General features: G+C 55.7%; 120 protein-coding genes and 1 pseudogene (1 of these 121 running past the window's edge). 88 read left to right on the plus strand and 33 right to left on the minus strand.

Going from position 1 to position 109,142, the window contains the following annotated elements; genetic code table 11:
* The first annotated feature begins 259 nt into the window (after positions 1-259).
* Together mltA and tcdA are read left to right on the plus strand one after the other, a co-directional pair.
* Positions 260-1,357 carry a murein transglycosylase A gene (gene mltA / locus AAIR21_RS17055; protein WP_025203349.1) on the plus strand — a complete coding sequence of 366 codons (1,098 nt, stop codon included), beginning with the start codon at positions 260-262 and terminating at the stop codon, positions 1,355-1,357.
* Between the two features lie 76 nt (positions 1,358-1,433).
* On the plus strand, positions 1,434-2,240 hold the full coding sequence (gene tcdA / locus AAIR21_RS17060) for a tRNA cyclic N6-threonylcarbamoyladenosine(37) synthase TcdA (RefSeq protein ID WP_138614564.1): 807 nt from the start codon (positions 1,434-1,436) through the stop codon (positions 2,238-2,240).
* Here the strand turns inward: tcdA and csdE are convergent.
* Both csdE and csdA read right to left on the minus strand, forming a co-directional pair.
* The gene (gene csdE, locus AAIR21_RS17065; protein WP_020883789.1) at positions 2,231-2,677 is read right to left on the minus strand and encodes a cysteine desulfurase sulfur acceptor subunit CsdE; all 447 of its coding nucleotides are present in this window, start codon (positions 2,675-2,677) and stop codon (positions 2,231-2,233) included. The two genes, tcdA and csdE, sit on opposite strands and share 10 nt — an antisense overlap.
* The gene (gene csdA, locus AAIR21_RS17070; RefSeq protein WP_183516687.1) at positions 2,677-3,882 is read right to left on the minus strand and encodes a cysteine desulfurase CsdA; all 1,206 of its coding nucleotides are present in this window, start codon (positions 3,880-3,882) and stop codon (positions 2,677-2,679) included. Before csdA ends, csdE begins: the two co-directional genes overlap by 1 nt.
* Before the next feature lie 202 nt (positions 3,883-4,084).
* On the opposite strand from csdA, the gene AAIR21_RS17075 reads away from it, so the two are divergent.
* The 4 genes from AAIR21_RS17075 to rlmM all read left to right on the plus strand — a co-directional run bounded on the left by AAIR21_RS17075 (position 4,085) and on the right by rlmM (position 7,107).
* A complete protein-coding gene (locus tag AAIR21_RS17075; RefSeq protein WP_003862759.1) occupies positions 4,085-4,312 on the plus strand; it encodes a YgdI/YgdR family lipoprotein in 228 nt (75 codons plus the stop codon).
* Positions 4,313-4,661: 349 nt separating this feature from the next.
* Positions 4,662-5,579: a glycine cleavage system transcriptional regulator GcvA gene (gcvA, locus tag AAIR21_RS17080; protein WP_014171433.1), complete on the plus strand. Its 918-nt coding sequence runs from the start codon at positions 4,662-4,664 to the stop codon at positions 5,577-5,579.
* A 39-nt stretch (positions 5,580-5,618) separates the two neighbouring features.
* The gene (locus tag AAIR21_RS17085; protein WP_008499646.1) at positions 5,619-6,014 is read left to right on the plus strand and encodes a DUF423 domain-containing protein; all 396 of its coding nucleotides are present in this window, start codon (positions 5,619-5,621) and stop codon (positions 6,012-6,014) included.
* Positions 6,007-7,107 (plus strand): 23S rRNA (cytidine(2498)-2'-O)-methyltransferase RlmM, encoded by a 1,101-nt coding sequence (gene rlmM, locus AAIR21_RS17090; RefSeq protein WP_020883791.1) that lies wholly within the window; start codon positions 6,007-6,009, stop codon positions 7,105-7,107. Before AAIR21_RS17085 ends, rlmM begins: the two co-directional genes overlap by 8 nt.
* A gap of 57 nt (positions 7,108-7,164) precedes the next feature.
* On the opposite strand, the gene xni is transcribed toward rlmM, so the two are convergent.
* The 5 genes from xni to queF form a co-directional block, all read right to left on the minus strand.
* On the minus strand, positions 7,165-7,920 hold the full coding sequence (gene xni, locus AAIR21_RS17095; protein WP_020883792.1) for a flap endonuclease Xni: 756 nt from the start codon (positions 7,918-7,920) through the stop codon (positions 7,165-7,167).
* A gap of 112 nt (positions 7,921-8,032) precedes the next feature.
* Positions 8,033-9,400 carry an L-serine ammonia-lyase gene (locus tag AAIR21_RS17100; protein WP_020883793.1) on the minus strand — a complete coding sequence of 456 codons (1,368 nt, stop codon included), beginning with the start codon at positions 9,398-9,400 and terminating at the stop codon, positions 8,033-8,035.
* A gap of 65 nt (positions 9,401-9,465) precedes the next feature.
* Entirely contained in the window at positions 9,466-10,761 is a 1,296-nt protein-coding gene (locus AAIR21_RS17105; RefSeq protein WP_183516686.1) for an HAAAP family serine/threonine permease, read from the minus strand.
* 514 nt (positions 10,762-11,275) lie between these two features.
* Complete coding sequence (gene ppnN, locus AAIR21_RS17110; RefSeq protein ID WP_014171428.1) at positions 11,276-12,640, minus strand: nucleotide 5'-monophosphate nucleosidase PpnN; 1,365 nt, start codon at positions 12,638-12,640, stop codon at positions 11,276-11,278.
* A gap of 116 nt (positions 12,641-12,756) precedes the next feature.
* Complete coding sequence (gene queF / locus AAIR21_RS17115) at positions 12,757-13,599, minus strand: NADPH-dependent 7-cyano-7-deazaguanine reductase QueF (protein WP_032680380.1); 843 nt, start codon at positions 13,597-13,599, stop codon at positions 12,757-12,759.
* A 69-nt stretch (positions 13,600-13,668) separates the two neighbouring features.
* Between queF and syd the strand changes: the two genes are divergently transcribed.
* From syd to AAIR21_RS17155, 8 genes are all read left to right on the plus strand, one after another.
* Positions 13,669-14,214 (plus strand): SecY-interacting protein, encoded by a 546-nt coding sequence (gene syd, locus AAIR21_RS17120; RefSeq protein ID WP_040018897.1) that lies wholly within the window; start codon positions 13,669-13,671, stop codon positions 14,212-14,214.
* Positions 14,215-14,844: 630 nt separating this feature from the next.
* Positions 14,845-15,174, plus strand: a complete 330-nt coding sequence (locus AAIR21_RS17125) for a YqcC family protein (RefSeq protein WP_020883797.1) — start codon at positions 14,845-14,847, stop codon at positions 15,172-15,174.
* A complete protein-coding gene (truC, locus tag AAIR21_RS17130) occupies positions 15,171-15,956 on the plus strand; it encodes a tRNA pseudouridine(65) synthase TruC (protein ID WP_183516685.1) in 786 nt (261 codons plus the stop codon). Before AAIR21_RS17125 ends, truC begins: the two co-directional genes overlap by 4 nt.
* Positions 15,957-15,971: 15 nt before the next feature.
* Positions 15,972-16,421 (plus strand): flavodoxin, encoded by a 450-nt coding sequence (locus AAIR21_RS17135; protein WP_185791298.1) that lies wholly within the window; start codon positions 15,972-15,974, stop codon positions 16,419-16,421.
* A gap of 372 nt (positions 16,422-16,793) precedes the next feature.
* Positions 16,794-18,149 (plus strand): MFS transporter, encoded by a 1,356-nt coding sequence (locus AAIR21_RS17140; RefSeq protein WP_020883799.1) that lies wholly within the window; start codon positions 16,794-16,796, stop codon positions 18,147-18,149.
* Complete coding sequence (locus tag AAIR21_RS17145; RefSeq protein WP_183516683.1) at positions 18,149-19,489, plus strand: enolase C-terminal domain-like protein; 1,341 nt, start codon at positions 18,149-18,151, stop codon at positions 19,487-19,489. Before AAIR21_RS17140 ends, AAIR21_RS17145 begins: the two co-directional genes overlap by 1 nt.
* 15 nt (positions 19,490-19,504) lie before the next feature.
* Entirely contained in the window at positions 19,505-20,842 is a 1,338-nt protein-coding gene (gene gudD / locus AAIR21_RS17150) for a glucarate dehydratase (protein WP_150342940.1), read from the plus strand.
* A 77-nt stretch (positions 20,843-20,919) separates the two neighbouring features.
* Positions 20,920-22,065: a glycerate kinase gene (locus tag AAIR21_RS17155; protein WP_025203356.1), complete on the plus strand. Its 1,146-nt coding sequence runs from the start codon at positions 20,920-20,922 to the stop codon at positions 22,063-22,065.
* A gap of 46 nt (positions 22,066-22,111) precedes the next feature.
* On the opposite strand, the gene barA is transcribed toward AAIR21_RS17155, so the two are convergent.
* On the minus strand, positions 22,112-24,871 hold the full coding sequence (gene barA / locus AAIR21_RS17160) for a two-component sensor histidine kinase BarA (protein ID WP_032678874.1): 2,760 nt from the start codon (positions 24,869-24,871) through the stop codon (positions 22,112-22,114).
* 57 nt (positions 24,872-24,928) lie between these two features.
* On the opposite strand from barA, the gene rlmD reads away from it, so the two are divergent.
* The 5 genes from rlmD to eno all read left to right on the plus strand — a co-directional run bounded on the left by rlmD (position 24,929) and on the right by eno (position 32,613).
* Positions 24,929-26,227 (plus strand): 23S rRNA (uracil(1939)-C(5))-methyltransferase RlmD, encoded by a 1,299-nt coding sequence (gene rlmD / locus AAIR21_RS17165; RefSeq protein ID WP_434681667.1) that lies wholly within the window; start codon positions 24,929-24,931, stop codon positions 26,225-26,227.
* 51 nt (positions 26,228-26,278) lie between these two features.
* Positions 26,279-28,510: a GTP diphosphokinase gene (relA, locus tag AAIR21_RS17170; protein WP_014171414.1), complete on the plus strand. Its 2,232-nt coding sequence runs from the start codon at positions 26,279-26,281 to the stop codon at positions 28,508-28,510.
* A gap of 69 nt (positions 28,511-28,579) precedes the next feature.
* Positions 28,580-29,371 carry a nucleoside triphosphate pyrophosphohydrolase gene (gene mazG, locus AAIR21_RS17175; RefSeq protein WP_032680388.1) on the plus strand — a complete coding sequence of 264 codons (792 nt, stop codon included), beginning with the start codon at positions 28,580-28,582 and terminating at the stop codon, positions 29,369-29,371.
* Between the two features lie 223 nt (positions 29,372-29,594).
* The gene (pyrG, locus tag AAIR21_RS17180; RefSeq protein ID WP_014171412.1) at positions 29,595-31,232 is read left to right on the plus strand and encodes a glutamine hydrolyzing CTP synthase; all 1,638 of its coding nucleotides are present in this window, start codon (positions 29,595-29,597) and stop codon (positions 31,230-31,232) included.
* A gap of 82 nt (positions 31,233-31,314) precedes the next feature.
* Positions 31,315-32,613, plus strand: a complete 1,299-nt coding sequence (eno, locus tag AAIR21_RS17185) for a phosphopyruvate hydratase (protein WP_014885045.1) — start codon at positions 31,315-31,317, stop codon at positions 32,611-32,613.
* A gap of 52 nt (positions 32,614-32,665) precedes the next feature.
* Here the strand turns inward: eno and AAIR21_RS17190 are convergent, their stop codons facing one another.
* Together AAIR21_RS17190 and AAIR21_RS17195 are read right to left on the minus strand one after the other, a co-directional pair.
* Positions 32,666-33,775: an SDR family oxidoreductase gene (locus tag AAIR21_RS17190; RefSeq protein ID WP_108647868.1), complete on the minus strand. Its 1,110-nt coding sequence runs from the start codon at positions 33,773-33,775 to the stop codon at positions 32,666-32,668.
* Positions 33,776-34,134: 359 nt separating this feature from the next.
* Positions 34,135-34,959: a MurR/RpiR family transcriptional regulator gene (locus AAIR21_RS17195; protein WP_047743534.1), complete on the minus strand. Its 825-nt coding sequence runs from the start codon at positions 34,957-34,959 to the stop codon at positions 34,135-34,137.
* Positions 34,960-35,125: 166 nt separating this feature from the next.
* On the opposite strand from AAIR21_RS17195, the gene AAIR21_RS17200 reads away from it, so the two are divergent.
* The 3 genes from AAIR21_RS17200 to queE are packed head-to-tail and all read left to right on the plus strand — an operon-like array spanning position 35,126 to position 38,118.
* The gene (locus AAIR21_RS17200) at positions 35,126-36,685 is read left to right on the plus strand and encodes a maltose/glucose-specific PTS transporter subunit IIC (RefSeq protein WP_020883808.1); all 1,560 of its coding nucleotides are present in this window, start codon (positions 35,126-35,128) and stop codon (positions 36,683-36,685) included.
* Positions 36,685-37,392 carry an N-acetylmannosamine-6-phosphate 2-epimerase gene (locus AAIR21_RS17205; RefSeq protein WP_134179500.1) on the plus strand — a complete coding sequence of 236 codons (708 nt, stop codon included), beginning with the start codon at positions 36,685-36,687 and terminating at the stop codon, positions 37,390-37,392. The genes AAIR21_RS17200 and AAIR21_RS17205 overlap by 1 nt, the downstream gene beginning before the upstream one ends.
* A gap of 54 nt (positions 37,393-37,446) precedes the next feature.
* Positions 37,447-38,118 carry a 7-carboxy-7-deazaguanine synthase QueE gene (gene queE, locus AAIR21_RS17210; protein ID WP_020883810.1) on the plus strand — a complete coding sequence of 224 codons (672 nt, stop codon included), beginning with the start codon at positions 37,447-37,449 and terminating at the stop codon, positions 38,116-38,118.
* A 28-nt stretch (positions 38,119-38,146) separates the two neighbouring features.
* Here queE and queD read toward each other — a convergent pair whose 3' ends face one another.
* On the minus strand, positions 38,147-38,509 hold the full coding sequence (queD, locus tag AAIR21_RS17215; RefSeq protein WP_014171404.1) for a 6-carboxytetrahydropterin synthase QueD: 363 nt from the start codon (positions 38,507-38,509) through the stop codon (positions 38,147-38,149).
* 306 nt (positions 38,510-38,815) lie between these two features.
* On the opposite strand from queD, the gene cysJ reads away from it, so the two are divergent.
* From cysJ to cysH, 3 genes are read left to right on the plus strand one after another with little or no spacing between them, the layout of a single operon-like run.
* A complete protein-coding gene (gene cysJ, locus AAIR21_RS17220) occupies positions 38,816-40,621 on the plus strand; it encodes an NADPH-dependent assimilatory sulfite reductase flavoprotein subunit (protein ID WP_183516682.1) in 1,806 nt (601 codons plus the stop codon).
* Complete coding sequence (cysI, locus tag AAIR21_RS17225) at positions 40,621-42,333, plus strand: assimilatory sulfite reductase (NADPH) hemoprotein subunit (protein WP_014171402.1); 1,713 nt, start codon at positions 40,621-40,623, stop codon at positions 42,331-42,333. The genes cysJ and cysI overlap by 1 nt, the downstream gene beginning before the upstream one ends.
* Before the next feature lie 15 nt (positions 42,334-42,348).
* Entirely contained in the window at positions 42,349-43,083 is a 735-nt protein-coding gene (gene cysH, locus AAIR21_RS17230) for a phosphoadenosine phosphosulfate reductase (protein ID WP_014171401.1), read from the plus strand.
* A 54-nt stretch (positions 43,084-43,137) separates the two neighbouring features.
* On the opposite strand, the gene AAIR21_RS17235 is transcribed toward cysH, so the two are convergent.
* The gene (locus tag AAIR21_RS17235) at positions 43,138-44,181 is read right to left on the minus strand and encodes an aminopeptidase (protein ID WP_032678868.1); all 1,044 of its coding nucleotides are present in this window, start codon (positions 44,179-44,181) and stop codon (positions 43,138-43,140) included.
* 246 nt (positions 44,182-44,427) lie between these two features.
* On the opposite strand from AAIR21_RS17235, the gene cysG reads away from it, so the two are divergent.
* From cysG to rpoS, 13 genes are all read left to right on the plus strand, one after another.
* Complete coding sequence (gene cysG, locus AAIR21_RS17240; protein WP_194373031.1) at positions 44,428-45,777, plus strand: siroheme synthase CysG; 1,350 nt, start codon at positions 44,428-44,430, stop codon at positions 45,775-45,777.
* Between the two features lie 9 nt (positions 45,778-45,786).
* Complete coding sequence (gene cysD / locus AAIR21_RS17245; protein WP_006811770.1) at positions 45,787-46,695, plus strand: sulfate adenylyltransferase subunit CysD; 909 nt, start codon at positions 45,787-45,789, stop codon at positions 46,693-46,695.
* A 9-nt stretch (positions 46,696-46,704) separates the two neighbouring features.
* Entirely contained in the window at positions 46,705-48,129 is a 1,425-nt protein-coding gene (gene cysN, locus AAIR21_RS17250) for a sulfate adenylyltransferase subunit CysN (RefSeq protein WP_020883815.1), read from the plus strand.
* The gene (gene cysC, locus AAIR21_RS17255) at positions 48,129-48,734 is read left to right on the plus strand and encodes an adenylyl-sulfate kinase (RefSeq protein ID WP_183516681.1); all 606 of its coding nucleotides are present in this window, start codon (positions 48,129-48,131) and stop codon (positions 48,732-48,734) included. The genes cysN and cysC overlap by 1 nt, the downstream gene beginning before the upstream one ends.
* Before the next feature lie 58 nt (positions 48,735-48,792).
* Positions 48,793-49,119, plus strand: coding sequence for a DUF3561 family protein (locus AAIR21_RS17260; protein WP_014171396.1), 327 nt, complete (start codon positions 48,793-48,795; stop codon positions 49,117-49,119).
* A 166-nt stretch (positions 49,120-49,285) separates the two neighbouring features.
* Positions 49,286-49,597, plus strand: coding sequence for a cell division protein FtsB (ftsB, locus tag AAIR21_RS17265; protein WP_008499609.1), 312 nt, complete (start codon positions 49,286-49,288; stop codon positions 49,595-49,597).
* Positions 49,598-49,616: 19 nt separating this feature from the next.
* On the plus strand, positions 49,617-50,327 hold the full coding sequence (gene ispD, locus AAIR21_RS17270) for a 2-C-methyl-D-erythritol 4-phosphate cytidylyltransferase (protein ID WP_040018909.1): 711 nt from the start codon (positions 49,617-49,619) through the stop codon (positions 50,325-50,327).
* Positions 50,327-50,806: a 2-C-methyl-D-erythritol 2,4-cyclodiphosphate synthase gene (gene ispF / locus AAIR21_RS17275; RefSeq protein WP_014171394.1), complete on the plus strand. Its 480-nt coding sequence runs from the start codon at positions 50,327-50,329 to the stop codon at positions 50,804-50,806. The genes ispD and ispF overlap by 1 nt, the downstream gene beginning before the upstream one ends.
* Positions 50,803-51,852, plus strand: a complete 1,050-nt coding sequence (gene truD / locus AAIR21_RS17280) for a tRNA pseudouridine(13) synthase TruD (protein WP_104440326.1) — start codon at positions 50,803-50,805, stop codon at positions 51,850-51,852. Before ispF ends, truD begins: the two co-directional genes overlap by 4 nt.
* Positions 51,833-52,594: a 5'/3'-nucleotidase SurE gene (surE, locus tag AAIR21_RS17285; RefSeq protein WP_020883819.1), complete on the plus strand. Its 762-nt coding sequence runs from the start codon at positions 51,833-51,835 to the stop codon at positions 52,592-52,594. The genes truD and surE overlap by 20 nt, the downstream gene beginning before the upstream one ends.
* Positions 52,588-53,214, plus strand: a complete 627-nt coding sequence (locus tag AAIR21_RS17290) for a protein-L-isoaspartate(D-aspartate) O-methyltransferase (RefSeq protein ID WP_020883820.1) — start codon at positions 52,588-52,590, stop codon at positions 53,212-53,214. Before surE ends, AAIR21_RS17290 begins: the two co-directional genes overlap by 7 nt.
* A gap of 116 nt (positions 53,215-53,330) precedes the next feature.
* Positions 53,331-54,455: a murein hydrolase activator NlpD gene (gene nlpD / locus AAIR21_RS17295; RefSeq protein ID WP_020883821.1), complete on the plus strand. Its 1,125-nt coding sequence runs from the start codon at positions 53,331-53,333 to the stop codon at positions 54,453-54,455.
* Positions 54,456-54,514: 59 nt separating this feature from the next.
* The gene (gene rpoS / locus AAIR21_RS17300) at positions 54,515-55,507 is read left to right on the plus strand and encodes an RNA polymerase sigma factor RpoS (RefSeq protein ID WP_013098493.1); all 993 of its coding nucleotides are present in this window, start codon (positions 54,515-54,517) and stop codon (positions 55,505-55,507) included.
* Positions 55,508-55,559: 52 nt separating this feature from the next.
* Here rpoS and AAIR21_RS17305 read toward each other — a convergent pair whose 3' ends face one another.
* Both AAIR21_RS17305 and AAIR21_RS17310 read right to left on the minus strand, forming a co-directional pair.
* Entirely contained in the window at positions 55,560-55,937 is a 378-nt protein-coding gene (locus AAIR21_RS17305; RefSeq protein WP_047743518.1) for a DUF4440 domain-containing protein, read from the minus strand.
* Positions 55,934-57,142, minus strand: a complete 1,209-nt coding sequence (locus AAIR21_RS17310; RefSeq protein ID WP_183516680.1) for an MFS transporter — start codon at positions 57,140-57,142, stop codon at positions 55,934-55,936. Before AAIR21_RS17310 ends, AAIR21_RS17305 begins: the two co-directional genes overlap by 4 nt.
* A 107-nt stretch (positions 57,143-57,249) precedes the next feature.
* Here AAIR21_RS17310 and AAIR21_RS17315 point away from each other — a divergent pair, with 107 nt between their 5' ends.
* Positions 57,250-58,149, plus strand: a complete 900-nt coding sequence (locus AAIR21_RS17315) for a LysR family transcriptional regulator (protein ID WP_434681685.1) — start codon at positions 57,250-57,252, stop codon at positions 58,147-58,149.
* A gap of 176 nt (positions 58,150-58,325) precedes the next feature.
* Here the strand turns inward: AAIR21_RS17315 and AAIR21_RS17320 are convergent, their stop codons facing one another.
* On the minus strand, positions 58,326-58,925 hold the full coding sequence (locus AAIR21_RS17320) for a helix-turn-helix domain-containing protein (protein ID WP_434681687.1): 600 nt from the start codon (positions 58,923-58,925) through the stop codon (positions 58,326-58,328).
* A gap of 161 nt (positions 58,926-59,086) precedes the next feature.
* Between AAIR21_RS17320 and AAIR21_RS17325 the strand changes: the two genes are divergently transcribed.
* The 30 genes and pseudogenes from AAIR21_RS17325 (at position 59,087) to AAIR21_RS17470 (ending at position 73,117) form a co-directional block, all read left to right on the plus strand.
* Complete coding sequence (locus AAIR21_RS17325) at positions 59,087-59,374, plus strand: helix-turn-helix domain-containing protein (RefSeq protein WP_434681689.1); 288 nt, start codon at positions 59,087-59,089, stop codon at positions 59,372-59,374.
* 9 nt (positions 59,375-59,383) lie between these two features.
* Complete coding sequence (locus tag AAIR21_RS17330) at positions 59,384-61,438, plus strand: Mu transposase C-terminal domain-containing protein (protein ID WP_434681691.1); 2,055 nt, start codon at positions 59,384-59,386, stop codon at positions 61,436-61,438.
* An 11-nt stretch (positions 61,439-61,449) separates the two neighbouring features.
* Positions 61,450-62,343 carry an AAA family ATPase gene (locus AAIR21_RS17335; protein ID WP_434681694.1) on the plus strand — a complete coding sequence of 298 codons (894 nt, stop codon included), beginning with the start codon at positions 61,450-61,452 and terminating at the stop codon, positions 62,341-62,343.
* A gap of 9 nt (positions 62,344-62,352) precedes the next feature.
* Positions 62,353-62,670: a hypothetical protein gene (locus tag AAIR21_RS17340; RefSeq protein ID WP_434681696.1), complete on the plus strand. Its 318-nt coding sequence runs from the start codon at positions 62,353-62,355 to the stop codon at positions 62,668-62,670.
* A 10-nt stretch (positions 62,671-62,680) separates the two neighbouring features.
* On the plus strand, positions 62,681-62,905 hold the full coding sequence (locus tag AAIR21_RS17345) for a hypothetical protein (RefSeq protein WP_434681698.1): 225 nt from the start codon (positions 62,681-62,683) through the stop codon (positions 62,903-62,905).
* 16 nt (positions 62,906-62,921) lie between these two features.
* The gene (locus AAIR21_RS17350) at positions 62,922-63,548 is read left to right on the plus strand and encodes a DUF3164 family protein (protein ID WP_434681700.1); all 627 of its coding nucleotides are present in this window, start codon (positions 62,922-62,924) and stop codon (positions 63,546-63,548) included.
* A 143-nt stretch (positions 63,549-63,691) separates the two neighbouring features.
* Positions 63,692-63,898, plus strand: a complete 207-nt coding sequence (locus tag AAIR21_RS17355) for a hypothetical protein (protein WP_434681703.1) — start codon at positions 63,692-63,694, stop codon at positions 63,896-63,898.
* 89 nt (positions 63,899-63,987) lie between these two features.
* Entirely contained in the window at positions 63,988-64,272 is a 285-nt protein-coding gene (locus AAIR21_RS17360) for a hypothetical protein (protein ID WP_434681705.1), read from the plus strand.
* On the plus strand, positions 64,269-64,751 hold the full coding sequence (locus tag AAIR21_RS17365) for a hypothetical protein (RefSeq protein WP_434681708.1): 483 nt from the start codon (positions 64,269-64,271) through the stop codon (positions 64,749-64,751). The genes AAIR21_RS17360 and AAIR21_RS17365 overlap by 4 nt, the downstream gene beginning before the upstream one ends.
* Positions 64,748-65,212 (plus strand): hypothetical protein, encoded by a 465-nt coding sequence (locus AAIR21_RS17370; protein WP_434681710.1) that lies wholly within the window; start codon positions 64,748-64,750, stop codon positions 65,210-65,212. Before AAIR21_RS17365 ends, AAIR21_RS17370 begins: the two co-directional genes overlap by 4 nt.
* On the plus strand, positions 65,209-65,493 hold the full coding sequence (locus AAIR21_RS17375; RefSeq protein ID WP_434681712.1) for a hypothetical protein: 285 nt from the start codon (positions 65,209-65,211) through the stop codon (positions 65,491-65,493). Before AAIR21_RS17370 ends, AAIR21_RS17375 begins: the two co-directional genes overlap by 4 nt.
* A 3-nt stretch (positions 65,494-65,496) precedes the next feature.
* On the plus strand, positions 65,497-65,895 hold the full coding sequence (locus AAIR21_RS17380; RefSeq protein ID WP_434681714.1) for a hypothetical protein: 399 nt from the start codon (positions 65,497-65,499) through the stop codon (positions 65,893-65,895).
* Positions 65,892-66,095: pseudogene (locus AAIR21_RS17385) on the plus strand (hypothetical protein); the annotation flags it as partial. The gene AAIR21_RS17380 and the pseudogene AAIR21_RS17385, both read left to right, overlap by 4 nt.
* 209 nt (positions 66,096-66,304) lie before the next feature.
* The gene (locus tag AAIR21_RS17390) at positions 66,305-66,454 is read left to right on the plus strand and encodes a hypothetical protein (RefSeq protein WP_434681716.1); all 150 of its coding nucleotides are present in this window, start codon (positions 66,305-66,307) and stop codon (positions 66,452-66,454) included.
* Positions 66,451-66,654 carry a hypothetical protein gene (locus AAIR21_RS17395; protein ID WP_434681718.1) on the plus strand — a complete coding sequence of 68 codons (204 nt, stop codon included), beginning with the start codon at positions 66,451-66,453 and terminating at the stop codon, positions 66,652-66,654. Before AAIR21_RS17390 ends, AAIR21_RS17395 begins: the two co-directional genes overlap by 4 nt.
* Positions 66,654-67,052, plus strand: a complete 399-nt coding sequence (locus tag AAIR21_RS17400) for a gp16 family protein (protein ID WP_434681720.1) — start codon at positions 66,654-66,656, stop codon at positions 67,050-67,052. The genes AAIR21_RS17395 and AAIR21_RS17400 overlap by 1 nt, the downstream gene beginning before the upstream one ends.
* A complete protein-coding gene (locus AAIR21_RS17405) occupies positions 67,049-67,498 on the plus strand; it encodes a hypothetical protein (RefSeq protein ID WP_434681722.1) in 450 nt (149 codons plus the stop codon). Before AAIR21_RS17400 ends, AAIR21_RS17405 begins: the two co-directional genes overlap by 4 nt.
* An 82-nt stretch (positions 67,499-67,580) precedes the next feature.
* Positions 67,581-68,057, plus strand: a complete 477-nt coding sequence (locus AAIR21_RS17410) for an N-acetylmuramoyl-L-alanine amidase (RefSeq protein ID WP_434681724.1) — start codon at positions 67,581-67,583, stop codon at positions 68,055-68,057.
* Positions 68,054-68,293 (plus strand): hypothetical protein, encoded by a 240-nt coding sequence (locus AAIR21_RS17415; RefSeq protein WP_025203107.1) that lies wholly within the window; start codon positions 68,054-68,056, stop codon positions 68,291-68,293. Before AAIR21_RS17410 ends, AAIR21_RS17415 begins: the two co-directional genes overlap by 4 nt.
* The gene (locus tag AAIR21_RS17420; protein WP_025203106.1) at positions 68,286-68,480 is read left to right on the plus strand and encodes a hypothetical protein; all 195 of its coding nucleotides are present in this window, start codon (positions 68,286-68,288) and stop codon (positions 68,478-68,480) included. Before AAIR21_RS17415 ends, AAIR21_RS17420 begins: the two co-directional genes overlap by 8 nt.
* The gene (locus AAIR21_RS17425) at positions 68,470-68,724 is read left to right on the plus strand and encodes a hypothetical protein (RefSeq protein WP_025203105.1); all 255 of its coding nucleotides are present in this window, start codon (positions 68,470-68,472) and stop codon (positions 68,722-68,724) included. Before AAIR21_RS17420 ends, AAIR21_RS17425 begins: the two co-directional genes overlap by 11 nt.
* The gene (locus AAIR21_RS17430) at positions 68,721-68,948 is read left to right on the plus strand and encodes a hypothetical protein (RefSeq protein ID WP_025203104.1); all 228 of its coding nucleotides are present in this window, start codon (positions 68,721-68,723) and stop codon (positions 68,946-68,948) included. Before AAIR21_RS17425 ends, AAIR21_RS17430 begins: the two co-directional genes overlap by 4 nt.
* A gap of 1 nt (position 68,949) precedes the next feature.
* Positions 68,950-69,450: a DUF1804 family protein gene (locus AAIR21_RS17435; RefSeq protein WP_025203103.1), complete on the plus strand. Its 501-nt coding sequence runs from the start codon at positions 68,950-68,952 to the stop codon at positions 69,448-69,450.
* Positions 69,443-69,634, plus strand: a complete 192-nt coding sequence (locus AAIR21_RS17440; RefSeq protein ID WP_025203102.1) for a hypothetical protein — start codon at positions 69,443-69,445, stop codon at positions 69,632-69,634. The genes AAIR21_RS17435 and AAIR21_RS17440 overlap by 8 nt, the downstream gene beginning before the upstream one ends.
* A gap of 43 nt (positions 69,635-69,677) precedes the next feature.
* Positions 69,678-69,821, plus strand: a complete 144-nt coding sequence (locus tag AAIR21_RS17445) for a hypothetical protein (protein WP_434681730.1) — start codon at positions 69,678-69,680, stop codon at positions 69,819-69,821.
* Positions 69,818-70,432: a baseplate J/gp47 family protein gene (locus AAIR21_RS17450; RefSeq protein WP_434681731.1), complete on the plus strand. Its 615-nt coding sequence runs from the start codon at positions 69,818-69,820 to the stop codon at positions 70,430-70,432. The genes AAIR21_RS17445 and AAIR21_RS17450 overlap by 4 nt, the downstream gene beginning before the upstream one ends.
* On the plus strand, positions 70,429-71,013 hold the full coding sequence (locus AAIR21_RS17455; RefSeq protein WP_434681733.1) for a YmfQ family protein: 585 nt from the start codon (positions 70,429-70,431) through the stop codon (positions 71,011-71,013). Before AAIR21_RS17450 ends, AAIR21_RS17455 begins: the two co-directional genes overlap by 4 nt.
* Positions 71,010-72,272 (plus strand): tail fiber protein, encoded by a 1,263-nt coding sequence (locus tag AAIR21_RS17460; RefSeq protein ID WP_434681735.1) that lies wholly within the window; start codon positions 71,010-71,012, stop codon positions 72,270-72,272. The genes AAIR21_RS17455 and AAIR21_RS17460 overlap by 4 nt, the downstream gene beginning before the upstream one ends.
* The gene (locus AAIR21_RS17465; protein WP_434681737.1) at positions 72,272-72,850 is read left to right on the plus strand and encodes a tail fiber assembly protein; all 579 of its coding nucleotides are present in this window, start codon (positions 72,272-72,274) and stop codon (positions 72,848-72,850) included. The genes AAIR21_RS17460 and AAIR21_RS17465 overlap by 1 nt, the downstream gene beginning before the upstream one ends.
* Before the next feature lie 54 nt (positions 72,851-72,904).
* Positions 72,905-73,117 carry a hypothetical protein gene (locus tag AAIR21_RS17470; RefSeq protein WP_434681739.1) on the plus strand — a complete coding sequence of 71 codons (213 nt, stop codon included), beginning with the start codon at positions 72,905-72,907 and terminating at the stop codon, positions 73,115-73,117.
* 21 nt (positions 73,118-73,138) lie between these two features.
* Here the strand turns inward: AAIR21_RS17470 and AAIR21_RS17475 are convergent, their stop codons facing one another.
* Entirely contained in the window at positions 73,139-73,408 is a 270-nt protein-coding gene (locus AAIR21_RS17475) for a hypothetical protein (RefSeq protein ID WP_434681741.1), read from the minus strand.
* Positions 73,409-73,501: 93 nt separating this feature from the next.
* Between AAIR21_RS17475 and AAIR21_RS17480 the strand changes: the two genes are divergently transcribed.
* Complete coding sequence (locus AAIR21_RS17480) at positions 73,502-74,269, plus strand: DNA adenine methylase (protein ID WP_434681743.1); 768 nt, start codon at positions 73,502-73,504, stop codon at positions 74,267-74,269.
* Positions 74,270-74,284: 15 nt separating this feature from the next.
* On the opposite strand, the gene AAIR21_RS17485 is transcribed toward AAIR21_RS17480, so the two are convergent.
* From AAIR21_RS17485 to AAIR21_RS17495, 3 genes are all read right to left on the minus strand, one after another.
* Positions 74,285-74,521: a hypothetical protein gene (locus tag AAIR21_RS17485; protein ID WP_434681745.1), complete on the minus strand. Its 237-nt coding sequence runs from the start codon at positions 74,519-74,521 to the stop codon at positions 74,285-74,287.
* A gap of 140 nt (positions 74,522-74,661) precedes the next feature.
* Positions 74,662-75,087, minus strand: a complete 426-nt coding sequence (locus tag AAIR21_RS17490) for a hypothetical protein (protein WP_434681747.1) — start codon at positions 75,085-75,087, stop codon at positions 74,662-74,664.
* A 228-nt stretch (positions 75,088-75,315) separates the two neighbouring features.
* Complete coding sequence (locus AAIR21_RS17495; RefSeq protein ID WP_020883824.1) at positions 75,316-75,723, minus strand: MarR family winged helix-turn-helix transcriptional regulator; 408 nt, start codon at positions 75,721-75,723, stop codon at positions 75,316-75,318.
* Positions 75,724-75,894: 171 nt separating this feature from the next.
* On the opposite strand from AAIR21_RS17495, the gene AAIR21_RS17500 reads away from it, so the two are divergent.
* Genes AAIR21_RS17500 through AAIR21_RS17510 form a run of 3 tightly spaced genes read left to right on the plus strand, consistent with a single transcriptional unit; the run spans position 75,895 to position 78,161 of the window.
* The gene (locus tag AAIR21_RS17500; RefSeq protein ID WP_014171383.1) at positions 75,895-76,497 is read left to right on the plus strand and encodes a non-oxidative hydroxyarylic acid decarboxylases subunit B; all 603 of its coding nucleotides are present in this window, start codon (positions 75,895-75,897) and stop codon (positions 76,495-76,497) included.
* On the plus strand, positions 76,487-77,914 hold the full coding sequence (locus AAIR21_RS17505; RefSeq protein WP_014171382.1) for a non-oxidative hydroxyarylic acid decarboxylases subunit C: 1,428 nt from the start codon (positions 76,487-76,489) through the stop codon (positions 77,912-77,914). The genes AAIR21_RS17500 and AAIR21_RS17505 overlap by 11 nt, the downstream gene beginning before the upstream one ends.
* 10 nt (positions 77,915-77,924) lie before the next feature.
* Entirely contained in the window at positions 77,925-78,161 is a 237-nt protein-coding gene (locus AAIR21_RS17510; RefSeq protein ID WP_014171381.1) for a non-oxidative hydroxyarylic acid decarboxylases subunit D, read from the plus strand.
* Between the two features lie 98 nt (positions 78,162-78,259).
* Here AAIR21_RS17510 and mutS read toward each other — a convergent pair whose 3' ends face one another.
* Together mutS and AAIR21_RS17520 are read right to left on the minus strand one after the other, a co-directional pair.
* A complete protein-coding gene (mutS, locus tag AAIR21_RS17515) occupies positions 78,260-80,821 on the minus strand; it encodes a DNA mismatch repair protein MutS (RefSeq protein WP_183516679.1) in 2,562 nt (853 codons plus the stop codon).
* 113 nt (positions 80,822-80,934) lie between these two features.
* Positions 80,935-81,165: a SymE family type I addiction module toxin gene (locus tag AAIR21_RS17520; RefSeq protein ID WP_020883826.1), complete on the minus strand. Its 231-nt coding sequence runs from the start codon at positions 81,163-81,165 to the stop codon at positions 80,935-80,937.
* Positions 81,166-81,339: 174 nt separating this feature from the next.
* Here AAIR21_RS17520 and AAIR21_RS17525 point away from each other — a divergent pair, with 174 nt between their 5' ends.
* A complete protein-coding gene (locus AAIR21_RS17525; protein WP_040018915.1) occupies positions 81,340-81,684 on the plus strand; it encodes a nitrous oxide-stimulated promoter family protein in 345 nt (114 codons plus the stop codon).
* A 66-nt stretch (positions 81,685-81,750) separates the two neighbouring features.
* Here AAIR21_RS17525 and flhA read toward each other — a convergent pair whose 3' ends face one another.
* The 6 genes from flhA to hypA all read right to left on the minus strand — a co-directional run bounded on the left by flhA (position 81,751) and on the right by hypA (position 87,499).
* A complete protein-coding gene (flhA, locus tag AAIR21_RS17530) occupies positions 81,751-83,823 on the minus strand; it encodes a formate hydrogenlyase transcriptional activator FlhA (protein WP_020883827.1) in 2,073 nt (690 codons plus the stop codon).
* A gap of 63 nt (positions 83,824-83,886) precedes the next feature.
* Positions 83,887-84,897 carry a hydrogenase expression/formation protein HypE gene (gene hypE, locus AAIR21_RS17535; protein ID WP_044865615.1) on the minus strand — a complete coding sequence of 337 codons (1,011 nt, stop codon included), beginning with the start codon at positions 84,895-84,897 and terminating at the stop codon, positions 83,887-83,889.
* Entirely contained in the window at positions 84,894-86,015 is a 1,122-nt protein-coding gene (gene hypD, locus AAIR21_RS17540) for a hydrogenase formation protein HypD (RefSeq protein WP_138014125.1), read from the minus strand. Before hypD ends, hypE begins: the two co-directional genes overlap by 4 nt.
* Positions 86,016-86,018: 3 nt before the next feature.
* A complete protein-coding gene (locus AAIR21_RS17545; RefSeq protein ID WP_047356672.1) occupies positions 86,019-86,291 on the minus strand; it encodes a HypC/HybG/HupF family hydrogenase formation chaperone in 273 nt (90 codons plus the stop codon).
* Positions 86,282-87,145 carry a hydrogenase nickel incorporation protein HypB gene (gene hypB, locus AAIR21_RS17550; protein ID WP_032680402.1) on the minus strand — a complete coding sequence of 288 codons (864 nt, stop codon included), beginning with the start codon at positions 87,143-87,145 and terminating at the stop codon, positions 86,282-86,284. Before hypB ends, AAIR21_RS17545 begins: the two co-directional genes overlap by 10 nt.
* Before the next feature lie 3 nt (positions 87,146-87,148).
* Complete coding sequence (gene hypA, locus AAIR21_RS17555) at positions 87,149-87,499, minus strand: hydrogenase maturation nickel metallochaperone HypA (protein WP_014171370.1); 351 nt, start codon at positions 87,497-87,499, stop codon at positions 87,149-87,151.
* A gap of 210 nt (positions 87,500-87,709) precedes the next feature.
* Between hypA and hycA the strand changes: the two genes are divergently transcribed.
* The 9 genes from hycA to hycI all read left to right on the plus strand — a co-directional run bounded on the left by hycA (position 87,710) and on the right by hycI (position 95,573).
* Positions 87,710-88,174, plus strand: a complete 465-nt coding sequence (gene hycA / locus AAIR21_RS17560) for a formate hydrogenlyase regulator HycA (protein WP_020883831.1) — start codon at positions 87,710-87,712, stop codon at positions 88,172-88,174.
* A 70-nt stretch (positions 88,175-88,244) separates the two neighbouring features.
* On the plus strand, positions 88,245-88,853 hold the full coding sequence (locus tag AAIR21_RS17565; protein WP_014171368.1) for a 4Fe-4S dicluster domain-containing protein: 609 nt from the start codon (positions 88,245-88,247) through the stop codon (positions 88,851-88,853).
* Positions 88,850-90,664 (plus strand): formate hydrogenlyase subunit 3, encoded by a 1,815-nt coding sequence (gene hycC, locus AAIR21_RS17570; RefSeq protein WP_138014123.1) that lies wholly within the window; start codon positions 88,850-88,852, stop codon positions 90,662-90,664. Before AAIR21_RS17565 ends, hycC begins: the two co-directional genes overlap by 4 nt.
* A gap of 1 nt (position 90,665) precedes the next feature.
* Positions 90,666-91,589 carry a respiratory chain complex I subunit 1 family protein gene (locus AAIR21_RS17575; protein WP_014171366.1) on the plus strand — a complete coding sequence of 308 codons (924 nt, stop codon included), beginning with the start codon at positions 90,666-90,668 and terminating at the stop codon, positions 91,587-91,589.
* Positions 91,590-91,604: 15 nt separating this feature from the next.
* Positions 91,605-93,314 carry a formate hydrogenlyase subunit HycE gene (hycE, locus tag AAIR21_RS17580; protein WP_020883834.1) on the plus strand — a complete coding sequence of 570 codons (1,710 nt, stop codon included), beginning with the start codon at positions 91,605-91,607 and terminating at the stop codon, positions 93,312-93,314.
* A gap of 94 nt (positions 93,315-93,408) precedes the next feature.
* On the plus strand, positions 93,409-93,951 hold the full coding sequence (locus AAIR21_RS17585; RefSeq protein WP_014171363.1) for a formate hydrogenlyase complex iron-sulfur subunit: 543 nt from the start codon (positions 93,409-93,411) through the stop codon (positions 93,949-93,951).
* Positions 93,951-94,718 carry an NADH-quinone oxidoreductase subunit B family protein gene (locus AAIR21_RS17590; protein ID WP_014171362.1) on the plus strand — a complete coding sequence of 256 codons (768 nt, stop codon included), beginning with the start codon at positions 93,951-93,953 and terminating at the stop codon, positions 94,716-94,718. Before AAIR21_RS17585 ends, AAIR21_RS17590 begins: the two co-directional genes overlap by 1 nt.
* Positions 94,715-95,125, plus strand: a complete 411-nt coding sequence (locus tag AAIR21_RS17595) for a formate hydrogenlyase maturation HycH family protein (RefSeq protein WP_047956020.1) — start codon at positions 94,715-94,717, stop codon at positions 95,123-95,125. The genes AAIR21_RS17590 and AAIR21_RS17595 overlap by 4 nt, the downstream gene beginning before the upstream one ends.
* Positions 95,118-95,573, plus strand: coding sequence for a hydrogenase maturation peptidase HycI (gene hycI, locus AAIR21_RS17600; RefSeq protein WP_183516678.1), 456 nt, complete (start codon positions 95,118-95,120; stop codon positions 95,571-95,573). Before AAIR21_RS17595 ends, hycI begins: the two co-directional genes overlap by 8 nt.
* Positions 95,574-95,660: 87 nt before the next feature.
* Here hycI and AAIR21_RS17605 read toward each other — a convergent pair whose 3' ends face one another.
* Complete coding sequence (locus AAIR21_RS17605; protein ID WP_020883838.1) at positions 95,661-97,085, minus strand: 6-phospho-beta-glucosidase; 1,425 nt, start codon at positions 97,083-97,085, stop codon at positions 95,661-95,663.
* Between the two features lie 18 nt (positions 97,086-97,103).
* On the minus strand, positions 97,104-98,555 hold the full coding sequence (ascF, locus tag AAIR21_RS17610) for a PTS cellobiose/arbutin/salicin transporter subunit IIBC (RefSeq protein WP_138014121.1): 1,452 nt from the start codon (positions 98,553-98,555) through the stop codon (positions 97,104-97,106).
* Between the two features lie 214 nt (positions 98,556-98,769).
* On the opposite strand from ascF, the gene AAIR21_RS17615 reads away from it, so the two are divergent.
* The 4 genes from AAIR21_RS17615 to AAIR21_RS17630 all read left to right on the plus strand — a co-directional run bounded on the left by AAIR21_RS17615 (position 98,770) and on the right by AAIR21_RS17630 (position 103,716).
* On the plus strand, positions 98,770-99,783 hold the full coding sequence (locus tag AAIR21_RS17615) for a LacI family DNA-binding transcriptional regulator (RefSeq protein ID WP_138014120.1): 1,014 nt from the start codon (positions 98,770-98,772) through the stop codon (positions 99,781-99,783).
* Positions 99,784-99,917: 134 nt separating this feature from the next.
* Positions 99,918-100,463, plus strand: coding sequence for an electron transport protein HydN (hydN, locus tag AAIR21_RS17620; RefSeq protein ID WP_023308960.1), 546 nt, complete (start codon positions 99,918-99,920; stop codon positions 100,461-100,463).
* 6 nt (positions 100,464-100,469) lie between these two features.
* Positions 100,470-102,692 carry a carbamoyltransferase HypF gene (hypF, locus tag AAIR21_RS17625; protein ID WP_183516677.1) on the plus strand — a complete coding sequence of 741 codons (2,223 nt, stop codon included), beginning with the start codon at positions 100,470-100,472 and terminating at the stop codon, positions 102,690-102,692.
* A 1-nt stretch (position 102,693) separates the two neighbouring features.
* On the plus strand, positions 102,694-103,716 hold the full coding sequence (locus tag AAIR21_RS17630; RefSeq protein ID WP_059306139.1) for a HoxN/HupN/NixA family nickel/cobalt transporter: 1,023 nt from the start codon (positions 102,694-102,696) through the stop codon (positions 103,714-103,716).
* Positions 103,717-103,837: 121 nt separating this feature from the next.
* Here AAIR21_RS17630 and norW read toward each other — a convergent pair whose 3' ends face one another.
* Complete coding sequence (gene norW, locus AAIR21_RS17635; RefSeq protein WP_138014118.1) at positions 103,838-104,971, minus strand: NADH:flavorubredoxin reductase NorW; 1,134 nt, start codon at positions 104,969-104,971, stop codon at positions 103,838-103,840.
* Entirely contained in the window at positions 104,968-106,407 is a 1,440-nt protein-coding gene (norV, locus tag AAIR21_RS17640; RefSeq protein WP_138014117.1) for an anaerobic nitric oxide reductase flavorubredoxin, read from the minus strand. Before norV ends, norW begins: the two co-directional genes overlap by 4 nt.
* A 187-nt stretch (positions 106,408-106,594) precedes the next feature.
* Between norV and norR the strand changes: the two genes are divergently transcribed.
* On the plus strand, positions 106,595-108,109 hold the full coding sequence (gene norR / locus AAIR21_RS17645) for a nitric oxide reductase transcriptional regulator NorR (RefSeq protein WP_183516746.1): 1,515 nt from the start codon (positions 106,595-106,597) through the stop codon (positions 108,107-108,109).
* Here norR and gutQ read toward each other — a convergent pair.
* Both gutQ and srlR read right to left on the minus strand, forming a co-directional pair.
* Positions 108,106-109,071, minus strand: a complete 966-nt coding sequence (gutQ, locus tag AAIR21_RS17650) for an arabinose-5-phosphate isomerase GutQ (protein WP_014171349.1) — start codon at positions 109,069-109,071, stop codon at positions 108,106-108,108. The two genes, norR and gutQ, sit on opposite strands and share 4 nt — an antisense overlap.
* Positions 109,064-109,142, minus strand: the 3' end of a protein-coding gene (srlR, locus tag AAIR21_RS17655) for a glucitol operon DNA-binding transcriptional repressor SrlR (protein ID WP_014171348.1). The gene runs 695 nt beyond the window's last position; only the last 79 of its 774 coding nucleotides appear in the window; its start codon lies off the right edge, out of view — the gene reads right to left on this strand; the stop codon is at positions 109,064-109,066. Before srlR ends, gutQ begins: the two co-directional genes overlap by 8 nt.

Below are 109,142 nucleotides of genomic sequence, written 5' to 3' on the forward strand. Positions count from 1 at the left end.
CGACCTTCGGGTTATGAGCCCGACGAGCTACCAGGCTGCTCCACCCCGCGTCCGTGGAAGCGCACTATACTCGGTTAGGTTTGTGATGCAACCCCTTTTTCACATAAATCATTAACTTTGTATGTAAATTGAACGGCGTTGCGATATTTGGACTATTTTTTGCTCAGAATTTGCCGAAGGGCATGTGATTCCGTTTCTTTAGAACAGTGGGTTTGTTATCTTCATCACGCGGTAATGGGCAACTTTAAGACGAGATATAATGAAAGGACGTTGGGCGAAGTATCTAATGACAGGGGCAATGGTAGCCATTCTTGCGGCCTGCTCTTCTAAACCGACCGATCGCGGTCAACAGTATAAAGACGGGAAGCTATCCCAGCCTTTCTCTTTAGTTAATCAACCTGATGCCGTTGGCGCACCGATCAACGCCGGAGATTTTTCCGAGCAGGTTTACCAGATCCGCAACGCGTCGCCACGTCTGTATGGCTCACAGAGCAGCGTTTATAACGCGGTACAGGACTGGTTGCGCGCGGGTGGTGATACGCGCAATATGCGCCAGTTTGGTATCGACGCCTGGCAGATGGAAGGGGCGGATAACTATGGTAACGTCCAGTTTACCGGCTACTACACCCCGGTTATCCAGGCGCGACACACGCGTCAGGGCGAGTTCCAGTATCCCATTTACCGAATGCCGCCTAAACGCGGTCGTCTGCCGTCCCGCGCTGAGATCTACTCCGGTGCGCTGAGCGAAAACTACGTTCTGGCCTACAGCAACTCGCTGATGGACAACTTCATCATGGATGTTCAGGGCAGCGGCTATATCGACTTTGGCGATGGCTCCCCCCTGAACTTCTTTAGTTATTCCGGTAAAAACGGTCATGCCTATCGCAGCATTGGTAAAGTGCTGATCGACAGAGGCGAAGTGAAAAAAGAAGACATGTCGATGCAGGCGATCCGCGAGTGGGGTGAAAAACACAGCGAAGCCGAAGTGCGTGAGCTGCTGGAACAGAACCCGTCGTTTGTCTTCTTTAAACCGCAAAACTTTGCGCCAGTGAAAGGGGCGAGTGCCGTTCCACTGATTGGCCGCGCCTCGGTAGCTTCGGATCGTTCTATTATTCCTGCGGGCACCACGCTGCTGGCGGAAGTGCCTCTGCTGGATAACAACGGCAAATTTAACGGTCAGTACGAGCTACGTCTGATGGTCGCGCTGGATGTCGGCGGTGCGATTAAAGGTCAGCACTTCGATATTTATCAGGGCATTGGCCCGGATGCGGGGCACCGTGCAGGCTGGTATAACCACTATGGGCGCGTATGGGTGCTCAAGGCAGCCCCTGGCAGCGGTAACGTATTCAGCGGCTGATTGTGGTATTCTGAGTCGTACTGAATTAACAGAGAAGGGTGAGGAATAACCTCACCCTTTTGACATCTGAGGTTTTATGTCTGTAGTAATCAGCGATGCCTGGCGTCAGCGTTTTGGCGGCACGGCACGTCTATATGGTGAAAAAGCCCTGCAGCTGTTTGCGGATGCGCATGTCTGCGTCGTGGGGATTGGCGGTGTTGGCTCCTGGGCGGCGGAAGCGCTGGCGAGAACCGGCATTGGCGCGATCACGCTGATTGATATGGATGACGTTTGCGTCACCAACACCAACCGTCAAATCCATGCCCTGCGCGATAACGTCGGGCTGGCGAAATCTGAGGTGATGGCGGAGCGTATTCGCCTGATTAACCCGGAATGCCGCGTGACGGTGATCGATGACTTTGTGACGGCAGATAACGTCGCCGAATACATGAGTAAAGGCTACAGCTATGTCATCGACGCTATCGACAGCGTGCGTCCAAAAGCGGCGTTGATTGCCTACTGTCGGCGTTACAAGGTTCCTCTGGTTACCACCGGGGGGGCGGGCGGGCAAATCGATCCCACGCAGATTCAGGTGGTCGATTTGGCAAAGACGATTCAGGACCCGCTGGCGGCCAAGCTGCGCGAGCGCTTAAAAAGCGATTTTAACGTCGTGAAAAACAGCAAAGGCAAGCTGGGCGTTGACTGTGTCTTTTCGACTGAAGCCCTGGTCTACCCGCAGGCTGACGGTTCGGTGTGTGCGATGAAAAGCACGGCGGAAGGGCCAAAAAGGATGGATTGCGCCTCAGGCTTTGGCGCGGCCACCATGGTGACCGCCTCTTTCGGCTTTGTAGCCGTCTCTCACGCCCTGAAGAAAATGATGGCGAAGGCGGAACGTCAGGCCTGAGCCTGACGCGCGGCATCCTGTACCGCCTCACTGAGTGCGACCAGGCCCTGACCGCGCGAGGCGCTGAGCTGCGCCCGTAGCCCCAGTTCATCGAACAATGCCAGCGGCGAGTGCGTCAGCAGCTCCGCCGCGCTCTTCCCTTCCACAGTGGTTAACAGTACCGCCAGCAGCCCGCGAACGATACGTCCTTCGCTGTCGCCAAAGAAATGCAGTTTTTCACCGGATACCGTGCATCCCAGCCAGACGCGGTTCTCGCAGCCGGAAATCTCTTTCGCCTGCGCTTTGCGTTCGTCTGACAGCGCCGGCAACTGCTTGCCGAGCAGGATCAGCTGGCGATATTTGTCTTCCCATTGCAATAGCGGGGCGAAAGTCTGTTTTAAGGTCTCTTCTGTGATAACCGTGCCAAACGGATGTTCGGCTAACGCTGAACTCGTCATTAATCCACCAGTATTTCAAGGGCGCGGTCAACGGCATCAACCAGCGCATCCACATCGCTTTGCGTATTATACGGCGCAAACGACGCACGCAGTGTACCGCTAACACCCAGCGCGGCCAGTAATGGTTGCGCGCAGTGCTGGCCGGCACGCAGGGCAATGCCATACCCGGCAAGCAGCGTAACCATATCGCTATGATGAACGCCGGCAAAATCAAAGGCCAGCAGGCTTGAGTCCTGCACGCGGAACGATCGAAAACCCGGACGTTTCTGCAGCGCTTCTTCTGCAAGCGTCGCCAGACCCCGGCTCCAGCGTTCTGCCTGAGCGATATCCGTTTCAGCCAGCCATTCAAGCGCGGCACTCAGGCCGATGACGCCTGCGACGTTCGGCGTTCCGGCTTCCAGACGGTAAGGGACATCCTGAGTTTTAAAGCCCTCAAAGGTCACCTCGGTGATCATTTTGCCTCCCCCAAGCCACGGCGTCATTTGCGCCAGCAGGGCCGGTTTTCCGTACAGCACCCCGATCCCGGTTGGGCCGTACAGCTTATGTCCTGAGAAGGCATAAAAATCAATATCCAGCTTTTGTACATCAGCGGGGAAATGCACCACGCCCTGGGCACCGTCGACCATCACCACCATGTCGTTAGCGTGGGCCACGTCAATGGCCAGAGCCAGATCCGGGCAACCCCCTGTGACGTTCGACATTTGTCCGAGTGCCAGAATGCGGCTGCGGGGGGTAATGAACTCAGATAAGCGCGTTACGTCTGGCAGAAGATCTGCACCCAGCGGCAGTTTCACAATGCGCGCGCCCGTTTGCTCAGCCACCATCAGCCACGGAACCAGGTTGGCGTGGTGTTCTGCCTCGCTGACAATAATTTCATCGCCGGGCTTTAGCCGCGGGCGCGCATAGCACTGGGCCACCATGTTAATGGCTTCAGTTGTGCCTCGCGTCCAGACGATGTTTTTCCCGCTTTCGGCGTTGATCAGGCGTGCGACCTGATCGCGCGCGGCTTCATAGCGCGCGGTTAATCGCTGTGCTTCGGCAAACTGGCTACGGTGCACGTTCCCGGCGCTCAGGCTGTAGAACTGCTGCGTCGCCTCAATGACTGCCTGAGGCTTAAGGGCGGTGGCAGCGCTATCAAGGTAAATACCGGCATCGGCCAGCGCCGGGAACTGTGCGCGAAACTGCGCGGGACTGAAAGCGTTCATGGAATTCCTCATCTCAATAGTGAGATCGTCGCGCAATTTCATCGGCAGGGCAAGGAGGTTGATATCTATCAGATTTGTCTGCTAATCCTTACTTATCCTGGCGACTCTGAAAAAGCAGGTTATGCTAAATAAGGTTAGGTGAATGTTTAAGCCTGTTATAAATCGATGTTTGAATAGCATTAATTGCTAAAGGAGAATAAGCATGAAAAAGACAGCCGCCATTATCTCTGCCTGTGCGTTGACCTTTGCCCTGAGCGCCTGTTCCGGTAACAACTACGTAATGCATACTAACGATGGCCGTTCTATCGTCTCTGAAGGGAAACCGACAACCGATAACGACACCGGTATGATTTCGTATAAAGATGCGAACGGGAACAAGCAGCAGATTAATCGCACTGACGTGAAGGAAATGAAAGAAATCGAGCATTAATCGATCGCAGGCGAAAAAAAAGCACCGCAAATTGGCGGTGCTACATTAATCACTATGGACAGACAGGGTAAATGTACAGGAAGTGAAAAATTGGTAGCGTTGCTACCGTGGTCTGAATCGCAGACCAATTGCAAACACAACAACACAACATCACAACCGTAAGCCAAAAGCCCTTCAGAACACGCATTCCGAAAAAAGCTCTTCGTTCCGGCTCAGGAAGTGCCGCCACTATAGGTATTTGCTGGTAGTTCCTCAACGGACAAATTATAATGGCTCAGATAAAAAAAACTAATAGGTTAAACATTGTTTCCTGTTTGTTAAATCTTGTTAACATCTAAGCCAGATAACCATGTCGAAGCGATTGCCACCCCTAAATGCATTACGTGTTTTTGATGCAGCAGCACGTCACCTGAGTTTCACGCGCGCAGCCGATGAGCTTTTTGTGACACAGGCCGCAGTAAGTCACCAAATCAAGTCTCTGGAGGATTTCCTGGGCCTTAAGCTGTTCCGTCGGCGCAACCGTTCATTACTGTTGACCGAAGAGGGGCAGAGCTATTTTCAGGATATTAAAGAGATTTTTTCCCAGCTCACGGAAGCCACGCGCAAGCTGCAGGCCCGCAGTGCAAAAGGCGCGCTGACGGTAAGTTTATTACCCAGTTTTGCCATTCAGTGGCTGGTGCCAAGACTCACAAGCTTTAACTCAGCTTATCCGGGAATCGACGTTCGAATCCAGGCGGTGGACCGTCAGGAAGACAAGCTGGCCGATGATGTGGACGTCGCCATTTTCTATGGCCGCGGTAACTGGCCAGGCTTGCGTGTCGAAAAATTATACGCAGAATATCTGCTGCCGGTCTGTTCACCGCTGCTCTTAACGGGCGAAAAGGCGCTGAAGACCCCCGCTGACCTGGCGCGACATACGCTTTTACATGATGCTTCTCGCCGTGACTGGCAAACTTATACCCGTCAATTAGGTCTTAATCATATAAACGTGCAGCAGGGCCCCATTTTTAGCCACAGCGCAATGGTGTTACAGGCTGCCATTCACGGGCAAGGCGTGGCGTTGGCAAATAACGTCATGGCGCAGTCCGAAATTGAGGCAGGCCGTCTGGTTTGTCCATTTAATGATGTGCTGGTCAGCAAGAACGCGTTTTATCTGGTTTGTCATGACAGTCAGGCAGAACTGGGTAAAATAGCCGCTTTCCGACAGTGGATTCTGGCGAAAGCGGCGAGTGAGCAAGAAAAATTCCGCTTCAGGTATGAACAGTAACTTTTGTGTGCCGGGCACGCATCACTTTAGGATTTAAACATGACCAGCCGATTCATGCTGATTTTTGCCGCGGTGAGTGGCTTTATTTTTGTTGCACTGGGCGCCTTTGGCGCACATGTATTAAGCAAGTCGTTGGGGGCGGTAGAAATGGGCTGGATCCAGACCGGCCTTGAATACCAGGCATTCCACACGCTGGCGATTTTTGGCCTGGCGGTGGCAATGCAGCGCCGCATCAGCATCTGGTTTTACTGGAGCAGCGTATTCCTGGCGTTAGGCACCGTGTTGTTCAGCGGTAGTCTGTACTGCCTGGCGCTTTCACATTTACGCCTGTGGGCGTTTGTTACACCTGTCGGCGGCGTCAGCTTCCTGGCAGGTTGGGTATTAATGTTTATCGGAGCCATCCGTCTGAAACGCAAGGGCGTTGTTCATGAATAAGGTTGTTTTATATTGTCGCCCGGGGTTTGAGAAAGAGTGCGCCGCGGAAATTACTGATAAAGCGGCGAAGCGCGAAGTCTTTGGCTTTGCACGCGTTAAAGAAAATGCCGGCTACGTCGTATTCGAGTGCTATCAGCCTGAGGATGCGGATAAACTCGCGCGTGAGTTGCCGTTCAGCTCACTGATCTTCGCTCGCCAGATGTTTGTTGCCGGTGAACTGCTAAAAGATCTTCCGCCGGAAGACCGCATCACGCCGGTTGTGGGTATGCTGCAGGGCGTCGTGGAAAAGGGTGGCGAGCTGCGTGTTGAAGTCGCGGATACCAACGAAAGCAAAGAGCTGATGAAGTTCTGCCGTAAGTTCACCGTACCGCTGCGCGCTGCACTGCGTGACGCAGGCGTGCTGACAAACTACGAAACGCCAAAACGTCCGGTGGTGCATATATTCTTTATCGCCCCCGGCTGCTGCTATACGGGTTACTCCTACACCAATAACAACTCTCCCTTCTTCATGGGCATTCCGCGGCTGAAATTCCCTTCAGATGCGCCAAGCCGTTCGACCCTGAAGCTGGAAGAGGCGTTCCACGTGTTTATCCCGGCGGATGAGTGGGATGAGCGTCTGGCGAACGGCATGTACGCGGTCGATCTCGGCGCGTGTCCGGGCGGCTGGACCTATCAACTGGTGAAACGCAACATGTGGGTCTCTTCGGTTGATAACGGCCCGATGGCCCAAAGCCTGATGGATACCGGACAGGTCACCTGGCTGCGTGAAGATGGTTTCCGCTATCGTCCCACCCGCAACAACATCTCCTGGATGGTATGCGATATGGTTGAGAAGCCGGCAAAAGTGGCCGCGCTGATGGCCTCCTGGCTGGTGAACGGCTGGTGCCGTGAGACTATCTTTAACCTCAAGCTACCGATGAAAAAGCGCTATGAGGAAGTCTCGCAAAACCTGGCCTATATCCAGGCGCAAATGGATGAGCACGGCATTAACGTGGAGATTCAGGCGCGCCAGCTGTATCACGACCGCGAAGAAGTGACGGTGCACATTCGTCGCTGGTGGGCTGCTGTCGGCGGACGTCGCGACGAGCGATAATACGCGTTACATTGCCCGGTGGCGTTTTGCTTGCCGGGCGATTCATCTGAAAACGATTTAACGTTCTAAGCGCAACTGCTGCAAGTTCCCGTCCAGCTGCAAATCCGTCTGTAACGTCGCCACATCCCGGCAGATAAAGGCCATCTCTTTATGCGCCTCCAGCTTCTTGCGCCATTTTTCCGGGACCTCGTCCAGCCTGGCGTAAATCCCTTCCAGACTCTGAAAATCCGTCAGCAGTTGGGCGGCACTCTTCGGCCCGATGCCTGCCACTCCCGGAACCTTCGAGCTGCTTATTCCGGCCAGCCCCCAGTAGTCAGGAAGTTGTTCCGGCGAGACGCCAAACTCACTGGCGATAAAGGGGGCATCAAGCCAGCGCTTCTGGAAGTAATCGCGGATGCGGACGGTGGGCGAAAGCAGCTGGCAGTAGCCTTTATCGGTTGAGACGATGGTGGCCTGATGCCCGGCGTTCGCGACCTTGACGGCTAACGTGGCGGCCAGATCATCGGCTTCATTGCCATGGGCTCCCCAGCAGGGAACGCCGCGCTGTTCAAAGGCGGCGCGAATGGCCGGCATTTCGGCATGCAAATCGTCAGGCATCGGTGCGCGCCCGGCCTTGTAGTCGGGAAGGCGCTGGTGTCGCCAGCCGCTGTTACGCGCTTCGTCATCAAAAACGGCAACCACATGGGTCGGTTCGCTATGGCGGATAAGTTGCTCCAGCGCGTGCAGACACGTGTCCTTACAGGGTGTACCTTGCACCGCATGGATCCGGCGAATGAGGTTGAGCGCATCGACGATAAGCAAATGAACAGCCACAGATAATCTCCCTTCTGTTTAATGGGGGAAGGGTAACATTGTCAGCGGTGGGAAACTATGTGCGGTGGGGAAAACAGGAAGAAGCCTCGCAAAACGAGGCTTCCTGAAAGGCTCAATCGCAGGTCACAATCTTCATCGCCAGACCGCCGCGAGATGTTTCGCGGTATTTGGCGTTCATATCTTTACCTGTTTCGTACATGGTTTCGATAACTTTATCGAGGCAAACGCGCGGTTCACTGGTACGACGCAGCGCCATACGTGCGGCGTTGACCGCCTTCACGGAGGCGATGGCGTTACGCTCGATGCAAGGCACCTGTACCTGTCCGGCAACCGGGTCGCAGGTCAAGCCCAGGTTATGTTCCATGCCGATTTCAGCCGCAATACAGACCTGTGTCGGGCTTGCGCCCAGCAGTTCTGCCAGACCCGCCGCAGCCATGGAGCAGGCGACGCCAACTTCACCCTGACAGCCTACTTCTGCACCGGAAATGGAGGCGTTCATCTTGTACAGTGAACCAATCGCACTGGCGACCAGCAGGTAGCGTGCCAGCGAGTTGGCGTTCACTTCGCGGATAAACTTGTCGTAGTACGCCAGTACCGCCGGAACGATACCGCAGGCGCCGTTAGTCGGTGCTGTCACCACGCGGCCACCCGCAGCGTTCTCTTCGTTTACCGCCAGCGCGAACATATTGATCCAGTCAACGACCGCCATAGGGTCCGTGGTCGTTTTGTCGGTGCTCACGAGCATCCGACGCAGCGCTGCCGCACGGCGTGGTACGCGAAGCTTACCGGGCAGAACGCCTTCGGTAGTGATCCCGCGTTCGATACCGCCGCGCATGACTTCCCAGACGCTGGTGAAGTGCTGCTCCAGTTCCGCTTTGCTGTGCAGGGCCAGCTCGTTTTTCATCATCAGGCCGGAAAGGGAGAGCCCCGTTTCCTGGCAGTGACGCTGAAGATCTGCCGCGGTTTTGTACGGATAAGGCACGTCAACGGAAGATGTGCTGGTTTCACCAAAGTGGTCTTCGTCGACGATAAACCCGCCGCCGATAGAGTAGTAAGTCTGGCTGTATACCGCTTTGTCGCCTGCCAGTGCGGTAATACGCATTCCGTTTTCGTGCAGTGACAGGTTGTCTGCATGGAAATTCATGCAATGATCAACCGGGAATTCCACTTCATGTTCGCCATTTGCCAGCAGCAGGCGACCGTGGGTATTGACGTCCTGGATGAAACCAGGGATCGCATCAATATCAACGGTATCCGGCAGGTTTCCTGCCAGGCCCATGATAATGGCGATATCGGTATGGTGGCCCTTACCTGTCAGGGAGAGAGAGCCGTACACATCGACAACCACGCGGGTTACGTCGTGCAAAATGCCGCGCGCAATCAAGTCATCCGTGAACTGCTTACCGGCTTTCATTGGTCCGACGGTGTGAGAGCTGGAAGGACCAATACCGATTTTGAAAATATCGAATACGCTAATCATGATGCGTCCATTGCTTTCAGTCAGAGGGGGAGGAGTGCGCCGTCCTGAGACGGCGCGGGTGATAATCAGAACATGGTGTACAGGGAGTAGAAGATTGCGGAGATAGCGATAAGCCCCATGATAACCACGAAGATATTGCTAATCTGACCGCTGTACTTGCGCATGGCAGGTACTTTCTGAATCGCGTACATCGGCATCAGGAACAGAATCATCGCGATAACCGGGCCGCCCAGGGTTTCAATCATGCCCAGGATGCTTGGGTTCAGCGTGGCAACTGCCCAGGTGGTGACCAGCATGAACAGCGCGGTCATCTTGTTCAGTTTGTTGACTTCAATGCTCTTGCCTTTACCGCGCAGAGATTTAATCACCATACCGTTGAAGCCTTCACGTGCGCCCAGGTAGTGGCCGAGGAAGGATTTGGTAATGGCGATGATCGCGATGATAGGTGCCATCCACGCGATGACCGGTGCGTTAAAGTGGTTCGCCAGGTAAGACAGAATGGTGATGTTCTGCTCTTTCGCTGCCGCCAGATCCGCCGGGGAGAGGCTCAGTACACAGCTGAAGACGAAGAACATAACGGTCAGCACCATCATGATGTGTGCACGCGCCAGGATGCTGGAGCACTTCTTCTCTGCACCGTCGCCGTACTCTTCACGCTTCGCCACTGCGAAGGAGGAGATGATCGGTGAGTGGTTAAAGGAGAATACCATCACCGGGATCGCCAGCCACAGGGTCATCAGCAGGCCGTTACCGGTCGCAGATGCGCTGCTCAGGGAGAGCGTTTCCAGCGCGGCACCGTGCCACTGTGGAATCAGATACAGCGCCAGTACCATCAGTGCAGCCACAAACGGGAACACCAGGATGCTCATCGCTTTCACGATCATCTGCTCACCGAAACGGACAATGGTCATCATGCCCACAATCAGGATCAGAGACAGAATGGCACGCGGTGGTGGCGTCATGTGCAGCTGGTGCAGCATGAAGCTTTCAACGGTGTTAGTGATTGCAACGCTGTAAACCAGCAAAATAGGGTAAATCGCGAAGAAGTAGAGCAGGGTAATCAGTTTACCTGCGCCCACGCCGAAATGTTCTTCAACGACTTCAGTAATGTCTTCGCCAGGATTTTTACCGGACAGCACGAAGCGGGTCAGGCCGCGGTGCGCAAAGTAGGTCATCGGGAAGGCAATGATAGCCATGATGATCAGCGGAATCAGACCGCCGACGCCTGCGTTAATAGGAAGGAACAATACACCAGCGCCGATAGCTGTGCCGTAAAGGCCAAGCATCCACATGGTATCTGATTTGCGCCAACCACTTCGGGATTCAATCGAAGCAATGGTGCTGGTTTGAGTGGTTTCCATCTGTATCTCCTGGAGGAAGCAAATTGTCAGGTTTGTAGTCAAATCCGATGAAAAAGTGCCTGACGGTAATATGAAATTCGTTCAGTGACGGTTTTTTAATAATTTTCGCCCGTAACTATTGGCGGGCGGAAAGATACATTCTCGTTATGAATCTATCAGTGATCCCGATCCCAATTGCAATAATCCACTTTTGATGTGGGCATCTTTAGACCATTTATCTATTAAAAAAACATCGAATAGGATTTACGGGCGCGAAGGCTACCATCAACAACATGTGAGCTAAAAGAGCACCCGCGAAGATAGGTGTCTTACGCTGTAAAGAAATGGGTTTTTAGGATTTTCTGGCAGGTAATTTAGTTTAAGGCTGATAATTTACGGTTGTAAAAACGAGGTAATCGTTTGCGTGGTGTCAGAGTTTGTAAAAGGTATAAGCAATATCTATGAGTTGTTTCGGTAATAAAAAAGCCGGGCCCCACAGCATCGTGGCCCGGCTTTTATCAGGAGAGTGAAAATGTTACGTGCAGATTTCGTAGCAAGGAATGTACGCTGACCCGGGTAGCTTCATGCGGTGCTGGGCAACAAAGCCCTGCAGCATGTCATCCATGCGGCGCATCATTTCGCGATCGCCATGGATCTTATACGGACCATACTTCTCGATAGCACGGATACCCATCTCTTTCACGTTACCCGCCACGATGCCGGAGAAGGCGCGTCGCAGGTCGGCAGCCAGGACTTCTACCGGCTGGTCCGGGTACAGTTTCAGGTTGGCCATGTTTTCGTGCGAGGGTTCGAACGGGATCTGCAGGTCCGGCGCGATGCGGATTGACCAGTTAAAGCTGTAGGCATCTCCGGTGTCGCGACGGTTCTCTTTAACCAGCGGCATCGCTTTTTTCATCTGACGCGCCACTTCTGCCGCATCGTCAATGATGATGCGATAGTGACGACGCGCGGTTTCCCCCAGCGTATGCACGATAAACTCGTCCAGTACGCGGAAGTAGTCAGCGCTCTCTTTCGGCCCGGTCAGGATCAACGGCAGAACCTGATCTTTGTTAGCCGGGTTCATCAGAATACCCAGCAGGTAGAGCAGCTCTTCTGCGGTTCCCACGCCGCCCGGGAAGATGATTATCCCGTGGGCGATACGGACAAACGCCTCAAGGCGTTTCTCGATATCCGGCATAATAATCAGTTCGTTAACCAGCGGGTTAGGTGGCTCAGCGGCGATGATCGACGGCTCGGTCATGCCGATAAAGCGCCCTTCTTTGTAACGCTGCTGAGCGTGTCCCACTGCCGCGCCTTTCATCGGCGCTTCCATCGCCCCGGGACCACAGCCGGTACAGATATTCAGCTCACGCAGGCCGAGCTGGTTTCCTACCCGACGGGCATAGAGATATTCGGTTTCGTTAATCGAGTGACCACCCCAGCAGACGACCATATTAGGGGCTTCGCCCACGTGCAGGGCGCGGGCGTTACGTAAAATGGAGAACACCAGATTGGTGATATGTACCGAGCTTTCCAGGTCGAGATGCTGGAAGCGGCCTGCGTTGTGGATCTGCCCGTTAACAAACAGGATGTCACGCAGCACGGCAAACAGGTTGGCCTGAAGGGAGCGAATGATGCGCCCGTCCACAAAGGCCTCTTCCGGCGGGTTGATCACTTCAAGTTTCACGCCACGCTCGCGGCGCAGCACGTTGATATCAAAGCTTTCGAAGCGGGACAGCAGCTCTTTACTGTTGTCGGTCAGGCTTCCGGAGTTCAGTACGGCAAGTGAACAGTTACGAAACAATTGATAAAGATCGCTGCTGGCCGTGCGTTTAAGCATGTCCACTTCCAGCTGCGACAACATATCCATTGAGCCAAGAGGGCTAATATGTGTAATCAAGTGAGCTCCTTACGGGACGATTATCGTCTTTCCCTGTTGATTACAATAGCCCTGGCTTACGACGTTTCACAACCTAAAGCGCGGAATAGACCGCGCATATTGCGAAAATATTTAGGTTACTGGCGTACAAGACGGCCGGTGGCAGGCACAAAGTCCGTGTTGGTGCGCCATGGATTGATATCCAGACCACCACGGCGGGTGTAGCGCGCATAAACGCTTAACGTTTCGGGATGACAGAAACGCTGAATATCATTAAAGATGCGCTCCACGCACTGCTCGTGGAATTCGTTGTGATGGCGGAACGACACCAGGTAGCGCAGCAGTTTTTCCCGGTCAATCTTCGGACCGCGATACTGGATCTGCACGGAGCCCCAGTCCGGCTGATGGGTGATCAGGCAGTTGGATTTCAGTAAATGACTTACCAGCGTCTCTTCAACGATCTTTCCGCTCGCCGCATTTTCGAGGTAATCGGTACTGAATTCGTAATTATCCACTGCGATATCCTGATCGTCGATGCAGGTGCCGTTGAAGTGAGCAACAGGCTGCCCTTCCAGCTCATTGAGACGATAGAGTGACACGCTCACCTTGCCCTGTGCGCAGGCGCTTAAATCCCGCTCCAGGGTATGCTGAACCTCTTCCTGACTGTCGAATTTGGTCTGGTTAAAGCTGTTGAGATAGAGCTTAAAGCTTTTGGATTCCACCAGATTCTGGCTGGCATAATCCAGTTCAACATGGCCCACAGCAACCTGCGGCAGACCGCGGGCGTTGAGCCAGGAGAGCTCGTACAGCGTCCAGATATCACCGCCAACAAACGGCAGCGCGTCAGCGCGCAGGCCCAGAGGATCGCGATTCAGACTGCGCGGTACGCCCTGCAGCAGGCTTGCATCGTAGGTGTCGCGGTAATCGGTCGATTTACCCAGCGTTAAGCCCGTTAACGCCTGATGATTTTCGTAAGACATGTTTCATAGCCACTTTACAGGTACACTTATGGGCTGAGTTTATCCTGTCTTACAAGAAGAGAGAAATCGGTGGACATCGAAACTGCAAATGCCCTCACTGCCTTCACGACCCGCTATTGCGATGCATGGCATGAAACGCACGGCACTTGGCCGCAAAGCACTGACTTATATGGTGTACCTTCGCCGTGTATTATCTCTTCTCCGGATGATTACGTTATCTGGCAACCGCAATCCCCGACGGGTGAGCAAAATGTAAATGCGGTTGAACGGGCAATGGACATTGTGGTACAACCAGCGGTTCACGCGTTTTATACCACGCAATTTGCAGGGGATATGCCTGCGCGATTTGCTGATATCACGCTGACGCTGTTGCAGACCTGGAGTGAAGACGATCTGCAGCGTGTTCAGGAAAACCTGATTGGTCATCTGGTCACGCAAAAACGCCTTAAGCTTTCTCCGACGCTCTTTATTGCCACGCTGGACAGTGAACTGGACGTTATCTCAGTCTGCAACCTGTCTGGTGAAGTGGTTAAAGAGACCATCGGTACCCGCAATCGCGAGACTCTCGCCCCCTCACTTGCGGAATTCCTCACCCGACTTGAGCCACTTCTGTAATCCACGATGCCATCGCGCGTGTGAGAGATCTCTTACAGAGTTGTGAGAGATCGCTGGATCATTCAGTATTGCCTTATTTAATTAAGATTAACATTACTCTATTTTTCAATACGTTAATGAGATATCGCCGCGTCCAGGGGGGCACGGGACGGCTTACAGCGCTGCCAGCATGGGTTGTAAGACGAAGCAGAATAGCGGATTCTAGTTGTGTCGACAGGACGCCGACACGAGAAACGAACATCAGGATGATGGCGTTTCTCACCAGGAACACGTCAGGATGACGCTGCAGGAAGGCTTCAGGATGAAGCAAAAGGATCGCGCAGGATGCGTAAGGGACACCTCCAGGAAGGGAGAATGAGAGCCGGTCAGGATGGTCGGTGGGTCAGGATGGCCAGGACGTTTCAGGATGAAACAAACACATCAGGACGATGTGAGCAGGATGCATAAGGTGAAGGATGACCAGACCTTCGGGCTTCAGGAAAAGTTGTCACGGATGAGCAGGGAGCACGAATTGTAGCTGGATTGCTGCGGAACGAACCGGGAGCACTGTTTTTACAGTGCTCCCTTTTTTTATTTCTGTATCCTGCAATGCTATGCTGCGCGCCGTTCACTTTTTCAGTTGAGGTTACTATGACGCAACACGATAGCGTTCGTGCCCGGTTGCACGCCATCGAGGCATTATTGCGCCAACATCAGCTGTGGCAGGAGACCGCGCCGCAGCCAGAAGCCTTCGCAAGCACTCAGCCGTTCTGTCTGGATACGCTGGCACCGTTCGAATGGCTCCAGTGGGTATTAATTCCACGCATGCACGCGCTGCTCGACGGCGGCCACCCGCTGCCGCAGGCGTTCGCTGTTGCGCCTTATTATGAAATGGCGCTGGACGCGACCCACCCTGCGCGCGATGTCATGCTGATTGAGCTGGAAAAGCTGGATGCTGTGTTTGTCGGTGAAGATGCATGACGCTTGAGATCCTCTATCAGGATGAGTGGCTGGTCGCGGTAAACAAACCGTCTGGCTGGCTGGTGCACCGAAGCTGGCTGGACCGCGATGAAAAAGTGGTGGTGATGCAAACCGTGCGCGACCAGATTGGTCAGTACGTCTTTACGGCTCATCGTCTCGACAGGCCAACCTCCGGTGTGTTGCTGATGGGGCTTTCCAGCGAAGCGGGCCGCCTGCTGTCGCAGCAGTTTGAACAGCACCAGATCCAGAAACGCTACCACGCGATCGTTCGTGGCTGGCTGACGGAGAGCGCCACGCTCGATTATCCGCTGGTGGAAGAGCTGGACAAGATTGCCGATAAATTTGCCCGCGATGACAAAGGCCCGCAGCCTGCCGTGACGGATTACCGCGGCATGGCGACCACGGAAATGCCGGTGGCAACCAGCAAGTTTCCAACCACCCGCTACAGTCTGGTTGAGCTGTTGCCCAAAACCGGGCGCAAACACCAGCTCCGCCGTCACCTGAAACATCTGCGTCATCCGATTATCGGTGACAGCAAGCACGGCGATTTGCGCCAGAACCGCAGTGCTGCCGAACATTTTGGCTGCGACCGCCTGATGCTACATGCCAGTGAACTGAGCCTGACGCACCCGTTTACCGGCGAACCGCTGACTCTCCATGCGGGGCTGGACAACGTCTGGATGCAGGCGCTGTCACAGTTTGGCTGGCTGGGGCAACTCCCCGAAAATGAAAGGGTTGAGTTTGTATCGGGCAACGTCCAGGATGAACAGCACGCGCAATAATCAAGGAAATACATCATGGCTGAAGTGGGCATTTTTGTCGGCACAATGTACGGCAACTCGCTGCTGGTAGCAGAAGAGGCTGAGGCGATACTCGCAGGTCAGGGCCATAAAGCCACGGTCTATGAAGACCCGGAACTGGCAGACTGGGAAAAGTACAAAGATAAATACATTCTGGTGGTTACCTCCACTACCGGGCAGGGCGATCTGCCGGACAGCATCGTGCCGCTTTTCCAGGCAATCAAGGATCAGCTTGGCTATCAGCCGGATGTTCACTACGGCATCATTGCTCTGGGCGACAGTTCTTACGCCAATTTCTGCGGCGGTGGTAAGCTGTTCGATGCGCTTTTGCAGGAACAGAGCGCGCAACGCGTCGGTGAGATGCTGCTGATTGATGCCGGTGAACACCCTGAGCCAGAGAGTGAATCGAACCCGTGGGTTGAACACTGGGCAACGCTGCTTAAATAACCCTCTGGCCGGGCAGCCCTTCGCATACCCGGGCCCCCGCGCCCACGTGGCGCGAGCGCAAACACAAAACGGTAACGTCGGTTACCGTTTTGCTTTTCTCCCGCCTTCCGGCGAATTCCGTGAACTACCTTCCACTGCTTTGGGCTTATGCCCCAAACAACTTCTTATTGACCCCTCAATGTTGTGTTCATGCACGGTGAGGGACAGAGGCACTTCTCCCTATACTTTTCCGGTCAGTCATCAAAAAGGCAGTGCGCACTATAAAACGGCATCAAGCCGTACCAAAACTGCCAAATACTAACCCTCATTCTGGTTACCCTACCGGTGCTGTACAGAATGAACTGGCGAGAGCCTGGATTCAGGAGTGCAACAATGAGTACATTAAGCCACGCGGCGAGCAGCGCTGAGAAGCGCACAAATGCGCGCTACTGGATAGTGGTGATGCTGTTTATCGTCACATCCTTTAACTATGGTGACCGTGCCACGCTGTCGATTGCCGGTTCTGAAATGGCAAAAGACATCGGTCTTGATCCGGTTGGCATGGGCTACGTTTTCTCCGCATTTTCATGGGCCTACGTTATCGGCCAAATTCCTGGCGGCTGGCTGCTTGATCGTTTTGGCTCCAAACGCGTCTATTTCTGGTCCATCTTCATCTGGTCGGCATTTACCCTGTTGCAGGGCTTCGTCGATGTGTTCAACGGATTTGGCATCATCGTTGCGCTCTTCACCCTGCGCTTCCTGGTGGGCTTAGCCGAAGCACCTTCCTTCCCCGGTAACAGCCGTATTGTGGCGGCGTGGTTCCCGGCGCAGGAGAGGGGAACGGCGGTAGCAATTTTTAACTCTGCGCAATACTTTGCGACGGTGATCTTTGCACCCATTATGGGCTGGCTGACGCATGAAGTGGGCTGGTCACATGTCTTCTTCTTTATGGGTGGGCTTGGGATCATCATTAGCTTCGTCTGGCTGAAAGTGATCCACGAACCGAACCAGCATCCCGGCGTGAATAAAAAAGAGCTGGAGTACATTGCTGAAGGCGGGGCGCTGATCAACATGGATCAGAAATCGGCAAAAGCAAAAGTACCGTTCAGCCAGAAATGGGCGCAGATCAAACAGCTCGTCGGCTCGCGCATGATGATCGGCATCTATCTGGGCCAGTATTGCATTAACGCCTTAACCTACTTCTTCATCACCTGGTTCCCGGTTTACCTGGTGCAGGCGCGCGGGATGTCGATCCTGAAAGCGGGCTTTGTGGCGTCAGTCCCGGCTATCTGCGGTTTTGTAGGGGGTGTGCTGGGGGGCGTGATTTCCGACTGGCTGATGCGCCGTACAGGCTCTTTGAATATCGCGCGTAAAACGCCGATTGTGCTCGGCATGCTGCTCTCCATGACCATGGTGTTCTGTAACTATGTCAGCGCTGAGTGGATGATTATTGGCTTTATGGCGATGGCCTTCTTCGGTAAAGGGATCGGTGCCCTCGGCTGGGCGGTCATGGCGGATACCGCACCGAAAGAGATCAGCGGCCTGAGCGGTGGACTGTTCAACATGTTTGGCAACATCTCCGGGATTGTGACCCCCATTGCCATCGGCTACATCGTGGGAACCACCGGCTCCTTCAACGGCGCGCTGATTTACGTTGGCGTACACGCGCTGGTGGCGGTCCTGAGCTACCTGGTTCTGGTGGGTGATATCAAGCGCGTGGAACTTAAACCTGTAGTGGAGCGCGGCTGATGACGACTCAATCAAGCCCGGTGATTACCGACATGAAGGTCATACCGGTGGCCGGACAGGACAGTATGCTGCTCAACATCGGTGGCGCACATAACGCCTGGTTTACCCGTAATATCGTGGTGCTGACGGACTCCGCGGGCCACACCGGCGTTGGGGAAGCGCCGGGTGGCGAGGTTATCCACCAGACGCTGGTAGACGCCATTCCGCTGGTCGTCGGGAAAGAGGTAGCTCGCCTCAATAACGTGGTGCAGCGGGTGCACAAGGGCAATCAGTCGGCAGACTTTGACACGTTCGGCAAAGGCGCCTGGACGTTCGAACTGCGCGTCAACGCTGTCGCCGCGCTGGAGGCTGCGCTGCTTGATTTACTGGGTAAGGCGCTGAAGGTTCCGGTCTGCGAACTGCTGGGGCCAGGAAAACAGCGCGACGCGGTGACGGTGCTCGGTTATCTGTTTTATGTTGGCGATCGCAACAAAACCGACCTGCCTTATCTGGCGCATTCCCCTGGCGACCACGAGTGGTATCACCTGCGTCACCAGGAGGCACTTTCCGGTGAGGCGGTGGTTCGGCTGGCGGAAGCCGCGCAGGATCGCTACGGATTTAAAGATTTCAAGCTGAAAGGCGGCGTATTGCCCGGCGAGCAGGAGATTGAAACTGCCCGCGCGCTCAAAAAACGCTTCCCGGATGCGCGCATCACGGTGGATCCGAACGGTGCATGGCTGCTGGATGAGGCCATTGCCTTATGCAAAGGGCTGGACGACGTGTTGACCTACGCGGAGGACCCGTGCGGGGCCGAGCAGGGCTTCTCCGGTCGTGAAGTGATGGCGGAATTCCGGCGTGCCACCGGTCTACCGGTGGCCACTAATATGATCGCCACCAACTGGCGTGAAATGGGCCACGCGGTGATGCTGAACGCGGTCGATATTCCGCTGGCGGACCCGCATTTCTGGACACTCTCAGGTGCCGTTCGCGTCGCACAGCTCTGCGACGACTGGGGACTGACCTGGGGTTGTCACTCCAACAACCATTTCGACATTTCGCTGGCGATGTTTACGCACGTTGGCGCGGCGGCTCCGGGCAACCCGACCGCCATTGATACCCACTGGATTTGGCAGGAGGGAGAAGCCCGCCTGACGAAAGAACCGCTGGTAATCAAAAATGGCAAGATTGCCGTACCAGATGCACCGGGGCTGGGCGTTGAGCTTGACTGGGATCAGGTTCATCACGCGCATGAGGCGTATAAAAAACTGCCAGGCGGCGCGCGTAACGACGCGGGGCCGATGCAGTACCTGAACCCCGGCTGGACATTTGATCGTAAGCGCCCTGTTTTTGGACGTCACTGATAAAAGGATTGAACGATGAGTACTTTTACTACCCCTGTAGTCACTTCCATGCAGATCATTCCGGTCGCCGGCCATGACAGCATGTTGATGAACCTGAGCGGAGCGCATGCGCCGTTTTTCACCCGCAATATTGTCATTATCAACGATAACTCCGGGCATACCGGCGTCGGTGAAATCCCCGGTGGTGAGAAGATCCGCAAAACGCTGGAAGAGGCCGCTCCGCTGGTGGTGGGAAAAACGCTGGGCGAATATAAAAATATCCTCAATACCGTGCGAAGCACCTTCGCTGACCGTGATGCCGGCGGTCGTGGTCTGCAAACCTTCGACCTGCGAACCACCATTCACGTGGTCACCGGTATCGAAGCCGCGATGCTGGATCTGCTGGGCCAACACCTGGGCGTTAACGTTGCGTCGCTGCTGGGCGAAGGCCAGCAGCGCAGTGAAGTGGAAATGCTGGGCTATCTGTTCTTCGTTGGTGACCGTACGCTGACGCCGCTGCCGTACCAGAACCAGGCGGATGAACAATGTGACTGGTACCGACTCCGCCACGAAGAAGCGATGACCCCGGATGCGGTGGTGCGCCTGGCGGAAGCCGCGTACGAAAAATATGGCTTTAACGATTTCAAACTGAAGGGCGGCGTGCTTGCGGGTGAACAGGAGGCGGAAGCCATTACCGCACTGGCAAAACGTTTCCCGCAGGCGCGCGTCACGCTCGACCCGAACGGTGCCTGGTCTCTGGATGAAGCTATCCGCATTGGTAAACAACTGAAAGGCGTGCTGGCGTACGCGGAAGATCCGTGCGGGGCTGAGCAGGGCTTCTCGGGCCGTGAAGTGATGGCGGAATTCCGTCGTGCCACCGGTTTACCCACTGCGACCAATATGATTGCCACCGACTGGCGTCAGATGGGGCACACCCTGTCGTTACAGTCTGTCGATATTCCGCTGGCAGACCCCCACTTCTGGACGATGCAGGGGTCGGTGCGTGTGGCACAGATGTGTCATGAATTTGGCCTGACCTGGGGCTCGCACTCCAATAACCACTTTGATGTCTCGCTGGCAATGTTCACCCACGTGGCCGCTGCTGCACCGGGCACGATCACCGCTATCGATACCCACTGGATCTGGCAGGAAGGAAATCAGCGACTGACCAGAGAGCCGTTTGAGATCAAAGGAGGCATGGTGCAGGTGCCAACCACGCCGGGTCTGGGCATTGAGCTGGATATGGATCAGGTGATGAAAGCCCACGAGCTGTATCAAAAACATGGTCTGGGGGCACGCGACGATGCGATGGCCATGCAATATTTGATACCTGACTGGAAATTCGACAATAAACGCCCGTGCATGGTACGATAAACGCATTGGGACCGCTCCCATGGGCGGTCGTTTACGTGGTGTATGCTTAACGTAATGACTATGCGTAAGGATGGCTTATGAAGATTGTTATCGCACCGGATTCGTATAAGGAAAGCCTGAGTGCCCTTGAGGTAGCCACCGCGATTGAGCAGGGTTTTCGCGAGATTTTCCCCGCGGCTGACTTTGTGAAATTGCCGGTCGCCGATGGTGGAGAAGGTACCGTAGAAGCTATGGTGGCGGCGACGCAGGGGCGCATTGTCCATGCCTCTGTCTCAGGCCCGCTGGGTGAGCCTGTGGACGGGTTCTATGGCATCTCCGGTGACGAACAGAGCGCGTTTATTGAAATGGCGGCGGCAAGCGGTCTGGAGCTGGTCGCGCCTTCGCAACGCAATCCCCTTCTTACCACCTCCTGGGGGACCGGCGAGCTTATCCGGCACGCGCTGGATGCGGGCGTTAAGCATATTATTATTGGCATTGGCGGCAGTGCCACCAATGACGGTGGTGCCGGCATGGTGCAGGCGCTGGGGGTAAAGCTGCTGGATACCAACGAGCAGCCCCTTGGACAGGGGGGCGGCGAGCTGGCAAAACTGGCCCGTATCGACCTGAGCGGGCTGGATAACCGTCTGGCGGAGTGCCGGATTGAAGTCGCCTGTGACGTCACTAATCCGCTCACCGGCGACGAAGGGGCATCCGCGGTCTTTGGCCCGCAAAAAGGCGCCACGCCGGAGATGATTGTGACCCTGGATAACGCCCTGGCGCATTACGCGCAGGTCATTGCCCGGGATCTGGATATCGACGTCATCAACCTTGCCGGCGGCGGTGCGGCGGGTGGGATGGGGGCGGCACTCTACGCTTTCTGCGGTGCGCAGCTTCGTCAGGGGATTGAGATTGTCACCGATGCGCTGCATCTGGCAGAGCAGGTGGCTAACGCCGATCTGGTGATTACGGGAGAAGGGCGCATTGACAGCCAGACGATCCACGGCAAAGTGCCGGTGGGCGTCGCGAAGGTGGCTAAACGCTTTAATAAACCGGTCATCGGTATTGCGGGTAGCCTGACGGCGGATGTCGGGGTGGTACATAATCACGGCATCGACGCGGTATTCAGCGTGATTTATACCATCTGTTCGCTGGAGGACGCGCTGGAAAATGCCAGCGACAATGTGCGGATGGCCGCACGCAATATCGCTGCAGTGCTGAAAGTGGGGCAGGCGTTCAGGCTCTGAACGGCGGGCAATCCTGTTTGCCCTCTCCCGGCGGGAGAGGGCAACGCTAGTTACCTAACACCTTCATGGCTTCCCGCGTCACATTATCCATCTCGTCCAGCAGCTCCAGAAATTCCGGTTCAAGATCTGTTTCCGGCGTGCCCGCGCGAAGCTGTTGCTCCAGCAGCTGGCAGAGATTCTTCAGCCGCGGCACACCGCTGTAGCCGCAGCTACCGTGCAGCTTATGAATGGCTTCCAGCAGATCTTCCGGGTTTTCACCCACCAGCTGCTCTTCGACCTTATTACGAATTTCCGGCAGAAACGCGACCAGCATTTGCAGCATATCGCGGGCCAAATCAGGCTTACCCGCCGCCTGGCGCAGCGCAAGCTGCCAGTCAAAGGTGGCGTTTTGATTGACGCTGATTTCCACCGGTTCGGACGATACCGTGTACGTTCCGCCGATATGCCCCGGCTTATAGCGTAACAGCAGGCTGTGCAGCTTCTCTTCGTCGATAGGTTTGGCCAGATAATCATTCATTCCGGCGCTCAGCAGCTTCTCTTTCTGACCGGCCATCGCGTGGGCGGTGACCGCAATCACCGGCGTTTGCTGCTGATGCGGGAGCTGACGGATCAGCTCGCAGGCACGAATGCCATCCATGCCGGGCATTTGAATATCCATCAGAATTAAATCGAACTGCATCTGTTTCGCATGCTCAACCGCCTGCGCACCGCTGGTACACAGCTCTACGTGCTGAACCTGATCTTCAAGCAACACGCCAATCAGCTTCAGGTTGGCCGGATTATCATCCACCGCCATTACGCTCATCGGCAATTTTTGTTCATCGTCAATCAGCGGCAGGGCGTGCTGGCTCAGACGACAGTATTCCGTCAGTGCTGGCAGCAGGCGGGTCGCGGTAAGTGGCTTAAGCAGGCAGGCGGCGGCCCCGTCATTTTTTAACTCTTCTGCATTGATCTGGGCATGACACGGCAGGGCCAGCAGCAGGTAGTCGGTCATCGATGCGGCTTTCGCCAGCCGTTCCTGTTGCATGGTGAGCTCGCCGGTAAAGGTGACCGGGACCCCCAACAGCAGGATGTCGTAATGCTCCACGGCAAGCGCTGAGAAGGTAGGGCTGTAGATCACCTCCAGCGGCGTGGTGCTTAAGATATCAAGCGTACACTGCGCCGCTGCGGCGTTCGGCTCAACGTAGGCAAGGCGCATTCCTTTCAGGCAATTGGTTACCGGACCGTCGGTCAGCACGTTCGGGTTAAGGTCCAGATTGATATGGAACCAGAACGTGGAGCCCCGGTTTGGCTGGCTGTGGAAAGAGATATCTCCCCCCATCTCCTTAACCAGTTTCTGTGTGATAACCAGCCCCAGCCCCGTGCCGCCATGACGTCTGGAAATGCTTGCATCGGCCTGACGAAACGCCTGGAACAGACGGGACTGATCCCGCTCCGGAATACCGATGCCGGTATCGCGGATCTGAACTTCAATCTGAACCTTGTTATTACTGATGGAGCGCTTTTCCACCAGAATATCAATGTTGCCGCTTTCGGTGAATTTGATGGCGTTACCGACAAGGTTTGTAATCACCTGCTGCAGGCGCAGCGGGTCGCCAATGACGTTGTCCGGCACGTCATTTTTAATGTTGAGCGTCAGCTCCAGGCCTTTATCGTGCGACGAGTGTGCGAGCAGCGTCACCACTTCATCGAGCGTGCTGCGCAGCGGGAACGGGATGCTCTCCAGGATCAGCTTGCCGGCTTCCAGCTTGGAGAAGTCCAGCACGTCGTTGATGATCGCCAGCAGGTTGTTGGCCGAGCGCTCAATGGTGTGCAGATGATCGCGCTGGGTTGGGTTCAGCTCGCTTTTTAGCGTCAGACGGGTAAAGCCAATCACGCCATTGAGCGGCGTACGCAGCTCGTGGGACATATTCGCGAGGAACTCGGATTTGATACGTGCGGCTTCCTGCGCGCGTTTTTTCGCCAGATCCAGCTCAACGTTCTGAATCTCCATCTGCTCCAGGGTTTCGCGCAGGTCAGAGGTCGCCTGGTCGACATTGTGCTGCATCTCTTCGTGATACGCTGCCAGCGACATCGCCATCGAGTTAATGCCGTTTTTGAGCATATCGAGCTCGCCCAGCATAAACCCTTCCACCCGGCTGTCGAGCTGGCCCCGGCGAATGCGGTCGACGGTGTTAACCATGTTGCGAATGGGCCCCGTCACGTCACGCATCAGGCGCCAGCCGAAGATAAGTGCAATCCCGATACAGAACAGCATCATAACGCCGGAGATGAAAATTTCTTTGTACTGCTGCAGACGCACCGACTTGAGATCCAGCTCCAGCGCCACATATCCGAGCATATTGTCGCTGGATTTGGCGTCAGACTGGGCGGATTCATCGGGTGAATAGCTTTCCGAAATAATCGGGGTGCGCAGGATCATGATATCGCCGCGTCGCAGCACGGTGAGGTGGCGCGGGAAGGGCGTACCGTCAGGAATTTTCAGGGCCGCTGGATCCAGATGAAAATTCGAGGTGACAAAGAGGCGGTTATGCTCGTCGTAAACGGAGATGGCACGCACGATATCCGAATGACGGCGGTGCAGCACGCTGATTAACTGACCTATCGATTCGCGGTTTTGCAGGTTCATCCCATACTCACTGGAGACGGCCAGCGGTTCGATAATGCTGGCACCGGCATCTTCCAGTTGCCGCTGCAAATCGTTATAGCGGTGCACCACAAAAAAGATACTCAGCAGCAAACCGATGAGAACGGTGGGGGCGAGGATCAAAATCATCATGCGCGCGCGCAGGCTGTAGTTGGTCATGGCGTTCCGTTATGGGACAATTAGGATAATTATGTTTATGTGAGAAAAATCTCGGCGATGGCGCAATTCTACTCTGCAAAGCGACGCGTGACGACGCGTCAGATCATAACTGTTGAAGCCACTGACCTCGATCCCTTTGGCCAGGGGGTTGCGCGTCACAATGGTAAGACACTGTTTATAACAGGTTTACTGCCAACAGAACGAGCAGAAATTACGCTGACGGAAGATAAACGCCAGTTTGCACGCGGGCAGGTTAAGCAGCGTCATAACGATAGCCCGGACCGCGTGAAGCCTCGCTGCCCGCATTTTGGCGTCTGCGGTGGCTGTCAGCAACAGCATGTCAGCACAGAATTACAGCAAAAAAGTAAAAGCAGCGCCCTGGCCCGCCTGCTTAAGCACGACGTCAACGAGATCATCGCCGACCAGCCCTGGGGCTATCGTCGTCGCGCGCGTTTGAGCCTGAACTATCAGCCAAAAACTGAGCGGCTGGAGATGGGGTTTCGCAAAGCCAGCTCCAGCGATATCGTCGATATCAGGCAGTGCCCCATTTTGGTGCCCCGTCTTGAGGCATTGCTTCCTGACGTGCACGCCTGCCTCTGCGGACTGGACGGCGTTCGTCACCTCGGGCACGTCGAACTGGTCATGGCCAACAATGGCCCGCTGATGGTGCTGCGCCACACCGCGCCGCTGTCGAAAAAAGATCGCGAAAAACTGGAACGCTTTTCGCATTCCCACGAGCTGGCGCTTTTCCTTGCCCCCCAAAGCGAGATACTTGAGCAACTGACAGGTGAAGCGCCCTGGTATGCGTCAAACGGGCTACGCTTAACGTTCAGTCCGCGCGATTTCATTCAGGTAAATGATGGCGTCAATCAGCAAATGATTGAGAAAGCGCTGATATGGCTCGATGTGCAGAAGAGCGATCGGGTACTTGACCTGTTCTGCGGAATGGGCAATTTCACGCTGCCTTTGGCCCGGCAGGCGGCAAGCGTTGTGGGCGTCGAAGGCGTTGAGGCGCTGGTGGCTAAAGGGCAGGAGAACGCACGACAGAACGGCTTGCAAAATGTGACATTCTTTCACCAAAATCTTGAGGAAGATGTGACGCAGCAGCCGTGGGCGGTGCAGGGGTTTGACAAAATTCTTCTCGACCCGGCGCGCGCAGGTGCACCGGGTGTAATGCAACATATAATTAAACTCGCGCCCAGGCGCGTGGTCTATGTTTCCTGTAACCCGGCAACGCTTGCCCGAGACAGTGAGGCATTAATCCGTGCGGGTTACCAGATTCAGCGTCTGGCAATGCTGGACATGTTCCCGCACACTGGGCATCTGGAATCGATGGTGTTGTTTGAGCACATCTAATTAGTTTGGCTTGTCGACTTCGACAGGCCCTGGTCCCTAAAGGAGAGGACAATGGTTGCGGTAAGAAGTGCACATCTTAATAAAGCTGGGGAGTTTGACCCACAAAAATGGATAGCAAGTCTGGGGATTTCCAGCCAGCAGTCGTGTGAACGCTTAACCGAAACCTGGGCCTACTGTCAGCGCACCACTCTGGGGCATCCTGACGCCGAACTGTTATTGTGGCGCGGCGTGGAGATGGTTGAAATCTTATCCATGCTGAACATGGATATCGAAACGCTGCAGGCCGCGCTTTTGTTCCCTCTTGCCGATGCGGATGTCGTCACTGAAGACGTGCTGCGCGACAGCGTCGGGCAATCCGTCGTGGCGTTGATCCACGGCGTACGGGATATGGCGGCAATCCGCCAGCTCAAAGCCGCACATACCGATTCCGTCTCCTCAGAGCAAGTTGATAACGTTCGCCGGATGCTGCTGGCCATGGTGGACGATTTCCGCTGCGTGGTCATCAAGCTCGCTGAACGCGTTGCCCACCTGCGCGAAGTAAAAGATGCGCCGGAAGACGAGCGCGTACTGGCCGCGAAAGAGTGTACGAACATCTATGCACCGCTGGCGAACCGCTTAGGGATTGGTCAACTGAAATGGGAGCTGGAGGATTACTGCTTCCGCTACCTGCACCCGGCAGAATATAAGCGGATTGCAAAACTCCTGCACGAGCGCCGCATTGACCGCGAGCACTATATTGAGGAGTTCGTCAGCGGATTGCGCCAGTCAATGAAAGAAGAGAATGTGCGGGCCGAAGTCTATGGTCGACCCAAGCACATCTACAGCATCTGGCGCAAAATGCAGAAGAAACATCTCGCCTTTGATGAGCTGTTTGACGTGCGCGCCGTGCGCATCGTTGCGGAGCGTCTGCAGGATTGCTACGCCGCGTTAGGGATAGTACATACTCACTTCCGCCATCTTCCGGATGAGTTCGATGACTATGTTGCGAACCCGAAACCTAACGGCTATCAGTCTATCCATACCGTGGTGCTGGGGCCTGGCGGCAAAACGGTCGAGATTCAAATTCGTACCAAACAGATGCACGAGGACGCTGAGCTTGGCGTCGCGGCGCACTGGAAATACAAAGAGGGGACGTCAGGTGGCGTGCGCTCTGGTCATGAAGACCGCATTGCCTGGCTGCGTAAGCTGATTGCGTGGCAGGAAGAGATGGCGGATTCCGGCGAAATGCTGGATGAAGTGCGAAGCCAGGTCTTTGACGACCGGGTCTACGTCTTTACGCCGAAAGGTGACGTGGTCGACCTGCCAGCAGGCTCCACGCCGCTGGACTTTGCCTATCACATCCACAGTGATGTGGGGCACCGCTGCATCGGGGCGAAAATCGGCGGGCGTATCGTACCGTTTACCTATCAGCTGCAGATGGGCGACCAGATTGAAATCATCACGCAGAAGCAGCCTAACCCGAGCCGTGACTGGCTTAACCCGAACCTGGGCTATGTCACCACCAGCCGCGGGCGCTCAAAAATTCACGCCTGGTTCCGTAAGCAGGATCGTGACAAGAACATTCTTGCCGGTCGCCAGATCCTCGACGACGAGCTGGAACATATCGGCATAAGCCTGAAAGAGGCCGAGAAATTCCTGCTGCCGCGCTACAACTTCAACGAGCTGGATGAACTGCTGGCGGCGATTGGCGGCGGTGATATCCGTCTTAATCAGATGGTGAACTTCCTGCAGGCGCAGTTCAACAAGCCAAGCGCGGCGGAGCAGGATGCGGCGGCGCTGAAGCAGCTGCAGCAGAAAACCTATGCGCCACAACAGCGCAGCAAAGACAATGGCCGCGTTGTGGTGGAAGGGGTGGGTAATCTGATGCACCACATTGCCCGCTGCTGCCAGCCAATCCCGGGTGATGATATCGTTGGCTTTATCACTCAGGGACGCGGGATTTCCATTCACCGTTCAGACTGCGACCAGCTTGCCGAGCTGCAGTCGCATGCACCGGAACGTATTGTGGAAGCAGTCTGGGGCGAGAGCTACTCGGCGGGGTACTCGCTGGTGGTTCGCGTCACCGCAAACGACCGCAGCGGCCTGCTGCGCGATATTACGACCATTCTCGCGAACGAGAAGGTCAACGTGCTGGGCGTGGCCAGCCGCAGCGATACGCGCGAGCAGCTTGCCACCATCGATATGACCATCGAAATCTACAACCTGCAGGTGCTGGGCCGCGTGCTTGGCAAACTGAACCAGGTCCCGGATGTGATTGACGCACGTCGTCTGCACGGCGGGTAAGCCCACCTTTCTGTAAGCCGGGTAAGGCGTGGCCTTTACCCGGCATTTATTTTTAATCAGGACAGAATTATGACCCAAATTGACCGCCTGCTTGGCATCATGAAACGCCTGCGCGATCCGGAAAACGGCTGCCCGTGGGACAAAGAGCAGACTTTCGCCACCATCGCCCCGTACACCCTCGAAGAGACCTATGAAGTGCTGGACGCCATTTCACGCGAGGATTTTGACGACCTGCGTGGTGAGCTGGGTGACCTGCTGTTCCAGGTGGTGTTCTATGCGCAAATGGCGCAGGAAGAGGGGCGTTTTAACTTCGACGACATCTGCGCTGCCATCAGCGACAAACTGGAACGCCGTCATCCGCATATCTTTAGCGATGCCACCGCAGGCGATAGCGCGGAAGTACTGGCGCGCTGGGAACAGATTAAAAGCGCCGAGCGCGCGGAGAAATCCCAGCACTCGGCACTGGATGATATTCCCCTGAACCTGCCTGCGCTGATGCGGGCGCATAAAATTCAGAAACGCTGCTCCGCGGTTGGCTTTGACTGGACGTCTCTTGGCCCGGTGCTGGAAAAAGTGCATGAAGAGATCGACGAAGTGATGCACGAAGCGCAACAGGCTGTGGTAGATGAAGCAAAGCTTGAAGAAGAGATGGGCGATTTGCTGTTCGCGACCGTCAACCTTTCTCGCCATCTGGGTGTAAAAGCGGAAACCGCCCTGCAAAAAGCCAACATTAAGTTCGAACGACGTTTTCGCGAAGTTGAGCGGATTGTGGCCTCGCGCGGCCTGGAAATGAGCGGAATTGACCTCGATGCGATGGAAGAAGTCTGGCAAGAAGTAAAACGCCAGGAAACTGATCTCTAACGAAATTTTGCGATCAAGCGCAATTTGTGTGATTTTTTAAATGACAAGCGCTTGATTTGCGTCAAAAACATTTACCCAAAAGGGGCTATTTTCTCACTCCTTATGTTTGTCATTGGCTGGACAGGAGACGGAGAATGAAAGTTTGTGGCGCTCGCCGTGTTCGGGTATACTACTTTCCCGTCCTGGTTATTCCATCGTTTCACCCTAACTTCTCAGGTTCAGCATGACAACGAACTATATTTTTGTGACCGGCGGGGTCGTATCCTCTCTGGGTAAAGGCATTGCCGCAGCCTCCCTCGCAGCCATTCTTGAAGCCCGTGGCCTCAATGTGACCATGATGAAACTGGATCCGTACATCAACGTCGATCCGGGTACCATGAGTCCAATCCAACACGGGGAAGTGTTCGTTACTGAAGACGGCGCTGAAACCGATCTGGATCTTGGCCACTACGAGCGTTTCATCCGCACTAAAATGACCCGTCGTAACAACTTCACGACAGGCCGTATCTACTCCGACGTTCTGCGTAAAGAGCGCCGTGGTGATTATCTTGGTGCTACCGTTCAGGTTATCCCACACATCACTAACGCTATCAAAGAACGCATTATTGCGGGCGGCGAAGGCCACGACGTGGTGCTGGTTGAAATCGGCGGTACCGTGGGTGATATCGAATCCCTGCCATTCCTGGAAGCGATTCGTCAGCTGGCGGTTGATATTGGCCGTGAAAACGCGCTGTTCATGCACCTGACGCTGGTACCTTACATGGCAGCCGCAGGTGAAGTGAAAACCAAACCTACTCAGCACTCCGTTAAAGAGTTGCTCTCCATCGGTATTCAGCCAGACATCCTGGTTTGCCGTTCCGATCGCGCGGTTCCGGCGAACGAACGCGCGAAAATTGCATTGTTCTGTAACGTGCCGGAAAAAGCCGTTATTTCAATGAAAGATGTCGATTCCATTTATAAAATCCCGGGCCTGTTGAAATCACAGGGCCTGGACGATTATATTTGTAAACGATTCAGCTTGAACTGTCCGGAAGCTAACCTGTCTGAATGGGAACAGGTTATTTACGAAGAAGCGAATCCGGCTGGCGAAGTGACTATCGGCATGGTTGGCAAGTACATTGAACTGCCAGATGCCTATAAGTCAGTTATCGAAGCGCTGAAACACGGTGGTCTGAAGAACCGCGTCTCCGTTAACATCAAGCTGATTGATTCGCAGGATGTTGAAACGCGTGGCGTTGAAATTCTGAAAGATCTGGATGCAATCCTTATCCCTGGCGGCTTCGGCTACCGTGGTGTAGAAGGCAAGATCGCCACCGCACGCTATGCGCGTGAAAACAATATTCCATACCTCGGTATCTGCCTGGGTATGCAGGTTGCGCTGATCGAATTTGCGCGCAACGTAGCGGGAATGGAAAACGCGAACTCTACGGAATTTGTGCCAGACTGTAAGTACCCTGTCGTGGCGCTTATCACTGAATGGCGCGACGAAGAAGGTAACGTCGAAGTCCGTACCGAGAAGAGCGACCTGGGTGGCACGATGCGTCTTGGCGCACAGGCCTGCCAGCTGTCCGACGATAGCGTCGTTCGCAAGCTGTATGGCGAGCCGGTTATCACCGAACGTCATCGTCACCGCTATGAAGTCAACAACATGTTGTTGAAACAAATTGAAGCTGCGGGTCTGCGTGTTGCGGGCCGCTCCGGGGATGATCAGTTAGTCGAGATCATCGAAGTGCCAAACCATCCGTGGTTTGTCGCCTGCCAGTTCCACCCGGAATTTACTTCAACGCCACGTGACGGGCATCCGCTGTTTGCAGGCTTTGTGAAAGCCGCCAGCGATTACCAGAAGCGCCAGGCGAAGTAAAAAAAGTTAGAACGGCAACGCGTACCCCTGGTACGCGTTGTTTGTCTGGAGTTTTAGTTTAACTTGTACTGAGGAAAATCTAATGTCCAAAATCGTTAAAGTCATCGGTCGTGAAATCATCGACTCCCGTGGTAACCCGACCGTTGAAGCCGAAGTTCACCTGGAAGGTGGTTTCGTCGGTATGGCAGCTGCTCCGTCAGGTGCTTCTACTGGTTCCCGCGAAGCGCTGGAACTGCGCGATGGCGACAAATCCCGTTTCATGGGCAAAGGCGTACTGAAAGCAGTTGGCGCCGTAAACGGCCCTATTGCTCAGGCAATCATTGGCAAAGACGCTAAAGACCAGGCTGGCATCGACAAGATCATGATCGATCTGGACGGTACTGAAAACAAATCTAACTTCGGTGCTAACGCAATCCTGGCCGTTTCCCTGGCGAACGCCAAAGCTGCAGCGGCTGCTAAAGGTATGCCACTGTTCGAACACATCGCTGAACTGAACGGCACTCCAGGCAAATACTCCATGCCTGTACCGATGATGAACATCATCAACGGTGGTGAGCACGCAGACAACAACGTTGATATTCAGGAATTTATGATTCAGCCAGTTGGCGCGAAATCCCTGAAAGAAGCAGTACGTATGGGTTCTGAAGTGTTCCACAACCTGGCTAAAGTTCTGAAAGCTAAAGGTATGAACACTGCTGTTGGTGACGAAGGTGGCTATGCGCCAAACCTGGGTTCTAACGCAGAAGCACTGGCTGTTATCGCTGAAGCGGTTAAAGCAGCAGGCTACGAGCTGGGCAAAGACATCACTCTGGCGATGGACTGTGCAGCGTCTGAATTCTACAAAGACGGTAAATACGTTCTGGCTGGCGAAGGCAACAAAGCGTTCACCTCTGAAGAGTTCACTCACTTCCTGGAAGACCTGACCAAACAGTACCCAATCGTTTCTATCGAAGACGGTCTGGACGAATCTGACTGGGATGGCTTCGCATACCAGACTAAAGTACTGGGCGACAAAATCCAGCTGGTGGGTGACGACCTGTTCGTAACCAACACCAAGATCCTGAAAGAAGGCATCGAGAAAGGCATCGTTAACTCCATCCTGATCAAATTCAACCAGATCGGTTCTCTGACCGAAACGCTGGCTGCGATCAAAATGGCGAAAGACGCTGGCTACACCGCTGTTATCTCTCACCGTTCTGGCGAAACTGAAGACGCTACCATCGCTGACCTGGCTGTTGGTACCGCGGCTGGCCAGATCAAGACCGGTTCTATGAGCCGTTCTGACCGTGTTGCTAAATACAACCAGCTGATTCGTATCGAAGAAGCACTGGGCGAAAAAGCACCATACAACGGTCGTAAAGAGATCAAAGGCCAGGCATAATCGCTAAGCCTTAAAAGGAAAATGCCAGTCGTAAGACTGGCATTTTTTTTGGCTATTTAAAATCGACCGCCATTTGTTCCGGAATGGTCAGCCCCTGAGTGGTTTGCACGCAGCGGGCAATATAGTCCGTAAAGCGGGGTGGCTTAGGCATGCCCATGCTAAGCAGCTTATCATTGCTGAAGCGCACGTTGAGTGTGGCAAAAGCACCGTATAAACGCATTGCTTTCAGCATCAGGCGCTCGTTGCACGGCCCAAAAATATCCTTCAGTTCGCGGCGCATTCTGACCAGCGTTTCGTAACTCACCTGAGCGTATCGATCTCCGACAGGGGCTTTCTCCAGCGCCTGCGCCATTGCCTTATCAATATCAGCAAAGCGAACGCTGTTCTCTTCCCCGGCAGAAATATGTACCACTTCCCCTGAACGTGCATCACTGGTAAGCAGCATTAACAGCGCGTCGGCACAATAATCCACCGGAACGACATCGATTTTGTCTTCCATCGAACACATGAATTTTTGCAGCATTAACCCCATGCTAAAGACCCAGAAAATACTGCTTGAAGGTGTGCAGCCGTGACGGGTATGGCCGACGACGATAGACGGGCGGGCGATGAGCAGCGGCAGGTCAGGACAGTGCTGGCGCATCAGCTGTTCAATGGTGGATTTCGAATAGGTATATTCCACCAGATGCTCGGCGTTCTCTCTGAATTCTGCACTTTCGGCGACCAGCGAATCCTGCTCCGGCGTGCAGGACATCGCCGTGCCAACGTGCAGGAAGCGCTGTAGGGTCGACACCCGTTCCATGCGGCGCGCCAGCGCCAGGGTGCCCTCGACGTTCACCTTCCAGATAAGCGGATTGTTGCCAAATGACGCGACGGCCGCGCAGTTAACGACATGCGTCACCTTTTCAAGACGCGGATCGTTCAGGAAGGCTTCCGGCTGGCTGAGATCGCCAATGAGGATATTCTCCACGCTCAGCGAGGCCAGTGCATGCTCAGGCACGTTGAACTTACGCATATTCTCCTGCACTCGCGCCAGCCCACCTTGCGGGTCACTGGCGCGCGCAAGCAGAAGTAAATTTACGGCGCTTTCGCCGGTCAGGATTTTTTCAAGTACTGCACCACCCAGAAATCCGGTCACGCCTGTAATCAGTAAGGTTTTCATTGATACCGTCTCATTATGATTGATGAGGCGGATTGTAGGCGGGCGAAAGTAAACGGCGTTTAAATAAAAAAATGGCCAGCCTTACCGTTTCTTAAGCTTATTTTAAGGTAAGGAATTCAGGGGATGAGATTGGACATTGCAGGAGGGAAGAAAATTCAATTTATCAAGATATTTATTTTAACTTACTGATTTATATATTGTAAATGCGCTTCCTGTGTCGTGGGGATATTAAGTCAAAATGTAATTATAAAAATACTTTGTAACATCATTCATTGATGCGGTAAATAATTTAACGGATGCTTAAGTACACTTAAAATAACGAACTCGCAGGCTATTGATATATAGCCTGCGAAGGTTTTCTACAGCAACAGCGGAAGCGTTGCGCTGGCGGTTTGTTGGCTGACCTCGCCGTAATGACCGTCTATTGCAATAAGGGAATGGGTAAGCAACTCGACCAACAACATAACGCCCACTTTGGCATTGAGTGCGCCTGCGCTAAGCGGCCCCTCGGGTTTGGCTGCAACCAGTAGCATATCGCTAAGGGACGCCAGCGGGCTACGCGGCGTATTGCTGAGCGCCAGCACGGGGACGCCACGTTTGCGCGCAAGTTTTACGACGTGAAGTAAATCCCGCGTTGAGCCTGAACTGGAGATGGCTACCACCAGCGACGCTTTAGAGAGGGTGGTCGCATTCATGGCTGCACGGTGCATATCGCTGAAGAGCTGCACAGGTTTGCCCAGGCGCAACAGCTTATAATGCAGATACTCGCCGAGGATCGCACTGGCAGCGACCCCATAAATCTGGACTGACTGCGCCTGATGCAGCGCCTGTGCCGCCTTTTCCAGCAGTGCTCTGTCGAGCAGTCTGGCGGTATCCTGCAGAGCCTGTACAGACTCTTCCACTACGCTATCAATTTCATCCCCGGCCTGACGCTCTGGCTGACCCTGCTGAATGTCCAGCGCAAGTGCCATTTTGAATTCCGTGTACCCCTTACAGCCCAGCGTGCGGCAAAGACGCGTCACGCTGGCCTCGCTGGTATGACTTTCGCGCGCCAGCTCAGTGATCGTCAGGTAAAGCACCCGGGCAGGATTGTTGAGGACAAACTCACCCAGTTTTCGTTGCGTTGGGCTGTACCCGGAAGCCTCCTGGCGTAGCTTCAGCAGCAGGTTTTCATGGTCTGACATGCGAGATCCTTAATGCATTCTTCTGTCGACTAGTGTGGCGGAAAGCGGGGGAAAGATGCCAGTCATTTCGAAAAAGTATGATCGTCCTCCTGGTTATTGATGATAATTTTCACTATTAATAATTAATATGGTAAAAATTTTCATCTATACACGAGGGGATGAAAAAATGATGCAAATGTTCAGTGGGGCTTCTTCTGGCGGATGGTTTGAGAAAGCGCAGCGCTTTGGCAAATCATTTATGTTGCCCATCGCCGTCTTGCCCGCGGCGGGTTTGTTGCTGGGGATTGGAGGCGCGTTATCAAATCCCAATACCCTCACGGCCTACCCGTTTTTAGATGTTGCGTGGCTACAGGCCATCTTTACCATTATGAGCAGTGCCGGTTCGATTGTGTTCGCCAACCTCTCGGTGCTGTTTGCTGTTGGGGTCGCCGTCGGGCTGGCAAAAAATGATAAAGGAACCGCAGGACTGGCGGCATTGCTCGCTTTTCTGGTGATGAATGCCACCATCAATGCGCTGCTGATCCTGACCGGAAAACTGGCGCTTGAGAACCCGGGTGCCGTAGGGCAGGGAATGACGCTGGGGATCCAGACGCTGGAAACCGGCGTTTTTGGTGGAGTCGTCATCGGGCTCGTGACCTGCGCGTTACATCATCGGTTCAATAAAATCGCGCTTCCGCAGTTCCTGGGTTTCTTTGGCGGTTCACGTTTTGTACCGATCGTCAGCTCGCTGGCGGCAATACTTGTCGGGGCATTAATGACCGTCATCTGGCCGCATTTCCAGAAGCTGATCTTCGGTCTGGGCGGGCTTGTGGATGCCACCGGTTATCTGGGAACGATGCTGTACGGTTTCATTTTGCGCATGCTCGGGCCGTTTGGTTTACACCACATCTTCTATCTTCCCTTCTGGACGACCGCGCTTGGCGGCAGCGAGATCGTTAACGGTCAGCTGGTAGAAGGTACGCAGCGGATCTTCTTCGCCCAGCTTGCTGACCCGACAACACGCCAGTTTTATGAAGGCACGTCGCGTTTCATGTCCGGACGCTTCATCACGATGATGTTTGGTCTGCTGGGTGCCTGCCTCGCGATGTACCACACGGCAAAGCCGGAGAACAAAAAACGCGTCGCGGGGCTGTTACTTTCGGCGGCATTGACCTCGTTCCTGACGGGGATTACTGAACCTATTGAGTTCTCATTCCTTTTTGTTGCTCCTGTGCTGTACGTCATTCACGCCCTGTTTGACGGGCTGGCGTTTATGCTCGCCCATATTTTACACATCACTATCGGGCAAACCTTCTCAGGCGGTTTTATCGACTTCGTGCTGTTCGGCATTCTCCAGGGCGAGGCCAAAACCCACTGGATGTTCGTACCGCTGGTAGGGGTGCCGTGGTTCTTCCTTTATTACTTTACGTTCCGTTATCTGATTAATCGCTTTGATTTTGCCACGCCGGGGCGTGAGAAAGAGGCGATGGCGGATGAAGTGACCTTTTCGCAGAGCGAGCGTGCCGTTGCAGTGATCGCCGGGTTAGGTGGCAAAGACAATCTCGAAGAGGTGGACTGCTGCGCGACGCGTCTTCGCGTCACGGTGAAGGATGGCAGCAAAGTGAATGAATCGGCGCTGAAAGCGACCGGCGCGCGCGGCGTTATCGTCCGCGGCAACGGTGTTCAGGTCATTTATGGGCCGCATGTCACGATTATTAAAAACGAAGTGGAAGAGATCTTATCGTAATGAAAACTGTACTGGATAACCTGAAGGGAAAACTGGTCGTCTCCTGCCAGGCGCTGGAGAATGAACCTCTGCATAGCGCGTTTATTATGTCACGAATGGCGCTGGCCGCCGCGCAGGGTGGGGCGGCAGCGATCCGTGCCAATAGCGTGGTGGACATCGAAGCCATCAAGCAGCAGGTGGCTCTGCCGGTTATCGGCATCATCAAACGCGATTATCCGGATAGTGAGGTGTTTATCACCGCCACGATGAAAGAAGTGGATGAGCTGATGACGGTTTCTCCGGAAATCATTGCCCTGGATGCGACTGCGCGACAGCGCCCTGGCGGCGAAGACCTGGCGACGCTGGTCGCGCATATCCGCACGCGGTACCCGTCGGTACGCCTGATGGCGGATATTTCCACAACAGAAGAGGCCGTGACGGCGCAGGCGCTGGGTTTTGATTGTGTGGGGACCACGCTTTACGGTTATACGGCAGAAACCGCAGGCCATGCGCTACCGGACAATGATTGCGCGTTTCTGAAAGAGGTGCTGGCTGCCGTCGACATTCCCGTGGTGGCCGAAGGCAACGTTGACACACCTGAACGGGCGGCGAGGTGCCTGGAACTTGGTGCCTTTATGGTCGTTGTCGGCGGGGCCATCACCCGTCCACAGCAAATTACTGCGCGGTTTATGGCAGCGATTGGCGCTCAAAGCACCGATGGAGCATGACCATCTGACGGGGATCTGCGATACTTATCGTTTATCCCCTTAACTGAGATGACTATGCAGTACCCGATTAACGAGATGTTCCAGACCCTGCAAGGCGAGGGTTACTTTACCGGCGTTCCCGCCATCTTTATTCGATTACAGGGATGCCCGGTTGGCTGTGCCTGGTGTGATACCAAACATACGTGGGATAAACTCGCAGATCGGGAAGTGTCGCTGTTTAGCATTCTGGCTAAAACCAAAGAGAGCGATAAGTGGGGCGCGGGAAGTGCAGAAGATCTGCTGGCGATCATTGGCCGTCAGGGCTGGACGGCGCGCCACGTGGTGATTACCGGGGGTGAACCCTGCATCCACGACCTGACGCCACTGACCGAGCTGCTCGAAAAGAACGGCTACAGCTGTCAGATTGAAACCAGCGGCACGCATGAAGTGCGCTGTTCTCACACCACCTGGGTGACGGTTTCGCCGAAAGTTAACATGCGCGGCGGCTACGATGTACTCTCTCAGGCGCTGGAGCGTGCTGATGAGATTAAACACCCGGTTGGCCGCGTGCGTGATATCGAAGCGCTGGATGAACTGCTCGCCACGCTGACGGATGAAAAGCAGCGGATCATCGCGCTGCAGCCTATCAGCCAGAAAGAGGATGCCACGCGCCTGTGTATTGAAACCTGTATTGCCCGCAACTGGCGGCTGTCGATGCAGACGCACAAGTACCTGAACATCGCCTAAAAAAAAGCCCGGATATTCCGGGCTTTTTTTACTCACCGCGATAGATACAGCCCGCGGTGCAGGTCTCTTTGATCATCACCGCGCTCAGCAGAGGCACCTGCGGTTTCATCTGATCCCAAATCCATTTAGCCAGCACTTCACTGGTCGGGTTTTCAAGACCCGGGATATCATTCAGATAGTAGTGATCCAGACGATCGTAGGTCGGTTTGAATGCCGCCTTCAGCTCGGCAAAGTCCATGATCCAACCGGTATGCGGATCGACGTCACCGGTTATCTCAAGACGCACCATAAACGAGTGCCCGTGCAGACGGCCACATTTATGCCCTTCAGGAACATGCGGAAGGTGGTGGGCGGCTTCGAAGGTGAAATCTTTAAACAGTGTGGTGGACATTATTGCTCTCAGTAATGCGGAAAAAACCGCCGCATAGTACCGGAAAGCACAATTTTTATCATTAACTAAAACGGCTCTGTTGCCGCAACGTGGTGCATACGAGAAAGGACTACTGTTTTATTAATAAATTTCAATGGGTTAGTTAATCGTTTTTATCGTTAAGAACGATAACTAAAACAGGTTAGTCCATTTGGTTATTTATTATTTCCATCCCTTCTTTAATTGTTATTATCCTCGCCGTTAACCTTATCTTCAGTTTGGATTTATTCGCTTAAAGTCCGCTTGGCTACTGGAACATAACGACGCATGACAACACAGTCCCCACCTTCAAATTTGCTTCCCCTGAACCCGGAGCAACTGGCGCGCCTTCAGGCTGCCACTTCTGATTTTTCTCCCACCCAGCTTGCCTGGGTCTCCGGCTATTTCTGGGGAATGCTTAACCAGCAACCGGGCGCTGTGGCTGCTGCACCGGCAACTGCGGTAGAAATTCCGGCGATTACGCTGATTTCTGCCTCGCAGACGGGCAATGCTCGCCGTGTGGCCGAAGCGCTGCGCGACGACCTGCTGGCCGCCAGACTGAACGTGAACCTGGTGAACGCCGGGGACTATAAATTTAAACAGATCGCGTCCGAAAAACTGCTGGTGGTGGTGGCTTCAACCCAGGGTGAGGGTGAGCCGGCTGAAGAAGCGGTGGCCCTGCATAAGTTCCTGTTCTCGAAAAAAGCCCCAAAACTGAACGGGACGGCGTTCGCCGTGTTTGGCCTGGGCGACACCTCCTACGAATTTTTCTGCCAGTCCGGTAAAGATTTCGACAGCAAACTGGCGGAACTGGGCGCTGAGCGCCTGCTGGACCGCGTTGATGCGGATGTGGAATACCAGACCGCCGCCGCTGAATGGCGTGCGCGCATCGTTGACGTGCTGAAAGCGCGCGTGCCGAAAGAGACCCCAGCGCAGGCTGCCGTCACCGCGGCGGGTGCAGTCAATGATATTCACACCAGCCCGTATACCAAAGAGGCACCGCTGGCAGCGAGCCTGGCAGTTAATCAGAAAATTACCGGTCGCGCCTCTGAGAAAGACGTGCGGCATATTGAAATCGATCTCGGTGATTCCGGTCTGCGTTACCAGCCGGGCGATGCACTTGGGATCTGGTACCAGAACGATCCGGCGCTGGTTAAAGAGCTGGTCGAACTGCTGTGGCTGAAAGGCGATGAGCCTGTCACCGTCGACGGTAACACGCAGCCGCTTTCTGACGCGCTGCAGTGGCATTTCGAGCTGACGGTCAACACGCCAAACATCGTTGAAAATTACGCTACCTTAACGCGCAGTGAATCGCTGCTGCCTCTGGTGGGGGATAAGGCGAAGCTGCAGCATTACGCCGCGACGACGCCGATTGTCGATATGGTGCGTTTCTCTCCGGCACAGCTGGATGCGGATGCGCTAATTGGCCTGCTGCGTCCGCTGACGCCGCGCCTCTACTCCATTGCCTCTTCGCAGGCCGAAGTGGAGAGCGAAGTGCATATCACCGTGGGCGTGGTGCGTTATGACATCGAAGGCCGTGCCCGTGCGGGCGGGGCATCAAGCTTCCTGGCCGATCGCGTGGAGGAAGACGGTGAAGTGCGCGTGTTTATCGAGCACAACGACAACTTCCGTCTGCCTGCGAACCCGGAAACACCGGTCATCATGATTGGGCCGGGTACCGGTATTGCGCCATTCCGCGCCTTTATGCAGCAGCGCGCTGCAGATGAGGCACCGGGTAAAAACTGGTTGTTCTTCGGCAACCCGCACTTTACGGAAGATTTCCTCTACCAGGTTGAGTGGCAGCGTTACGTCAAAGAAGGCGTCCTGACGCGCATCGACCTGGCCTGGTCCCGCGATCAGCAAGAAAAAGTATATGTACAAGACAAACTGCGCGAACAGGGCGCAGAGCTGTGGCGCTGGATCAATGACGGTGCCCACATTTATGTCTGCGGCGACGCCAATCGCATGGCGAAAGACGTTGAGCAGGCATTGCTGGAAGTGATTGCCGAATTCGGCAGTATGGATGCCGAAACGGCGGATGAATTTTTAAGTGAGCTGCGCGTTGAGCGCCGTTATCAGCGAGATGTCTACTAATGAGCGAAAAACATCCAGGGCCACTGGTGGTCGAAGGTAAACTGACAGACGCCGAGCGCATGAAGCTGGAAAGCAACTATCTGCGCGGCACCATTGCTGAAGATCTGAATGACGGTCTCACCGGCGGCTTTAAAGGCGACAACTTTCTGCTGATCCGTTTCCACGGTATGTATCAGCAGGACGACCGTGATATCCGCGCCGAACGTGCAGAACAGAAGCTGGAGCCGCGTCATGCGATGCTGCTGCGCTGCCGTCTTCCGGGCGGGGTGATCACCACGAAACAGTGGCAGGCGATCGATAAGTTTGCGGGTGAAAATACCCTTTATGGCAGCATCCGTCTGACCAACCGTCAGACCTTCCAGTTCCACGGCATTCTGAAGAAGAACGTGAAGCCGGTACACCAGATGCTGCACTCTGTCGGGCTGGACGCGCTGGCCACGGCCAACGACATGAACCGTAACGTGCTCTGCACCTCGAACCCGTACGAGTCCGAGCTGCACGCCGAAGCCTATGAGTGGGCGAAGAAGATCTCTGAGCACCTGCTGCCACGCACCCGCGCCTATGCGGAGATCTGGCTCGATCAGGAAAAAGTGGCCACCACCGACGAAGAACCGATCCTCGGCCAGACCTATCTGCCGCGTAAGTTCAAAACCACCGTGGTGATCCCGCCGCAGAACGATATCGATCTGCACGCCAACGACATGAACTTCGTGGCGATTGCCGAAAATGGCAAGCTGGTGGGCTTTAACCTGCTGGTGGGGGGCGGTCTCTCCATCGAACACGGTAACAAGAAAACCTATGCCCGTACCGCAAGCGAGTTTGGTTTCCTGCCGCTGGAGCACACGCTGGCCGTGGCTGAAGCGGTTGTCACCACGCAGCGCGACTGGGGTAACCGTACGGATCGTAAAAACGCGAAAACCAAATACACCCTGGAGCGCGTGGGCGTAGAGACGTTCAAAGCGGAAGTTGAGCGTCGCGCGGGGATTAAGTTTGAGCCGATCCGTCCGTATGAATTTACGGGACGTGGCGATCGTATTGGCTGGGTCAAAGGCATCGACAATAAATGGCACCTGACGCTGTTTATTGAAAACGGCCGTATTCTTGATTATCCGGGCCGCCCGCTGAAAACCGGTCTGCTGGAAATTGCGAAGATCCATAAAGGTGAATTCCGTATCACCGCTAACCAGAACCTGATCGTTGCCGGCGTGCCGGAAAGCCAGAAAGCGAAGATTGAGAAACTGGCGCGCGACCATGGGTTGATGGACGCGGTGAAGCCGCAGCGTGAAAACTCAATGGCCTGCGTGTCGTTCCCGACCTGCCCGCTGGCGATGGCGGAAGCAGAGCGTTTCCTGCCGTCATTCACCGATAAGGTAGAAGCGATTCTGGAAAAACACGGTATTCCGGACGAGCATATTGTTATGCGTGTCACCGGCTGCCCGAACGGCTGTGGCCGTGCGATGCTGGCCGAGCTGGGTCTGGTGGGTAAAGCGCCGGGTCGCTATAACCTGCACCTCGGCGGCAACCGTATCGGAACGCGTATTCCGCGCATGTTCCGTGAGAACATCACCGAGCCGGAAATTCTTGATTCTATCGACGAGCTTGTCGGGCGCTGGGCGAAAGAGCGCGAAGCGGGTGAAGGCTTCGGCGACTTTACGGTGCGTGCGGGCATTATTCGCCCGGTGCTCGATCCCGCAAGGGATTTCTGGGAGTAAACACGAGAGGTAATTATGTCCGTACTCGATCTAAACGCCCTAAATGAACTGCCAAAAGTCGATCGCATTCTGGCGCTGGCAGAAACCAATGCGCAGCTTGAAAAGCTCGACGCCGAAGGCCGCGTGGCATGGGCCCTGGAAAACCTGCCGGGTGATTATGTGCTCTCGTCGAGTTTTGGTATCCAGGCAGCGGTGAGTTTGCATCTGGTGAACCAGATTCGTCCGGACATTCCGGTGATCCTGACCGATACCGGCTACCTGTTCCCGGAAACCTACCAGTTTATCGATGAGCTGACGGACAAGCTCGGGCTGAACCTGAAAGTCTACCGCGCGGAGCAAAGCGCGGCCTGGCAGGAGGCGCGGTATGGCAAACTGTGGGAACAGGGCGTTGAAGGCATTGAGAAATACAATGAGATCAACAAGGTCGAGCCGATGAACCGGGCGCTGAAAGAGCTTAACGCGCAGACCTGGTTTGCGGGGTTACGCCGCGAGCAGTCCGGAAGTCGCGCCACACTCCCGGTGCTGGCGGTTCAGCGCGGGGTGTTTAAAGTGCTGCCGATCATCGACTGGGATAACCGTACGGTTTACCAGTACCTGCAAAAACACGGACTGAAATACCACCCGCTCTGGGACCAGGGTTATCTGTCCGTTGGCGATACCCATACCACGCGTAAATGGGAACCGGGCATGGCGGAAGAAGAGACGCGATTCTTTGGACTCAAGCGCGAGTGCGGATTGCACGAAGGGTAAATTCTGTTCCCTTTTCCCTCACCCTCTTACAAAGGGTGAGGGACATGTTCTGTTCTACGCTTTCCCAGCTTTTGCCAGCTCTTTCACCAGTGGCAGCATCACTTTAACCACATCCCGACTGCGGTGTTCAATCCGCTGCGGCAGTGCGCTATCAATATGCTGCTGATTATCCAGCAGCACGTTATGCCAGCTCGTCCCGTCCGGGAAAGCCTTCGATTTCACCCGCTGCTGATAACCGTCTTTCTTACCCAGCATCCAGTTAGTGGCTTCCACGTACAGAACAGGAATGCCCGCTTTATCGAACACTTCACCATCGTTACAGCAGCCGGTTCCGCGAGGATAATCGGGATTCCCGCCCGGGTTGCTGGTGGCATACACCCCATGGCTGCGGGCGATTGCCAGCGCGCGGTCGCGCGTCAGTTTACGCACGGTACCCGGCGTACTCTGTCCGCTGTTGAAATAGAGCTTATCGCCGACGATCAGGTTATCGAGGTTAATCACCAGCAGCGTATTTTTCCTCTCCTCGGCACTCATGCGTTTCAGGAGATTCTCCGCGCCAAGTTTTCCCTCTTCTTCACCGCTGGTGGCAACGAAACGGATCCCGTATTGGGTTGGAATGTCTTTCATTCGCTCTGCCAGTTCGAGCATCACACCCAGACCCGCCGCGTTATCATCCAGCCCCTGTAACGTCAGCCCGCCGAGATTATTGTCGGTATCGGCGTCGCTCATTGGCGCGTAGGTGTCCAGGTGCGCCATGATAATGATCTGTTCCGCCGCGCTACCTTCATGGGCCGCAATGACCGTACTGCCGGTCACGTTATGCCAGTTTTTTGTTTTATTGCGCGAGGTATAGACGTAGCGGCTGTGAAACGATCGGATATCGCTCTGGTAACCCATGTCAGCAAATTGCTGGCGAATATAATCGGCGGAAAGCATTTCCGCTGGCGTGCCGGTCATACGACCCGGAAAGACGGTCGCAATATGCCGCGCCTGCATATTCGCGATTTCACCATAGGGCTGATTTTTTGCCTGGGCCGGAAGGATAAAGCAAACGCCGAGCGCCAGGGCAGCGATACGGTGGCGCGTTGCGGAAAACATAGTGAGTCCTTAAAAACAGAGCAAAATTTTAACCCGCCTAGTATGAAACTGTGATCGACCATACACAATTTGAATTGCTCTTAAATGCCCGAAAAATCGCGTGTTAAGCACTTTTTGATCTTTGCTTTTCCACGGCGTTATTCCATTGAGTAACTACTCATTCCAATTCGTAATTTCATTCGATCTAAGCCGCCCCCTATAGTCCCACTATTCCTTGTTGTTAGTGAGTTGTAGCTTGTGGACTATCTGCCCCTTTTTGCCGCGATAAAAGACAGACCTGTGCTGGTAGTCGGCACCGGTGAGGTTGCCGATCGCAAAATCGCGTTTCTGCAGCGAGCGGGGGCGCAGGTACGGATAGTCGACGAGGCGGATTTCGACGAGTCGCAAATCGACAGCGTGGTGCTGGTGATTGCGGCAACCGATAACCGTGAGCTCAACCGCCGTATTTCAGAGGCGGCTCAGGCCCGTCACCGTCTGGTGAACGTGGTGGACGATCGGCCGCTGTGTTCGTTTATCTTCCCGTCGATTGTTGACCGTTCGCCATTGCTGGTGGCCATCTCCTCCGGCGGGACCGCGCCGGTGCTGGCACGCGTGCTGCGGGAAAAAATCGAAGCGCTTTTGCCTACCAGCCTTGGGCGGATGGCGGAGAAAGCGAGCTTCTGGCGCAACCATCTGAAAACGCGCCTGACCAGCGTGACGGAACGCCGTCGCTTTTGGGAACGCGTGTTCCGCGGTCGTTTTGCCAGCCTGATGCATGCCGGGAATGAAACGGCGGCGCAGCAGATCCTCGAAGATGAGCTGGATAACCCTGGCAGTAGCGGCGGCGAGATCATTCTGGTCGGTGCGGGGCCGGGTGATGCCGGGCTGCTGACCCTGCGCGGCCTGCAGGTGCTTCAGGATGCCGATGTGGTGTTCTATGACCATCTGGTCACCGACGGGGTGCGCGAATTGATTCGCCGTGACGCAGAACAAATCTGCGTTGGCAAAAGGGCGGGCGAGCACTCTGTACCGCAGCATGACACCAACCAGATGCTGGTGGCGGCGGCAAAAGCGGGCAAAACGGTGGTGCGGCTTAAAGGTGGCGACCCGTTTATCTTTGGTCGCGGCGGGGAAGAGCTGCAGGCGGCGGCTGAAGCGGGCGTGCCGTTCCAGGTCGTCCCGGGTATCACGGCGGCTTCCGCAGTGACGGCCTACGCCGGTATACCGCTTACTCACCGCGATTATGCCCAGAGCGTGACCTTTGTCACGGGCCATTACAAGGCGGACAGCACCCCGTTTGACTGGTCGCATCTCGCCCAGAGTCGTCAGACGCTGGCTATCTATATGGGCACGATGAAGGCGGCGGACATCAGTGAACAACTTATTCAACACGGTCGAGAGGCAACCACGCCGGTCGCCGTAATTTCTCGCGGCACGCGCGTCGATCAGCATGTGGCTATCGGTACGCTACAGGATCTTGCCACCCTGGCGAAAGAGGCCCCTATGCCCGCGCTTATCGTGGTAGGGGAAGTGGTGCACCTGCACAGCACACTCGCCTGGTTTCAACATACAACAGACTCAGAGGGGTTTGGCTCCTCTGTGGTGAATCTGGCTTAAGGAACGGTTATGGACCAAAAACGACTTACTCACCTGCGGCAGCTCGAAGCGGAAAGTATCCATATTATCCGCGAAGTGGCAGCCGAATTCTCTAACCCGGTGATGATGTATTCCATCGGTAAAGATTCCAGCGTGATGCTACACCTGGCGCGTAAAGCGTTTTACCCGGGTACGCTGCCGTTCCCGCTGCTGCACGTTGATACCGGCTGGAAATTCCGTGAAATGTATGAATTCCGCGACCGTACGGCAAAAGCCTACGGCTGCGAACTGCTGGTGCATAAAAACCCGGAAGGGGTGGCGATGGGCATTAACCCGTTCGTGCACGGTAGTGCCAAACACACTGACATCATGAAAACCGAGGGGCTGAAGCAGGCGCTGAACAAATACGGTTTTGACGCGGCCTTCGGCGGCGCACGCCGTGACGAAGAAAAATCCCGTGCGAAAGAGCGTATCTACTCTTTCCGCGACCGCTTCCACCGCTGGGATCCAAAAAACCAGCGTCCGGAGCTGTGGCATAACTACAACGGACAGATCAACAAGGGCGAAAGCATTCGCGTGTTCCCGCTCTCCAACTGGACCGAGCTGGATATCTGGCAGTACATCTATCTGGAAAATATCGAGATCGTGCCGCTGTACCTGGCCGCTGAACGTCCGGTGCTGGAGCGTGACGGCATGCTGATGATGATCGATGACGATCGCATCGACCTGCAGCCAGGCGAAGTGATCAAAAAACAGATGGTGCGTTTCCGTACCCTCGGCTGCTGGCCATTGACCGGTGCCGTGGAGTCCAGTGCGCAGACGCTGCCGGAGATCATTGAAGAGATGCTGGTGTCGACCACCAGTGAGCGACAGGGCCGCGTGATTGACCGCGACCAGGCAGGCTCCATGGAGCTGAAGAAACGTCAGGGTTATTTCTAAGGAGCCGCCATGAACACGACCATTGCTCAACAAATTGCCAATGAAGGCGGCGTAGAAGCTTATCTGCACGCGCAACAACACAAAAGCCTGCTGCGCTTTCTGACCTGCGGCAGCGTCGATGACGGGAAAAGCACGCTGATCGGCCGTCTGCTGCACGATACGCGTCAGATTTACGAAGATCAGCTCTCGTCCCTGCACAACGACAGTAAACGTCATGGTACCCAGGGCGAAAAACTCGACCTGGCGCTGCTGGTGGACGGCCTGCAGGCCGAGCGCGAGCAGGGCATCACCATTGATGTGGCGTATCGCTATTTCTCCACCGAGAAGCGCAAATTTATTATTGCCGACACCCCGGGGCATGAGCAGTACACCCGTAACATGGCGACCGGTGCGTCTACCTGTGAACTGGCGATCCTGCTGATTGACGCCCGTAAAGGGGTACTGGATCAGACTCGTCGCCACAGCTTTATCTCCACGTTGCTGGGGATCAAACACCTGGTGGTGGCGGTCAACAAAATGGATCTGGTGAACTTCAGCGAAGAGAAGTTTGATGAGATCCGCCAGAGTTACCTGACGTTTGCTGAACAGCTGCCGGGTAACCTGGATATTCGCTTTGTGCCGCTCTCTGCGCTGGAAGGCGACAACGTGGCTTCCCAGAGCGCGAACATGCCGTGGTATAGCGGCCCGACGCTGCTCGAAGTGCTGGAAACCGTGGAGATCCAGCGCGTGGTCGACACCCAGCCGATGCGCTTCCCGGTTCAGTACGTTAACCGTCCTAACCTTGATTTCCGCGGTTTCTCCGGCACTATCGCGTCGGGCACCGTGGCGGTCGGTCAGCGCGTTAAAGTTCTGCCGTCTGGTGTGGAATCCACCATCAGCCGTATCGTCACCTTTGATGGCGATCTGCCGCAAGCCGGTGCGGGTGAAGCGGTCACGCTGGTATTGAAAGATGAAATTGATATCAGCCGCGGCGATCTGCTGGTGGACGCTCAGGAGACGCTGGCAGCGGTGCAGGGGGCTTCCGTTGATGTGGTGTGGATGGCTGAACAACCGCTGAGCGCCGGTCAGAGCTACGACATTAAAATCGCGGGTAAGAAAACCCGTGCCCGCGTGGACGGTATCCAGTTCCAGGTGGACATCAATAACCTGACCCAGCGCGACGTCACCGAACTGCCGCTGAATGGCATTGGTCTGGTCGACGTGACCTTTGACGAGCCGCTGGTGCTGGATCCCTACCAGCAGAACCCGGTAACGGGTGGGCTGATCTTTATCGATCGCCTCTCCAACGTGACCGTGGGTGCCGGTATGGTGCGTGAGCCAAATGAACAGGCTACGGTAGCCTCTGAGTTCAGCGCTTTTGAGCTGGAGCTGAATGCGCTGGTGCGTAAGCACTTCCCGCACTGGGGTGCGCGCGATCTGCTGGGAGGCAAGTAATGGCCGCCCATGATGAGAACGTCGTCTGGCATCCTCATCCGGTCACCGTCGCGCAGCGCGAGAAACTTCACGGTCATCGTGGCGTGGTACTGTGGTTTACCGGGCTATCCGGCTCTGGTAAATCCACGGTAGCGGGCGCGCTGGAAGAGGCGCTACACCAGCAGGGGGTCAGTACCTACCTGCTGGATGGCGACAATGTGCGCCACGGCCTGTGCAGCGATTTGGGCTTCAGCGACGACGATCGTAAAGAGAATATTCGCAGGGTGGGGGAAGTGGCCAGACTGATGGCGGATGCCGGGTTAGTGGTACTGACCGCGTTTATCTCACCGCATCGTGCCGAACGCCAGATGGTGCGCGAACGCGTCGGGCAGGATCGCTTTATCGAAGTGTTTGTCGATACGCCGCTGGAAATTTGCGAAGCGCGCGATCCCAAAGGGCTGTATAAGAAAGCGCGCGCGGGAGAGCTGCGAAACTTCACCGGCATTGACTCGGTGTACGAAGCGCCTGAATCGCCTGAAATTCACCTGGAAGGTCAACAATTGGTAACAAATTTAGTAAGCCAATTATTAGACCTGCTCAGACGGGACGATATTATCAGATCCTGAGACGGTATCGTTCGGGAGCTGTCTTCCCGAACGATGAGTCACGGTCACAGGATCAGCTATGCGCAACAGTGAGAACTACATTATTACCACCGGGTCGGAGCCGTTAGCGACCGACGACGAGACGACCTGGTCCTTTCCTGGGGCCATAGTCGGCTTCGTCTCGTGGTTGCTGGCCTTGGGCATCCCTTTTCTTATCTACGGCGGTAATACGCTGTTCTTCTTTCTCTATACCTGGCCTTTCTTCCTGGCGCTGATGCCTGTGGCGGTTGTCGTCGGTATTGCGCTGCACTCGCTGCTTAATGGCAAACTCCTTTACAGTACCGTGGTCACGATTGTGACGGTGGTTCTGATGTTTGGTCTGTTATTTTTGTGGCTCATGGGCTAACTTCAGCCATAATTCAAACCGTAAACAACTGTGTGACGATATTGAGCAAGGCGATTCTGCGGAAAAAATGTGGTACATTTGCCCGCGATGTTGCGGCATCTCTGTTACCCCGGCAAAGAGATCTGGGGGCGTTTTGGGATGATGATGCCGTTTTTCAGGGGGCAGGATGGGTAAACTAACGCTGCTGTTGCTGGCTTTGCTGATCTGGCTGCAATATTCGCTGTGGTTCGGTAAAAACGGACTGCACGACTATAGCCGGGTAAGCGATGACGTCGCGGCTCAGCAGGCAACAAACGCCAAACTTAAGGCGCGAAACGATCAACTCTTTGCTGAAATTGATGACCTCAATGGCGGGCAAGAGGCGATTGAGGAACGCGCACGCAATGAACTCAGTATGACTAAGCCGGGCGAAACTTTTTATCGTCTGGTTCCGGATGCGTCTAAACGCAATCAGGGCTCAGCACAAAACAATCGATAATCAGGCCCAGGATTACGACATGGCAGTAACTTTTTCGGACGTATGCGCCGTGGTGCCGGCTGCGGGTTTTGGCCGGCGCATGCAGACAGAATGTCCCAAGCAATACCTCTCTATTGGCGATAAAACGATCCTCGAACACTCTGTGGCGGCGCTGCTGGCGCATCCGCGGGTGACGCGCGTGATTATCGCTATCAGCCCGGGTGATGCGCGTTTCGCGCAGTTACCGCTGGCAAATCATCCGCAGATTACCGTTGTTGACGGCGGCGCCGAGCGTGCCGATTCCGTGCTGGCGGGCATTCAGGCCGCCGGTGAGGCACCATGGGTTCTGGTCCATGACGCTGCCCGTCCGTGCCTGCATCAGGATGACCTTGCGCGCCTGCTGGCGCTTAGCGAAACCAGCCGGGTAGGTGGTATTCTTGCCGCCCCGGTACGCGACACCATGAAGCGCGCTGAGCCGGGCAAGCAGGCTATCGCACACACCGTTGAGCGCGTCGATTTATGGCACGCGCTGACCCCCCAATTTTTCCCCCGCGAATTACTCCACGACTGCTTAACGCGTGCGCTTAAAGAAGGTGCGACCATCACGGACGAAGCCTCGGCGCTGGAGTATTGCGGTTTCCATCCTGAGCTGGTTGAAGGACGCGCTGATAATATAAAAGTGACGCGTCCGGAAGATTTACAGCTCGCGGAATTTTATCTTACCCGTTCGACCCATCAGGAGAAGGCATAATGCGAATTGGACACGGTTTTGATGTACACGCCTTTGGCGGAGAAGGCCCAATTATCATTGGCGGCGTACGCATTCCTTATGAAAAAGGGCTGCTTGCGCATTCTGATGGCGACGTAGCATTACATGCCCTGACCGATGCATTGTTGGGTGCTGCGGCACTGGGCGATATCGGTAAGCTGTTCCCGGACACTGACCCGGCCTTCAAAGGCGCGGACAGCCGTGCGCTGCTGCGTGAAGCCTGGCGTCGTATTCAGGCGAAAGGCTACACCCTCGGCAACGTGGATGTGACGATCATTGCCCAGGCCCCCAAAATGCTGCCGCATATCCCGCAGATGCGCGTGTTCATTGCAGAAGATCTGGGTTGCCACATGGATGATGTTAACGTCAAAGCGACGACGACAGAGAAACTGGGCTTTACCGGTCGTGGTGAAGGGATTGCCTGTGAGGCCGTGGCGCTGCTGGTGAAGGCAAGCCAATGACGGACTTCGACAACCTGACCTGGCTGCACGGTAAACCGCAGGGGAACGGGCTGCTGAAAGCCAGCCCTGAAGATTTTGTTGTGGTGGAAGACCTGGGATTCGCGCCGGATGGCGAAGGCGAACATATCCTGGTACGCATTCTGAAAAATGGCTGCAATACCCGTTTTGTGGCCGATGCGCTGGCAAAATTCCTCAAAATTCATGCCCGCGAAGTGAGCTTTGCCGGGCAGAAAGATAAACACGCCGTCACCGAACAGTGGCTCTGCGCGCGCGTGCCGGGTAATACGATGCCTGATTTAAGCAAATTTGAGCTTGAGGGCTGTAAGGTACTGGAATACGCACGCCATAAGCGCAAACTGCGTCTGGGCGCGTTGAAGGGCAACCATTTTACGCTGGTACTGCGCGAGATTTCGAACCGTGATGATGTGGAAAAACGCCTGAACGCTATCAACGCGTGCGGCGTACCAAACTATTTTGGCGCACAGCGCTTTGGTATCGGCGGCAGCAACCTGCTCGGCGCACTGCGCTGGGCGCAAAGCGATGCCCCGGTCCGCGACAGGAATAAACGCAGTTTTTGGTTGTCGGCGGCCCGCAGTGCGTTGTTTAATCAGATTGTGAGCGAACGGCTGAAAAAACCGGACGCGAATCAAGTTGTTGTCGGCGATGCGCTACAATTAGCGGGACGCGGGAGCTGGTTTGTGGCAACGGCTGAAGAAATGGCCGATGTGCAGTCGCGCGTGGATACTCAAACGCTGATGATTACCGCAGCCTTGCCCGGCACGGGCGACTGGGGTACGCAGGGCGATGCGCTGGCTGCTGAGCAGTCTGCTGTCGCTGATATGCAGGCATTACAAACACTGCTGGTGCGGGAAAAAGTCGAGGCGGCACGCCGTGCGATGCTGCTCTATCCGCAACAGTTGAGCTGGAACTGGTGGGACGACGTAACCGTCGAGTTACGCTTCTGGCTGCCGGCAGGTAGCTTTGCCACCAGTGTTGTCAGGGAACTTATCAACACGTCGGGTGATTATGCGAATATTGCTGAGTAACGATGACGGGATCCATGCGCCGGGTATACAGACCCTGGCGAAACACCTTCGCGAATTTGCGGAAGTGCAGGTCGTGGCACCCGATCGTAACCGCAGTGGAGCGTCTAACTCTCTGACGCTGGAGTCGTCGCTTCGCACCTTTACCTTTGAAAATGGTGATATCGCCGTCCAGATGGGCACGCCGACCGACTGCGTTTTTCTGGGTGTGAACGCGCTGATGCGCCCGCGCCCGGACATCGTCGTCTCCGGTATTAACGCCGGGCCCAATCTTGGCGACGATGTGATTTACTCCGGAACCGTGGCCGCCGCCATGGAAGGGCGCCATCTGGGGTTCCCTGCGCTGGCCGTTTCGTTAAACGGCCACACGCACTACGACACGGCGGCAGCGGTGACCTGTTCTCTCCTGCGGGCGCTCAATCGCGAGCCGCTGCGTACCGGGCGCATCCTCAATATTAACGTGCCGGATCTGCCGCTGAGTGAAATCAAAGGCATTCGCGTAACGCGTTGCGGAAGCCGACACCCGGCTGACCAGGTGATCCCGCAGCAGGATCCGCGTGGCAATACGCTTTACTGGATTGGTCCTCCTGGCGACAAGTGTGACGCCGGACCGGATACCGACTTTGCCGCCGTTGATGAAGGATATGTCTCGGTTACGCCGCTGCATGTAGATTTAACCGCGTATAGTGCGCATGATGTGGTGTCGGGTTGGCTGGATCGCGCAGGAGTGAACGCGCAATGGTAAGCAAACGTGTACAAACTCTTCTGGAACAGCTACGCGCTCAGGGGATCCGCGACGAGCATGTGCTCGACGCGCTCGCCCAGGTGCCGCGTGAGAAATTTGTAGACGAGGCGTTTGAACACAAAGCGTGGGAAAACGTGGCGCTGCCTATTGGGCAGGGCCAGACGATTTCACAGCCTTACATGGTGGCGCGTATGACGGAGCTGCTGGAGCTCACGCCCCATTCGCGCGTGCTGGAAATTGGCACCGGGTCGGGGTACCAAACCGCGATCCTGGCGCATCTGGTGCACCATGTTTGCTCCGTTGAGCGTATTAAAGGTTTGCAGTGGCAGGCGCGTCGTCGCCTGAAACAACTTGATTTACATAACGTTTCGACACGACACGGTGATGGATGGCAGGGTTGGCAGGCACGCGCCCCGTTTGACGCGATCATCGTGACGGCTGCTCCACCTGAAATTCCCGCTGCTCTGTTATCGCAGCTGGATGAAGGCGGCATTCTTGTTCTGCCTGTCGGGGACGAGCAACAGCTCCTGAAGCGCGTTCGTCGGCGTGGCGGCGAGTTTATTATCGATACCGTGGAAGCCGTGCGCTTTGTTCCTCTGGTAAAGGGGGAGTTGGCCTGAGACTCAGAATTATCCAGGGTTATTAAGGCAAATTCAGCGTATGGTGTGGCGCGAAAGATTCGTGTCATCACGGTAAATTTTAAGTCACTGGTAGTTAACACATTCCTGGGGGATAAATGAGCGCGGGAAGCCCTAAATTCACCATCAGCCGTGTTGCGGCATTATCACTGGTTTCGCTCTGGCTGGCAGGCTGTACAAGTTCTAATAATGCACCTGCGCCCGTCAGTTCCGTGGGGGGATCCAGCAGCTCGGGTAACACGTCCAGCGGAATGTTGATCACGCCTCCGCCTAAAATGGGTACTGCTGCGGCACAACAAAATCCGCCCATTCAGCCAATGCAGCCTCCTGTTACGCAGCCAACACAGGTTCAGCCAGTGGAACACCCTGTGCAGACTCAAAATGGCCGCATAGTGTATAACCGCCAGTATGGGAACATTCCGAAAGGTAGCTATACCGGTGGGAGCACCTATACCGTAAAACGAGGCGACACGCTGTTCTATATTGCGTGGATCACCGGGAACGATTTCCGTGACCTGGCGCAGCGTAATAACGTCCAGGCCCCGTATGGTCTGGAAGTCGGCCAGACGCTCCAGGTGGGCAATGCGACGGGTACGCCGCTCACGCCTGGCAACACCGTTTCAGCGGCCGATGTCACTGCGCAAAATAACAGCGTTAAGCCTGCACAAAAATCCACCACGGTGGTTGCTTCACAACCGGTAATTACGTATTCTGAGGATTCAGGTGATCAGACTGCTAACAAAATGTTGCCGAATAATAAAGGGACTGCGACTGTTGTCACAGCACCGACTACGGCACCTGTGGTTAGCTCTACTGAACCGACTGCCAGCAGTATGACCTCCAGTTCGCCAATTTCTGCATGGCGCTGGCCAACTGACGGCAAGGTTATCGAAAACTTCTCTTCCTCTGAGGGAGGAAATAAAGGGATCGATATCGCAGGGAATAAGGGACAGGCTATTATCGCGACCGCAGACGGTCGTGTTGTATATGCCGGTAACGCTCTGCGCGGTTACGGTAATCTTATTATCATCAAACATAACGATGATTACCTGAGTGCCTACGCCCATAACGACACAATGCTGGTCCGGGAACAACAAGAAGTTAAGGCGGGGCAAAAAATCGCTACCATGGGTAGCACCGGCACCAGTTCTACACGCTTGCATTTTGAAATTCGTTACAAGGGGAAATCCGTAAACCCGCTGCAGTATTTGCCGCAGCGATAAGTTGACGGGGCATGCCAGCCAGGGTGTCTCGTTCAGGGATCACGGGTAGGAGCCACCTTATGAGTCAGAATACGCTGAAAGTTCATGATTTAAATGAAGATGCGGAATTTGATGAGAACGGAGCAGAGGCTTTTGATGAAAAAGCCTTAGTAGAAGAGGAACCCAGTGATAACGATTTGGCTGAAGAAGAGCTGTTATCGCAGGGCGCCACACAGCGTGTACTGGACGCGACTCAGCTTTACCTTGGGGAGATTGGTTACTCCCCACTGTTAACGGCCGAAGAAGAAGTCTATTTCGCACGTCGTGCTTTGCGTGGTGATGTTGCCTCGCGCCGTCGCATGATTGAAAGTAACTTGCGTCTGGTCGTGAAAATTGCCCGTCGTTACGGCAATCGAGGTCTGGCTCTGCTGGACCTGATTGAAGAGGGCAACTTAGGTCTCATCCGCGCAGTTGAGAAGTTTGACCCGGAACGCGGGTTCCGTTTCTCAACCTACGCGACCTGGTGGATTCGTCAGACCATCGAACGGGCGATTATGAACCAAACCCGTACGATTCGCCTGCCGATTCACATCGTCAAAGAGTTGAACGTCTATCTGCGTACTGCGCGCGAGTTGTCCCATAAACTGGACCACGAGCCAAGCGCGGAAGAGATCGCCGAACAACTTGATAAACCGGTTGATGACGTAAGCCGTATGCTGCGTCTCAACGAGCGCATTACCTCTGTTGACACCCCGTTGGGTGGCGACTCCGAAAAAGCGCTGCTGGACATCCTGGCCGATGAAAAAGACAACGGTCCGGAAGACACCACGCAGGACGATGACATGAAACAGAGCATCGTCAAATGGCTGTTCGAACTGAACGCCAAACAGCGTGAAGTGCTGGCACGTCGTTTCGGTTTACTGGGGTATGAAGCTGCAACACTGGAAGACGTCGGCCGCGAAATTGGCCTGACCCGTGAACGTGTTCGTCAGATTCAGGTTGAAGGTCTGCGTCGCCTGCGTGAAATCCTGCAGGGGCAAGGTCTGAATATCGAAGCGCTGTTCCGCGAATAAGCAATCTTTCATCAAAAAAGGCCCGTCGTGAGACGGGCCTTTTTCTTTTGCGTTACGGTTGTGCCGTTTCGTGCAGCAAACGCCACGTTATCTTGCCATCCTTCTGATTGAGCACGGCGGTTGACCAGCGCACATTGACGGGCTGATCCGGGCGAGTTTGCGTTTCCCGGTAGTGAAGCACTGCGCCGTTGGCCCACGTCTGTAGCGTCGTTATCTCATCAAGAACAATCTCCAGACCAGGACGGCTGCCGCGCTGAAGGTCCAGGAAACCGACAAGCGCGTTATAGTCAAAATGGACGCCACCTGGGGTGAGCATCATAAAATCCGGCTGAAAGTGGGCGAGCAGGGCGTCAACATCCCCTTCGCCCTTACCCAACCAGTTCTCCAGCTTAACGTGAACGTCGATAATGTCCTGTTCGAAATGGGTCATGGTTTCTCCTGTTGCACCTCTGAAAGCACCTGCGTGTTGTTAAGACGAAAGACGTACACGACGGGCAGTAATGTGATGGCCGCAGCAACACTAAACATCCAGTGCCATGCGGCGAGCGGCGTGAAAAACGCCAGTGTCAGGTTCAGCACCTGCGAGAGCAGGAATGCCCCGGCAAAAAAACTGATCTGACGATTAAGATTCCATAGCGCGCTGGCGTCAGGCATATCGTCGCGCGCCGTCGTTAAAAATGCGCTGCTTTGCGCCGTACTGCTGCAAAGACTGCCGCCCGCGCCCATTAACGTAAACGCGGCGCCAGGCAACAACACTGTGGTAGTCGGGCTGACGTTAAGCAGCAGTAAAACGCCCAGCGCCTGTAACAGGCAACCCACGACAATGAGAGGCCGGGGACCCACGCGGTTAAAATAACGTCCGGTCGCGGTGATCGCCATAAACGAGGCCAGAGACCATGGCAGCATCAGCATCCCCGTTGCGGCAGGTGTCATGTGCGCCTCGCTCTGAAGATAATACATCCCCGTGACGTTCACCCCAATAAACATGCCGGGTACGCACAAATAGACAAGCATGGAAAAACGCAGCAGCGGGTCGGCCAGCAGGGGCAGGTTTAAGAGCCTGCTCGCTTTCACGGGGGCCCTCTCATTCTTAAGCCACACGCAGGCCAGGAAAAACGTTACGGCGGCGACAGGCGTTGTGGCAAAAAATATCCATCGCCAGCTGAGTGCCTGAACCAGCACTCCCCCCACGGTGGGTGAGCATGCAGGCGCAAGCAATGCAACCAGCATGACCGCTGAGGAGAGCCTGGCACGCTCATGGGGTTTAAACTGTTGCCAGGTCAGCGCTTGTCCGACCGGGATCAGTAACCCCCCTCCCATGCCCTGCAGCACTCGCCAGGCAATCAGGCTCTCAAGTGAGGATGACAAACCTGCCGCAACGGAGGCGGCGCTAAAGAGAAAAAGCGAAAGCAGAATGACATGCTTCGGCCCGAGCCTGCGCGTCAGCAGGGTGCTGAAGGGGATGACGAGCGTCAGACCGGCAATATAGCCGTTACTGACCCAGGCAAGCGATGAGGGCGTGGCGTTGAACACCTGAGCCATTGCCGGGAAAGCGACGCTGGCGATAAACATATTAATTAAATCAAGAAAAAAGCCCAGCAGATAGACAACGGCGACTTTGCTGCGATACGACATGGCGGCACCTCCAGTGAGGGGCGTATCGTATCGGGCAGGGAGGTACGGATAAACGTTATAAAGCGCGATATACTGTCAAAAAATTTTTGACAGTAATAGGGCTGACAATGATTAATTTGCAGCGTACCGCGATGTTTGTCGCCGTCGCAGATACCGGGAGTTTCACCGCCGCAGCAGAGGCAATGGGGCTGACAAAAGCGGTGGTCAGCTTCAATATCCGCCAGCTGGAAGATGAACTGGGTGTCACCCTGTTGCTGCGTTCCACCCGTCGACTGACGTTAACCGAGGCAGGGAGGCTTTTCCATCAACGGAGCGTCGCGCTTTTAAAGGACGCGGAACGCCTGAAGGACGACGTCCGTGCAAACCATGCAGGTCTCACGGGGGAGTTGCGGATCACCACCACACCGGAGTACGGCTCGCAGGTTGTGGTCCCGTTACTGGCTGAGTTTAGCCAGCAACACCCGGACCTTCGCGTGCGTCACGTTTCGTCTTCACTGCATGCCGATTTGATTTCAGAGCGCTTTGATGTCGCCATCCGGCTGGGAACCCTTGCAGATTCACGCTACCACGCGGCATTGATAACGCAGTTCACTATTTTCCCCGTAGCGACGCCCGGCTGGCTGCGTAACCATCCTGTAGAATCGCTTGAACAGCTGGCGAAAGCTGACTGGATTATTCATGAGCGCTTAGCCTCGCCGCTGCGCTGGCAGGTGAACGATGCCAGCGGTGAGCCTGCCACGCTGGAAATTAAAAAAGCACCGCGTTTGTTTGCGGACAGTGCTCAGGCGCTGATGGCCTTTGCGGTCGCGGGATGTGGCGTGGCGCTGTTGCCGGAGTGGCTGGTGCGCCATGCGCTTGATGACGGCAAGCTGGTGTCGGTTTTACCGGAATATACCTTTGCGCGGCAGGGCATCTATGCGGTTTATCCCGATGCCCCGCATGTGCCTGCGAAATGTGGGGTAGCAATCATTTCTGCACTGCACGGAGACGCTTTGATGAAAGCGTGATGTCTTGAATTACGCGGGGTGTAGGGAGTTTTAGAGGTTCTGCACTGCAGTTTTAGAAATGAGCGAAAATATCATTTTTTATGATTAATTCTGCACAAAATTGAACGGTATTAATGAGAAATCGGCTGCCGTTTGATGATTTTTTGTTAACTAACTAATATTATTGGAATTTAAAATCAAACGGCTTTTTTATCTGCTACGCTTTCAGGGGGATCATCTCGTTCCACCTTCGATAAAATCTCTCTGATGGCTGTATCTGGCCTGTTAGCTAGACGTAAAACCCCAGCCTTAACAGCTTCAGGGAGTTGAAGTAACCTCAGGTTCTCATCGTTGTCTAAGTTGAGTAATGCTGTAACTCCATTTTTATAGATAATCCTCAGTAATAGCTCCCTCTCTCCTCCGCTTAGTCGTGAAAGTACCGCGACAAACTCAGCAATACCCAAATCGGTTGTACGCGCATGATAGTTTTCACGCGTGTCATTTTCGTGCGAATTTGGGCCATCGCCTGTGGCTAGCCAACTAACAGAACAGTGGCATGCATCAGCAATAATAGCCAAGCGATCGAGGGTAGGATAGCTTTCCCCCTTGAGGTATTTTCTTATCACGGCCTCTGACATATCTGCACGCTTCGCAAGTTGGGTATTGCTTGTTATTCCGGCTATCTCCATCGCCTCCTTCAATCGCTGTGAAAAACGGTTTATTCCAGTAGCAGCAAAAATCTGCTCATGGATTTTGTCACCCATATCGTTCTTTTCTTGATAACTAATTGAATTCATTTGTGTATGTAACCTCAAAATTATCTCGCACGAAATATCTGGAAAATCCGCACGATTGTGTTGATTTTGGATTATTGTGATCGTATATTTGTGCGCATCGTTACACGCTAACGTTTAACAATAGCGTTAAACGTTTTGCACTAACTCTTGAGGATCACACAATGCATACGGCTAATCAAGAATTGCCCGCGTCCCTGATTCGTTTTTATGTGAGCGCATCCGGCAATCAGGATGCGCCTGGCCCGTTAATTCGCACATGTATTGAACTGGCTGGTACGAATTACACCAAACTAGCTGAAAGCCATGGTGTATCGGTTGATACGCTTCGCAATGCACTCTACCGCCGTGCGCCAAAGCAGGAAGGCATTATTGCTACCGCTCTGGGCCTTGCACCTGAAGATATCTGGCCAAATCGTTGGCTGAATAAATCCAGAATTATTCGGGGATAAGAGGCGACTATGGATATTTGGGTAACGGTTAAAGAATGCCTCGGTTTACCAGGCATGCCTGGCAGAGAGCAGAATATTCGTGCGAGGCTGGAAAAGGCATCTGGCGGTGCATCCGAACTCAAACGCCGCAGAGCTGGGACAAAAGCATTCGAGTTTCATGTTGATTGCCTGACCTCAGAGCAGCGGGAGTTCTTCAGGCAGCGTCATTTTCAGTCGGTGCTTGAGCAGTCCACTGAGGTTGCTGTTGTCGATGCGCCGGTGGCGGCTAAGAAAGCTGCCGTGAAGCCATCACAGGAGCTTGAGCTGATTCGCCAGTGTCCGGCCCTGCTTGATCGCAAGGTCGGCACGCTGACCGACAAGCAAAAGCAGATCGCCGATGCCCGCGCCATGCTGGCACAGGAAGTCGAAAAGCTGATTGATGCCAAAATGCCCAGGTCTCGTGCGGTTCAGTTAATTGCTGACGGTTCCCGTAATGGTTCTTTACCTGAGCGCGTTCTGCGGGCGGCTGAAGTTGCCAATGCCCGCAAGGGCAAGACCCGCACCGGTATCAGCGTGCGCTGTCTGCAGGAATGGGTTACTGCGTGTCGCGCCACTGATAACGGTGGCGAACGTCTGGCGTTACTGGCTCCCGGTCACCTGAAAGCGAAGGTGCCGGAACAGATTGGCTGGCTGGTCGATTTTCTCCCCCACTGGCGTAATCCGAATGGTCACAGCCTGCTGGCAGCTTATCGTCTTTTCAGGGACGAGTGGAATGAACGCTATGCCGACCAGCCCGCTATGCTGGCGGCGATACCGTCCTATCATGCAGTCAATCGCGCAATGAAAAAATTCCCCCGCCGTGAGCTTGCCCGTGGACGTGTGTCAGGTTCTGCTGCGCGCACACTGGAGACGTATCAGAAGCGTGACTGGTCACAGATGCCGGTTAACGGCTGCTGGATAAGTGATGGTAAGTCACTGAACATGAAGGTCGCACACCCGGCGCACGGTCAGCCGTTTACCCCTGAGCTGACGCTGATTATTGATGGCCGGACACGCTATGTCGTCGGCTGGAGCCTGTCGCTCGCTGAAAGCATGCTGGCGGTGTCTGATGCCTACCGTTACGCCATGAAGCACCACGGAAAGCCGCTGTTTGTGTATTCAGATAACGGTAGTGGTCAGACCAACCTGTCATTTGATGATGAAATCTCCGGTATTTTCCCGCGTATGGGTATCCGTCATATGACCGGTATTCCGGGTAATCCGCAGGCACGCGGCATTATTGAGCGCCTTAACGGCGTTATCCCGCTGGCCATCGCGCAGAAGTTTGCCACCTTCAACGGCACCGGCGCGGATGCAGAACATGTCCGCATTACGCAGCGCGGTATTGATTCCGCCATGAATGCACTAAAAAACGGTAAGGCGCTCAACACGATACAGAAAAAAGCGATCGCCAGACTGCCTTCCTGGCAGCAGTTGCTTGACGCCATCGCACTTGAGGTTGATGCCTACAACCATTCGCACGAACACAGTCAGTTACCGAAATATAACGGTCGTTATCTGACCCCGGCGCAGTACCGTAAGGCCGTACTGGAAGCTGAAGGTGACGAGATCGAATACCTGACCGAGCTGGAACTGCGTGAGGTGTTCATGCTGGAGCGTAAACCAACCGCCAGTCGCGGGTGGATCACCGTCAATAAAAATGAATATTTCGCGGAAGAGCTTATCAACGTGGACGGCGAGAAGGTTCGCGCAGCCTTTGATATGCATGATGCCCACGAGGTTATCGTGCGCCGGATGGATGGTTCTTATCTCTGCAGGGCAGTCTGGAACGGTAACAAAGTAGCTGCCGTCCCTGTCAGCGAGATGGAAAAAGCGCAGAAAGAGCGTACCGGACGTCGTCTTAAGCGCGTGGAAAATAAAAGAGAAGAAATACTGGCGGAAGGCCGTCAGGTGCTGGAGCACAACAGCAACTTCAATATGGGGATCACTATCGACGCCACACCGTCAGAGGACGAAGAACACCTGTTTCTTTTCCAGACTGACCGCGATGAATATATGAAGAAAACCGGCTCAGGCCGGGCATGAGGAGTTTGAATATGGAATTACGTGAACAACTGCAGGAATTAATGAGCCGCCAGAGCCTTTCTCAGGTGCACGTGGCGCGGGCAATTGGTAAAAGCACGGCGGTCATTAATCAGTATCTTCAGGGTAAATATACCGGCGATGTGGGATCCGTCAATGAATTAGTTGCCGGTTTTATTCAGCGCGAGCATGAAAAAGCGCAGGCACGGAAGATTAATTTTGGTTTTGTTCCCACGGTGTTGGCGCGTTACGGCATGGAGCTGATTACTTACGCCCATCTGGAGTGCGAAATCGGCGTGCTGACGGGGGCGGCTGGGATGGGTAAGACAATGATTATGCGCGAGTATGCAAACAAACACCGCGACGCCATTCTGCTTGAGGCTGACCCTGGCTATACCGCCCGTGTTCTGCTGGAAGAGATATGCAGCCGCCTGGGTGTCAGCAAGCGCGGCAATATTCACGACCTGATTGAGAATTGCGTGCAGGCGCTGCGCGATTCCGGTCGTCTGTTGCTGATTGACGAGGCTGAATTATTGCCTTACCGGGCGCTGGAAGTGCTGCGCCGTCTGCATGACAAGGCCGGTATCGGCATCGTTCTGGCGGGCATGCCGCGTCTGCTGGTCAACTTGCGCGGTAAGCGCGGTGAGTTTGAGCAGTTGTACAGCCGCGCCGGTCTGTCACTTCCGCTGGGTGATGCGCTGTCTCGCGATGATTTTAATCTGATCGCGGTCAGCATGATGCCTGAGGCTGCTGACGCGAAAATCAGTGATGCGTTGTTTACGTCCGCGCGGGGTAATGCGCGTCGCCTCGGTAAGCTACTACGCGGGGTGAACCGCACCTGCGAAATCAATAACACGCCAGTCAGCGTCGCGGCAGTCAAGCGATTCGCAGAAATGCTGATTCACTGAGGGAATGCCATGAATGCACTGATTAAACAGGAAGTTAAGGCGCTTCGGAATATGGGTTACAACAGTATTTTTTATTTCCCGACCACCAGTAGCTCTAAATGTGCGCAGTTTATTGATTGTTTTGTGCCGGGGCGGTTGTGTGTCGATGTGTATTCCTGGGAGCGCGAGGTCGCTGGTGTCGGTAATGATGGCAGGGACTGGGATATCGGTGCCAGCGAAGCCAGGCAACTCGTTATCCCTTTTGTTCAAACCCGTGCGGGTTTTCGTAAGGCGTACCGTCTGGCGCGGTTGTGTGTGCAGTTGCCGCGTAAATGGCGACTTTACTGAGGTAAATATCATGGTTAATCAGTTTATTGCGTTATCAGAGGCGCGTAATGCCCTTGAGGCTCAGGGGTGTGTTGTCCGCAGTTGTGTTCGTAAGCCACAGCGTCCTGTGATTACGGCGGAATGTATGACCGGTCATATTCCGTGGCCTGTTGTTGAAGTGGTAGTAAAAGAGAAAGGCGTACAGCGTGTGGTGTGTACGTCACGTATCAATGAATGCCAGGTAATCTGGAATTAATAAGGAAATCAAAATCATGTCTGTTAACAATCAAGATACATCAGTACCTGAAGGCTATATGAAAGACCGCAAAGGTCGCCTGGTGCCAGTGGCGCAGGTGTCCGATTATGACCGTGAAATGGATGAGTTTGTGCGTTCACGAGTGGCAGGGGCTAAGCTGGAGAGCCAGCGTATTGCCGACTTTAAACGCCAGTCATTTGGTGACTGTTACGCCTGGCTTGAGCTGGTTGCCGAGAAGTTCGGTCGTAAGCCAGGTGGCGTAAAGGGTAATGTGACCTTCTCCACCTTTGACGGTAGCCAGCAAATCAAGATTGCCGTGCAGGACCGTCTGACATTTGGCCCTGAACTGCAGGTGGCTAAAGACATGATTGATGAGTGCCTGAAGACCTGGTCTAAGGGCGCAGATGAGAAGCTGCTGACGCTCATTACCGATGCCTTCGATGTGGACAAAGAAGGCAAGCTAAATACGGGCCGTATTATTTCCCTGCGTCAGCTTAATATTGATGATGCACTCTGGCAGCAGGCTATGGATGCGCTGAATAAGGCTCTGGTAGTGTCTGTTACCTCAACCTACATCAACTTTAAAGAGCAGGACTGCAGCGGAAAAATGGTCAATATTCCTCTTGATATTGCGGCGGTGTGAATGGTCAGGATACCTCAAGGCTATGCGTCCGGCGATGTGCTGACAAACTGGATGGTGATTTATGGTTTGAAGCGCCGCTGGTATGAGTTCGACTTTCTGGCTCGTCGCCGTCTGATGAAGCACATCAAGAGGAGTGGCAGGTCGTGAATGCTAAAGAGTTTAATCAGGCGTTCCGTCCGGGGGATATGTTCTGGTATCAGCACTGCCCTGTTTGTTCTCTGCGTAAGGGTGTGAATCTGGTGAAGACCACGGATAACGCCATCATGGTAAACGGTAAGGTCATGGTGGAAATAAACAAACAGCCTTATTTTGTTAATGCGAGGGAGTTATTTCCGGTAGATAGGTTTTAAATCTGATTTAAACAGTAATTAATCATCGTTTAATTATGGCGTAAACCGTCAGGGGACTGCTTACGCCGAAATCAACCAAGAGGTTATTTATGAATATTCGTTCTGATGCGCAAATGGATAAAGATATTCAACGCACCACCGAAAATTACCAGCATCTGGTCGCCAGCCAGCAATCAGGTCTGCTAATGGCTGGCGCTGTGATGGGGATTATCAGTAATAGCGCCGGTATTGACCTGGAAAACGTAGAAGTGGCTGAGTTGAAGCGGATGGCTGATACGCTGCGGACGCTTAACAGCTGCCTTGATTTTGCTATTGCAGCCAGGCAGTTAAATCTGGCTGGCCTGCTGGCTCAGATGAGTGAGGGTGCCAAATGACCATCGACAAACAGGCGCTGCGTAAAGCGGCGGAGAATGCGGGGCTGAAGGCTGGAGCTTCATATTTCTCATATGGGTCAGAGCATAATTTCGAATGGCACAAAACTGCAGAGGAAGCTGTAGAGGCGGCTGAGGCTGCAATAGACGACTATCGCGGTGATGCTTGCGATGGATGGAGCGAAGAGGTTGATAGCGTGTGCTGGGGCATCATCATGCAATCGTCCACTAAGGTTGGCGAACGCCCACGCAACGAAGATGACCGCTGCGACCATGCAATCAATACTATTTGCGATTATGCGCTGCTTCCTAATGTCGAAACCCCGGCCACCGACGCCTACCTGGCTGAAGTGCGGGCGCAGGGTGTGGATGTAGCTATCGAGCACCTGATTAACAAATTCGAAGGCACAGGGCGCATTGGCGTTCCCGTAATGGCTCTGGAGTGGCTGGCGAAGGAGCTTCGCAAAGGAGTGCAGTCATGAGCAGGCTATCTAATGGATTTATCCTCCGGGCAATATGGCATGCAGTTCTCAAACAACTCCCTTCCCGTGTCACCATGAATTACTTCGGCGATGGAAAAGTAGTTGGTCTTTGCCGAAATGAACATTTCTGGATGCGTATGAGTACCCACATTTGCACCACTGGCCGCAAGCACTCATTGCGCCTTCCGCTCAGCGATAGCCAGTCTATGAACCGTATTAAGCGCCTTGTTGAGGATGGTCGCCTTGAACGCGAGCAGATGACGGGAGGCGCGTTTTATTTCAGGCTTACTGACAGTCTGAACCGACCTGCTTTTGAACGTTGTCTTGAGCTTATGCTATCGGAAGGTCTTGCGGAGAAAGCCACAAACGTCACCAATTACGATGAAATCGTAGAGCTGGTAAGCGGGAAATTAATGGCTGAGTTTGGGGATATTGATTTGAGACAGGAGGTCGCCCAATGAGCAACATCGACAAACAGGCGCTGCGTGAAGAGTTATCGAACCCGGCAATAGGAAGTAATGCCCACCTGCGAAAGTTAGCACTGGCGCTGCTGGGTGAGCTGGAAGCCGCAGAGAAGCGGATTGCTGAGCTGCAGGTGCGGGAAGTGAAACTGCCTAAGCCCATTAGTGTTCTGCATCGTAGGGATTTCGCAGATGCACACCGTTCTATCTATGCATATCCAGAGGCAGAGGTTAATGCTGCTTTATCCGATGCTGGCATCCGTATTCACGGAGAGGACTAGCCCATGAGCACAATTACCAACAACATGCTCACGCTCCGCCATTTCATTGACCGCCCTACCTGGGCAGCTGCAGCCGGTTATGAGTTCAACTATCTGGACTGCATGGCATATACAGCAGATTTTTACGGGCTGATGTTTTCGACTCTCCGCGATGCTGGCTCGGACTTTCTCGACACATCCGTTCGTGATTTGCCGATTGCTTTAGTTGCCGTGATAGCTGCTCTCTGTGGTGTCTTTGTCTGGCCGTTAATTTTCTGGCTTGTCGCCATTCCTGTCTGGATGAAGTGCAAATCAATGCGCAGGCATTATCAGTTCGGCGGCGAGATGACAGAAGTGGCCATAGTCAACCTGGATCATTGGCAACATGAATGCGAGAGAAAATGGAAGAGAACGAACCCATGAGCACTATTACCAGACAACAAGCCCAGCAAATCATTGATGCCGCTGATGCTGTTATTACCGCCCTGGCTGGAACTAACGAAGACGTTCACCGGGATAACAGCACCAAAATGGTTCAGTTGTACGATGACCTGAACGATCACTACGCACCGCCCGAAGTTGTGCGTGAGCTGGCGATCATAGCGCAGGCATCGCTCGACGCTGCGAAATGTGGACATATCAATCTTGATTGCGACGACGGCAAGGCTGTTTGTCTGCATTGCGGAAAAACGTGGGAGGTCTAAATGCAATTCACCAAAGAGCAGTTAATAGAGCACGCGAAGAAACACATCGCGCATGACGTGTGGTTGAGGAATAAATTTGGCGAAACTCACTGGCTGCCAATGCCAACTCCCCCGAAAGAGGTGAAGCCATGAAACTGTTCTGGGCTTTCTGGATTAGCGGCAACGTTTGGTTCTGGATGGTGAAATGCGTCAACGGCGGTTATCCCTTTGGTTTGTGGTTGATGCTGGTGTCGATTGCGGGGCTGTTGCCTTATCTGCTGTGGAGGGTGCTGCGATGACTTATTTCTGGACTCTGTATTACGTAGCAACTTACTTCTGGCTGGGGTATTGCCATGCCAGCGCCATGCGGGAGTTGGGTTTTGTGAAGAGTTCACCGCGCTACGTTGGTTTTCTGGTCACAATGCTGCTTTGGCCTGTGGGCGTCATGATGCTGCCTGGCTATGTTCGTGCAGTTAAGTCAGAGGATGGTGAATGGTAATGGCGAATCTCATAAAAGTGATCCACACCGGCAAAAAATCGCTGGGCTGGGATGATGAGACCTACCGCGCCGTTCTGGCGCGGGTGACCGGTAAGCGCAGTGCGCGTGACTGTTCAGTATCGGAGCTGGAGAGCGTTGTGCTCTATATGCGTGGTCAGGGTTTTGCGCCTGCAGCAAAGGTCGGGCGCAGGCCGGGTGTGGCTGTTGGGCGTAAGGCGATGCTTGGCAAGATTGAAGCGCTGCTGGCTGAAGCCGGTCGCCCGTGGGCGTATCTGGACGGTGTCACCGAGCGCATGCTGGGGGAGAAAAAACCTCTGGAGTGGCTGAATGACGATCAGGTGCGTAAAGTCATGCAGATGCTGATTGTCGAGGCGAAACGTCACGGGAGGCTCAAATGAATGCGATCAGACCGGATTACGAGCAGGTTCAGTCGCTCCTGCCGGAGTCGGTGCAGCAAATCGCGTCACTGATTGGCTTTCCGGCGACGGAGCTGCTTGTCCAGAAGCTTGGCGGCGTCATGTTCCCTGTGGGTAAAGGTTTGCGCTCTGCTGGTCAGCGTCGTATCGCCATGCTGCAGCAAATTCTCACCCCGGAACAACTGGAGAGCCTGATGCAGAATTTCAGCGGCGACATGCTGTATATTCCCCGCTGTGATGCAGCCTGGCGTGAGTGGCGTAACCGCTGCTTCCTGTCAGAAATTGACCAGTTGCAGGAACAGGGGGAATCGTTAACAATGGCACTCACGCTGACCTGCCCAAAATATGGTATCGCTTCGACCCGTGCATGGGAGCTGCTGCGCGAGCGTCATCACCGGCAGGACAGCCAGCAGCCGGACCTCTTCTGAGTTACCCACTACGCCCCCGCAGCTGATTAGCGCCCCGGCGCATCCGACACAATAACCCTCGTCAACATACGAGGGTTTTTTTATGTCCCGCTTTATCGACATGATTGTTATTCACTGTGCCGCCTGGCCTGATGGCCACTCTCTGGGCAATGCCCATGAGACCGCGGCGCAGGTTATTGACCGCTGGCACGCTGAGCGCGGTTTTCACCGTGCGCATCCTTCCATTAATCCTGAGCTGACCGCCATCGGCTATCACTACGTCATCGACTGTGACGGCACGGTGCTTTCCGGGCGCGGTGAAGAAGAAATCGGCGCTCACATTGAGGGGCACAACGCGAATTCACTCGGTATCTGTATGGTCGGCACACGCAGCTTCACGACGGCGCAGTGGCTGGCGCTGCATGACCTTGTTGCCCGTCTGCAGGACAACTACCGCAACGCCACCCTGCATGGCCATCGTGAGTATGCCAACAAAGAGTGCCCCGGCTTTGATGTGGCTGCGTGGGTGTCCGGTGGTTGTGTACCGCTGTTCGGGCATCTTTACCCGGAGAGCGTATGAGCCTGCTCCGTGCCGTTCGCGACATGCTGACCGACCCGGACACCGGGGCGCTGTCGGTATCGGTGGTCATGACCGTTGGCGCGTTTCTGGTGAGCAGCGTCATCGTGCTGGAAGCAGCCTTCGCTCACACCATGACTGACTATCTGTTCGTCGGTTATCTCGCGGTATGGGCGCTGCACTGTCACGCCACGCGGCTGATTTCCCTGACGCAGGGTAAGGCTGGAAGCGATGCGTAGTTTCTTTCCTGCGCTGTTGCTGGCGCTGGTTGTGGTCGGGTGTGCGGCGCTGCCCGCGCATCCGCTGCGTACCACCGTTCGTCTGGCAACCGACCCGGACTTTGTGCGTCTGCTGACGCTGGCCCGCCATGCGGATACCGTCAACGGCTGGCTGCAGTTTACGGAGGCTTTGCACCATGAGCACTGAAATGGTCCTGCATGTGGCGCTGTGGCTGATTGCGGCGTTCGGCAGTTTCATTGTTGCCCAGCAGAAGTATGAGCTGCACAAGCTGCGCTCCATGCTGGAAGTGATGCAGCGTGAGTACATGCGCCGCGACGATGCCTGTGACCGTATGGACCATCTGAAAGATTTGGTGATCGAGATGCGTGATCGTCTCAATCGCATAGACGAAAAACTGGACCGCAAGGCGGATAAACAAGGATTTTTATGAAAAAACAACGCAAGCCAAAGCACCGCCGTCGCGGTAACAACCTGACTGAAATCCGTCTGCTGCAGGACATGAACGCCACGCTGGCGCGTATGGAAGATCGCATCGATACCGTGGGTGACCTGTCTGTTAAGCAAGGCGCGATTGCCGGTGCGGCATCTGGCGGTCTGGTGGCCGCTGTCGTGTCCCTGTCCGTGCTGTTTCTGAAGATGAAGCACGGTCTCTGATATGGCCCATTCGCGTGAAATCAAGGACAGGGTGCGCAATGCCTATATCTACAACGGATTATCGCTGGAGCTGGCAGCGGCACAGGCCGGTATTCCGGTTTCCACCGTCACCCGCTGGAAGCGTGACGCGGCAGATAAGGGGGATAACTGGGATAAGCAGCGTGCAGCCGTACTGATCGCAGGCGGCGGTGTTGAAGATATCACCAGAATGATCCTGCTCGGAACGCTTACCGAGTATCAGGTCACGATGGAGCTGATACGAGAAAACCCGGATATCTCCCCCGCTGAGCGCGTGGAGATGCTGGCGAAGCTGGGAGACTCCTTCAGCAAGTGTATCGCCGCCAGCAAGAAGGTGCTGCCGGAGACCAGCGAACTGGCTACCGCCATGAAAACCGTGGAGCTGTTGCTGGCGTTTATCAATGAGAGCTACCCGAAACACCGGGCGGCATTTGCTGAAGTACTCGAAGCCTTCGGCAGGGTACTGGAGAAAGCGTATGGCTAACAAAATGATTTCACTGAGTAACGAGCTGTCCGTCTGCGCGGACGAGATAACCCGCGTCTGGACCACCAACAGCGGCAATGTGTATGTGAAGTTGCGCGACGGCGACACCGTGACGGTGGCCCGCCAGTATGGCGAAACGCCGTGGCAAACTGCTGAGCGCATCAGAAACCAGATTGCTGGCTGATGTTAAGACCAGCTTAACCCCTGTTTAAACGGAGATTAAAACGATGCAAAAGACCGACACTTATGCGCAAAAACTGGCGTTCGCCGAAAGCCTGATTGCCGCTGAGCATTATTATTCTGTGCCAGGCAGCACCTGCATCATCTGTGCGCTGGTAATCTGGCAGGCAATACCCGCGCCACGCTCATGAGCACGCCTGCCGGGCTTGATGGCACTGTGATCATCGAGACGATGAGCGGCGGTACGGATGATGAGACGGATGCCTCGCTGCTTTCCCGTCTGCTGGAAGTCATTCGCCGTCCGCCAGCCGGGGGCAATAAATACGATTACCACATGTGGGCGATGTCCGTCAGCGGCGTGACTCAGGCTTACGTCTACCCCTTACGCCGAGGTTACGGCACGGTTGATGTGGTGATAACGGCCAATAACGACCTGCCGTCTGCGCAGACGATTGAGGCTGTACAGACCTATATCGACGACCAGCGACCAGTCACGGCAAAAGACTGTCTGGTGCTGGCTCCGACGGAGATTCAGGTGGATGTGAATGTCGATGTGAGCCTCAGCGACTTGTCCATCGACGACGCGCGGGCGCAGATAACCAGCGCCATCAACGACTACTTTAACCGTCTGGCACCCGGCGAAGTCGCTGTGCGTAACCAGCTGGGCGGACTCATTACGGATGTGGTGGGCGTTATTGATTACGACATGAAAACCCCGACCGCTAACGTGACGCCGGTAGTGGATCAGAACACCGTGCAGTGGTGTCGTCCGGGCACGGTGAACATCGGACTGATGCCATGAACCGCGCTCAGTATCAGGATTTGCTCGGCATTCTGCTGCCACCCAAAAGCTACAACCCGCGCGGAAAACGCCTGACGGCAGAGCTGAGCGCCGAGGCGGACGTGCTGAGCGGGGCTGATAACCGCGCCATTGACGTGCTGAACGGCGTGACGCCGTTTTATGCCGCCGCTTTGCTGGCGGACTGGGAGCGCGTGCTGGCGCTGTCATCGCCGGACGATATGACCTATCAGGCCCGGCGTCAGCAGGTTCTGGCCAGGCTCAACGCCACTGGCGGACTCAGCCGGGCTTATTTCATCAATCTTGCGAAATCGCTGGGTTACGACATCACCATCGATGAGCCCGAACCCTTCAGGGCGGGCGTCGGTCGTGCGGGAGACTGCATCTGGATACCGGAAATCATCTGGGTCTGGATTGTGAATATTCAGGATGGTCAGGTGCCGGTTTATCACTTCCGGGCGGGGAATTCCCTTGCCGGTGAAGCGTTAACGTCTTACGGACAAAATTTAATTGAAGATATTTTCCGTGATTTAAAACCGGCGCACACCGAGGTTGTATTTAATTATCAGGAGAACCAGGCATGAAAGATATTATGCCTTCCATTGGCACCGAAGACGGTTTATTTCATGACGGCAATCCGGCAACCGGTGCGCAGGGTACGATTGTTTATGCTGACTGGCTGAATGACGAACAGGGCTGCACCCAGGATATTCAGCAGGAAATGAAAAATGTCCTGGCTGAAGCCGGATTTACACCAGACCCTGCAAAACAAAATCAGTTATTGCAGGCTATTCAGAAAATTGTTTCTGACGGTATCACCTCTGGTGTTAAAGATGCCACTACAGCGCAGAAAGGTATCGTCCAGCTCAGTAGCGCGACCGACAGCGACGACGAAACACACGCCGCCACACCGAAAGCGGTTAAGGCCGCTTACGATCTCGCCCACGGCAAATTATCTTCCGTGCCGGATGCCACCACTGCGGCAAAAGGTATTGTGCAGCTCAGCAGCGCGACCGACAGCGACGACGAAACACACGCCGCCACACCGAAAGCGGTTAAGGCCGCTTACGATCTCGCCCACGGCAAATTATCTTCCGTGCCGGATGCCACCACTGCGGCAAAAGGTATTGTGCAGCTCAGCAGCGCGACCGACAGCGACGACGAAACGCATGCTGCCACGCCGAAAGCAGTCAAAGCCGCTATGACGGCAGCGAATGGGGCGGCCAATACCGCTTATCCTGTGGGTGCACCTATCCCATGGCCTTCGGACGCGATACCAGGTGGATATGTCGCAATGCAGGGGCAAACCTTTACCGTAGCGACCTATCCAAAACTTGCGGCTGTTTATCCATCTGGCGTTTTCCCCGATATGCGCGGCCAGACCATTAAGGGAAAACCCGCCTCTGGTCGTAGCGTTCTGTCACTGGAGCAGGACGGCATCAGGTCACACAGCCACACGGCAACGGCGGCAGCCACTGACCTTGGAACCAAAGCGACGGGGTCGTTTGATCACGGCACAAAGAACGCCAGTTCGTTTGATTATGGTACGAAGACAACTAACACCACGGGTGCTCACGTTCATACCTACCGAAACGTCTATACAGCAGGCGCAGCAGGGCCGGACGGCGCTGGAGATCACAGTGGTACTTCCAATACCAGCAGCGCGGGGGACCATGCCCACACCGTCCCCATCGGTTCTCACGCCCACACCGTAGACATCGGTTCGCACACCCACAGCGTCGTAATGGGTTCTCACGGTCACACCGTCACCGTGGATGCATTCGGTAATACAGAAAACACCGTTAAAAACATCGCACTTAACTACATCGTGAGGCTTGCATAATGACATTCAAAATGAGCGAAGAAGACCAGACCATCACCATTTTTAACCTGCGCGCTGACACGCTTGAATTTATCGGCGCTGGCGATGCTTATATTCCGGCCCACACCGGGTTGCCCGCGTACAGCACCGATATTGAGCCACCATCAGCCCCGACAGGCAGTGTTGCGGTATTCAGTGATGCGGATTCCACCTGGTCACTGGTTGAAGACCATCGCGGTAAAACCGTATTTGATACTGAAACTGGCAATGCTGTATTTATCAGCGAGCTGGGCTCACTGCCGGAAAATACAACCTCACTTTCGCCTGATGGCCAGTACATGAAATGGGATGGCAGCAAGTGGGTGAAAGACGACGCAGCGGAGCGAGCTGCTACCGTTGCCGACGCGCAGAATACAAAATCCAGCCTGATGCAGGAGGCCAGTAGCACGATAGCGCTCCTGCAGGATGCAGTCGATCTTGATATGGCTACCGATGACGATATCCAGTCGCTTACGGCCTGGAAAACGTATCGCGTGCTGTTGAGCAGGGTTAGCCCGGAGGATGCACCAGATATCGACTGGCCAGACAGGCCGGAATAAAGAGCACCGCATTCACGGTGTGATGCCAAGTATTGAACACCCGGAGAATAAATTATGCAGGTTAAAAAACTTCAGATTGCTCGCCTCTACGATAATGGTTATTTCGTTGGGCTTGGTGTGGCGGTAGATGGCGTACTGATTGATGGCCACACTGCAGCAATAGTATCGACAACAGCCGGAGAGCCAGCAAAACTCAGTGTTGAGTTTGTCCTTGGGCTGAATGGTCAGGATGAGCTGGGGGATAGCATCAGAATTGATGTCACCTGACACTATCTCTTTAGCGGCTGTTTAACTGTCCGGGCAAAGAGCCTTGTATCCCTCAAATGTTAATTTCAGTTGGCTCAGATTGATTTCTGGGCCTCTGAGCAGGTGAATAACGGCCTGTTCGATAATAAGGCCATCATCAATCAGTTTCGCAATATTCAGCAGCATCACCTCATTGCTGATGCCGCCAAACATCTCGTCGTAATCAGCTTTATTTATTGCTGACGGGAAGATACTGGCCAGAGTCGACAGGAGGTTTAACTGTAATTCCTCTGACAGGAGCCTTTGATTCATAGACGGTTTCCTTGCTCTAAATGAAAGATAACACGGCGTTCTGCCCTGTGAGCATTATTAGCTACCACAATTCAGGTCAACAGAGGTGATTTTATGTCTTGCATATTATTTCCATGGGTTGGCGGCAAGCGTAAGCTGGCTCGCCAGATCCTCCCGTTATTCCCTGAACATATATGCTACGTTGAGCCGTTCTGTGGTGGCGCAGCGTTGTTCTTTATGAAAGAGCAATCGAAGGTAGAGGTGCTGAATGATATCAACAGCGATATTGTGAACCTGTACCGCGTCGTGCATAACCATCTGGAAGAGTTTATAAAGCAGTTTAAATGGGCGTTAACCAGCCGTGAAATATTCACCTGGGCAAAAGATACGCCACCGGAAACGCTGACTGATATTCAGCGTGCTGCCCGCTTTTATTACCTGCAGAAACTCTCTTTTGGCGCAAGGTCAGACAGTCGTTCGTTCGGCACCAGTGCTACCAGCCCCGGCAGCTTCAACCTGATACGCCTGGAGGAGACAATATCGGATGCCTGGCTGCGCCTGCAGCGGGTGACGATTGAGCATCTGGACTGGCAGGAGTGCATCCGGCGCTATGACCGCCCCGGCACGCTCTTTTACCTTGATCCGCCATACTGGAAAACCCAGGGCTATGGTGTGCCGTTCGGCATAGAGCAGTACCAGTTCATGGCTGAAGTGGTGCGGGGTATTAAGGGAAAGGCGATTATTTCAGTGAATGACCACCCGGACATGCGGGCGGTGTTTGACGGGCTGGATATTCGCAGCACCAGTACCACTTACTCTGTCGGCGGTAATAATGGCCACAGGGCGGCAGAGCTGCTTATCTGTAACTTTACCCCGGCCTGACCATAAGCGCCGGGGTTACAGCGCCGTAACCCCGGTCTGAGTCAGCATATAGTGGCCCCAGCGTGTTTTCTTCAGATAACCGGCCAGCTCCATCTGGGTAACGATGAATTCTGCGTTACCCACTTCGATGCCAGCGCAGTCGGCCAGATCGCTAAGTGGCCATGTACTGCGAACGCCAGCCCTGACCATCGAATCTCTGATGCAACGGGCCGTATCGGTCATTGGGCGTGTTCTGGCGGTCTGGATGGTCATTTTGCGCTTCCTGTGTTGTTGTCTTTGTTGGGTCAGACACTAACTCGGGTTGCGGCCACCATCCAGTCCAAGTGCAACATTGTATTGCGATGTACATCACTAATGCATGTTTCTGTTGGAATGAAAAATTCAGGAATTAATTAATAAGTCTCGCCGTTTGGCTTAGTTATGTTTTTTTTGATGTATGGAATAATGTCCTTACATCCGTCTAATGTCATATTGGTGTCAGTAGAGAACCACCCGGATACCAAGTCATATCCCTGCTGATACCTCACATAGCGCTTCAACCAAACAATGAAGTAGTTTTGGTTCTTGTCATCAGCAACCGCCCTTGCTTTCTCAATAATTTCCTGAGAGATCTGTTGTATTTTATCTTGTTCTTTTTGGCTAATGTCGTCGTCAGATAGTGCGGAATGTTCGAGACATGATTCAGCTATTCCTAAATGGTAGTAATAGCCGGTATTCCACATAATTTCATCTTTTGATGTGTTTAAAATGGCCTCATCTCTTGAATAGCAGGTGTGTGACATGCTAACGAGGACGGCAGCGGTTAGAATTTTTTTCATTAGATCACCTCAGTAGAATTCAACTAGCGGCGATACTGTCAACGGTAAACCATTGCCTTCAACCTCATATTCTTACATGACCTTTATTTGTGATTTATTCTGCACAGTGCAGAATGGCTAATTTTCAGGCCCTTCCGTTGTGCAGAATATACTGCAAAACAGTGCGAAATTTTTCGCCGCGCTACAGAAAGTGCGCACCTTTATCGACTTTATGCGCACCCGGGTTAACTAGTCGCGCATCATTTTTTTGACGAGTGCGGAGAATTGCGCCCGCTCGTCGTTGCTCAGCCGCCCTAAAAACGCCTCATCCACGTCATTGCCGAGCGGTTTACAGCTGGCAAGCAGCGCTTCACCTTCCGGCGTCAGGAAGACGAAACGACGACGCTTGTCGGCCGGATCGTGCTCGCGTTTTACCAGTCCACGCGCCTCCATGCGGCTCAGCATCTCCGCGAGCGTCGCCTTTGTGCTGACCGCCACTTCTGTCAGAGCAACTTGCTCAATCCCCGGGTTTTCGGCAATGGATCGCAATACCGCGTACTGCGGTTTGGTCAGTTCCGGCAATGCATGTTGCCAACGGGCAGTATGCTGTTGAAAAAGCTGGCGTAACAGGTGAAACGCCTCTTGTCTCAGTTCCATGAACACTCCGACGAAAAATTCTCTCCCTATGATAGCCGCTCTTGCCCAGGATTTTAACGCGGCAATTTTTAGCAATTAATGTGATCGTGTACGAACAATATTGTCAGAAACAGGATCCGGGAGTAACGTATTTAATATGTTCGTATGCGAACGAATTGATTGAGGTGCTGAATGAGATTGATAGTTGGAATGACGGGCGCAACGGGAGCGCCGCTGGGCGTAGCGTTGCTGCAGGCATTACGTGACATGCCGGAGGTGGAGACCCATCTGGTCATGTCGAAATGGGCAAAAACCACCATTGAGCTGGAGACACCCTACACCGCACAGGATGTGGCTGCGCTGGCCGATGTTGTCCACAGCCCGGCCGATCAGGCTGCCACTATCTCATCCGGCTCGTTTCGCACCGACGGCATGATCGTCATTCCCTGCAGTATGAAAACCCTGGCAGGCATTCGCGCAGGCTACGCCGAAGGACTGGTGGGCCGTGCGGCAGATGTGGTGCTGAAAGAGGGGCGCAAACTGGTGCTGGTTCCTCGTGAAACCCCGCTCAGCACCATTCATCTCGAGAATATGCTCGCACTGTCCCGTATGGGCGTGGCAATGGTGCCGCCGATGCCCGCGTATTACAACCACCCGCAGACCGCCGACGATATCACCCATCACATTGTGACCCGCGTGCTCGACCAGTTTGGTCTGGAGCACAAAAAAGCGCGCCGCTGGAACGGGTTGCGGGAAGCAAAACATTTTTCACAGGAGAATAAAGATGGCATTTGATGATTTGAGAAGCTTCCTGCAGGCGCTCGATGAGCAAGGGCAACTGCTAAAAATTGAAGAAGAGGTGAATGCAGAACCGGACCTGGCCGCGGCAGCCAATGCCACAGGCCGTATTGGTGACGGCGCACCGGCGCTGTGGTTCGATAATATTCGCGGGTTTACCGATGCCCGGGTGGTAATGAACACCATTGGTTCATGGCAGAATCACGCCATTTCTATGGGACTGCCCGCGAACACCCCCGTCAAAAAACAGATTGATGAGTTTATTCGCCGCTGGGATAAATTCCCCGTCACGCCAGAGCGCCGTGCAGATCCCGCCTGGGCTCAAAATACGGTGGAGGGTGAAGGCATTAACCTTTTCGACATCCTGCCGCTGTTCCGTCTGAACGACGGTGACGGCGGTTTTTACCTCGACAAAGCGTGCGTCGTTTCGCGCGATCCGCTTGATGCGGATAACTTCGGCAAGCAGAACGTCGGTATCTATCGCATGGAAGTGAAGGGAAAACGCAAGCTGGGTCTGCAACCGGTTCCGATGCACGATATCGCCCTGCATTTGCATAAAGCGGAAGAGCGCGGTGAAGATCTGCCGGTCGCGATTACGCTTGGCAATGATCCGATTATTACACTTATGGGCGCGACGCCGCTGAAATACGATCAATCTGAGTATGAGATGGCCGGTGCGCTGCGCGAAAGCCCCTATCCCATTGCGACGGCACCGCTGACCGGCTTTGATGTACCGTGGGGATCTGAAGTCATTCTGGAAGGGGTGATTGAAGGCCGCAAGCGCGAAATCGAAGGACCCTTTGGTGAGTTTACCGGGCACTACTCTGGTGGCCGTAACATGACGGTGGTGCGTATTGATAAAGTGTCTTACCGCACAAAACCCATTTTTGAATCCCTCTACCTCGGCATGCCGTGGACCGAAATTGACTACCTGATGGGCCCGGCTACCTGTGTACCGCTCTACCAGCAGCTGAAAGCAGAATTTCCGGAAGTGCAGGCGGTCAATGCCATGTATACACACGGTTTGCTGGCGATTATCTCCACCAAAAAACGCTACGGTGGCTTTGCCCGCGCAGTCGGCTTACGTGCTATGACCACGCCGCACGGCCTGGGCTACGTGAAGATGGTGATTATGGTGGATGAAGACGTTGACCCGTTCAACCTGCCGCAGGTGATGTGGGCGCTGTCCTCGAAGGTGAACCCGGCGGGCGATCTGGTGCAGTTGTCGAATATGTCGGTGCTTGAACTGGACCCGGGCTCCAGCCCGGCAGGCATTACCGACAAACTGATTATTGATGCCACCACGCCTGTTGCACCCGACAACCGGGGCCACTTCAGCCAGCCGGTACAGGATTTACCTGAAACCAAGGCCTGGGCCGAAAAACTGACTGCGATGCTGGCTGCACGCCAATAAGGAGGAAAAGATGATATGTCCACGTTGTGCTGATGAGCATATTGAGGTGATGGCAACATCACCGGTGAAAGGGGTCTGGACTGTCTATCAGTGCCAGCATTGTCTGTATACCTGGCGTGACACGGAGCCGCTACGCCGGACCCACCGCGATCATTATCCGCAAGCGTTTCGCATGACGCAGAAGGATATCGATGACGCACCACAGGTGCCGACGATCCCGCCGTTACTGGCCGACGATAAGCGCTAAAAAAAAGCCGGGAGGCGGTTTCGCCTTACCCGGCCTGTTTGTTTCAGATACCGCTACTTCCCGGCAGGCCCGGTAAGCATTGCGCCACCGGGTGCAGACTACACCAGGCTTTTCAGGCGATAAATCCACTCCAGCGCCTGACGCGGCGTGAGCGAGTCCGGATCGAGATTTTCCAGTGCCTCAACGGCCGGTGACGTCTCTTCTGCCGGGGCTAGCAATGACATTTGCGTGCCATCAATCTGCGTGGCCGCGGCATTCGGTGACAGGCTCTCCAGCTCACGCAATTTCTGGCGCGCACGTTTGATCACCTCTTTTGGAACCCCCGCCAGCGCGGCCACGGCCAGGCCATAGCTCTTGCTCGCGGCACCATCCTGTACGGTGTGCATAAAGGCGATGGTATCGCCGTGTTCCAGCGCATCGAGGTGGACGTTTGCCACGCCTTCCATCTTTTCTGGCAACTGTGTCAGCTCGAAATAGTGGGTTGCGAACAGCGTCATTGCCTTGATCTTATTGGCAAGGTTTTCAGCGCAGGCCCATGCCAGTGACAGACCATCATAGGTTGATGTTCCGCGCCCGACTTCATCCATCAATACCAGGCTGTATTCGGTCGCGTTATGCAGAATATTGGCGGTTTCGGTCATCTCCACCATAAAGGTTGAGCGGCCGCTGGCCAGATCGTCCGCTGCCCCGACACGGGTAAAGATACGGTCGATAGGGCCAATCTCCACTTTTTGCGCAGGAACGTAGCTGCCGATATAGGCGAGCAGAGCGATAAGCGCTGTCTGGCGCATATAGGTACTTTTACCGCCCATGTTTGGACCGGTAATGATCAGCATTCTTCTCTGCGGCGACAGGCTTAGCGGGTTAGCGATGAACGGCTCGTTCAGCACCCGTTCCACAACCGGATGACGGCCTTCGGTGATGCGAATACCGGGTTTATCGGTAAAGGTCGGGCAGGTGTAGTTCAGCGTTTCAGCGCGTTCTGCCAGGTTGACCAGCACGTCCAGCTCTGCCAGTGCGCTGGCGCTTGACTGCAGGTCTGCAAGGTGCGGCATCAGCATGTCGAACAGCTCTTCATACAGCTGTTTCTCCAGCGCCAGCGCCTTGCCTTTCGAGGTGAGAACTTTGTCCTCATACTCTTTCAGTTCAGGGATAATGTAACGCTCAGCGTTTTTCAGCGTCTGGCGGCGCACGTAGTGGATGGGGGCCAGATGGCTTTGTCCACGGCTGATCTGAATGTAGTAACCGTGAACCGCGTTATAGCCCACTTTGAGGGTATCGAGCCCAAGGCGTTCGCGCTCGCGAATTTCCAGCTTATCCAGGTAGTCCGTGGCACCGTCGGCCAGCGCACGCCATTCATCCAGCTCTTCGTTGTAGCCCGGGGCAATTACGCCGCCGTCACGCACCAAAACCGGAGGTGCGTCAATAATGGCGCGTTCGAGCAGCTCGCGCAGCTCGCTAAATTCACCCATGGTTTCACGCAGTTTCTGCACCGGCGCGCTATCCACTTCGGCGAGCAGGCTGCGCAATTCCGGCAACTGCTGGAAGGCATGACGCATGCGGGCGAGGTCGCGCGGACGTGCCGTACGCAGCGCCAGACGCGCAAGAATACGTTCCAGATCGCCGACCTGACGCAGCACGGGCTGCAGTTCACTGTAGCGATCCTGCAACGCGGCAATCGTCTGCTGACGACAGGTAAGCGTGTCGGTATCGCGAATGGGCATATGCAGCCAGCGTTTTAACATACGGCTGCCCATCGGCGTCACCGTGCTGTCGAGGACGGAAGCGAGGGTGTTTTCCACGCCTCCGGCCAGATTCTGGGTGATCTCCAGATTTCGCCGCGTCGCGGCATCCATAATGATGCTGTCCTGCTGACGCTCCATCGTGATCGAGCGGATATGCGGCAGGGTGGTGCGCTGAGTATCTTTGACGTACTGCAGCAGGCAACCCGCGGCACACAGTCCGCGCGGGGCGTTTTCCACACCAAAGCCAATCAGATCGCGGGTGCCAAACTGCAGATTCAACTGCTGGCGCGCGGTATCAATTTCGAACTCCCACAGCGGACGACGGCGCAGACCACGGCGGCCTTCAATCAGCGCCATCTCGGCAAAATCTTCGGCATAGAGCAGTTCTGCCGGGTTCGTGCGCTGCAATTCAGCCGCCATCGTTTCACGATCTGTCGGTTCGCTCAGACGAAAACGTCCGGAGCTGATATCCAGCGTCGCATAACCGAAACCTTTGCCGTCCTGCCACAGTGCCGCCAGCAGGTTATCCTGGCGCTCCTGCAGCAGGGCTTCGTCGCTGATCGTACCAGGCGTGACGATGCGCACGACTTTGCGCTCAACCGGCCCTTTTGATGTTGCCGGATCGCCGATCTGTTCGCAGATGGCGACTGACTCACCCTGATTCACCAGTTTCGCAAGGTAGTTTTCTACCGCGTGATGCGGAATACCGGCCATGGGAATGGGCTCGCCTGCAGATGCGCCACGCCGGGTCAGCGAGATGTCGAGCAGCTGCGACGCACGTCTGGCATCGTCATAAAATAGCTCGTAAAAATCGCCCATACGGTAGAACAGCAAGATTTCCGGATGCTGTGCTTTCAGCTTCAGGTACTGCTGCATCATCGGCGTATGTGCGTCGAAATTGTCGATTGTGCTCATGGAGTTATGATGTCCATTTCTTTGAAAATAATACGCTTTGGGCGGCTCAGTGGCCGTTAGTTCCTTCTATTGTCGCATGAAAAAAAGGTACGGCGCAGAAAAATGTCGCGGCTTTACGAGGTGCCTTCCTGCACTAACTCAATGACAATTTTTCCATGCTCAACACCCACTCTGACCTGCGAATGGGTGGTAAACCCCGCTTTTTCAAGCCAGTCGCCCTTTAAGCTCAGCGCCGCATGCACGCTGTAGCGTTTGGGTATCTTGGTGTTACGGTCTTCATGACGCTTTCTGAAATACCCCACTTTCAAATGACGATAGGATTTGGTGATAGCGATCTCGTGCATACGGCCTCCGGACAACGTGGACAAGGGTCATTCCTGATGCTGTATAAAATACCAGTGATTTACTGCAGGCGTGGGCTTAATACTGGAATCAGCCTTCAGAAAACAGAATGCAACACCTGAAATCAGTATCTGAAAGGCGTATTATAAATGCACTTTATTATCTGGTGAGCCGTTATGTCCGGAAAACGCATTACACGTGAGAAAGAGACGATCGCGAAAATGATCGCGCTGTATGAAACACAGTGTCCCCAGGCTTCGCAGGAAGAGGGGCATTATCAGGCGCTGAAAGCGTATGCCAATAAGCGCCTGGATAAATGCGTTTTTGGTGAGGAAAAACCCGCCTGTAAACAGTGCCCCGTTCACTGCTATCAGCCTGCCAGGCGCGAAGAGATGAAGCAGGTGATGCGCTGGGCTGGCCCACGTATGTTATGGCGTCATCCCATCCTGACGGTACGCCACCTGATGGATGACCGTCGCCCGGTACCGGAATTACCGGAAAAGTATCGCCCGAAAAAGTAACCGTTCAGGCGCTTCGCTGACAACCGTATCCCAACGCCTGCATGCGGGATCTCAGCCAGAATGACGCTACACCAGGCTCTCTTTATCAATCCCGAGACGTTTCATCCGCGAGAGCAGCGTGGTGCGTTTTAGCCCCAGTCGCTGGGCGGCACCTTTCGGTCCGGCCACGACACCGTTAGTTTCTTTCAGCACGCGCATGATCAGCTGATATTCGTCTTCACCTTCCTGCGCCACGTCGGTGGCTGTAACCGGGGTTTCGGGCAGGGAAACTTCGGGCAGGGAGAGTTGCAGTACGTTACCGCGCGTCAGCAATACCGCACGTTCAATGACGTTTTCCAGTTCACGGACGTTACCCGGCCACTCCATCGAGGAGAGGGTACGTAGCGTCTCGGCGGGGATACTGTCGATGTTGCGGCCCATCCGGCGGGCTATTTTGGCGGTAAACGCTTTGACCAGCAGAGGGATATCTTCCGGCCGTTCACGCAGGGGCGGCAGGCAGATTGGGAAGACGTTCAGGCGATAATAGAGGTCGCTTCGAAACTCGCGGTCGGCGACCATTTTTTTCAGATCGCGGTTGGTGGCGGCAATGAGCCGCACGTCAGTCTGGATAAGTTTGTTACTGCCAAGACGTTCAAACTCCTGCTCCTGCAGGACGCGCAGCAGTTTGGGCTGCAACTCCAGAGGCATGTCACCCACTTCATCAAGGAACAACGAGCTTTTGTCCGCCAGCTCGAAACGGCCCAGGCGCTGGCTGCTGGCACCGGTAAACGCGCCGCGTTCGTGGCCAAAGAGATCGCTTTCCAGCAGGCCTGCGGGCATAGCGGCGCAGTTCATCTTCACCATGCGGCGGCTGTTACGGTTGCTGAGGTTGTGGATCGCACGGGCAATCAGCTCTTTACCGGTGCCGGTTTCACCGAGGATCAGCACCGTACTGTCACTTTGCGCCACCATCTCCACCTGTTTCAGCACGCTGTACATGGCATCGCTGCGGCCGATGATTTCGCCAAACTCGCTGTCCACGTTATTGAGCTGTTCCGTCAGCGCCAGGTTTTCATCCACCAGCCGTTCTTTCAGACGGTGGATCTCCTGATAGGCCAGCGCGTTATCCAGTGCGATGGAGATACGCTCGGCAATCTGGCGCAGCAGTTTCAGGTTGGCGGTGGTAAAGACGCCCTCTTCACACTGCGCCAGCTTCAGGACACCAAGCATAGTATTGCCGGACATCAGCGGCAGCAGGCACAGCGTCTGGATTTTATTCCCCCAGGTGTTAAACAGCATCCGCTCATAAGGCGCGAGCGCATCCTGCTCGTTGAGATTGAGCAGCAGGATCTCTTTGCTTTTAAATACCCGCTCAGAGAGCGTGCCCGCCTCATCCACTTCACTCTGTTCGTGGGCGGGGTTTGCCTCATCAAGATAGTGGGTGGAGTAGATGTTCAGCTTGCCTTTCCGGTGCCCCCGGAGCGCAATACTGATGGCGTCGATTTTGAAATAGTGGTGGATCTCTTTTGAGACTTCGCTGACCAGCTCATCCATATCGAGGCGCGAAAGCACCGCGTTGGTGATGGCCACCAGGATCCGGAAATTGTCACGTTCGCGGCTCAGCAGGTCGTAATCCACATTATTGGTGACGCGGCTTTGAATTTGCTCTGCGACCACGGCCACAATCTGGGTGAAGGTGTGCAGACGCTCGTATTCCGCCTCGCTCCACGGCTGGTCGGTGTGACGAATAAACTCGCAGCCGCCGAAGATATGCCCTTCCACCGCCAGTGGCAGCAGGCTGTAGTGGCCGAAAGGCGGGTATAACTGACTCTGCGCCAGCATCGGCCACGCTTCGCGGAATTCCTCAAAATTGCAGTGCAGCGCCTCCGGGCGGGAAAGAATACGCCGGACAGGACCATGAGCGAGGTAGGTTTCATCCTCGTACTCAAACGCTTTGCCATTGTCGCGCGTTGAATAGTAGCTCGCGCGATGGCTTGCGCTATGCCAGAGCACAATTGCGGCGCTGTCTGCCAGCGCTGATTGCCTGACCAGCCGCGTCAGGGCATCGCTCAGCGCGCCAAGATCGGGCTGCTGTAAAAGTGTGCGCGTAATGTCAAACAGGCCCTGCTGTCCAAGATCGCTCATCGGTGTATACGGCATATTGCTTTCCAATAGAAACTGGCAAAAAAGAGAAAGTCAGTGCTGACCGCTTTTGGCGCGGTTCTAGCAAATGCGGGGTAAAGGTTCCGCGTGCGGCAGATCCAGCGTACGCTTGACGCCATACAGCCCGGTCAGGCGCACCCCTTTGCGCTCAACCACTTCACCAATCAGCGCGGCCTCTTTCCCGAAAGGATGTGCCCGCAGCTGTTCAAGTACGGATTCGGCCGCCGCACGCTCCACGCCAATGACCAGCTTGCCTTCATTTGCAAAGTTTAGCGGGTCGAGCCCGAGGAGTTCGCACAAGCCGCGAACGGCAGGCTTAACGGGCAGCGCGCGTTCAGTGAGTTCAATACCCAGACCGCAGCGTGCCGCGAACTCATGTACCACGGCGTTAACCCCGCCGCGGGTCGCATCGCGCAGGGCTTTCACGCCTGGAAGGGAACGCAGGGTCTGGATAAGCGGGGTCAGTACCGCGCAATCACTGCGTAATTCTCCGTCCAGCCCCAGGCCTTCACGCAGGTTCAGGATCGTCGCCCCGTGGCAGCCCAGCGATCCGCTGACGATCAGCACGTCGCCGACGGCAAGCTGCTGCGCGCCCCAGTGAATGTCGGCAGGGATCGCCCCCATGCCGGCGGTATTGATGAACAGTTTGTCGGCTGCGCCACGCTGGACCACTTTGGTGTCGCCGGTGACGATGGCGATACCCGCCTCGCGTGCCGTGTGCGCCATGCTGCTGACGACCGCAGAGAGCGTCTCCATCGGCAGCCCCTCTTCAAGGATAAAGCCGCAGGAGAGAAAGCGCGGAACAGCGCCGCTGACGGCCACGTCGTTTGCCGTGCCGCAGACCGCGAGCTTGCCGATATCGCCGCCCGGGAAGAACAGCGGGTCAATCACGTAGCTGTCGGTGGAAAAGGCCAGCCTGTCGCCCTGCGCGGTCAGGGTGGAGAGGTCAATGCGGGCCTGATCCTCCTGTTCCGCCAGCCAGGGGTTATCAAACGCGTCCATAAACAGACGGTTAATCAGCTGCTGCATCGCCAGGCCGCCGCTGCCGTGTGCCATTTCAACCGTATTCATGCTTCAGACTCCTGATTGCGATACTGATACCACGCGGCACACGCCCCTTCGGAAGAGACCATCAGCGCGCCAAAAGCCGTTTGCGGGTTACAGGTGTTGCCAAATAACGGGCAGTGATGGGGTTTGCATTTACCGGTGAGCACTTCGCCACAGCGGGCCCGCGGATCGTCACACACCTGTTGCGGCTGCGGGCGGAAGTGGGCTTCGGCGTCGAACGACCGGTAGGCTGGCGTCAGGCGCACGCCGGACTCTGCAATCAGCCCCAGACCACGCCATTCGCTGTCGCCCTCGACGCTAAATACCTCGGCTATCGCCTGCTGGGCCACCACATTTCCACTGTCGGGGACGACACGGCGGTACTGATTTTCTACTGCACTCTGGGCTGCTATTTTCTGCTCAACCAGCATGGTCACGCCTTGCAGTAGATCAAGAGGTTCGAAACCAGCCACCACTAAAGGCCGTTCGAACTGTTCAGCGATAAAGCCGTAGGCCGCCGTCCCGATAACCATGCTGACATGGCCCGGCGCCAGAAAAGCGTCAATTCCGTTGTCCGGCTCTTCAAGCAGGCTGCGTAACGTCGGGATGAGCGTAATGTGCTGGCAAAAAAAGAAAAAGTTATCAATGTTGCGGGCTTTGGCCTGCTGCAGCGTGATGGCCGTGGCGGGCATGGTGGTTTCAAAACCAAGCCCGAAAAAGACGACCTTGCGACCGGGGTTATGGGTGGCCAGCGTCAGGGCGTCCATCGGCGAGTACACGATCCTGATATCCGCGCCCTGGGCTTTTGCCTGCAGCAGCGAGCCGTTTTTGCCCGGCACGCGCATCGCATCGCCAAAGGTACAGAAAATCACGTCAGGCTGGTGGGCTATCTCAAGGCAGGCGTCGATGCGTCCCATCGGCAGGACGCACACCGGGCAGCCGGGGCCATGGATAAACTCGATGTTTTCCGGCAGAAGCTGGTCGAGGCCAAATTTAAAGATGGCATGTGTGTGCCCGCCGCAGACTTCCATAATACGCAGCGGCTTTTCGGCGGTATAGCTCAGCCGTGCCGCCCGTGTTTTCAGATGGTCAATCAGCTGCATCACCTGCTCAGGCGCGCGATATTCATCAACGTAGCGCATGGTTTACCGCTCCTCGCCGTACAGCAATGCCCCGACGTCCGGCTCCACGTCGAACATATTCTGAAGGGCAGCAAGCGTGTCGCGGGCCTCCGCTTCGTTGATGATGCTCATGGCAAACCCCACGTGCACCAGCACCCACTGACCGAGGCGTGAGGCGCCGGTTTCGTCGGTGCTGCCGACAAGCGTCAGGTCGACGTCGCGCAATATGCCACACACCTCAACGCGGGCCTGATTCCCGTCAATGGCGTGAATTTGTCCGGGGACGCCTATGCACATCGTTCGCTCTCCAGCCAGTTCAGCCAGGCGTCCATCCCGTCGCCGCGGGTGGCGGACACCAGCATGATGTCAATCTCCGGGTTCACTTCACGGGCATAGGCCATGCATTTATCCACGTCGAAATTCAGGTATGGCAGCAGGTCAACTTTGTTCAGCAACATCAGCGAAGCGGCGGCAAACATATGCGGATATTTAAGCGGCTTGTCTTCACCTTCGGTCACCGAGAGCACCGCGACCTTATGTCGCTCACCGAGATCGAAGCTGGCCGGACAGACCAGGTTGCCCACGTTCTCAATAAACAGGATGCCGTTGTCCGCCAGCGGCAAGCGCGGCGTGGCGTCGGCAATCATTTGTGCATCCAGATGGCAGCCTTTACCCGTATTAACCTGAATGGCGGGCGTGCCGGTTTCGCGTATACGCGCGGCGTCGTTCACCGTCTGCTGATCGCCTTCGATCACCGCGCAGGAGATGCGCCCGTTCAGGCGGTGGAGCGTTTGTGTCAGCAGCGTGGTTTTGCCGGAGCCGGGGCTGGAGACCAGGTTCAGGACCAGCTGTTTACGCGTGGCAAAGCGGGCGCGGTTGCGTGCTGCAATCTGGTTGTTTTTATCCAGAACGTTGATTTCCACCTCCAGCATCTGACGCTGGCTGAGCCCCGGCGCGTGGGTACCGGCGACGCCATGCCCGTAATGCAGGTCGCCCGCAGCGGAGTGTCGGGGGGCGAAGGTGATACCGGTTAATGCCGCTGCAGGACGAGGGGCAGGTGAAAAGGGTGCGGAGCGAAACGCGGCGTGAGGACGGTGTTCATCCCCTTCTATATACAGGTTGCCTTCAGCGCAACCGCAGGTACTACACATATTTTACTCCTTCTCGATTTCGAGACGTTGGATCTGCATGCCGTCATCCGCCACGATGCGAAGCTCGCTGCTCTGGCACTGCGGACAGCGCTGAACCTTCGATGAAAGCAGAGTGACGTATTGCTGACACTGCGCGCACCAGCACTCCGCCTGCTGTTCTTCAATATGCAGTTCACAGCCTTCCGCCAGCGTGCCGCGGCACACCAGCTCAAAGCAGAAGGTCAGGGCGCTGGTTTCAACGCAGGAAAAGGCCCCGACCTGTAGCCAGACACCGGTGACGCGTTTTGCATTGTTTGCCCGCGCCTGCTGTTCAATTAACTCGACGGCCCGCTGGCAGAGGGTGATTTCGTGCATGACGCCTCCTCAATGAATTGCCCCGATAATGCAATAACGGTGCCAGCTTGATTTTTGTTAAGGCGTGACGATGTCAATGCTGTCGAAATGACACGTCGACACGGCGCGGTTGACACGCTTCTTTTGATTAAAATACTTAAAAATCAATGCATTAAAAACTGGCATGGAATCTGCTTAACAGCCGCTATCTCCATTAACCGGATACCTTTTATGACTATTTGGGAAATTAGCGAAAAAGCGGATTACATTGCGCAGCGCCATCAGCAGTTACAGGAGCAGTGGCACCTTTACTGCAACTCTCTGGTTCAGGGCATCACCCTGTCAAAAGCCCGTCTTCACCACGCCATGAGCTGTGCAGCGCAGGGGGATATGCGCTTTGTGCTCTTCGGCCATTTCACGATAAACGTCACCCTGGCAGACACCTTCAACAGCCACACCATCGAGTACTACGTCGAAACAAAAGAAGGTGAAAAACAGTGTATTGCGAAGGCGCAGCTGATGGCCGACGGGATGGTCGATGGTCACGTCAGTAACCGCGATCGCCAGCAGGTGCTGGAGCACTATCTGGAAAAAATCGCGCCGGTTTATAACGGCCTGTACGCCGCTGTTGAACACGATCTCCCGGTCAACCTGAAACAGCTGATGGATGGAAATACCTCAGCGAACGTGGCCTGACCATTGCGTGTCGAGAAGTGTCGACAAGACAGTTTTTCGTCAAAAATGACTATCACCAGAGGATGACCCGGTGAACCGTTTTGTAATTGCTGACTCGACGGTCTGTATTGGCTGTCGAACCTGTGAGGCGGCCTGTTCGGAAACGCACCGTCAGCACGGGCTACAGTCCATGCCGCGCTTGCGCGTCATGCGTAATGAAAAAGAGTCTGCGCCGCAGCTCTGCCACCACTGTGAAGATGCCCCCTGCGCGGGAGTCTGTCCTGTTAATGCCATCACCCGTGTCGAGGGGGCGGTGCAGCTGAATGAAAGTCTGTGCGTGAGCTGCAAACTGTGCGGCATTGCCTGCCCGTTCGGCGCGATTGAATTTTCCGGCAGCCGTCCGCTGCATATCCCGGCGAATGCCAACTCCCCGAAAGCGCCGCCAGCGCCACCTGCGCCGGCGAAGGTGAGCACGCTGCTTGACTGGGTTCCCGGCGTGCGTGCCGTTGCGGTCAAATGTGACCTGTGCAGCTTTGATGAACAAGGGCCAGCCTGTGTGCGCACCTGCCCGACGAAGGCGCTGATTCTGGTCAATATTCGCGACATCGTTCGCACCAGTAAACGTAAGCGTGAGCTGACCATTAACAGTGATTTCGGCGATCTTTCTCTGCTTCAGGCGCTGAACGAGGGGGCGAAATGAACGCGGTGATGATGATTACCAGCGCGGTGGCCTATTTTGCCGCCGCTGCTGTGTTGGCCTTGATCTTCTCTTTCCATAAAACCCTGAGCGGATGGATAGCCGGTATCGGCGGGGCGGTTGGCAGCGTGATGACGCTGGTGGCCGGTGGCCTCGTGTTAACAGGCGGACAATCTGTCGAAGCGGTGATGCCGCTGATACGGCACACCGTTGAAATTACGCCGCTGAATGCCATCTGGCTGGTGACCTTTGGTCTGTGCGGCGTGTTTATCAGCCTGTTTAATATTGACTGGCACCGCCATCAGCACACTCAGCCCAACGGTCTGCTGGTCAATCTGCTGATGGCCGCGGCGGTCTGTACCGTGACTGCCAGCAACCTCGGCGCGCTGGTGGTGATGGCCGAGATCATGGCGCTGTGCGGCGTATTCCTTACGGGCTGTAGCACCTCCGGCAAACTGTGGTTTGCGCTGGGGCGTCTTGGCACGTTGCTGCTGGCACTGGCCTGCTGGCTGGTGTGGCAGCGCTTCGGCACGCTGGACTTCTCCGCCCTTAACGGTCAGTCGCTGGGGAATGATGTCTGGCTCCTTGGCGTGATCGGCTTTGGCCTGCTGGCCGGGATTATCCCGCTGCACGGCTGGGTGCCACAGGCACATGCACATGCCTCCGCGCCTGCCGCAGCGCTCTTCTCGACGGTTGTCATGAAGGTTGGTCTGTTCGGCATTCTGACGATAACGCTCACCGGTGGGCAGCCACCGCTGTGGTGGGGCGTTGTGCTGCTGGTCGCCGGGATGATCACCGCCTTCATCGGCGGCCTGTACGCCCTGATGGAGCACAATATCCAGCGTCTGCTGGCGTACCACACCCTTGAGAACATCGGCATTATCCTGCTGGGTATTGGCGCAGGCGTTACCGGGCTGGCGCTCAATCAACCGGCGCTGATTGCGGCCGGCTTTATCGGCGGCCTGTATCACCTGATCAACCACAGCCTGTTTAAAAGCACCCTGTTCCTCGGGGCCGGTAGCGTCTGGTTCCGCACCGGTCATCGCGATATCGAAAAACTCGGCGGCATCGGCAAAAAAATGCCCGTTATCTCTCTGTGCATGCTGGTGGGGCTGATGGCAATGGCTGCGCTGCCGCCGCTGAACGGCTTTGCCGGCGAGTGGGTTATCTATCAGTCCTTCTTCGCACTCGGTCAGAGCGAGGTGTTTATCGCCCGGATGCTCGGCCCGCTGCTGGCGGTTGGGCTGGCGATAACCGGTGCGCTGGCGGTGATGTGTATGGCTAAAGTCTACGGCGTGACCTTCCTGGGTGCACCGCGCACGCGTGAGGCCGAAAACGCCTGCTGTGCACCGGCATTGATGGGGGCGAGCGTTGTCGCGCTGGCGCTGTGCTGCATCGCGGGCGGGGTAGCCGCCCCGTGGCTTCTGCCGCTGTTGGGTAACGCCATTCCTCTGCCGCTCACCACGGCGCATACCACGGTGTCCCAGCCGATGATTGCGCTGCTGCTGATTGCCGCGCCGCTGCTGCCGTTCGTGCTGATGCTGTTCTTCAGACGCGACCGCCTCTCCTCTCGATCACGCGGTACCGCCTGGGCTTGCGGTTACGCACACGAGCAATCCATGGTGATCACAGCGCACGGCTTTGCCATGCCGGTCAAAGAGAACTTTGCCGCGGTGCTGAAACTGCGGGACTGGCTTAACCCGGTGGGGTGGGTGCCGGGCTGGCAGAGCGCTGCCGTGCCCGTGCTGTTCCGCCGACTGGCGTTGATCGAGCTGGCGGTACTGGTTGTGATTGTGATTTCACGAGGAGCCTGACATGAGTCTGTTACTGGCAATACTTCAGGCGCTGGTGCTATTTGCCATGGCGCCGTTGCTCTCCGGGGTGAGCCGCGTGGCGCGTGCCCGGATGCATAACCGTCGCGGGCCTGGTGTACTCCAGGAGTACCGTGATTTGTTCAAGCTGATGGGACGTCAGAGCGTTTCCCCGGACGCGGCAGGATGGGTCTTTCGCCTGACACCGTTTGTGCTGGCTGGCGTCATGCTCACCATCGCCACGGCGTTACCGGTCGTCACCGTCGGGTCACCGCTGCCGGTGCTGGGCGATCTCATTACGCTTATCTACCTCTTCGCCATCGCGCGTTTCTTCTTCGCGATTGCCGGCCTCGATACCGGCAGCCCGTTTACCGGGATTGGTGCCAGCCGCGAGGCCATGCTCGGCGTGCTGGTTGAGCCGATCCTGCTGCTCGGCCTGTGGGTCGCTGCGCAGGTCGCGGGGTCAACCCATATTAGCTTTATCACTCATACCGTGTATCACTGGCCCGTGGACCGTTCCCTTCCGTTGCTTTTGGCGCTCTGCGCCTGCGCATTCGCGACGTTTATCGAGATGGGCAAACTGCCGTTCGACCTCGCGGAAGCGGAGCAGGAGCTGCAGGAAGGTCCGTTGACCGAGTACAGCGGTTACGGCTTTGCGGTGCTGAAATGGGGCATCAGCCTCAAACAGCTGGTGGTGCTGCAGATGTTTGTCGGTGTCTTCTTCCCGTGGGGGCAGATGACGCACTTTTCCGCGGCCGGCCTGGTGTTGGCGGTGGTCGTTGCCGCGCTCAAGCTACTTGTCGGCGTGCTGGTGATTGCCCTGTTTGAGAACAGCATGGCGCGTCTGCGTTTTGTGGCGACGTCGCGCATCACCTGGGCCGGTTTTGGTTTTGCATTTTTAGCGTTCGTCTCCTTGCTGGTGGCGTGATTAAAGAGAGTTTTTATGTCTGAAGAAAAGAAAGGTCAGCAGTATCTCGCCGCGTTGCACCAGGCCTTCCCGGGCGTGGTGCTGGAGGAGTCCTGGCAAACCAAAGACCAGATAACGGTGACCGTGAAAGTGAACTACCTGCCGGAAGTGGTGGAGTTTCTCTACTACCAGCAGGGTGGCTGGCTGTCGGTGTTGTTCGGCAACGACGAGCGTCAGCTGTGCGGAAACTATGCGGTTTACTACGTGATGTCGATGGAGCAGGGCGAGAAGTGCTGGCTCACCGTGCGTGTCGAAGTGGATCCCAACAAACCGGAATACCCGTCTGTCACCCCGCGCGTGCCCGCCGCCGTCTGGGGCGAGCGTGAAGTGCGCGATATGTATGGTCTGGTCCCGGTTGGGCTTCCGGATGAGCGCCGTCTGGTACTGCCGGACGACTGGCCAGACGAACTCTATCCCCTGCGCAAAGACAGCATGGATTACCGTCAGCGTCCGGCTCCGACCACCGACAGCGAGACTTACGCGTTCATCAATGAGCTCGGCAGCAAAAAGAACAACGTGGTGCCGATAGGCCCGCTGCACGTCACGTCTGACGAGCCGGGCCACTTCCGCCTGTTTGTCGACGGCGAGAATATTATTGATGCCGACTACCGCCTGTTCTACGTCCATCGCGGGATGGAAAAACTGGCGGAAACCCGGATGGGATATAACGAAGTGACGTTCCTCTCTGACCGCGTGTGCGGCATCTGCGGGTTTGCCCACAGTACCGCCTACACCACCTCGGTGGAGAACGGCATGGGGATTGTGGTGCCGGAACGCGCGCAGATGATCCGCGCCATCCTGCTGGAAGTGGAGCGTCTGCACTCGCACCTGCTGAACCTCGGTCTGGCCTGTCACTTTGTCGGTTTTGACTCCGGCTTTATGCAGTTTTTCCGCGTACGTGAAGCCTCCATGAAGATGGCGGAGATCCTGACCGGGGCGCGTAAAACATACGGTCTGAACCTGATCGGCGGGATTCGTCGCGATCTGCTGAAAGATGACATGATCCAGACCCGCCAGCTGGCGCAGCAGATGCGTCGCGACGTTCAGGAGCTGGTGGATATGCTGCTCAGCACGCCGAACATTGAGCAGCGTACCGTCGGTATTGGCCGGCTGGATCCGCAAATCGCCCGCGATTTCAGTAACGTTGGCCCCATGGTTCGCGCCAGCGGCCACGCCCGCGATACCCGCGCCGATCATCCGTTCGTCGGCTACGGCCTGCTGCCTATGACCGTGCACAGCGAGCAGGGTTGCGACGTTATTTCGCGTCTGAAGGTGCGTATCAACGAGGTCTTCACCGCGCTGAACATGATCGACTTCGGTCTGGATAATCTGCCGGGCGGTCCGCTGATGGTTGAGGGCTTCACCTACATTCCAAACCGCTTTGCGCTGGGGTTTGCCGAAGCCCCGCGTGGAGACGATATCCACTGGAGCATGACCGGTGACAACCAGAAGCTCTACCGCTGGCGCTGCCGTGCGGCAACCTACGCCAACTGGCCAACCCTGCGCTACATGCTGCGCGGCAATACGGTATCCGATGCGCCGCTGATCATTGGCAGCCTCGATCCGTGCTATTCCTGCACCGACCGCATGACGGTGGTGGATGTGCGCAAGAAGAAAAGCCAGGTGGTGCCATACAAAGAGCTGGAGCGCTACAGCATCGAGCGTAAGAACTCACCGCTGAAATAGGGGATTTTGTGCAGGCTGATGCCCTCACCCTGACCCTCTTTTTGATGAGAGATCCGGGGTGCGGAGCACAGGCTGCACATAAGCAGGAGTCAACATGTTTACCTTCATCAAAAAAGTGATCAAAACCGGGACGGTGACCAGTCGCTATCCGCTGGAGCCGATGCCGGTCGATAAAAACTTTCGCGGCAAGCCGGAGCACAATCCGCAACAGTGCATCGGCTGTGCTGCCTGCGTTAACGCGTGCCCGTCAAATGCCCTGACGGTGGAAACCGATCTGAAAACGGGCGAGCTGGCCTGGCAGTTCAACCTCGGGCGCTGCATTTTCTGCGGCCGCTGCGAGGAGGTTTGCCCGACGGTGGCGATCCGTCTTTCGCAGGAGTACGAGCTGGCGGTCTGGAAGAAAGAGGATTTCTTGCAGCAGTCGCGTTTCGCGCTCTGCAACTGCCGTGTCTGCAAACGCCCGTTTGCCGTACAAAAAGAGATCGACTACGCCATCGCGCTGTTGCAGCACAACGGTGATGCCCGCGCGGAGCATCATCGCGAAAGCTTTGAAACCTGCCCGGACTGCAAACGGCAGAAATGCCTGCTGCCGTCGGACCGCATCGATATTACCCGTCATATGAGAGAGGCCAGCTGATGGAAAACCTGATCGGCCCACGCGACGCTAACGGCATTCCGGTGCCGATGACGGTGGAGGAATCCATCGCCAGCATGAAGGCCTCGCTGCTGAAAAACATTAAACGTTCGGCCTATGTGTACCGCGTGGACTGCGGCGGCTGCAACGGCTGTGAGATTGAGATCTTTGCCACGCTGTCGCCCCTGTTCGACGCCGAACGCTTCGGTATTAAAGTGGTGCCTTCGCCGCGTCATGCGGACATTTTGCTGTTTACCGGTGCCGTTACCCGTGCCATGAGATCGCCAGCATTGCGTGCCTGGCAGTCCGCACCGGATCCAAAAATTTGTATCTCTTACGGTGCCTGCGGCAACAGTGGCGGCATCTTCCATGACCTGTACTGCGTCTGGGGCGGCACCGATAAAATTGTTCCGGTGGATGTCTACATTCCCGGTTGTCCGCCAACGCCTGCGGCCACGCTGTACGGTTTTGCCATGGCGCTCGGGCTGCTGGAGCAGAAAATACATGCCCGTGAACCGGGTGAGCGCGACAACCAGGCTGCCGCAATTCTGCACCCGGATATGGTGCAGCCGCTGCGCGTGAAGGTCGATCGCACGGCGCGCCGGCTCGCGGGGTATCGCTATGGTCGCCAGATTGCCGACGATTATCTGCGTCTGCTGAGTCAGGGCGATCATCAGGTCACGCGCTGGCTGGAGGCGGAAAACGATCCCCGTCTTAATGAGATCGTCGCGAACCTGAATCAGGTGGTGGAAGAGGCGCGTATCCGATGAGTGAAACGGTGGTGTTCAGTCAGCTGAGCCGTAAGTTTATTGATGAGAACGATGCCACGCCGGATGCGGCGCAGCAGGTGGTCTATTACAGCCTGGCCATTGGGCATCACCTCGGGGTGATAGATTGTCTCGAAACGGCATTAAGCTGCCCGTGGCCTGACTATCTGGCGTGGATCGCCACGCTGGCGGAGGGCAGTACGGCGCGCCGCAAAATGGAAGGCGTGCCGAAGTACGGTGAGATCGTTATCGACGCCAACCACATTGCGATGCTCGCCAGTGCTTTCGACGCCGCGCTGAGCGTGCAAACCCCGCAGCAGCAGGCCTGGAGCAAAATTTTGCTCAGCATGCTGCATGATATTCATCAGGAGAGTGCCATCTACCTGATGGTGAGGAGATTACGTGACTGATGTTTTACTGTGTGTCGGCAACAGCATGATGGGCGACGACGGCGCGGGCCCGCTGCTTGCACAAATGTGTGCCGCGCATCCGCAGGGTGAATGGGTGGTTATTGACGGCGGCAGCGCACCGGAAAACGATGTGGTGGCGATCCGTGAGCTGCACCCGGACAGGCTGCTGATTGTGGATGCAACCGATATGGGACTTAATCCGGGGGAAACCCGCCTGATTGATCCGGATGACATCGCCGAGATGTTTATGATGACCACCCACAATATGCCGCTGAACTATCTGGTCGATCAGATTAAAGACGACGTGGGTGAGGTATTGTTTCTGGGTATTCAGCCGGACATCGTTGGGTTTTATTATCCGATGACGCCGCCGGTGAAAGAGGCCGTCGAAGAGGTTTACTCCCGGCTTGCCGGATGGCATGGGGACGGCGGTTTTTCCCGACTGTGAGCAGTGCCGGGTGGTGGTAGCTTCCACCCGGCCTGGACACCTCCTCGTCCGCATCCTGTGGGAGAGGGCGGAGGAGAGAGCAACAGCCTACGCCAGATCCGCGCCGTTACTTGCAATGACCTTCTTATACCACCAGAACGATTTCTTACGCGTTCTGTCCAGCGTACCGTTGCCCGCGTCATCGCGGTCAACATAGACAAACCCGTAGCGTTTGCTCATCTCACCCGTGGATGCGGCCACCAGGTCAATACAGCCCCAGGTGGTGTAGCCCATCAGCGGCACACCGTCTTCTATGGCATCGCCCATCGCACGAATATGTTCGCGCAGGTAGCTGATACGGTAGTCGTCATTAATCTCACCGTGTTCATCCATGACGTCTTTCGCGCCGAGGCCGTTTTCCACCAGGAACAGTGGCTTCTGATAGCGGTCGTACATCATGTTCATGGTGATGCGCAGCCCCAGTGGGTCGATACCCCAGCCCCATTCGCTGACCTGGATGTGCGGGTTGCGCAGGGATTTCACTATATTCGCCGCATTGGTATTACTGGCGTTCATGTCCGCCGACGCGCAGCGCGAGGCGTAATAGCTGAACGACACAAAATCGACGGTGTTTTTCAGCAGTTCATCGTCGCCAGGGTCTTTGACAATCACCACCCCTTTTTCGCGGAACACGCGGGCAGAATAGGCCGGGTAGCTGCCGCGCGCCTGCACGTCGATAAAGAACAGGTTTTCGCGGTCTTTCTCCAGCGCCATCCACACGTCTTCCGGTTTGCAGGAGTAGGGGTAGAAGTTGCCGCCGGCCAGCATGCAGCCGACCTGGTTTTCCGGGTTGACCTCATGGGCGATTTTGGTCGCCAGCGCGCTTGCCACCAGTTCGTGATGCGCGGCCTGATATTTCACCTGATCTTCGTTCTCACCCTCTTCAAACACCAGCCCCGCGCCGGAGAACGGGCTGTGCAGCATGATGTTGATTTCGTTGAAGGTGAGCCAGTACTTCACCAGACCGTTAAATTCTTCGAAACAGGTACGGGCATAGCGGGCGAAGAAATCGACCATCTTGCGGTTGCGCCAGGATCCATACTCCGTGACCAGATGCATCGGTACGTCGAAATGGCACAGGGTGACCAACGGTTCGATGTTGTATTTTTTGCACTCTTCGAACACTGCGCGGTAGAAGGCAATCCCCTCTTTATTGGGCAGTGGCTCATCGCCGTTCGGGTAGAGGCGGCTCCAGGCAATTGAGGTACGAAATACCGTAAAGCCCATCTCCGCCATCAGGGCGATGTCTTCTTTGTAGCGATGGTAAAAATCAATCGCCTCGTGGCTCGGGTAAAACTCGTCGTCACGCAACGTAAAACGTTTTTCCTTACCGACCTTCACCGCCAGACGATTCGCGCCGTGGGGGATCATATCGACCGTCGTCAGCCCTTTGCCGCCTTCACGGTAAGCCCCTTCACTCTGGTTGGCGGCAAGCGCGCCGCCCCATAAAAATCCTTGTGGAAAAACAGACATCTTTACCTCGCTATAAATTTAGACTTGTGCTGCTTTGGCCTGAACCGGAGCGTTCTGCAGGGCGCGTGCTTTCTCAGCCTCGTCTTCGACCGGGATATCTTCAAAACCTAAAATCAGGGTCAGAACAAACGAGAGCACAACCGCCAGCGCCATGACTCCGAATACCCAGACGATGGTCATCGGGTTGGCCGGATCGAAGAACTGTACGCTGGTAAACAGCCCCGGCGCCGCCATTGAGTGGCTGGCAAGACCGGCTATGCCAGCCACTGCCCCGCAGATGAAGCCGCTGATAAGGCTCGCAATCAGCGGGCGTTTCAGACGTACCGCCACACCATAGAGGGCAGGTTCTGAAATGCCTGCCATGATGGCAGAAGCCGCTGCCGCCAGCGCCGTCTGGCGCAGTTCCGGGTTTTTCGTTTTCCACGCCACCGCCAGCGATGAACCGCCGAGCGACAGGTTGGCTCCGATTTCCGACGGCATAACCATTCCCTCTTTGCCCGTCTCGGCAATGGTCTGAATGATCGTCGGCGTAAATACGCGGTGCATCCCGGTCATCACCAGCAGCGGCCAGAGGGCGCCCATAATGGCCACGGAGAGCCAGCCCAGATAGCCGTGAATAGTGTAGACCAGCGCTGAAATCGCGCTCCCGATCCAGATCCCGAGCGGCCCTATCAGCACAATGGCGAGCGGGGCGGCAATCAGAACGATCAGCATCGGTTTAAGGAAGTTTTTCGTGACCGCCGGCGTAATACGATCAACCCAGCGTTCGATGTACGACAGGCACCAGGTCATCACCAGCGCCGGGATGACCGTGTAGGTGTATTTCACTGCCGTCACCGGAATAAAGGCGAATTCAACGTGCTCGCCCTGTGCGGCTTTCGCCATCAGTTCGATAAAGCCCGGGTGTACCAGCACGCCCGCGATGGCAATCGCCAGCGACATGTTGGTTTTGAATTTCACTGCGGCAGAGGCGGCGACCATCAGCGGCAGGAAGAAGAACGCGCCATCGCCAATCAGCGTCAGAAGGGTGAGCGTCGGTGCCCCTTTTTCCAGCGCGCCGGTCATCTCCAGGATCATTGCCAGCAGTTTGACCATTGAACCGCCGATGATTGCCGGGATCAACGGTGACATGGTGCCGATCAGCGCATCGAGGATCCCGGCACCGATGCGGCGCAGGGTCATTTTTTGCGGGCCTTCCGGTACGGCAGGCTGCAGGTCGGTGGGCAGCAGGCTCACCACTTCGCGGTAGGCCTGAGACACGGTGTTGCCAATGATCACCTGGCACTGGTTGTCGTTGCGGACCACGCCGAGCACGCCGTTAATGCTTTTCAGGCGCGGGGCATCGGTGAGGCTTTCGTCTTTGAGGACGAAACGCAGTCGCGTCATGCAGTGGGTGACGGCGACGATGTTGTCTCTGCCGCCGAGCGCGCTGACAACGTCATTCGCCAGCGCAGCGTAATTTTTGGCCATCGGATGTAATCCTGTTATCGTTGTGAGAAATGTAGGAAACCGGTTCCACATAATCATCAATAGTTTCTTTGAATGAAACAAGATCACATTTTGTACATTTTTTCATTTCGTGATGATGATCACCAGAAGGGGCGAAAAGCGTGATATCGCCGCTGCGACAATTTTTCTGCAGTGCAGTACACTGCGCCCTGGTAGTTTCAAACGGAAGATTACGATGACCACGATGCTTGAAGTCGCGAAGCGGGCAGGCGTTTCGAAAGCGACGGTTTCCAGGGTATTGTCGGGCAATGGCTACGTCAGCCAGGAGACCAAAGACCGGGTGTTTCAGGCGATTGAAGAGAGCGGCTATCGCCCGAATTTGCTGGCACGAAATCTGGCGACCAAACGTACCCAGACGCTGGGTCTGGTGGTCACCAACACCCTTTATCACGGCGTCTATTTTAGCGAACTGCTCTTTCACGCCGCCCGCATGACGGAAGAGAAAGGGCGGCAGCTGATCCTGGCGGACGGTAAGCACAGTGCGGATGAAGAGCGCGAGGCCATTCAGTATTTGCTCGATATGCGCTGTGACGCGGTGATCATTTACCCGCGTTTCCTGAGCGTGGATGAGATGGACGACATCGTTGAGAAATGCGAACAGCCGATTATGGTCCTTAACCGCCGCTTACGGAAAAACAGCAGTCACAGCGTCTGGTCAGATCATAAAGCCTCCTGCCAGGACGCCGTGTCGCAGCTGATTCAGAAAGGGCACCGGGAGATTGCGTTTATCACCGGTTCGCTGGATTCCCCCACGGGCGTTGAGCGTCTCTCGGGCTACAAAGACGCCCTGGCACAGCACCAGATCCCGCTGCGCCCGTCGCTGATTGCGCAGGGGAAATGGAACCCGGCCAGCGGTGCGGCGGCGGTGTCTGAGCTGCTTTCGCGCGGTGAAACCTTTTCGGCGCTGGTGGCGAGTAATGACGATATGGCGATTGGTGCCATGAAACAGCTGCACGATCGCGGGATCGCCACCCCGGATGCCGTGTCGGTGATTGGCTTTGACGATGTTGCCATCGCCCCCTACATCGTCCCCTCGCTCTCCAGCGTGCGCATTCCGGTGACGGAGATGATCAAAGAGACCATTAGCCGCCTGATCTTCCTGCTGGATGGCGGTGAGTTTAAGTACCAGCAAACCTTCTCCGGCGAGCTTATCCTGCGTGACTCGGTCATTGACGGGCCTCACCGCTGATGTCGACAGCTGTCATCGTCAGAAGTGACGATGACAGCCCTGCTGTCATTTTATAAACTGCATAAAATCAACAGGTTAATAATTGGCACGGTTTATGTATATCTCCGCGCAGGACTGTAATGCTGGAGAAGCAGATGAACCGTTTTATTATGGCCGATGCCAGTAAATGCATTGGCTGCCGTACCTGTGAAGTGGCGTGTGTGGTTTCCCATCAGGCGGAGCAGGATTGCGCGTCGCTCACCCCTGATACCTTTTTACCGCGGATCCACGTCATTAAAGGCGTGAATATCTCCACTGCCGCTATCTGTCGCCAGTGTGAGGATGCGCCGTGCGCTAACGTCTGCCCAAACGGGGCCATCAAACGTGAGAAAGGATTCGTGCATGTGATGCAGGAGCGCTGCATCGGCTGCAAAACCTGTGTGGTTGCCTGCCCGTACGGTGCGATGGAAGTCGTGGTGCGTCCGGTTGTGCGCAACAGCGGCATGGGGCTGAGCGTGCGCGCGGAAAAAGCGGAAGCCAATAAATGCGACCTCTGCTACCACCGTGACGCCGGCCCGGCCTGTATGGAAGCCTGCCCGACGCACGCCCTGGTCTGCGTGGATCGCGACAAGCTTGAGCAGATGAGCGCGGAAAAACGCCGTCGTGCCGCGTTCGACACGTCATCGTCACTGCTGTTTTAAGTCGCGATGGGCGATAACGGCGTACAGTTGCGGGTGCGCGGCAAGGTGCAGGGGGTAGGGTTTCGTCCCTTCGTCTGGCAGCTGGCGCATCAGCTACAGCTGACGGGTGACGTTTGTAATGACGGAGAGGGCGTGCTGGTGCGTCTCGCGGGTAATGGGGGGGCCTTTACCGCGAGGCTGCATCAGGACTGCCCACCGCTGGCACGTATCGATGCTGTCGACAGCCAGCCGTTTACCTGGGCAACGGTGCCGCAGGCGTTCACCATTCGCCATAGCGCGGGCGGAGCGATGGACACCCAGATTGTGCCGGATGCCGCTACCTGCCCGGCGTGCCTGGCTGAAATGCGCGATCCCCGAGCGCGGCGTTATCGCTATCCGTTTATCAACTGTACCCATTGCGGTCCACGTTTTACCATCATTCGCGCCATGCCCTATGACCGCCCGGCCACGTCAATGGCGGCATTTCCCCTCTGTGAGCCGTGTGAAACCGAGTACCGCAATCCCGCTGACCGCCGTTTTCACGCGCAGCCGGTAGCCTGTTCGGATTGTGGACCCGAGCTGGAATGGCGCGCGGGCGAGACCGTTGCCACCCGCGAGTCTGCGCTGAGTGCGGCGGTCCACATGCTCAAAAATGGCGGGATTGTCGCCATCAAAGGGCTGGGCGGTTTTCACCTTGCCTGTGACGCATCCAACGCGCAGGCGGTGGCAACCCTGCGGGCGCGCAAACAGCGCCCGATGAAGCCACTGGCGGTCATGATCCCGCAGGCGGAGGGAGTGCCGGAATCAGTGCAAACGCTGCTGCGCTCGCCTGCAGCGCCCATCGTGCTCACGCCAAAAGCATGGTGTCCTCCGCTTCCTGACGCGATTGCGCCAGGGCTGGACACCGTTGGCCTGATGCTGCCCGCTAACCCGCTACAGCATGTGCTGATGATGGACTGTCAGCGCGCGCTGGTGATGACCTCCGGCAACCTCAGCGGGCGTCCGCCGGCCATCACCTGCCAGCAGGCACTGGATGAACTGGGCGACATCGCTGACGGATTCCTGCTGCACAACCGCGACATCCTGCAGCGTATGGATGATTCCGTGATGGATCAGGACGGTATGATGCTGCGCCGCGCGCGCGGTTTTGTGCCGGATGCCATCACGCTGCCCGCCGGTTTCAGCGCTGTCCCGGCGATGGTGTGCACCGGTGCTGATATGAAAAATACCTTCTGTCTGGTGCGCGGTAACCAGGCGGTACTGAGTCAGCACTTTGGCGATCTGAGTGACGACGGTGTCGAGGCCCAGTGGCGTTCTGCGCTGTCGATGATGCAGCAGATCTATGCGTTTCAGCCGCAGCGCGTGGTATGCGATGCCCATCCGGGCTATCACGCCCGACAGTGGGCGCAAGCCCAGGCTTTGCCGATCGACACCGTGCTTCACCACCACGCTCACGCGGCGGCATGCATGGCAGAAAACGGCTGGCCGCTTGAGGGCGGAGATGTCATTGCCCTGACGCTGGATGGGATCGGCATGGGTGAAAACGGCGCGCTGTGGGGCGGGGAGTGCCTGCGGGTAAACTATCTCGACTGCGAACGTCTGGGCGGTCTGCCTGCGGTTGCGCTGCCGGGCGGGGACAGGGCTGCCATGCAGCCGTGGCGCAATTTACTCGCCCACTGCCTGGCGTTTGTGCCGGACTGGCGGCAGTACCCGGAAACGCGTGACGTTCAGCGGCAAAACTGGCCGCTGCTGGCTACGGCCATTCAGCGCGGTTTAAACGCGCCGCTGGCCTCATCCTGCGGACGTCTGTTCGACGCGGTGGCCTGCGCGCTCGGCATCACGTCAGAAACCCAGAGCTATGAAGGTGAGGCCGCCTGCCGGCTTGAAACGCTGGCCGCGCAGTGCCACGACGTTCAACACCCGGTTACGCTTCAGGCCGAAAACCTTACGCGCTTCTGGCAACAGTGGCTGAACTGGCAGGCGGAACCCTGCGAGCGGGCATGGGCGTTTCACGATGCGCTGGCGAAAGGGCTGGCGGAGCTTGTCACCTCCCATGCCCGGCGACTGGGGCTTTCCACCGTATGCTTCAGCGGCGGCGTGTTACATAACCGTCTGCTGCGCGCGCGACTGCGCCATTACCTCTCAGACTTCACGCTGCTTTTTCCTCATCATCTGCCGTCAGGTGACGGCGCTATCTCCTTCGGGCAGGCGGTGGTTGCTGCCGCCCGGTCATGTTCACAAAGGATGTAAAATGTTACGACTCTTACGCAATGAACCCCGCGCGGCGTTTCTGCTGCTGGCTCTGGTAATGGCTAATCTTCTGGCATGGGGCTGGGCATGGCAAACCTTCAGCGGCAGTACGGCGCTGATGGCCGCCAGCCTGCTGGCCTGGTGTTATGGACTCCGTCATGCGGTGGATGCCGACCACATCGCGGCCATTGATACCGTCACGCGTAAGATGATGCAGCAGGGTAAACGCCCTTCCGGCGTGGGGGCGTGGTTCTCTCTGGGACACTCCACCATTGTGGTGCTGGCCTCCATTGCCATTGCGGCCACCGCCACGGCGTTTCAGAAGAATATGGCATGGTTTCATGAAACCGGCAGCCTGATTGGCACCGCCGTTTCTGCAACGTTTCTGCTGGCGATGGCGCTGGTCAATCTGGTGATTTTGCGCGGCGTGTGGCGTAATTTTCAGGCGCTGAAGAACGGTCAGGTCACGCGTGACGACATCCCGCTTCCGGCATCAGGCGGAGTCATGAACTGGCTGTTTGGCGCAACGTTCCGCCTGGTGAACAAGAGCTGGCAGATGTACCTGGTCGGTTTCCTGTTTGGTCTGGGGTTTGATACCGCGACGGAAATCGGTGTGCTTGGGATTTCAGCTGCCAGCGCGTCAAACGGGATGTCAGTCTGGTCCATCATGATCTTCCCGGCGCTGTTTGCCAGCGGTATGGCGCTGGTCGATACCCTCGACAATCTGCTGATGGTCGGCGCTTACGGCTGGGCGTTTAATAAGCCGCAGCGCAAGCTTTACTACAACATGACCATCACCGGCACCTCTGTGGTGGTGGCGCTGTTTATCGGCGGGCTGGAAGCTCTGGGTTTGTTGATGGATAAGTTTGCCCTCAGCGGAGGCCTCTGGGATCGCATTGGCGCAGTTAATGACAACCTCGGTAACGCCGGGTTCGTGGTGGTCGGGCTGTTCGTTGCCTGCTGGCTGATTTCCATGATCAACTATCGCTGGCGCGGCTACGATGCGCTTGTCGTGCGTTCCTGACGCGGCGTCTGAACATCATTGTCGTTATCTGGCTAAACGACGTTGAAAAAAAAGCCCCGGGACATCGGGGCTGTGGACCATAAAATCCAAAGGTTACGTTAGCGTGGCAGGCGAATCAGCGTTAAGCGGGTAATGATTTCAGCAGAGTGAAAGCCTCTTTCATCCGGTCTTCGCTCACCACAAAGGCGCGCATCTGTCCTTCGCTGTCGCACCCACGAGCCACCATTCCCTGAGGTTCAATGGTGAGTTGCCAGTGCAGGTCCGGACGCTCGGTTTCGCCTGCCAGGTGTAGCGGGAGCGCTGGCGTTTTTACTTTTACCAGCATGGCGGGTAATTTCAGTGGCGCACTGCCGCCAGACAGGTTTTTCGCGAGGTACATGGCGCTCAGTTGAATGGGCTGCAGGAAGGGCAGGACCTGTCCGTTAATTTCAGCGCAGTCACCCAGGGCGTAAATATCGGGCTGCGTGGTTTGCAGGTAGCTGTCTACCTTCACGCCACGGCCTGTTTCCGCACCGGCGCGATGCGCCAGCGCCGTTTCCGGACGCAGGCCCGTGGCGGCAACCACCACATCCACCTCAACGCTGCGGCTGCGGTCGAGCGTTACATGAATCCCACTCCCGGTTTTCTTCAGGCTTTGCAGCTGGGATTTCAGCAGCAGATGTACGCCCATATCGGTCAGACGATGCTGTAAGCGACTACTTACTTCTGCGGGCATCAGCGCCGACAAAATGCTTGCCGCATGGTCGGCCAGGGTGACGGTTTTGCCCGCCCGGCTAAAGTCCATCGCCAGCTCTGTGCCAATCAACCCTGCGCCGACAATCATCACCCGCTTTGCGTCACGCAGCAGGGTTTCACTGGCCTGATACGCCTGCTGGCTGTTGAGGGTGATCATCAGTTCCCGGCCTTCCACCGGCGGCACAAAAGCAGACGCCCCTGTCGCCAGCACCAGTTTGTCGTACTGCCAGGTTTTGTCTTTTGCTTTCACCACATGGGCGGCGGCGTCGATATCGGTTATCCAGGTGTGCGGAAATAACCGCAGACTAAACTGTTCCGCGAACGCCCCCGCGGTCTGGCGGGTGAGGTCTTCGGCTCGCTGATTCTGGCTGATAACGTGGCTTAAATCAGGCTTGTTGTACTCGTCCATGCTGTCGGCGGCAATGAGCGTCAACGGCACGCGGGCGTCTTGCTTGCGAATGTTTTTCACCAGCTGGCGGGCGGCAAAGCCCGAGCCGATGATAACGATACCGTTGTTCATTGTGCCTCCGTCGCCAGTTCGTCAAAGACCTCTTTTCCCAGGGAACATTCCGGGCAGAGGAAATTGTCCGGCACGTCGCTCCAGGGGGTACCGGGGGCAACATCCTGCAGCGGCTCGCCCTGTGCCGGGTCGTAAATCCACTGGCAGATGCTGCACTGCATGCGAGGGCCACCGTCAGCGACGGCTGTGGCGCAGGCTTGCTGCGGCGCGGGGTTTTTAGCGTTCATGTCGGGGAGCGGCGCGAGCGCCCACTGACGCGCAATGTCACGGCCATGCTGGCGGCACAATTCAAGCGCGTCGATGTCCGGACGCCATTTCGCCTTCAGGCTCATGGACATCTCGAAACCGGCATCCTGCAAACGCGTGGAGAGCCGGTCTACTGCGCCGCCGCTCCAGCCGTGGGAGCCAAATGCGCTGGCCCGTTTATTACGAAAGCGCAGGCCGGTCATCTCTTCCACAAGGCCCGCAATTTTCGGCATCATCACGTTGTTCATCGTGGAGGTGCCCACCAGCACGCCCTTGGAGCGGAAGACGTTGGTCAGGATCTCGTTTTTATCGCTACGCGCCACGTTGAAGATTTTCACCGCCACGTTCGGGTCGACTTCGTTAATACCCTGCGCAATGGCGTCCGCCATCATGCGGGTATTATTAGACATGGTGTCGTAGAAAAGCGTGATACGGTCTTCCTGGTAATCCGCGGCCCATTTGAGGTACAGCTCCACGATCTGGGTGGGGTTTTCGCGCCACACCACGCCGTGAGAGGTGGCAATCATATCCACGGGCAGGTTAAAGCCGAGGATTTCGGTGATTTTTGGCGTCACCAGACGGCTGAACGGCGTCAGGATATTGGCGTAGTAGCGCTGACATTGTTCGAATAGCTCGGTTTGATCCACTTCATCGTTGAACAGGCGCTCGTCACAATAGTGCTGGCCGAAGGCATCGTTGCTGAACAGCACCGCATCGCCGGTCATGTAGGTCATCATACTGTCGGGCCAGTGCAGCATCGGGGTTTCAACGAAGATCAGCTGTTTGCCGTTGCCGATATCCAGCGTGTCGCCGGTTTTGACGGTGTGGAAATTCCACTCCGGGTGGTGGTGATGGCCGTTAATCGAGTCGATGGCGTTGGTGGTGCAGTAAATCGGGGTGTCGGGAATGCAGGACATTAACTCGGTCAGCGCCCCGGCATGATCCTCTTCCGCATGGTTAATGATGATGTAGTCGATATCCGCAAGATCGATTTCGCTGCGCAGATTTTGCACGAACTCCCGGCTGAATTTGTGATCGACGGTATCGATGAGCACGTTTTTGCCTTCACGGATGAGATAGCTGTTATAGCTGCTGCCGCGCAGCGTTTTGTACTCCGTTCCGTGGAAGTCACGCACTTCCCAGTCACGTTGGCCAACCCAATGAATGTTATTTTTAACCAGAATAGACATAGCAACCTCAATTAATACGGCGTTTTTCAAATAAGATGTCTAGCCTTTATCAAGTTGCGTGCCAGTTTTTCATGTTGATGTTTTTTATGGTTTTTTAATTTTATCATCCGTAATGGGTAGTCAATATGACTATCTGATTTATGGTCATTGTGACAATATGAATGGTCAAAATGACAGTGAGGCGCAGATGAGCTTTTCCGTGGACGTACTGGCAAAAATTGCCATTGAACTGCAAACCGGTATCGGTCATCAGGACCGTTTTCAGCGGCTGATTTCGACGCTGCGCCACGTGCTGGCGTGCGATGCGTCGGCACTGCTGCGCTACGACGCCCGGCAGTTTATTCCGCTGGCTATCGACGGGCTGGCGCAGGACGTTCTTGGGCGACGCTTCTCCCTGGAAGGCCATCCGCGTCTGGAAACCATCGCCCGGGCCGGTGACGTGGTGCGCTTTCCGGCGGACAGTGATTTGCCCGACCCTTACGACGGGCTGATCCCGGCGCAGGAGAGCCTGAAAGTTCATGCCTGTATCGGTCTGCCGCTGTTTGCCGGACAAAACCTGATTGGGGCATTAACCCTCGACGGCCTGTCGCCGGATCAGTTCGACACCTTTAGCGATGAAGAGCTGCGGCTGATTGCCGCGCTGGCCGCCGGTGCGCTGAATAACGCGCTGCTGATCGAACAGCTGGAGAGCCAGAACATCCTTCCTGGCAGCCCGTCGGCGTTTGAACCGGTGGCACACACGGAGATGATTGGGCTGTCACCGGGGATGGTGCAGCTAAAAAAAGAGATCGATATCGTGGCGGCCTCGGATTTAAACGTGCTGATTTTCGGGGAAACCGGCACCGGTAAAGAGCTGGTGGCGAAGGGCATCCACGAAGCCTCGCCGCGCGCGGTCAACCCGCTGGTGTACCTCAACTGCGCCGCGCTGCCGGAAAGCGTGGCGGAAAGTGAGCTGTTTGGTCACGTCAAAGGGGCGTTTACCGGGGCGATCAGCAACCGCAGCGGCAAATTCGAAATGGCGGATAACGGCACGTTGTTCCTCGATGAAATTGGCGAACTGTCGCTGTCGCTTCAGGCCAAACTGCTGCGCGTCCTGCAGTACGGTGATATTCAGCGCGTCGGCGACGATCGCAGCCTGAGAGTCAACGTGCGTGTGCTGGCGGCAACCAACCGTGACCTGCGCGAAGAGGTATTGGCCGGGAATTTCCGCGCTGACCTGTACCATCGTCTGAGCGTGTTTCCGCTTACCGTGCCGCCGCTACGCGAGCGCAGCGACGATGTGGTGCTGCTGGCGGGGTTTTTCTGCGAGCAATGCCGGTTACGAATGGGGCTTTCCCGCGTGGTATTAAGCCCCGGCGCGCGAGCCCATCTGATGCGCTACGGCTGGCCGGGTAACGTGCGCGAACTGGAACATGCGATTCACCGCGCCGTGGTGCTGGCGCGGGCGACACGTTCGGGAGATGAGGTGGTGATCCACGCGCGGCATTTCGCATTGCACGATGACACCGCTTCGTTCGTTACGCCTGCCGCGCCGGAAATGGCCCATGAGAACCTGCGGGAAGCAACAGAAGCGTTTCAGCGTCAGACGATCGCCCGCGCGCTGGAGCAGAATAACCGCAGCTGGGCGGCGTGCGCGCGAGCGCTGGAAATGGACGTCGCCAACCTGCACCGGCTGGCGAAACGTCTGGGACTCAAAGGTTAAATAATCCCGGCCTGGTAGAAATCCTGCAGGTTGATGGCGCCGCACAGCGTGCCGTGCTCATCCACCACCGGCGCGGCGGTGATTTTGCGTTTCATCAGCACCTCTTTGGCTTCGATGGCGCGGCTCTCGGCGTTCAGGGTCAGCCCGCCCCGGGTCATCGCTTCCGAAACCTGGGATTCCAGCTTGCCGCCGCCCACCAGCCAGCGGCGCAGGTCGCCGTCGGTAAACACGCCTTTAACGCTACCGGTTTCATCGCATACCGCTACCAGACCCAGCCCGGTGCGGCTCAGTTCCAGCATCGCATCCATTACGCTGGTGTTGAGTTTGACCTGCGGAATGGCCTCGTCGGTCCGCATCAGATGATGAACTTTATTGAGCAGTCGCGCACCGAGCGCGCCCGCCGGGTGCGAGCGGGCAAAATCTTCTTCGTTAAACCCGCGTGCCTGCATTACCGCCATTGCCAGCGCGTCGCCCATCATCAGCGTATTCACGGTGCTGGAGGTGGGGGCGAGGTGCATCGGGCAGGCTTCGCGCTCAACGGAGATATCAAGCGTGGCCTTTGCCGCCAGTGCCAGCGGTGAGCGGGATTTACCGGTCATCGCCAGCAGCGCGACCGATTTTTCCTGCAGACGCGGGATGATGAGATCCAGCTCTTTGGCCGAACCGGAGTAGGAGATAAACAGCATCACGTCGCGGCTTTCAATCATCCCTAGATCGCCGTGCAGCGCTTCGGCCGGATGCACGAAGAACGCCGGTGTGCCGGTGCTGGCAAGCGTAGCGGCAATCTTTTTGCCGATATGACCGGACTTGCCGATCCCGGAGACCACCACTTTACCTTCGCACTGGATAATGGTGTTTGCCGCGCGCACAAAATCCTCGCCCAGACGTTCCGGCAGGCGGCTGGCTTCCTGCAGCTCCAGCATCAGGGTCTGGCGGCCTGCGTTTAACAGAAAATCACTCATCTCTCTCTCCGGTTACAATCACGTCGATCCCTTTCTCTTCCAGCGCTTTTTTGAACGCCGGGTCGATACCT

Source organism: Enterobacter sp. PTB (genome assembly GCF_051130085.1).
In the GTDB taxonomy this organism is placed as follows: Bacteria; Pseudomonadota; Gammaproteobacteria; order Enterobacterales; family Enterobacteriaceae; genus Enterobacter; species Enterobacter ludwigii.

Excerpts from the sequence above, each read along its gene's own strand:
- mltA (WP_025203349.1), top strand. The coding sequence starts at position 260 with ATGAAAGGACGTTGGGCGAAGTATCTAATGACAGGGGCAATGGTAGCC.
- tcdA (WP_138614564.1), top strand. The coding sequence starts at position 1,434 with ATGTCTGTAGTAATCAGCGATGCCTGGCGTCAGCGTTTTGGCGGCACG.
- csdE (WP_020883789.1), bottom strand. The coding sequence starts at position 2,677 with ATGACGAGTTCAGCGTTAGCCGAACATCCGTTTGGCACGGTTATCACA.
- csdA (WP_183516687.1), bottom strand. The coding sequence starts at position 3,882 with ATGAACGCTTTCAGTCCCGCGCAGTTTCGCGCACAGTTCCCGGCGCTG.
- AAIR21_RS17075 (WP_003862759.1), top strand. The coding sequence starts at position 4,085 with ATGAAAAAGACAGCCGCCATTATCTCTGCCTGTGCGTTGACCTTTGCC.
- gcvA (WP_014171433.1), top strand. The coding sequence starts at position 4,662 with ATGTCGAAGCGATTGCCACCCCTAAATGCATTACGTGTTTTTGATGCA.
- AAIR21_RS17085 (WP_008499646.1), top strand. The coding sequence starts at position 5,619 with ATGACCAGCCGATTCATGCTGATTTTTGCCGCGGTGAGTGGCTTTATT.
- rlmM (WP_020883791.1), top strand. The coding sequence starts at position 6,007 with ATGAATAAGGTTGTTTTATATTGTCGCCCGGGGTTTGAGAAAGAGTGC.
- AAIR21_RS17100 (WP_020883793.1), bottom strand. The coding sequence starts at position 9,400 with ATGATTAGCGTATTCGATATTTTCAAAATCGGTATTGGTCCTTCCAGC.
- AAIR21_RS17105 (WP_183516686.1), bottom strand. The coding sequence starts at position 10,761 with ATGGAAACCACTCAAACCAGCACCATTGCTTCGATTGAATCCCGAAGT.
- queF (WP_032680380.1), bottom strand. The coding sequence starts at position 13,599 with ATGTCTTACGAAAATCATCAGGCGTTAACGGGCTTAACGCTGGGTAAA.
- AAIR21_RS17125 (WP_020883797.1), top strand. The coding sequence starts at position 14,845 with ATGACGCAACACGATAGCGTTCGTGCCCGGTTGCACGCCATCGAGGCA.
- truC (WP_183516685.1), top strand. The coding sequence starts at position 15,171 with ATGACGCTTGAGATCCTCTATCAGGATGAGTGGCTGGTCGCGGTAAAC.
- AAIR21_RS17135 (WP_185791298.1), top strand. The coding sequence starts at position 15,972 with ATGGCTGAAGTGGGCATTTTTGTCGGCACAATGTACGGCAACTCGCTG.
- AAIR21_RS17140 (WP_020883799.1), top strand. The coding sequence starts at position 16,794 with ATGAGTACATTAAGCCACGCGGCGAGCAGCGCTGAGAAGCGCACAAAT.
- AAIR21_RS17145 (WP_183516683.1), top strand. The coding sequence starts at position 18,149 with ATGACGACTCAATCAAGCCCGGTGATTACCGACATGAAGGTCATACCG.
- gudD (WP_150342940.1), top strand. The coding sequence starts at position 19,505 with ATGAGTACTTTTACTACCCCTGTAGTCACTTCCATGCAGATCATTCCG.
- AAIR21_RS17155 (WP_025203356.1), top strand. The coding sequence starts at position 20,920 with ATGAAGATTGTTATCGCACCGGATTCGTATAAGGAAAGCCTGAGTGCC.
- barA (WP_032678874.1), bottom strand. The coding sequence starts at position 24,871 with ATGACCAACTACAGCCTGCGCGCGCGCATGATGATTTTGATCCTCGCC.
- rlmD (WP_434681667.1), top strand. The coding sequence starts at position 24,929 with ATGGCGCAATTCTACTCTGCAAAGCGACGCGTGACGACGCGTCAGATC.
- relA (WP_014171414.1), top strand. The coding sequence starts at position 26,279 with ATGGTTGCGGTAAGAAGTGCACATCTTAATAAAGCTGGGGAGTTTGAC.
- mazG (WP_032680388.1), top strand. The coding sequence starts at position 28,580 with ATGACCCAAATTGACCGCCTGCTTGGCATCATGAAACGCCTGCGCGAT.
- pyrG (WP_014171412.1), top strand. The coding sequence starts at position 29,595 with ATGACAACGAACTATATTTTTGTGACCGGCGGGGTCGTATCCTCTCTG.
- eno (WP_014885045.1), top strand. The coding sequence starts at position 31,315 with ATGTCCAAAATCGTTAAAGTCATCGGTCGTGAAATCATCGACTCCCGT.
- AAIR21_RS17190 (WP_108647868.1), bottom strand. The coding sequence starts at position 33,775 with ATGAAAACCTTACTGATTACAGGCGTGACCGGATTTCTGGGTGGTGCA.
- AAIR21_RS17195 (WP_047743534.1), bottom strand. The coding sequence starts at position 34,959 with ATGTCAGACCATGAAAACCTGCTGCTGAAGCTACGCCAGGAGGCTTCC.
- AAIR21_RS17200 (WP_020883808.1), top strand. The coding sequence starts at position 35,126 with ATGATGCAAATGTTCAGTGGGGCTTCTTCTGGCGGATGGTTTGAGAAA.
- AAIR21_RS17205 (WP_134179500.1), top strand. The coding sequence starts at position 36,685 with ATGAAAACTGTACTGGATAACCTGAAGGGAAAACTGGTCGTCTCCTGC.
- queE (WP_020883810.1), top strand. The coding sequence starts at position 37,447 with ATGCAGTACCCGATTAACGAGATGTTCCAGACCCTGCAAGGCGAGGGT.
- queD (WP_014171404.1), bottom strand. The coding sequence starts at position 38,509 with ATGTCCACCACACTGTTTAAAGATTTCACCTTCGAAGCCGCCCACCAC.
- cysJ (WP_183516682.1), top strand. The coding sequence starts at position 38,816 with ATGACAACACAGTCCCCACCTTCAAATTTGCTTCCCCTGAACCCGGAG.
- cysI (WP_014171402.1), top strand. The coding sequence starts at position 40,621 with ATGAGCGAAAAACATCCAGGGCCACTGGTGGTCGAAGGTAAACTGACA.
- cysH (WP_014171401.1), top strand. The coding sequence starts at position 42,349 with ATGTCCGTACTCGATCTAAACGCCCTAAATGAACTGCCAAAAGTCGAT.
- AAIR21_RS17235 (WP_032678868.1), bottom strand. The coding sequence starts at position 44,181 with ATGTTTTCCGCAACGCGCCACCGTATCGCTGCCCTGGCGCTCGGCGTT.
- cysD (WP_006811770.1), top strand. The coding sequence starts at position 45,787 with ATGGACCAAAAACGACTTACTCACCTGCGGCAGCTCGAAGCGGAAAGT.
- cysN (WP_020883815.1), top strand. The coding sequence starts at position 46,705 with ATGAACACGACCATTGCTCAACAAATTGCCAATGAAGGCGGCGTAGAA.
- cysC (WP_183516681.1), top strand. The coding sequence starts at position 48,129 with ATGGCCGCCCATGATGAGAACGTCGTCTGGCATCCTCATCCGGTCACC.
- AAIR21_RS17260 (WP_014171396.1), top strand. The coding sequence starts at position 48,793 with ATGCGCAACAGTGAGAACTACATTATTACCACCGGGTCGGAGCCGTTA.
- ftsB (WP_008499609.1), top strand. The coding sequence starts at position 49,286 with ATGGGTAAACTAACGCTGCTGTTGCTGGCTTTGCTGATCTGGCTGCAA.
- ispD (WP_040018909.1), top strand. The coding sequence starts at position 49,617 with ATGGCAGTAACTTTTTCGGACGTATGCGCCGTGGTGCCGGCTGCGGGT.
- ispF (WP_014171394.1), top strand. The coding sequence starts at position 50,327 with ATGCGAATTGGACACGGTTTTGATGTACACGCCTTTGGCGGAGAAGGC.
- truD (WP_104440326.1), top strand. The coding sequence starts at position 50,803 with ATGACGGACTTCGACAACCTGACCTGGCTGCACGGTAAACCGCAGGGG.
- surE (WP_020883819.1), top strand. The coding sequence starts at position 51,833 with ATGCGAATATTGCTGAGTAACGATGACGGGATCCATGCGCCGGGTATA.
- AAIR21_RS17290 (WP_020883820.1), top strand. The coding sequence starts at position 52,588 with ATGGTAAGCAAACGTGTACAAACTCTTCTGGAACAGCTACGCGCTCAG.
- nlpD (WP_020883821.1), top strand. The coding sequence starts at position 53,331 with ATGAGCGCGGGAAGCCCTAAATTCACCATCAGCCGTGTTGCGGCATTA.
- rpoS (WP_013098493.1), top strand. The coding sequence starts at position 54,515 with ATGAGTCAGAATACGCTGAAAGTTCATGATTTAAATGAAGATGCGGAA.
- AAIR21_RS17305 (WP_047743518.1), bottom strand. The coding sequence starts at position 55,937 with ATGACCCATTTCGAACAGGACATTATCGACGTTCACGTTAAGCTGGAG.
- AAIR21_RS17310 (WP_183516680.1), bottom strand. The coding sequence starts at position 57,142 with ATGTCGTATCGCAGCAAAGTCGCCGTTGTCTATCTGCTGGGCTTTTTT.
- AAIR21_RS17315 (WP_434681685.1), top strand. The coding sequence starts at position 57,250 with ATGATTAATTTGCAGCGTACCGCGATGTTTGTCGCCGTCGCAGATACC.
- AAIR21_RS17320 (WP_434681687.1), bottom strand. The coding sequence starts at position 58,925 with ATGAATTCAATTAGTTATCAAGAAAAGAACGATATGGGTGACAAAATC.
- AAIR21_RS17325 (WP_434681689.1), top strand. The coding sequence starts at position 59,087 with ATGCATACGGCTAATCAAGAATTGCCCGCGTCCCTGATTCGTTTTTAT.
- AAIR21_RS17330 (WP_434681691.1), top strand. The coding sequence starts at position 59,384 with ATGGATATTTGGGTAACGGTTAAAGAATGCCTCGGTTTACCAGGCATG.
- AAIR21_RS17335 (WP_434681694.1), top strand. The coding sequence starts at position 61,450 with ATGGAATTACGTGAACAACTGCAGGAATTAATGAGCCGCCAGAGCCTT.
- AAIR21_RS17340 (WP_434681696.1), top strand. The coding sequence starts at position 62,353 with ATGAATGCACTGATTAAACAGGAAGTTAAGGCGCTTCGGAATATGGGT.
- AAIR21_RS17345 (WP_434681698.1), top strand. The coding sequence starts at position 62,681 with ATGGTTAATCAGTTTATTGCGTTATCAGAGGCGCGTAATGCCCTTGAG.
- AAIR21_RS17350 (WP_434681700.1), top strand. The coding sequence starts at position 62,922 with ATGTCTGTTAACAATCAAGATACATCAGTACCTGAAGGCTATATGAAA.
- AAIR21_RS17360 (WP_434681705.1), top strand. The coding sequence starts at position 63,988 with ATGAATATTCGTTCTGATGCGCAAATGGATAAAGATATTCAACGCACC.
- AAIR21_RS17365 (WP_434681708.1), top strand. The coding sequence starts at position 64,269 with ATGACCATCGACAAACAGGCGCTGCGTAAAGCGGCGGAGAATGCGGGG.
- AAIR21_RS17370 (WP_434681710.1), top strand. The coding sequence starts at position 64,748 with ATGAGCAGGCTATCTAATGGATTTATCCTCCGGGCAATATGGCATGCA.
- AAIR21_RS17375 (WP_434681712.1), top strand. The coding sequence starts at position 65,209 with ATGAGCAACATCGACAAACAGGCGCTGCGTGAAGAGTTATCGAACCCG.
- AAIR21_RS17380 (WP_434681714.1), top strand. The coding sequence starts at position 65,497 with ATGAGCACAATTACCAACAACATGCTCACGCTCCGCCATTTCATTGAC.
- AAIR21_RS17390 (WP_434681716.1), top strand. The coding sequence starts at position 66,305 with ATGAAACTGTTCTGGGCTTTCTGGATTAGCGGCAACGTTTGGTTCTGG.
- AAIR21_RS17395 (WP_434681718.1), top strand. The coding sequence starts at position 66,451 with ATGACTTATTTCTGGACTCTGTATTACGTAGCAACTTACTTCTGGCTG.
- AAIR21_RS17400 (WP_434681720.1), top strand. The coding sequence starts at position 66,654 with ATGGCGAATCTCATAAAAGTGATCCACACCGGCAAAAAATCGCTGGGC.
- AAIR21_RS17405 (WP_434681722.1), top strand. The coding sequence starts at position 67,049 with ATGAATGCGATCAGACCGGATTACGAGCAGGTTCAGTCGCTCCTGCCG.
- AAIR21_RS17410 (WP_434681724.1), top strand. The coding sequence starts at position 67,581 with ATGTCCCGCTTTATCGACATGATTGTTATTCACTGTGCCGCCTGGCCT.
- AAIR21_RS17415 (WP_025203107.1), top strand. The coding sequence starts at position 68,054 with ATGAGCCTGCTCCGTGCCGTTCGCGACATGCTGACCGACCCGGACACC.
- AAIR21_RS17420 (WP_025203106.1), top strand. The coding sequence starts at position 68,286 with ATGCGTAGTTTCTTTCCTGCGCTGTTGCTGGCGCTGGTTGTGGTCGGG.
- AAIR21_RS17425 (WP_025203105.1), top strand. The coding sequence starts at position 68,470 with ATGAGCACTGAAATGGTCCTGCATGTGGCGCTGTGGCTGATTGCGGCG.
- AAIR21_RS17430 (WP_025203104.1), top strand. The coding sequence starts at position 68,721 with ATGAAAAAACAACGCAAGCCAAAGCACCGCCGTCGCGGTAACAACCTG.
- AAIR21_RS17435 (WP_025203103.1), top strand. The coding sequence starts at position 68,950 with ATGGCCCATTCGCGTGAAATCAAGGACAGGGTGCGCAATGCCTATATC.
- AAIR21_RS17440 (WP_025203102.1), top strand. The coding sequence starts at position 69,443 with ATGGCTAACAAAATGATTTCACTGAGTAACGAGCTGTCCGTCTGCGCG.
- AAIR21_RS17445 (WP_434681730.1), top strand. The coding sequence starts at position 69,678 with ATGCAAAAGACCGACACTTATGCGCAAAAACTGGCGTTCGCCGAAAGC.
- AAIR21_RS17450 (WP_434681731.1), top strand. The coding sequence starts at position 69,818 with ATGAGCACGCCTGCCGGGCTTGATGGCACTGTGATCATCGAGACGATG.
- AAIR21_RS17455 (WP_434681733.1), top strand. The coding sequence starts at position 70,429 with ATGAACCGCGCTCAGTATCAGGATTTGCTCGGCATTCTGCTGCCACCC.
- AAIR21_RS17460 (WP_434681735.1), top strand. The coding sequence starts at position 71,010 with ATGAAAGATATTATGCCTTCCATTGGCACCGAAGACGGTTTATTTCAT.
- AAIR21_RS17465 (WP_434681737.1), top strand. The coding sequence starts at position 72,272 with ATGACATTCAAAATGAGCGAAGAAGACCAGACCATCACCATTTTTAAC.
- AAIR21_RS17470 (WP_434681739.1), top strand. The coding sequence starts at position 72,905 with ATGCAGGTTAAAAAACTTCAGATTGCTCGCCTCTACGATAATGGTTAT.
- AAIR21_RS17475 (WP_434681741.1), bottom strand. The coding sequence starts at position 73,408 with ATGAATCAAAGGCTCCTGTCAGAGGAATTACAGTTAAACCTCCTGTCG.
- AAIR21_RS17480 (WP_434681743.1), top strand. The coding sequence starts at position 73,502 with ATGTCTTGCATATTATTTCCATGGGTTGGCGGCAAGCGTAAGCTGGCT.
- AAIR21_RS17485 (WP_434681745.1), bottom strand. The coding sequence starts at position 74,521 with ATGACCATCCAGACCGCCAGAACACGCCCAATGACCGATACGGCCCGT.
- AAIR21_RS17490 (WP_434681747.1), bottom strand. The coding sequence starts at position 75,087 with ATGAAAAAAATTCTAACCGCTGCCGTCCTCGTTAGCATGTCACACACC.
- AAIR21_RS17495 (WP_020883824.1), bottom strand. The coding sequence starts at position 75,723 with ATGGAACTGAGACAAGAGGCGTTTCACCTGTTACGCCAGCTTTTTCAA.
- AAIR21_RS17500 (WP_014171383.1), top strand. The coding sequence starts at position 75,895 with ATGAGATTGATAGTTGGAATGACGGGCGCAACGGGAGCGCCGCTGGGC.
- AAIR21_RS17505 (WP_014171382.1), top strand. The coding sequence starts at position 76,487 with ATGGCATTTGATGATTTGAGAAGCTTCCTGCAGGCGCTCGATGAGCAA.
- AAIR21_RS17510 (WP_014171381.1), top strand. The coding sequence starts at position 77,925 with ATGATATGTCCACGTTGTGCTGATGAGCATATTGAGGTGATGGCAACA.
- mutS (WP_183516679.1), bottom strand. The coding sequence starts at position 80,821 with ATGAGCACAATCGACAATTTCGACGCACATACGCCGATGATGCAGCAG.
- AAIR21_RS17520 (WP_020883826.1), bottom strand. The coding sequence starts at position 81,165 with ATGCACGAGATCGCTATCACCAAATCCTATCGTCATTTGAAAGTGGGG.
- AAIR21_RS17525 (WP_040018915.1), top strand. The coding sequence starts at position 81,340 with ATGTCCGGAAAACGCATTACACGTGAGAAAGAGACGATCGCGAAAATG.
- flhA (WP_020883827.1), bottom strand. The coding sequence starts at position 83,823 with ATGCCGTATACACCGATGAGCGATCTTGGACAGCAGGGCCTGTTTGAC.
- hypE (WP_044865615.1), bottom strand. The coding sequence starts at position 84,897 with ATGAATACGGTTGAAATGGCACACGGCAGCGGCGGCCTGGCGATGCAG.
- hypD (WP_138014125.1), bottom strand. The coding sequence starts at position 86,015 with ATGCGCTACGTTGATGAATATCGCGCGCCTGAGCAGGTGATGCAGCTG.
- AAIR21_RS17545 (WP_047356672.1), bottom strand. The coding sequence starts at position 86,291 with ATGTGCATAGGCGTCCCCGGACAAATTCACGCCATTGACGGGAATCAG.
- hypB (WP_032680402.1), bottom strand. The coding sequence starts at position 87,145 with ATGTGTAGTACCTGCGGTTGCGCTGAAGGCAACCTGTATATAGAAGGG.
- hypA (WP_014171370.1), bottom strand. The coding sequence starts at position 87,499 with ATGCACGAAATCACCCTCTGCCAGCGGGCCGTCGAGTTAATTGAACAG.
- hycA (WP_020883831.1), top strand. The coding sequence starts at position 87,710 with ATGACTATTTGGGAAATTAGCGAAAAAGCGGATTACATTGCGCAGCGC.
- hycC (WP_138014123.1), top strand. The coding sequence starts at position 88,850 with ATGAACGCGGTGATGATGATTACCAGCGCGGTGGCCTATTTTGCCGCC.
- AAIR21_RS17575 (WP_014171366.1), top strand. The coding sequence starts at position 90,666 with ATGAGTCTGTTACTGGCAATACTTCAGGCGCTGGTGCTATTTGCCATG.
- hycE (WP_020883834.1), top strand. The coding sequence starts at position 91,605 with ATGTCTGAAGAAAAGAAAGGTCAGCAGTATCTCGCCGCGTTGCACCAG.
- AAIR21_RS17585 (WP_014171363.1), top strand. The coding sequence starts at position 93,409 with ATGTTTACCTTCATCAAAAAAGTGATCAAAACCGGGACGGTGACCAGT.
- AAIR21_RS17590 (WP_014171362.1), top strand. The coding sequence starts at position 93,951 with ATGGAAAACCTGATCGGCCCACGCGACGCTAACGGCATTCCGGTGCCG.
- AAIR21_RS17595 (WP_047956020.1), top strand. The coding sequence starts at position 94,715 with ATGAGTGAAACGGTGGTGTTCAGTCAGCTGAGCCGTAAGTTTATTGAT.
- AAIR21_RS17605 (WP_020883838.1), bottom strand. The coding sequence starts at position 97,085 with ATGTCTGTTTTTCCACAAGGATTTTTATGGGGCGGCGCGCTTGCCGCC.
- ascF (WP_138014121.1), bottom strand. The coding sequence starts at position 98,555 with ATGGCCAAAAATTACGCTGCGCTGGCGAATGACGTTGTCAGCGCGCTC.
- AAIR21_RS17615 (WP_138014120.1), top strand. The coding sequence starts at position 98,770 with ATGACCACGATGCTTGAAGTCGCGAAGCGGGCAGGCGTTTCGAAAGCG.
- hydN (WP_023308960.1), top strand. The coding sequence starts at position 99,918 with ATGAACCGTTTTATTATGGCCGATGCCAGTAAATGCATTGGCTGCCGT.
- hypF (WP_183516677.1), top strand. The coding sequence starts at position 100,470 with ATGGGCGATAACGGCGTACAGTTGCGGGTGCGCGGCAAGGTGCAGGGG.
- AAIR21_RS17630 (WP_059306139.1), top strand. The coding sequence starts at position 102,694 with ATGTTACGACTCTTACGCAATGAACCCCGCGCGGCGTTTCTGCTGCTG.
- norW (WP_138014118.1), bottom strand. The coding sequence starts at position 104,971 with ATGAACAACGGTATCGTTATCATCGGCTCGGGCTTTGCCGCCCGCCAG.
- norV (WP_138014117.1), bottom strand. The coding sequence starts at position 106,407 with ATGTCTATTCTGGTTAAAAATAACATTCATTGGGTTGGCCAACGTGAC.
- norR (WP_183516746.1), top strand. The coding sequence starts at position 106,595 with ATGAGCTTTTCCGTGGACGTACTGGCAAAAATTGCCATTGAACTGCAA.
- gutQ (WP_014171349.1), bottom strand. The coding sequence starts at position 109,071 with ATGAGTGATTTTCTGTTAAACGCAGGCCGCCAGACCCTGATGCTGGAG.